This is a genomic window from Paucibacter sp. Y2R2-4 (assembly GCF_025717535.1).
Lineage (GTDB): Bacteria > Pseudomonadota > Gammaproteobacteria > Burkholderiales > Burkholderiaceae_C > Paucibacter_A.
In genome coordinates this window covers 669545-782139 of the sequence record NZ_JAJIRO010000003.1, presented here as the reverse complement: position 1 = coordinate 782139, position 112595 = coordinate 669545, and the positions used below count along the sequence as shown (strand labels likewise).

Sequence of the window (112595 nt, the reverse complement as noted above, 5' to 3'; positions counted from 1 at the left end):
CAAGGCTGACGGCGGCACTTCCTTGACCAGCAACTACAGCTACGTCGGCTGGGGTAATGCGCCGCTGATGCCCAAGTGGCAAGGTACAACTGACGCCACCGGCAAGCAAATCGTCATGACCCCGAGCAAGGACATGAGCGTGCCTCTGTCGAGCCTGCCGAAGGATTCCGGTCCTGAGACTTGGGCGACCGCTCGCGGCCCCAACAAGGACAAAGAGAACTTCCTTCAGTTGGATGCCACGGTTGATCTGGACTGGGGCGTGCTGACCTCATTCAAGACCGGTGCTCGCGCCACAACGCACACCTTCACCAAGACTGAGTACCGTCCGACTTTCGTGACAACCCCTGTGACAGCTCCGACTTCGAGCCTGTTCAATGGTTCGATGGCTGTTGGCACCCCCGGCTGGAGCGTTCCGAAGCCGAATCTGTCCGCCATGTTCAACCTGGCCAAGGCCAATGTGAAGGACTGGGTCGAGTCGCGCGGTGGCTACGGTGAACTGGAAGAGAAGAACACCGCCCTGTACGGCATGTTCGACTTCGAGAAAGACCAGTTGCACGGTAACTTCGGTCTGCGTTACATCCACACTGACGCCAAGGCATCCTCCTACTTCTACGACGGCAAGACCGACCTGACGGCCGTGGTGGAAGCCAACCGTGGCTGGAGCACCACCAAGAAGAACACCGAGGCGTCTTACGGCGACTGGCTGCCAAGCTTGAACCTGGTCTATGACCTGAGCAAGGAAATGAAGCTGCGCGCAGCCGCTTCGAAGGCCATCACCCGTCCGAACTACGACAATATGTTCATCGGTGGTTCCACTGCTGGCTGGAATGACACATTGCCAGGCAATGAGACCGTGACCTTCGGCAATGTTGCACTGAAGCCGATGAAGTCGAACCAGTTCGACTTGGGCCTGGAGTACTACTACGGCCGTGGCAACCTGGTCGCAGTGACTTACTTCTACAAGAAGATCGACAACTTCATCACCACCGACACACTGGTCAACCAGCAAATCGGTTTGGTCAGCCCAGACACCGGCAAGGACAACTGGACGATCAACACCTACAAAAACGCTGGTGGCGGCAAGATCAACGGCATTGAAGCTCAGATCAACCACGGCTTTGGCAATGGCTTCGGTACCTCGGTGAACTACACCTACACCGACGCTTCGGCCCCAGGCAAGAGCTACCAAGACGAGTTGAATCTGTTCACTTTGTCGTCCAAGCACAATGCGAACTTGGTCGGCTACTGGGAAGATTCGACCTACTCGGCTCGCTTGGCCTACAACTGGCGCTCGAAGTACATGGTTCGTGAAACCGGCTACTACAGCAACCGCATGCACGACGCCTTCGGTTCGCTGGATCTGAGCTTGGGCTGGAACGTGAACGACAAGCTGCGTGTCAGCTTCGACGCCACCAACCTGCTGAAGAAGGATGACATCCAGTACGGCGCCGCCGGTGCCAGCACCACCCTGCGTTCTTCTTTGAAGGAAGGCTATCCCGCCTGGTCCTTCATGGGTGAAACGACTTACCGCCTCGGCCTCAGCGCCAAGTTCTGATCAGGTTTAAACCTCTGACAGTAAAAAGCCCGGCAACTGCCGGGCTTTTTTTATGGGTCGTAAAAATCAATAGTCGAAAAAGGTATTGACCGTTAATCGTCCTCGGCGAGGATCATCACAAATACCAATACCAGGATTGATGCATGCGCTGTGCAGCAAACTTCCTGGATAGACCACCAAGCGATTGAAGCGGGCGGGCATCATGCCGAGAAAAGTAAAGTGCTCATCTGAGTCATCGAAGTACCTCGGTTTGGGCGGCTGGCGCCGCAGTTCTTCGTAATACACATCTGAATAACGCGACAAATTCTCTGGCGTAATCTTCTGGATCCCAGTCGCCGCGTGTCTATAAAAACCTGTGCCGCCATGCTCCGGCCCGCACAAGTACAAAAGTACTGCCATATGGTGCGCTGAGCTGGAGTCGAAATGCGGGGTTCTTTGCATTGCACCCAAAACATCCGGCGCCACCGTGGTCAGAGAGAACTCACAAGCGCTCTTGTTTGGCGAGAGATGCTCCGGCACTTGAAAATTCACTTTGATCAAAGGATCCAAGAGCTCGACCAGCGTCGCGGAATACTCAGCTGGCGCCCTTGCCCGAACTCCCGGGTAGCCCTTTTTCTGATCAAAACCTGGGCACGGCAGGAATTGGCTTTGACTCGCAGCCTCAAGCATTAAATCGGGATCGGTCAAGAAATCATCAATGAAAACGACCTGATGTTCACCGACCTGAACCGACTGTATGTCTGGCGGCATACGAAGAGAGATAGCGGAACTCATGAAATTACCTTTTGGAAATCAGTCGATTGCTGCGCAAAGTCAGGCTCGCTGCATACTCTGGTAAGCCGATTTAAAGCCGTCAAGCCATTCGCGATGCCCCATCAATTTCTGAGAGAGAGATTTCTCTAGGTTCTTGACGTTTTGGAGTTCTTGCTTGAAGACCTGCAACTCGGCGCCGGTCATGCCCTTTTCAAGCGTCTTGTACTTCATGCCGTAAAGCACAAACAAAAAATTCTCCACATCAAATAGATCGAAGCGACTGAAAAAATCAGATTTCTTTGGCGCATTGAATTTCCACATGGCAAGACGCTCGGCAAGAACCTCAGACAACTTAGGCTGTAAGGTGCTCAATCGCCAAAACTCAGAATCGCGCCGATCTGAAATGCAGTAATGCAGTTGAACAAAGTCCATCACCCGCTCCCAGGTGTATGCCACGACTTTGTTGCAATAGGCCGAAGCAGCCGACATACCCTCCTTCTCGAGCGAGAAGTTGCGCGCGAATAGTTCGGCGGCGAGATCCGTCACAAATATGGATGTGGCTTCCAAGGGCTCCACAAAACCCTGGGCCAAGCCTAGCGCCACGACGTTTTTGCACCAAAACTTTTCGCGGTAGCCAATTTTCATCGGGATTTTCCGCGGGCTGAGGCTGTCAGCGGGCACACCGACATGCGCCGCCAAACCCTGCAGCGCCTGCGCTTCCGTCATATGGGCGCTGGCATAGACAAAGCCAACTCCGCGCCGATTCGTCAAGGGAATGTCCCAAAGCCATCCTGCCTGGTGCGCCTTGGCCAAGGTGTAAGGTGGTATTTCCGCGCCCGCCTCAGTGGGGATCTGAACCGCCAAAGCAGAATCCGTCAAGATCTGATCCGACTTATCGACAAAAGGCACTTGTAAGCGTTTACCTAACAGCAAGGAATGAAATCCACTGCAATCGACATAGAAGTCGAAATACAGTTTTTCGCCCTCCTGAGTCAGCAAATAGTCGACCTCCCCTTGCTCATTGAGGCAGGCCTCAAGCACCGTGGCCTGTTGATGCTGAACCCTTAATCTCTCTTTGGCATTCTTGGCCAATAGCTGGCCAAACTTCACCGCATTGAAGTGATAGGCGTAATTAACCGGGCCTTCAAACGGGGCGGAAGCAATCTCTTTCGGTGATTTCATCGCGTCCGCCAGTCCCGGCACTTCGGTAACGGCCGCGAACTCCATAGCCTGAGCTTGCTGCAAATAAAGTGACGTGGTGTCGATGCCGGCGGGATAGGGGCTCGCGAATGGATGGTAATAATAATTGGAATGCCCCAGAGCGTTTGGCGCCATCCAATCTACAAACTTGATTCCGACCTTAAAGGTCGTATCGCAGGAGGCTAGAAGGTCCGCCTCTGAGATACCAAACTTCATCAAGGACTTGCGGATATGGGGCACCGTCCCCTCTCCAACCCCGATGATTCCAATCTCAGGGGATTCAATCACTGTGATCGTGACGTCCTGCTCGGCACGGAGTTCCACTGCCAGATGATTCGCCGCCAGCCAACCCGCAGTTCCACCGCCAATGATGGCTATTCTTTTTACTCGCATAAGACAATTTCCATAACAAAGGAATGACGCCGAATCAATGACTTGCCGACTTTCCGATAGAAAGCGAAAGATCGGACGGATTGGAGACTCCGGCGCTGCTCTTTTCTTGCTTGAAAAACATTCTTGAGAACACAGTCACCCCCTGAAGAGGGTAAAAAGTATAAAAATCAAGACTTGAATTTATGATGTGCTAGTTTTGGCTCCCCGCCAGAATGCTTGCATTTTCGATTCAACTCTACTACGTCCGGGGCGAAGAATGAAGTATCTGGCATTGGCGGCCGCACTTGTTTTGGCATTTCTATTGGCCGCTTGTTCAAGCGTCAAAGCTCCGCTGTCAGCAGAATCTGCGGCGCTCGAAAAAGACTTGGACAGTTGCCGGAATTCAAGCCTTGCAGAAGTGCCGCCCAAAATGGTGGTGGTCACGCCGGCATTGACCTTGCCTGACCAACTGAAATGCACTTCAGGTTCCATGGCCGGCTCTACTTACTGCGTCACCATTCCTGGCATTAAATACCCAGCCATTGAAGAAGACCTCAATGTCGAAGCTAGGGCGCAGGTTTTCAGCGCCTGCTTGATGGTCAAGCGCTACGCCGAACCTGATTGGCGCGCCAACGCGAGCCACAAGCTTGGCGATCGCCCCTCGAATGATGTCGAACGAACAAGCGCTCAATTGAACTCCACCAGTTTCGAAATCGAAACTAAAGGCCGCGCTTCAGGCGGCACGGCGACTCTGGGGGGGCCACTTCCTCCAGCTTGGCTGGGCACCAAGGATTGCGATGTTTGCCCTCGTATGGTGACGGTCCCGCCGGGAAGCTTCAAGATGGGCAGCGCCTTGGCAAGCACCGAGCAGCCCATTCACACCGTCAAGGTGCGCGGCTTCTTGCTGGGCAAATATGAGGTTACCCAAGCGGAATGGACAGCCATCATGGGGAGCAACCCCAGCGCCAACAAGACTTGCGGTCGCAACTGCCCTGTGGATCGCGTCAGCTGGAGCAGTGCCCAGGAATTCATCAAGCGGCTCAATAGTCGCACCGGCTTGAACTACCGCTTGCCCAGCGAGGCGGAATGGGAATATGCCGCCCGAGCGGGTCGCAACAGTTTGCCGATGGAGCAAGAAGTCGAAACGCTCAGAAACTTCGCCTGGTACAACAGCAATAGCGGTGGCGAAGTTCATCCCGTTGGCCAGAAAATTCCGAATGCATTTGGTCTGCACGATATGCAGGGCAACGTCTGGGAATGGGTCGAAGACGTCATGCACCAGAACTACCAAGGTGCCAGCCCGATCGGCCAGGCCCGTCAGGTCGGCAGCACTCCGGAACAGCGGGTACTTCGTGGAGGCTCGTATTTCGACAACCCCAAATTCTTGCGCGCCAGCCACCGCAATGCCGACACGCCGGATGCCGCTTATGTATTCTTCGGTTTACGCCTCGCTCGCGATCTGGAACCCAGCACCTTGAAGGCCGAGCAATCTGGCCCGGAAAACGCCAAGCCCCAGTAAGAAGGCGACGCGAAGTGACGGGCAGCGTGCTGACTCAAACTGAGCTGAGCGCCCATCACTTGAGCGCCGCTGAAAAACTCAGTCTGCTCAGGCCTGCCAATAGTTCGAGTCAAACCTTGATGTAGATCTTGCGCCGGTCCATCTGATCAACGATCAAGGCCCAGACCGCCACAAAAGCCAAGGCAAAAGCGAGCGACTGCCCAAAAGGCCCCACCAAGGGCAAGAGCCAGGCGAAGCCATTTGCATAGAGCGGCGCCATCAAGCCGAAGCCTTCCAAGACCACGGTGCACATCCAAGCCCCAGCATAGGCAGCAATCGCATTGACGCCGAAGCTGCGGCCAATCGCCGGCGCGCCCGACTTATCGATCAGATGGTGCGCCAAGGCCAGAGTCAAGGCGCCCAAGCCGCCGGTCCACAAGACAAAGGACGAGGTCCACAACTGCTTGTTCAAAGGCAGGAACTCGGCCCACAACAAACCGCCACCAGCGCTGAGCAGGCCCAACATCAGCAGGTTCTGCAGCTGACCGCGGCGCAAAAAGTGGCCGGCTTGCAACCCCAGCAGGCTGGTGGCCAGGGCGCCCAAGGTGCTGACCAGGCCCTCGGGGTCATGACCAATGCCTGTGTTCGCGGCCCACTCATAGGCAAAGCGGCCGAACAAGGCTGCATCCCACCGCGAAGCGATATTGCCAATCTTGTCCAGGCTTCCGCCCCAAGTCAGCAGCGCCGCATAGCCGGCCAACAAGGCCGCCAGCAGCAGAAGCTGCAATCTTTGCTTCAGATAGATCGCGACCAGCCCGGTGAAGGCAAAGCAAATACCGATGCGCTGCAAGACGCCGGGGATGCGAAATTCCGGCTTGCTCATCAGCCACCAAGACAGGGCATGTAGGGCCAGCCCCAAGGCGATGATGCGCAAAGAGCGCACCAATACTGTCCTGGCCATTGGCGCTTGTGGCGCTTGGGCGTCAATGCGCGCGCCAAAGGCCAAGGCGATGGAGACGCCCACGATGAATAAGAAGAAGGGGAAGATCAAATCCGTCGGCGTGCAACCATGCCAGGCCGCATGCTCCAGCGGCGCATAGACATACCCCCAATCGCCAGGGTTGTTGACCAGCAGCATGGCCGCCACGCTCAGGCCACGCAGCGCATCCACGGAGGCGAATCGTTGGTTGTTGTTTGGGGTGGCACTCATCTAAAAATCCAGGCTCTCAATCAGAAATCACACAGGCTACTCAGCGCCGGCTCGGCCGCAGGCACAGTGTCCATTTGGGCAATGCCCTTCGCACGCAAACGTTGAACTTCCGCCTTCACCTGCTTAGGGCTCAAGACCTGATTGTGGGCATGAAAAACCCAGTCCACGTCTTGCTCGTAACTGCGCGCCTGCTCGGTCTTGGGCAACAAACCGCCGGGCGAGAACCAGAGATTGAAGTTGATCGACATCGGCGTCACCGGGTAGGTGCGACCGCCATGGGTGGCGATTTGCCGGCCATCCAGAAACAGTTTCACGCGCCCTTCGGACACCTGCATCATCAGCTCATGCCAGCCGTTCAGGCTGCCGAACTCTTCGTGTTGCTGGTTGTGCGCCTGCCAAGGCTCGAGTTGCACCGTCTGCCAGGCAATGCCGTAAAGCCGCGTCTTCTCGCTGCCCCAGCCGCCGTTGGGCAGGTACTCCCAGTCCATCTCGCTGAACTCAGGGTCAAAGTCATGCTTGAGCGGCGTGACCGCGTAAAAAGTCTGAATCACCGGGTCGCCATCCACACCTGCCACCGGCGCATCGGTGAAACGGATGCGAGCGGCATAAGTGCCCTCCAGATACTTGCGCGCATGGCAGAGCTGCGCTTGGCGCGTGCCCTCGCTGCTGCCATCGGTGCTGGCGCTCAAACGCAGCACACGGTTGCCCTTCAGGCTCGGGTCTTCATGCAGGCTGAATTGCTCGGCGCTCCACTGCGCACCGGGCACGCCGGGGTGGCCGGCTTTGCTGCGTGGCGTCCAGCCCTTGGCCGTCAGGGCCGGCACATCGGCGTAATTGAAGTCGTCAAAAAAGATCTGCGTCGGCTTGGGCTGCGCGGCGTTCGCCACGGTGTTCAAGCAAAAAAAGGCGGCCATCGCGGCCGCCTTGCTGAAGGTGTTCATCTTGAACATAAGGATGTATGGCCTTGGGGCAATCAGGAGGTCACAGCCGCTGCGGCCGAATCGGCCTTGTTCTCAGGCGCCGACTGCGGCTTGGGGAACTTAACGAAGAACATCAGCACCAGGGCAGGAACACCGCAGGCGATGGTCCACAAGAAGAAATGCTGATAGCCCATGGCCACCTGAATGTCGCCGCTGATGGTCTTGGAGAAAATAAAGCCCAGCTGCATCACCCCAGAACCCAAGGCGTAATGCGCAGTCTGGAACTTGCCCGGTGCCACGGCCTGCATGATGTAGAGAATCATGCCGACGAAACCAAAGCCATAACCAAACATCTCCACTGCGACCGCAGCGCTGATGTGGAACATGTCTTGCGGCAGACTCAAGCTCAGGTAGTAGAAGGTGACATTCGGCACGCCCATCATCAAGATCAGAATGGGCATGGCGCGGCGCAGACTCAGCCAGGACGTGAAGTAGCCCCCCAGAATGCTGCCCACCAAGAAAGCCGCTGTACCGACCGTGCCGTAGACGCCACCCACCTGTTCGGTGGTCAGCCCCAAGCCGCCCTTCTCGCGCGCTTCAATCAGGAACAAGGGGCCGATGGTCTGCACCTGGCCTTCGGCAAAGCGGAACAAGACGATGAACAGAATCGCCAGCCAGATGCCCGGCTTTTGCAAGAAGTCACCAATCACCTCGCGCAGAGTCTTGGCGACCCCGGCCACGCTGATGTCGGCGGTTTCGGTATTCAGCGTTCCCGGCAAGGCCCAAGCGTTGTAGCTGGCCAGCAGAGCCAACAAGACGGCCAAGAGCACAAAGATGATGGACCAAGCATTGAAGACGCCAAACTGCTTCTCCAAGTGGCCGGCCAAAACCAACAAGCCACCCAGAGTCAGGAATTTGGAGGCATTGAAGAAGGCGCCTTGCCAGCCCGCGTAAGCCGCTTGTTGCTTGGCATCCAGCGCCGCCATGTACAGGCCGTCACAAGCGATGTCATGCGTGGCCGAGGCATAGGCCAGCACGAAGAGCACGCCGATGGCCGCAGCAAACCACATCGGCAATTGCAGCGCCAAAGCCAAGAGGCCAAGGCCGGCGGCGCCAGTGAACTGCATGGCCACCACGATCAGCTTCTTGCTGCGTGCCAGCTCTAAGAAGGGGCTCCACAGCGGCTTGATGGCCCAGGCCAGTCCCAGCAGGCCGGTCCAGCGGGCAATCTGGTCGTTCTCGACGCCCATATTCTTGAACATCAGGCCGGCAATCAGCATGACGACAAAAAACTGCATGCCCTGCACAAAGTACAGGCTGGGCACCCAGTGGATCGGGTTGCGCGTGGGCGCGCTTGGGGCTGGTTCCTGGCGGCTCATCACCGGTCTCCTCTTGTTCTTTGAATCTCTGGGCCCGAGAAAGTTCAGTCGCTAAAAACCGAACTCAGGCGCCCAGTTGCACCGGGCTTTGCGCCGTGGCTTGCAAGTCACCTTGCAACCATGCTTGCAAACCGGCCAAGGCGCCATCGGCATAACCCCAGGTGACTACGGTCGGGCCGGGCACATCCAAGGCTTGGAAGGGGTTCCACAAGACCAGATGCAGATCCGGCCGCCACTGCTTGGCGTTTTCGGCATAACGCATGCGGTGCGTAGAGGCGACGATATTCAGTCGCCCATCGGCCGGCACCGAGGCCCAGTCCAAGGCCAAGATGTCGTCAACGTATTCGACCTTTGCATTGGGGAAACCGGCAAACAGGTCGACGATCTGCTGACCCGATGGGCCGGCTTCAGACACGCCGTCGGTCGGCACCTCGGGCTGCACAAAGACCCGCAGCGCCGCGTCCTTGGCGGGAGCCTTAGCACCGCGCAAGGCGGTCAAGCCGCTGGCCCAAGCGGCGCGCATCAGTTGATCATCGGCCTGGCGAGGTGCGCCGGTGTAGTCATCGTGACGCACAGGGTAAGCGGCGGCCAACTTGTCGAGTCGCGCGCAGGCCACACGGCCTTGCTCTGCCGTCAGCTCACCGCGTGCAAACGCATCCTTCAAGGCTTGTATGGACTTGCCCTGCTCTTCCAGGTCACCCTGGGCCAGGATCATGTCTGCACCGGCCTGGATGGCCATCACGGCCGCGCGGGCATAGCCATAGCGCTCGAAGATGGCCTTCATCATCAGCGCATCGGTGATCACCACGCCGTCGTAGCCCCATTCATTGCGCAAGATGTCGCGCAAGATCTTGGTGGACAGCGTCGCGGGGTGCTCGGGGTCGATCTGCGGATAGACGATATGCGCCGTCATCACCGCAGGCGCTTCGTCACGCAAGGCCTTGAAGGGGCGCAACTCCAGCGCGTCCAGCTCGGCGCGGCTCTTGTCCACGGTGGGCAAGGCCAGGTGCGAGTCCACATGGGTGTCGCCATGGCCGGGGAAATGCTTGACGCAACAAGCCACGCCTTCCTTGAGCGAGCCGCGCATCCAAGCACCGGCCAAACGCGTCACATCATCGGCGTCTTCAGAGAAGCTGCGCTCTGCGATGACCGGGTTGGCCGGATTGTTGTTGATGTCGAGGACCGGGGCGAAGTTCCAGTTGATGCCTATGCTGGCCAGGCCGCGAGCGACCGCCGCGCCGACGTTCTCGGCTTGCTGCTCGTCATCCGCCGCGCCCAAGGCCATTGCTGAAGGGGCTTGCGGCAAGAAGGTGGCGCGCACCACCGAGCCGCCCTCTTGGTCGAGGCCGATCAGAGCGGTGGGGCCCATCACCTCGCGCAGATCGCGAGTCAGCTGGCGGACCTCGGCCTCGGTGCCCAGGTTCTTGCGGAACAGGCAAACAGCGCGGACTTGGTTCTCGCGCAGGAAGGCCGCCGTCGCGGCGTCCAGAGACTTGCCCTGGATGTCGACCATGACGAGCTGGCCGGGATGAAAAGCAGTCATGACGGTCGGGCTCAGTTGGTCTTGGTGACTTTGGCCAGGTGCGGTGGCGAATCCGGGTTGCGGCCGCGCGCGCGGGCCAGCGCTTCCACCATCGGGTAGAAGCTCTGCACCACGGCGATCGGGTCCAGATCTTCATTGCCGGTGCAGCTCAAAGGCAGCTCGGCGCCGGGTGTGCCTTCTGGTGCAGCCAACAGCACGCGCGCACCACGGCCGCGCATTTCTTCGGCCAGGGCCAGCAGGCCGGCTTGGGCCGGGCCGCGCGGTGCGAACACCAGCATCGGGTAGCCTTCTTCGACCAAGGCCATCGGGCCATGTTTCACTTCGGCGCCCGAGAAAGCCTCGGCTTGAATGCCGCAGGTTTCCTTGAACTTCAGCGCCGCTTCCATGGCGATGGGCAAGCCGGTGCCGCGGCCGATGACGAAGAGCTTGTCGGCGTTCTTCAGCACATCGACGGCCACATCCCAACGCTGTGCAGCGGCTTGTTCCAGCGCTTGCGGCAGCTGTTGCAGGGCGGCTTGCAGGTCTTCGTCACCACTCCAGGCGGCCACCACGCGGGCGCCGGCCACCAGCTGAGCGATATAGCTCTTGGTGGCAGCCACGCTCAGCTCGGGGCCCGAGCGCAGCGGGAACACGAACTGGGCCGCATCGGCCAAAGGCGAGCTGTCGGCGTTCACAAAAGCCACCGTGCGGGCGCCGCCTTCACGGAAAAACTTGGTCGGCGCCACCAGATCGGGGCTCTGGCCCGACTGCGAGAAGGCCAGCGAGACCAGACCGTCGCAGACGATCTTGCTTTGATACAGCGTCACCAGCGACATCGGCAGAGAGGTCACCAGACGGCCCATGCGCGCCATCATCAGATAGGCCATGTAGTGGGCGGCGTGGTCGGAGCTACCGCGCGCCACGGTCAGCAAGCTGGTCGGCGGGTTGTCGCGCAGGGCCTGGCCGAGTTCGGCATAGGCGTTTTGATCGTGGGCCAGTTGGCGGGCCACGGCGGCCGGCGCCAACAGCGCCTCTTCTTGCATCTTGGATGCGTACTTAGTCTCAAGCGAGGTCAATTTCTTCTCCTTCAACGACCACGCGTTGCAACTGCAGGGCGCGATCCATTACCACCAAATCCGCCCAAGCCCCAACGGCCAGCTGGCCGCGATCACTCAAACCCATGTATTCCGCCGCATAGCTGGACACCCGCTTCGACGCGTCTTCAATTTCCAGACCCATGCCGACCAGATTGCGCAGCGCCTGGTCCATCGTCAGCGTGCTGCCGGCCAAGGTGCCATCGGGCAGGCGCACGCCGCCCATGCACTTGGTGACCGTGTGGCTGCCCAGCTTGTAGTCGCCATCGGGCATGCCGGCGGCGGCGGTGGAATCGGTGACGCAGAACATGCAGGGGATGGAACGCATCGCCACGCGAATCGCGCCCGGGTGCACATGCAGCAGGTCGGGGATGACTTCGGCATAACGGGCATGTGCCAGGGCGGCGCCCACCATGCCGGGCTCGCGGTGATGCAAGCCGGTCATCGCATTGAACAAATGGGTGAAGCCACCCGCGCCCTGCTGCAGCGCGGCCACGCCATCTTCGTAAGTGCCGGCCGTGTGGCCGATCTGCACTTGGAAGCCCTCGGCGCGCAGCTGCGCAATCAACTCCAAGGTGCCGGGCAATTCCGGCGCCAGCGTGATCAAACGGATCGGTGCCAGCGCGTGCAGCGCATGGATCTCTTCCAGACTGGCCGGCTTGGCAAAGTCGGGCTGTGCGCCCAGCTTGGCCGGGCTGATGTAGGGGCCTTCCAGATGCACACCCAGCACGCGAGCGCCGTTCTTGGCCCGCTCGCGGCACACCGGCGCCAGCGCGGCAATGGCCTTGCGGATGTCTTCCAGCGGCGCGGTCATGGTGGTGGCCAAGAGCGAGGTCGTGCCGTGGCGCACATGCAGCTTGGACATCTGCAGCGCGGCCTCGCCGCCCTCCATGGTGTCGTGGCCGCCGCCGCCGTGCACATGCACATCGATGAAACCCGGCAACACGATGGGCAAGGCCACCGCGTCATGCCGAACTTGGCTTTCGCTGACCGGCTCACCCTCGATGCGGGTGATGCGGCCGTTTTCTTGTTCAATGAAACCGCGGACAAAACCCTGCGGCGTCAGAACATAGCCATCGATGTGCTGAAAAGAAACCATGCCCCGTCTAAGCCTCGCCTATGCCTCGCGTCGCATCTCGGCGACAAAATCGTAGTAATCGCTGCGGCAATAGGAATGGGTCAGCTCCACCGCATGACCGGACTCCAAATACCCCACCCGCGTGATGAACAAAACCGCCTGACCGACCGGCACTTCCAAGAGACCGGCCAGCTTGCTGTCTGCATTGATGGCGCGGATGTGCTGCAAAGCGCGCACCGGCGCCACACCCAGCGTGGCCAAGTGTTCGTACAGCGAAGCCTGCACCGCTTGGGGATCGGGCAAGACCGCTTCGGGCATCACCGTCACTTCGTAATTCATCACCACCGAGTCGGCCAGACGCAGGCGCTCCAGCCGCGCCACGCGCTCGCCGGTGCCCAGGCCCAAACTCAGTTGTTCATCGGGTGCAGCGGGCGTGAAGCCGCGCGTCAGCCAGCGTGAGCTGGGCTTGAAGCCGCGCTGATGCAGTTCTTCAGAAAAGCTGGTCAGGCGCGACAGCGGCTGCTCGAGCTTCGGTGCGATGTAGTTGCCCGAGCCGCGCTTGCGGATGATCAGCCCCTGCTCGACCAGGCGATCGATCGCCTTGCGCGCCGTCACGCGCGAGAGCTCCAGGGTTTCGGACAAGACCCGCTCCGAAGGCAAGGCCTCGTCAGCGTGGTATTCGCCCTGGCGAATCGCTTGCGCTAACTTGTGAGCCAGCTGCATATACAGCGGCGAGGCGGCATCAGGATCGGCTTTGAATTGAAAGGCCATGATGGTCAGATTTCCCTACGTTGAAGTGCGATGCGGACGAGGTGCAAAGCACCCTCGGCAGAGTCGCCTTGGGGCGACACGCAACGGGCACGAATAGTGCCTGAGAAATCAGCCGCCATTCGCTGGGCGATGCTGCCGCACAGCGCCAATGGCAATTCAGATGTGGGATCCAGCGCCAGCGCCAGGCTTTCCAGCTCGGTCACGGCCTCGGCGACAAAGCCGGCCGCCACCGGGTCGGTGGGCGCGGCGTCAAAGACCAAGCGCGCCAAGCTCGCATAACCATGTTGGCCTGCGGAGGCGCACCAGGCCAGGATTTGCGTACGATCGCTGCCGGCCACGCCCCAAACGGCGCGTGCCAGCGGGCTCACTTCAGCGCGGCCATCCAGCGCTTTTTGCGCATGTCGCATGGCGCGCAGGCCCAACCAAGCGCCGCTGCCTTCGTCGCCACAAATCCAACCCCAGCCGCTGGAATAAGCACGCGAACCATCACGGCGCAGGCCTTCGCCCACCGAGCCCGTGCCCGCCGCCACCACCAAGCCCGGCTGGCCGCCATGAGCGCCCAGCAAGGTGGTGAAACCATCGTTGTCCAGCGCCAGCAAGGCATAGCCTGGTTGCAAGGCCAAGAAAGCCTCGACCTGCTCGACCACACCCGCGCCCGACAAACCCAACCCGATCGCGCACTGCGCCGGGTTCAAGGTCGGCAGCCCGGCCTGAGCCGCAGCAGCCTGGGCGGCCTCTTGAATATGGCGCCAAGCCTGCTCGGCGCCCTGCCCCAGGGCCGAAGGTCCGGCCTCGCCTTGCCCCAGCAAGACACCCTTCAAATCAGCCAGACGCACCCGCGTGCCGGTGCCGCCACCGTCCACCCCTAAGAGGTATTGAACAGCGCCTTGGGCTTGACCGAGGATGCGGGTGGAGGAGAAGTCGATTTGAGGCCACATATTCATACCAGTCTAATACCAAAAATAAGGCCAGTCAACGCAACTGGCATTGGTGTTTACCTTGGGTTTTCCCTTGGAAGTTGCTCAGTTTTCAGAGGCGGGCGGCAAGTCAACTCAGGGTCTTACATACCAGTTCAGCACCAAGTTGCGGCTATCCTTGCGGCTATCCTTGGCGCTGTGCCGCTGCGGTGGATGTTTGCCGCCCCCATTCCCGAACCCATCGCCTCGCCGTGATCGACGCTTCTATTTCTTCTGGTGCCCATGGCGCCTGTGACGCCTCCAGCACGCTCAAGCGCCTGTCCACCGTCGCCAAGCGCCACCCGGAGAGCGCCTTGCTGCGCCTGGCGGCCTTGGAGCGACAAGCCCGTGCCGCCGGGGAACTGGCGGTGGCGGCCGATGCGCTTTGTGCGCGCTTTTATTTGCTGGAGCACCGCGGTCGCGCCCTCGAGCTGCAAGCCGCCCTGACCCAAGCCGAGCGCGAGTTGACGGCTGAGCAGGCGCCGCTGCAGGTGGCGCGCTTGTGCGAAGCGCTCGGCCGCTTGGCCTATCAGCAAGGTGAATACAACGAGGCCACCGAGCAATGGCGACGCGCCGCTGACTTGGCCGCGCAACTGGGCAACGCTCGGGTGGGCGCCGCCGCGCGCATCGGCCTGGGTCAAATTCACTACGCTTTTGGCGACTGGGAACATGGTCGCGAAGTGCACGGTGAGGCCGCCGCCTTGCTGGGCGCAGCGGATGACAGCTATTTGGCTGCCAAGCTTGCTTTGAATATCGGCGTGGGCCACTTTGAAACCCATGAGTTGGACGACGCCGAGCGCCACTTCAGCCACGGCTTGGCCGCCGCGCGGCGCGGCCAGCATCGCGAGTACGAAGCCGAGGCGCATTGGCAGCTGGCGCGTGCAGCCCTGGCGCGCGGCCGGCTCGACTGGGCCACCACCGACTGCCGCATGGCCCTGAGCATCGCCAGCAAGCTGGGCCACAGCTGGCTGGAGGCCGCCGCCAGCCGCAGCTGGACCGATATCGCCTTGGCGCGCGGCGACCAACTGGGCGCCATCCGCAGCACCGAGCACGCCCTGCTCTTGGCCGAGCGCATCCACTCACGCCCGCAGCAAAGCCAGGCCCATCTGCAACTGGCCAAGCTGAAAGAAGCGCGCGGCCAGAAAGAAGCCGCCCTGCGCCATCTCTGGCAGCACCAGGCCCTGCAAGCCGAGATCGAGCGGCTCAGCAGCGCCGCTCATTTGCCCGGCCAGTCCGCACCTCAAAAGCGTGCGGACGAGATGCTGCTGGCCTTGTCCAACCAGCGTTGGCGCTTGCAAGAGCCGGCTGATTTACAACGCGCCTTGCAACAGCTGTGCGCCGCCAGTGCGCGCATCTTGCCGCTGTCGCAAGTGATGTTCTGGTGGACCGAGCCGCTGACAGATGACACGGGCTCAACGCCCGACGAGACCTTCCCTCGCCTCGACCCAGCGCCCCTGCAACCCTATCTGGACTGGCTGGCGGGCCAAGCCTTGCCCCATGCGCAAACCAAGCGCTCAGGCGCCCACCCACATGAAACCTTGATCGCCCAATCGACGCTGCTCGCCGCCAAGCGAGCGACGCTGTCGCCTGCGGGCGCTGTGCTGCCCCTTCGCCTGGAGTTGCCGCTACTGGTGGGCACCCAGATGGTCGCCTTGCTCTGGTTCCTGCCCAAGCAAGAAGAGCAGGACTGGAGCAGCCGAGAGCTTTTGCAAGCCAGCCACTTGGCGCGTCTGTTTGAAGCGCTGCTGAGCCGGCGCTGAACCCAGTCGCTACAAAGCCCAGCTGATCGCCCGACCCTGCTGAGCCAACCAGTCTGCCGCCAGAGAAAAATGCCCGCAGCCGATGAAAGGCACGGGCGGCCGCAAGGCCGACAGTGGCGAGGGGTGGTTGGCTTGCAAGATCAAATGCTGCGGGCCGGCGGCGGCGATCAAGCCCGCCTTGGCCTGCGCATACGCGCCCCAGAGCATGAAGACCTTGGGCGCTGACTCTTGCGCTACCGCTTGCACCAAGGCATCGGTCAGCGCCTCCCAGCCGCGCTTGGCGTGACTGGCCGGCGCGCCCTCTTCCACCGTCAAGCAGCTGTTGAGCAGCAAGACGCCGCGCTCGGCCCAAGCACTCAGGCTGGGCGACATCGGCGGCTGCTGACCCAGGTCGCGCTGCAGCTCTTTGAAGAGATTGCGCAAACTGGGCGGCGGCGCCACGCCCTCCGGCACCGAGAAGGCCAGGCCCTCGGCCTGGCCCGCGCCGTGATAGGGGTCTTGCCCCAAGATCAGGACCCGAGTCTGAGCCAGTGGCGTGAGACGCAGGGCGCGAAAGGGCTCGGGCGGATAAATGGTGGCGCCCGCCGCAGCGCGCTCGGTCAGAAAAGCCTGCAGCTGCTGGCCGGCCGGGCTAGCGCGCCAGGCGTCGAGGAGCGGCCGCCAGCCGCCATCGACCTGGGCCAGGCTCGCCGCCAGATTCATCTCACGCAAAGAAATCAAGCAAACAGGGCCGCCAAGGCCACACCCGGGTCCGGCGCGCGCATAAAGGCCTCGCCCACCAAGAAGGCATTGACCTGGGCCGCACGCATGGTCTGCACATCGGCCGCATTCAAGATGCCCGATTCGGTCACCAACAAGCGATCCGCCGGCACGTCTTTCAGCAGACCCAGCGTGGTGTCCAGCGTGACTTCAAAGCTGCGCAGATTGCGGTTGTTGATGCCGACCAGCGGCGTCTTCAAACGCAGAGCCCGTTGCAGCTCGGCACCGTCATGCACCTCGACCAGAACGTCCATCTTCAAGCTCAGCGCCACCGCCTCCAGATCAGCCATTTGCGCGTCCTCCAAGCAGGCGGCGATCAGCAAAATGCAGTCGGCCCCCATGGCCCGGGCCTCAAAGACCTGGTACTCATCGACCATGAAGTCCTTGCGCAGCACCGGCAGCTCACACGCGGCGCGCGCTTGCTGCAGATAAGCCACCTGCCCCTGAAAAAACTGCTCATCGGTCAGCACGCTCAGGCAGGCCGCGCCGTGTTTGGCATAGCTTTCGGCAATGGCGGCGGGCTGGAAGTTCTCGCGCAGCACGCCTTTGCTGGGCGAGGCTTTCTTGATCTCAGCGATCACGGCGCTTTTGCCCGCGGCGATCTTGGCACGCAGGGCGGCTTCAAAGCCGCGCTGATCGTGCCGAGCCTCCGCCTCATCACGCAAGCTGGCCAGCGACCTATGCTGACGCGCCCGCGCCAGCTCCTCATGTTTGACCGCAACAATGCGGCGCAAGATGTCAGACATGGCAATCAAGCCCTCAATAGAACAAATACAAAGGCATCAAACGAAAGTCGAGCAGAGCCATCATCCAAGACGGCTGTCCGCCCTCAGTCCGACCACACGTAAACCAAGCCGCTTGGCCAAGCCCTCGGCCAAACGGTTCAACTGATCAGCATCCGCCCGGCTCATCGGTGCGGCCTCAAGAAGCGTCGCCAAAGGGCCTCGCTTTGGGTGCGTCAACTCGATCACGGCCCCATGGCATAGCACGCCCAGTTCTGAAGTTAGCTCGATAGCGACTTGCTCAGCTTGCATTTCGGGCACAAGGCGAAGCCCCGGCAAATCGATACGCCATCCCGCTTGAGGACGCCGCTGCCGAACAGCCCACCAAAGACAAAAGAAAGGCAAGGCCAACACGGCAAAAGGAAACCAAAGAAATGCCAACTCTGTCGGCCACCCCGACATCAGCGGACCCAAGAACAATCCCTTGATCCCCTTTTTGAACTCTGATTTGGCCCACATATCGCGTCGAGACAGAAACAAATCTGAACTTCCAGACTCGAGTTGTGACAGCAAGTGATATTGCTGTGGCGGCCTAAAACTCAGTATCATGATTTCCTATTCCTTGTCGCCGGAAGCATATCCCGCACTGAGCTCAAAGGCTCAGCCCTGAACGCTCCACACCCAAGCGCCGCGCCAACACATCGGCGAGTTGGCTGGTCAGCTGATGTTCGCTGCGACCTGCATTGGCGCGCGTTTGGAACACCCGCAGCGGCCGGCCGCCATCTTCGTGGCGGAACTCCAGCGCCAGCGAGCGACGCTTAGAGCCGGCCACACAAAGCAGCTTCCAACCCGCGCCCTTCAGCACGGCCGGCGCACCAGCCTGACCCACCGGCTCAATCCGCGCATCACTCAAACCGATGCACCAACCCACACCCGAGCGCTGCAGCATGAACACCATCAACATGCCGGCCATGACCATCAGCAGCGACAGCCAGCCCAACTCCCGGGCAAAGGGTACGCCTTCCACGCGGACCGTGACCAAACCCAGGGCGGTGCCGAGCAAGGTCACCGCCAGCCCCAGCGGATGAGGTTCCAGCATGGGCAACATCACTTGGCCCTGCTGTTCCGCCTCTTCAGTCAATCGACGCAGCAAACCCGCTTGGGAGCCGAAGCCTAACTTCATGCGGGAGCGGTCGCCAAGGTTTGGGTGGCGAACACAAACTGGTCCAGCTTGGCTCGCGCCGCGCCGCTGGCAATGGCCGCGCGAGCCAGCGCAATGCCTTCGGCAATAGAGCCAGCGCGATTGGCGGCGTACAGCGTGGCGCCCGCATTCAAAATGACGATGTCGCGCGCCGGCCCTTCTTCATTGGCCAAGGCACCCAGCAGCATGACCCGTGACTCCTCGGGCCCGCTGACGCGCAAGCTGCGGTTGGACACCATGGCCAGGCCAAAGTCTTCCGGGTGAATTTCGTACTCGCGCACCTCGCCGTTCTTCAGTTCACCGACCAAAGTGGCGGCGCCCAGCGAGATCTCGTCCATGCCGTCTTTGCCGTAGACCACCAGCGCATGTTCAGCGCCCAAGCGCTGCATCACGCGCACTTGGATACCGACCAGATCGGGGTGAAACACACCCATCAAGATATTCGGCGCACCGGCCGGATTGGTCAGCGGGCCTAGGATGTTGAAGATGGTGCGGACGCCCATTTCGCGGCGCACCGGGGCGATGTTCTTCATCGCCGGGTGGTGATTCGGCGCGAACATAAAGCCGATGCCGGTTTGCGCAATCGACTCGGCCACTTGGGCCGGAGTCAGCATGATGTTGGCGCCCAGGGCTTCCAACACATCGGCACTGCCGGTCTTGCTGGAGACGCTGCGGTTGCCATGCTTGGCCACTTGTGCGCCAGCCGCGGCCGCCACAAACATTGAGCAGGTCGAGATATTGAAGGTGTGGGCGCCATCGCCGCCGGTGCCCACCACATCGACCAGATTGGGGTTCACGGGCTGCGGCAGCGGCACCTTGTTGGACAGCTCGCGCATGACCTGCGCGGCGGCGGTGATCTCGCCAATGGTTTCCTTCTTGACCCGCAAGCCGGCCAGCAAGGCGGCCGACATGACGGGCGACATCTCGCCGGCCATGATGCGGCGCATCAGCGTCAGCATCTCGTCGTGGAAGATCTCGCGGTGTTCGATGACGCGGGTCAGAGCTTCGGTATCGGTAATCGGCACGGTCAATTTCCTCTCAAGCGAAGTATTCGCGCACGGCAGCCACGGCGCGGTCAATGCCGGCCGCATCCACATCCAAATGGGTGACAAAACGCAGCTGATAAATGCCGGTGGCCAAGACGCCTCGCGACTTCAGATGCGGCAGCAAACCGGCGGCGCGCTCGACCGCCTCGGGCTTGACGCCCACAAACACGATATTGCTTTGCGGCGCTTCCACGGCCAGCGCCTCAATGCCTTGCAGACCACTGGCAAGACGCTGGGCCAGCGCATGGTCTTCGGCCAAACGCGCCACTTGATGGTCGAGCGCATAGTGCGCCGCAGCCGCCAGCAGGCCGGCCTGACGCATGCCGCCGCCCACCATCTTGCGCCAGCGCCGCGCTTGTTGGATCAGCGCCGCTGAGCCACACAAGACCGAGCCCACCGGCGCGCCCAGGCCTTTGGAGAAGCAGACCGAGACGCTGTCGAAATGTTGAGTAATGGCGCGCGCGGCGGCGTATGGATCGCCACCGACTCCAGCACCCACCACTGCCGCATTGAACAAACGCGCGCCGTCCAAGTGCCGCTTCAAACCATGCTTGAGCGCCAAGGCCGAGGCTTGGGCCAGATAGTCCAAAGGCAAGACCTGACCCCGTATGGTGTTCTCCAGCGTCAGCAAGCGGGTGCGGGCAAAGTGGAAGTCATCGGGCTTGATATTGGCCTCGATGTCAGCCAAGCTCAGCGAGCCATCGGGCTGATGGTTCAAGGGCTGAGGCTGAATAGAGCCCAGCACCGCGGCGCCCCCACCTTCCCAGCGGTAAGTGTGGGCGAACTGGCCGACGATGTATTCATCGCCGCGCTGGCAATGGCTCATCAGGGCGCACAGATTGCTCTGCGTGCCGCTAGCGAAGAACAGCGCCGCTTCAAAGCCCAAGCGCTCGGCCAGGGCCTCTTGCAAGGCATTGACACTGGGGTCGTCGCCAAACACATCGTCGCCCAACGGCGCGGCCGCCATCGCGTCCCGCATGCCCGCCGTCGGCTGGGTGACGGTATCGCTGCGTAGATCTATCAAGGCTGCCATGGCGAATTACAAGGCCAGGGTTAGGAAGTTCTTCAGCATCGCGTGACCATGCTCGCTGAGGATGGACTCGGGATGGAACTGCACCCCTTCCATCGGCGTGGCGCTGCCGGCCAAAGCACGGTGACGCACGCCCATGATCTCGCCGTCATCGCTGCGCGAGGTGATTTCAAATTCGGGCGACAGCGTCGCCTCATCAATCACCAGCGAGTGATAGCGGATGACGCTGAACTCACGCGGCAGGCCTTTGTAGACGCCTTTCTGGTCGGTGCTGAGCACGCAGGCCTTGCCATGCATTTGGTGTTTGGCGCGCACGATCTTGGCGCCAAAGGCCGCTCCCATGCTTTGATGCCCCAGGCAGACGCCGAGGATGGGCAGCTTGCCAGCAAAGTGCTGGATGGCCGGCACGCAAATGCCCGCCTCGGCCGGCGAGCAAGGGCCGGGCGAGAAGACCAGGTGGTCAGGCTTGAGTGCAGCGATCTCTTCGATGGAGATCTCATCATTGCGCACGACCTTGACCTCGGCCCCGAGTTCGCCGAAGTACTGCACCAAATTGAAGGTGAAGCTGTCGTAGTTATCAATCATCAACAACATGATCAGAATCCTTCCTCAACCAGTTCAGCGGCGCGAATCAGCGCGCGCGCCTTCGCCTCGGTTTCTTGCCATTCCAGCTCGGGCACCGAGTCGGCCACCACGCCGGCCGCCGCCTGCACATAGAGCGTCTCGTCCATGACGATGCCGGTACGGATGGCGATGGCCAGATCCATATCGCCGGCAAAGCTCAGGCAACCCACCGCGCCGCCATAAATGCCACGCTTGACGGGCTCCAGCTCGTCGATGATTTCCATGGCCCGCACCTTGGGCGCGCCGGTTAACGTGCCGGCCGGGAAGGTGGCTTTGAGCACATCAAGATTGCTGCAGCCGTCAAGAAGCGTGCCCTCGACATTGCTGACGATGTGCATCACATGCGAGTAGCGCTCCACCACAAAGGCATCGGTCACTTTGACCGAGCCGATCTTGGCGATGCGGCCGATGTCATTGCGCGCCAGGTCGATCAGCATCAAGTGCTCGGCCAACTCCTTGGGGTCGGCCTTCAGCTCTTTTTCCAGCGCCAGGTCCTTCTCGACCGTGCCGCCGCGTGGTCGCGTGCCGGCCAGGGGGCGGATGGTGACCTTCTCGCCGTCTGCCGTGGTTTCCTGACGCACCAGGATTTCGGGCGAAGCGCCTACGATCTGGAACTCGCCCATATCGTAGAAATACATGTACGGACTGGGGTTCAGCGAACGCAGCGCGCGGTACAGGCTCAGCGGCGACTCGGTGTAGCGCTTGCGCAGGCGTTGGCCCACTTGCACCTGCATCATGTCGCCGGCGGCGATGTAATCCTTGGCTTTTTGGACCGCGGCCAGATAGTCGGCCTTGGCGAATTCGCGCTCCACCGGATGCGCCAGGCCGCGCTTCACCGTGGGTGCCGAGACGCTGTAATTGAGCTTGTCGCGCAGCTCGGTCAGGCGCTTCTTGGCCTTGTGGAAGGCTTCGGGCTGGGCAGGGTCGGCATAGACGATCAGATAGAGCCGGCCCGACAGGTTGTCGATCACCGCCAGCTCTTCGCACTGCAAGAGCATCACATCGGGCGTGCCCACGCCGCCGGTTTTTTCGGTGTGAGCCAGCTTGGGCTCGATATAGCGCACCGCGTCATAGCCAAAGTAGCCGGCCAGGCCGCCGCAAAAGCGCGGCATGCCGGGGCGCAGCGCCACCTTGAAGCGTTGCTGGTACTGCTCGATGAAGTCCAGCGGATTGCCCTCATGGGTCTCGACCACCTGACCGTCGGTGATGATCTCGGTGCGCTGCCCGCTGCTCTTCAGCACGGTGCGCGCCGGCAGGCCGATGTAGGAATAGCGCCCGAAGCGCTCGCCGCCCACCACCGACTCCAGCAAAAAGCTGTTGCGGCCCGATTTGCCGCCGTAAGCGCCGGCTCCCGCGCACAGCTTCAGATACAGAGAGAGCGGGGTTTCGAGGTCCGCAAAAGCCTCGCTGATCAGCGGGATGCGGTTATAGCCCGAAGCCGCCAGGCTCTTGAATTCAAGTTCGGTCATCATCAGTTCTTTCAAACCCTTGCAGCCCGGCAGACACCTTTTCATGGGGTCGCAAGAGGCCGCGGAAACAATGCATCAGGGCGCTTGGCTGCCAAGCCTGATCTCTGGGCGGCCCCGGTCGGGCTCGGCGCAAGCTTGCGCAAGACAATGCGCCAGGTCAGGCGCAAGGAGAGATCAGTGGAATTTTCGCCGCACACGCAAGGTGCGGCTGGCAAGCAGCAAGCGTCTTCTTCAGACGAAGTCGGGCTGGCGACGCCAGGGCCAGGCTCCCCGGTCGTGAGACCCCTTGATGTGCTTGCGCGTGATGAACATGATGAAATCAGTGTATCAGCCTCCTGTGACATCCAGCGCAGACAAGCTGTGCGGCTTCAAGCCATACTCACAGGCCCCGCTCTGGGGAATGGCTCGCTAGACAACAACGGAAAAAAGGGGACTCCCTCTATGCGCGGATTCATCGTTGCAGCATTGCTCACCCTCGGCTCGCACCAAGCATTGCAGGCGCAAGCGCCATCCAGCGCGGCTGCGGTGGTCGAGGTGGCCGGCGTCAAGTACGACAGCAGCCTCAGCGTCGGCGGGCAAACTCTGCAACTGAACGGCGCCGGCATCCGCTACAAAGCCGTCTTCAAGGTCTACACCGCCGGCCTGTACTTGGGCAGCAAGGCCAATAGCACCGAGGCCGTGCTGGCCGCGCCTGGCCCTAAGCGCCTGCACATCGTGATGCTGCGCGAGGTGGACGGCAATGAGTTGGGCCGCCTCTTCACCAAGGGCATGGAGCAAAACGCACCGCGCGAAGAGTTTGGCAAAGCCATCAACGGCGTGCTGCGCGTGGCCGAAGTCTTCGCCAGCCGCAAGAGCCTGACGACGGGAGAACACTTCTCCATCGATTACATCCCCGGCACCGGCTCGGTGGTGCTCTTGAACGGCAAGCCCCAAGGCGCGCCGATCAAGGAGCCTGAGTTCTTCTCGGCCCTGCTGCGCATCTGGCTGGGCAAGTCACCGGCCGACGATCAACTCAAAGACGCCCTGCTGGGCATCGTGCGCGAGCGCGCCGGTCGCAGCTAAGCCATCAACTCAGCACGATCTGATCCAGCCGGTCCACATACTGCTGGGCCGGCACCTGGCGAATCGGCTCACCATGGTTGTAGCCATAACTGACCAGCACCACGGAGCAGCCCGCCGCATGAGCCGCCTGCGCATCATTGCTGGAGTCGCCAATCATCCAGGTCTTTGCCGGCTCTGAACCCAGGGCCTCGCAAGTCTTCAGCAGCGGCAGCGGGTCGGGCTTTTTACGCTCGAAATCGTCGCCCCCAAAGACCTTGTCAAAGAAGCCGTCTAGCCCCTTGACCCGCAGTAACTCGCGCGCAAAGGCAGCCGGCTTGTTGGTCAAGCAAGCCATCGGCAAACCCAATGCCCGCAAGCGCTGCAAGCCTTCGCGCACTCCGGGGTAGACCTCGGCGTACTGGCCGTTCAAGGCACGGTACTGGGCTTGATACGAGGCCCAGGCCCGCTCATAAAGCTCGGGCGCGCCGCCCACCTGCGCCAAGCAGCTGCGAATCAAATGCTCGCTGCCGCGCCCCACCGTCTTTTCGACAAAAGCCCGGTCCACCACCGGCAAGCCCAGCTCGGTCAGCACCCGCTCCAGCACCGCCACAAAGTCGCCCAAGGTGTCGACCATGGTGCCGTCCAGGTCGAGGATGAAGGCCTGGGGTCGCTCTTGCCCTGATCCCTGTTCACGGCCGTCAACCGCAAGCACCGCCACCATTTCCCCGCTTTCATCGATCTCGGTTTCGCGAAAGCCAAAGCTCGCGTAAAAGCGCTGCGCATCGGCGTTGTCTGGCATGTAGGAGATGAAAATCCGCGTGGCATCGCCGCAGGCGCGTATCTCATCCAGCAGCAGTTGCAAGGCCTGGCGCCCCAGGCCCTTGCCCTGATGTTTGGCGTCAATCATGAAACGCCAGATACCGTATTCCCCGGCAGGTTCCTCATGAGGCTCCGGCGCCAAGTACATCAAAAAGCCGACGGGCTCCTCCCCGAGATAGATCGCCCGGGTGCGCAGAAACGGGTTGAAGCTGGCCTCGGCAATGGAGTAAGAGTTGCTCGCCAAGAAATCTCGCTGATGCTCAAAGACCGACAAGCAGGCAAGCGCATCAAAGTTCTCACGCGTTATCGGTTGAAGGGTGACGGTCATGGTGAACTGGGGGAAGCAATCATTAGCGGCGGATTATTGCGGGGAAGCCCCTGGCCAGACCTTTAACTCGCTCACAAGAACGCGTTGCCGCCAAGCCCAAGGCGCGAGAGCCCTATCCAACACCCCCCAGCGCGGGCAGCGCTACAGTGCAGGGACAAAGGAGTGATCTCTGCATGTTCCTGATCGTCTTGCGCTACAAAAAACCCCTCACCGAAGTGGATCGTTGGGTGCCTGAGCACCGGCTTTTTCTGGAACGGCACTACGCGTCAGGGCAGTTCCTCTTGTCTGGGCGCCAAGAGCCACGCACGGGCGGCATCATCCTGGCGCAGGCGAACAGCCGTGCCGAAGTGCAGGCCATCATCGAGCGAGACCCCTTTCACCGCGAGCAGTTGGCGGACTACGAGCTGATTGAGTTCCTGCCCTCGATGGCAGCGGCGCCGTTCGAGCGATTCTTGGCGGGGTGATACGGGCGGATTCCAACCTTAGCGGCACCGGCTCTACAGACTTTCACGCAGCAGCAAAGCCAGTCTGATCGGGTACGCTCGCGGCCCAACACAAATGCAAACTCGTGCGCGGCGGTCGCAGCCGGCGCCGAACCGCCCGAAGCAGCTCGTTTTCTCCATGACCCTTCTCGCCGCTCCGCAACTCAGCCGCCATCTGGTCGACAACCCCAACCTCGCCGCTTGGCTGGAAGAGTGCGCCGAGGTCTCGCTGGTGTTGGCGATTGCGCCGGCCGGCTTTGGCAAGACCACCGCGCTCTTGAGCTTGCATGAGCGTCTGCGCGAAAAGGGCTTTGCCACCGCCTGGATTCAACTCAGCGCCGACGACAACCACGTCGAGCGACTCTGCGCCTTGCTCGACTCGGCCCTGGCCGCCGGCGCCCAGGCCAGCCCGGCCCAGCCCCTGCCGAACTTGATGGACGCGCGCTACACCGGCTCGCGCCTGGGCCAAGATGTGCTGGACGCCGTGGCCGCCCTGCAGCAACCCACCGCCATCTTTCTGGACGACTTCGACCATCTGCGCGAGGCCCGCGCGGTGGACCTGATGCAGCGCTTGATCGAGCGCCTGCCGCCGCAGTGCAAGCTCTTCATCAGTGCGCGTAGCGCACCGCTCTTGCGTCTGTACAAACTCAAGGCCCAGGGGCGCTTGCTGCAGATTGGCATGGCCGAGCTGAGCTTCGATCTGGAACAAGCCGAGCTGTTTTTGAACCAGCGCCACCAGCTGCAGCTGGACGCCGCCAGTGTGCGCCGCCTCTTGCACGCCACCGAAGGCTGGCCGGCCGGCCTGCAACTGGCCGCCCTGGCGCTGAAGGCGCGCGGCGACAAACGCGGCTTCATCGAAAACTTCTGCGAACAAACGGCCGATATTGGCCGCTACCTCTACGAAGAGGTGTTCTGGGATCAGGCCGAAGAGATCAAGACTTTTTTGCTGCAGACCAGCTTCATCAAGCAGCTGGGGCCGGGCATTTGCAATGCGGTCTGCCAGATCAGCAACGCCGCCACCCTTTTGCGCCAGCTGGAGCAGCAAGGCCTCTTCGTGCTGCGCATGGGCGCGGCCGGCACCGAGTTCCGCTACCACCCGCTGTTTGCCGAGTTCCTGCTGCGCAAGCTGGGCGAAGACCACCCCAATTGGCTGCCCGAGCTGCATCAGCGCGCGGCCGACTGGTTCTTGCAAGCCGGTGACCCCGGTGCCGCCGTGGACCATGCGCTGGCCGCCGGCAACCATGAGCAGGCCTGTGCCATCCTGGTCGGCCATGTCTGGCAGGCGCTGGCGCGCGGCCACATCAGTACCTGCCGCCATTGGTTAGCGCAGATTCCGCCGGCCGTGCAATTGCGCCACCCCGAGCTGCTGGTGGCGCTGAGCTGGGCGCATATCTTCCGTTATGAATATGCCCAGGCCAGCGAATTGGCCGAGCAACTCAAGCATGAGCCCGCCGTGCAGGCCATGCCCGAGTACCGCTTGCTCAGCCCCTTGTCACTGGTCTTGATGGACCGGCTCAGCGAGTGCGAGGCGGCACTGCAAAACCAGGAAGTCACCGCGCTGGGCGGCTTGAGCGAGGCCACTTTCCGCTCCATCAGCGCTTATGTGGACCTGTGCTCGCATCGCTTTGACGCGGCGATTGAAAACGCCGACCGCTCGCTGCAGTTGTTCAAGCGCATGGGCAGCATCTACGGCACCACCTTCAGCCACGGCATCAGCACCTTCACCCTGCTGGCCCAAGGCCGCGCCTTGCAGGTGATTGCCCGGCTGGAGCCCGCCTTGGCGGAGCTGAGCCGCGTCAGCGGCCGCCACAGCGCCAGCAGTGCTTATGTGGGCATCTACCTAGCCGGGGCGCTCTACGAGGTGGGCGAGTTTGAGCGCGCCGCCAGCCTGGCGCGCGAGTATTTGGACTTGTCGGCCGAGCTGGTGTTCTTGGATGCCATCGTCATCGCCCACCGGATTTTGTCGCGCACCCTGTGTCGCGCTGGCCAATATGCCGAAGCAGCGGCTTTGATCCATGCGGGCACCGAGTTGGGCCGCTCGCTGGGCCTGACGCGCATCGTGGCGCCAATGCGTCTGGAGCAGCAATATCAGGTGGTGCACCAGTTTGACCATGGCCACCCGTTGGCACCCGAGCGTCTGAGCCTCTTGCCGGCGGCCTGGGACTTTGCCGCCGACCGCATGACGCCCATCAACGACGTCGAAGACCAGGTACTGGCCGGCCTGCGCTTGGGCCTGCGCGACGGCCGCGCCGAAGAGGTGCTGGAGGCCTGCCAGACCAAGCGAGACAAAGCACAAAAACTGGGCCGCCGGCGCCGCCAGCTGAAGCTGGGCTTGCTGCAAGCCCAGGCCCTGGCCAGCTTGCAGCACGAAGGCGATGCCTTGCAGCTGCTGGCCGATCTGCTGCTGGCCGATGGCGAGTTGGCTTTGCGAGCCACTTATCTGGAAGAAGGGCCGCAGCTGATCGCCCTGCTGGAACGCCTGCGCCAACAGGGGCACAGCAACCCGGCCCACACACCGCGCCTCAAGGCCCTGTTGAATTTGGTGCTGGGCAACGACGCTCAAATCACCGACCAAGGGGCGGCGATGCCCGAGGCCGCGCCGGAAGCTTCAGCGCTCGACAACCCTGCCTCCTCAATGCCGCCAGACACACCTTTGGCTGCGCCAGTGATCGACTGCGGCCTCTCGCCGCGCGAGTTGCAGATCTTGCAATGCTTGTCCGCCGGCATGCCCAACAAGCTGATCGCCAACAGCCTGCACATCTCGGAGCCGACGGTGAAGTTCCATCTGCGCAACATCAATCACAAGCTCGACGCGCGCAACCGCACCCACGCGGTCTTCATTGCCCGCGAACGCGGCTGGGTCAGCTGAAGCGCACCGCAGCACACCAAAGCCCAACCTATCCCATTGAACGGCGACAGGTGCGGCCCCTAGCCCTAGAGTCAGCTCAGTTCTGAACTGAGACCGGGCCGATGCATCCGAAACGACGTACTCTTTTAATGGCTGGCATGCTGCCGCTCTTCATTGGTCTGGAAGGCCTCAAGGGCTGCGCCAGCAGCGACAAGCCCACCGGCCCAGATGCCGAAGCCAAAGCCGCAAGCCCGCAGCGCAAGCCGCGCATCTACACCGAGCAAGTCGCCAGCCTGCTGATCTCGCAAGACCGCAAGCAGCTGGTCGTGCTGGGGGAGCAGTACCACTATGTCTTCGAAGCGCCGGCCGATCTGGTGCGCTTGTTGGAGTCGCCGCTGAAAGCGCGCTTGAGCGCGGCCATAGGGCCTTTTCATATCGCGCTGAACGGCAGCACCCAAGGCGGCTACCAGGTCTTTCTGCCGGCCGATTTGAATGAGGATGAAGCCGAGCTGGCCCAGAGCCTGGGCTTTATGAAGACAACATCAGAGCACTCGGGCTGGGCGCTGGCGCGGCCGCTGCAGGGCAAGCGCTATGTGGTGGGCAATACCTTCCGCGCGGCCCGCAGCCAGCATCAGCTGAACCGGTCTTACACCGTCACGATGGAGGCCGAAGAGGCCCCAGGCCAAAAGACCGTGGAACAGCTGGCCACGCCGGTCGCCATCGCCTCAGACGGGGTGCTGTTGATCTATTACGTGGCCTTGGCGCCGCTGCTGATTCCGCTGATTTTTCTTTCCAAAGAAAAGCGCCCAGGCGCCGCGCAAGCGGCCTCCGCCCCCTCGCCCGCGACGCAGCCTTAGCCTGGCCGGGGAGCGGGCTCCGGGTATCCCCGTAAAACCTATCCCTTCGGCTAGCTAGCACTATCCCTTGGGACAGGCGAGACCTAGACGGACGGACGGCGACAGGCCCCAAACCGGCTTCTAGAGTGCGGGCTCCGTCCCTCAATCTGAGCCCCGTCGGCCTCGTTCGCAGCACCATGTCCAGCGCCAGCCTCATTGCCGCCAGCACGCCCCGCCAAGACGCGACTAAACCCAAATCGCGCGCGGCCACCAGCTTGGTGTCGAGCTGGCACAACGCCATGGCCCAGGCCATGGCGACGCGCGGCCTGTGTTTGCAAAGCCTGCTGGAACAACTGGGCCTGGACGAGACCGAGCCCGATCCACGCGTGCTGTCCGATGCCTACAGCAGCGCCTGGGAGTTGGCCGCAGCGCGCACCGGTGATGCGGCCATTGGCCTGAGCGTGCCGGCGCATCCGCTGGTGGCCTTAGGGCTGCTGGCCCATCTGGTGCTGTCGGCGCGCGACCTGGGCGATGCGCTGCAATACATCTTGCGCTTCTCGGCCCTGCTCTCGCCTGCCGTCTGCATGGACCTGCAACGCGGAGACGAGCAATGCCTGCTGCAGGTGGAGATTCTGAAAGGCCTGCAGCCGCCGCCGATGCAGCGCTATGACTTCATCGCCAATGTGCTGCTGCAATCGCTGAACTGGGCCACCAATGTGCGGGTGCGGCCCTTGCATGTGGACTACCCCTTTGCCGCACCCCAGGACATGGACCCCTGGCTGAAGGCCTTTGGCTGCGAGCTGCGCTTCGGCGCCGAGAGCTTTTGCATCGCCTTTGCCACCGCCGATTTGGCCACCCCCATCCCCACCGCCAACGCCGGCGTAGCCACCTTGTGCGAGCGCAGCGCCCAGCAAGCCATGGTGCAGCGCGGCGGCAGCATCCAGGTGCGGGTGCGGCAGCTGCTGACCCAAGAGCTGCCCAAGGGCGACCCCAAGCGCGAGGCGATTGCAGCCATGTTGAATATGAGCGAGCGCACTTTGCAGCGCCGCTTGCTGGAAGAAAGCACCAGTTTCAACAAGCTGCTGGACGAAACCCGCCGCGAACTGGCCGCTACTTATCTGAAGCGAGGCAGCATCTCGCCCACCGAGATGAGCTTCGCGCTGGGTTTTGCGGACCCGAGCAATTTTTACCGCGCCTGCAAGCGCTGGTTCGGCCATTCGCCGAGCCGCCTGCGCAGTCTGGCCTGATCGCGCGCAAGTTCGGCCGGCCGCCATGCCAGCCGCCAGCCTCTGCGACTAACCCATTAATCACACTGACCCAAAAGTACCCCATGGATTGATCTCGTTTGCATGAAAGAAGCTTCCTCGGGGTTCTCACTCCCCGTCGAACGGAGGGCACGCAAGGCCAAGAGCTTGGCTCCCAAAGTCACTTGTTTTTGCCAACTAATCCGCATCATTCGTTCACGCCGCTGACAACTCGGCGCCGCAAAGGAACCCACAAGTTCCTGCGCTGCAAAGAGCAAAACCCGTGACCAGAGACCACGGCCCAGCGTGCGCAAGTGAGCGCTTCAAACTTCATCTAACGATTCATTAATAAACCTGGAGATACCCAAATGAAAGCATTCAAACTGTCCGCCGTCGCCGCTCTGCTGGCTGCCGCTTCCCTGTCGGCTTCGGCCATGACCGCCATCGACGACAGCGCCCTGTCGCAAGTCAGCGGCCAGGACGGCGTGTCCATCGCTGGTGACCTGAACATCAATATCGGTTCCTTCAAGTACACCGACACGGACGCACAAGGCGGCTCGGTCTCGTTCAACAACATCGGTGTCAAGGGCATGTTCGTGATGACCATCGACATCCTGAAGGGTGTGGCCGCTGCAGACATCGCTGACTCCACCAAGTTGCTGACCGCTGCCAACACCGCCGGCAACATCGTCAACACCATCGGTAAGTCCATGCAAACTCACCTGGGCGAGACCGGCGCCATCGCCCCGACCTCCGCCACCGCTGGCGAGTTGGTCAAGCTGGTCACTGGCGGCATCTACGCTGGCGGCGACGTGGTTCAGTTCGCCTTCCCCAACGCTGGTCTGGACGCCAAGCTGTCGCCTAGCGTCTCTGTCGCCGGCATCACCATGGGCAACAGCAACGGCGCTTCCTTCGGCGCTGTTGAGATCAACAACATCAATCTGCAAGGCTCGAAGTTCTGGGTTTGGGCTCACTAATTTGCCTGGCTCTGAGCTGAACAACGCTGCTTGAAAAACAGCAGCGTCAAAAGCCAAGCAAGCCCTCGGCCCGGCGCCATTTTGCCGGGCCGATTTTTTCTCAAACACCCTCATCCACTTTTTTCAAATCCCCTTGTCATGAACCGGCTGCACTTGTTGCTCATCGCCCTGTTCGTCCTGCTCCCCGCCTTGCTCTTGCAGGCCGGTGCAGCGCGAGCCATGAGCGCGCTGGAGGACAGCGATTTGGCCGAAGTGCATGGACAAGACGGGGTCACGCTGGCGGCGGACCTGGACATCCGGGTCGGCTCCTTCGTCTACAGCACCAAGAGCGCCAGCAACCCCGAAGGCGGCTCGATCGCCTTCAACAACATCAGCCTGCGTGGTCTATTCGTGATGACCGTGGACATCTTGAATTCCTCCGGCTTCAGCACGGCCATGGGCAATGCGATGGCGGCTTACGGCGCCGATGGGGCCGCGGGCATCAGCCGCTTGCTGGCCTCGGGCACTTATGACGGCCGCAGCGATGTGATCCAGTTTGCCGTGCCGAATGCCGGCCTGGACCACCGGCTCAGCCCCAGTCTGGGCATTGGCTCCATCACCCTGGGCAATAGCAGCGCCTCGATGGGCAGCCTGGCCATCACCAATATCGACCTGCAAGGTTCCAAGATCTGGATGTGGGCGCATTGATGGTGATGAAGATGATCAAGTTGCTGATGAACCGCCTGCAAGTGCTGGGTCTGTGTGCCCTGCTGATCGCGCCCGCGGCACACGCGCAGATGAGCGCGCTGCACGATACCGAGCTGGCTGGCGTCTGGGGCCAGGCCATGGTGTCCATCAGCAATAGCAGCTTGAATGGGCTGGACTTTTCGCGCTTCACCTTGAACGCCGATCTGTCTTTGAGCGCCAATTTTTCCAAGCTGCGTCTGGGCGAATATACCCATGCGCCGCGCAATGGCAGCGGCGCCGATATCGACCTGAACCTTTTGCAGTTCGGCCGCAGCGATCTGGGCAGCGCCCAGCGCACCGTGGCCTTGAGCAACCCCTTCTTTGAACTGGTCTACCGCAATGTGGGCGACGCCAACAGCCGCGAAATCATCGGCATGCGCCTGGGCTTTGAAGGCGTCAGCGGCGCCTTTGGACTGAGCGCCAAAGCCATCAGCGGGTCTTTGGCCATCAGCGATGGCGCGGGTCTGACGCTGGACTCCCGCAGCGACCCGCTGGGCGGCAAGCGATGGGACGGCAGCACTTGCGGTGCCAGCGCCTGCCCCTTCACGCTGGCGCAGATCGGCACGCTGCAAGCGGGCGACAGCAGCGGAGCGAGCCGAGATTTGTTCTTGTCGGTCTTGAAGCAGGCGGTGCAATTTCCGGCCGCAGTCGCCGGCATGCCGGCGCCGGACTTGGCTCAAGCCGGGCTCTGGATGAACTGGCGCGACAAGCTCACGGCCACCAATCTGGGCGGCCTCGTGCCGCCCAATCTGCCGCCCACGATGCCCACTGGGCTGGTGAAACCGGGCGGAGGCTGACGATGGTCAGGCAGCAGCCTCAGCGGCGTGATCCGCAGTCAACACACAGCAAGGGCTTCGCAGCCCTTTTGGTGTTTCTGCTTGCGACACTCGCGCTGGGCCCTAGCTGGGCGCTGACCCCCATCTCCGACGAAGAGTTGGCCCATGTGCAAGGGCGCGACGGCTTTGCCTTCAATCTGCGCGGCTTTGCACTGCAGGGCCCATTGACCCTGCGCCTGGGCAGCGCCGAGGGTTCGGGCCTGAGCCTGTCCAACTTCGCGCTGTCGCGCGCCGACGACTTGGCCGCGACTTACGCTGACCCCTATGTGCTGAGTCTGCTCAAAGGCCCAGCTGGCATGCCCGACCGCGTCAGCTTGAGCGAGCCGCTGAATGCGCTGGGCCGCTTGACTTGGCAGTTCGCCGCCGACCTGAGCCTGATCGACAAGCGCAGTGGCGCTTCAAGTGAAACTTTCAACGCCGGCGCCTTGCTGATCCAAGACCTGCGCAGCTATGGCGGCAGCCTCAGCATCGCGCCCAATGCCGACCCGGTCGAGCAAGGCATCGCCTTTGGCCTGGGCCTGCGTCTGGACGCCGGTGCAGTGCTGCTGCGCCCGCGCGGACGCGGCGACACCACCTTGTTCGACAGCCCCGCCGCGCCCGAACAGTTCAGCCTGCGGGGACTGCATCTGGCCGGAGCCAGCGCCGCGGGCGGCCTGAGCGATCAGCCCTGGCGCCTGGCCGATCTGGACCGCCAGCGCCTCTTGCTGAACGCCATCACCACGCCCGAGGGCAACAGCTTCTTGCACCTGAACCTGGCCTGGCCCAGCGCCGGGCCCGCAGCCGCTGGCAGCTTGGTGATCGACAACATCAGCTTCAAGAGTGATCTTGGCCCCAGCCTGGATCTGGGCAGCAGCCGCATCGGCAGCATGCAAATCCAATACCTCGATGTGCGCGTGAAGACAGGGCCCTGACTGCCATGAAACCTTGCTTGCGCTCCTTCTTCTTCAGCATCAGCTTGAGCCTCTTGCTGATGGGCAGCGGCGGCGCGGCGCTGGCCGGCCCCAACTTGAAAGCAGCGCTGTCCGATGAGGAACTGGGCGGCATCAGCGGCCAGGCCGGCATCGTCTTGAACGCCCACCTAGAGCTGAACACCGGGCCGCAATCGGAGAACCGCATCAGCCTGGGCTTCAAGGTTGGCGCCACCACCACTTATCTGTTGCTGAACAACCTGAGCGGCACGCTGGATCTGCTCGGCCTGACGGTGCAAGCCGTGACCGGCCCTGCCGAAGTCGGCGATGTGATCCAGCTGACGCTGCCGAGTTTTCTCGGCTTCAAGGATTTTGGCGTCAAGGCCCTGGGCGTGCAGACCGACCCACTGGCGCCGCTCTCGAACAGCCTCGGTCAGATTCAGCTGAATGGCTCGCTGCAGATGCAGGGTCAGGTCTTGCTTTGGTCCAGGTAGAGGGTTTGAGCCCAAGACAGCAGCAGTCAAAGAAATAGCAGTAGGCAGTATGGAGACCTGGACATGTGGATGATTTTTCTTGGCGCGCTGGCGGCCTGGATTGGCGGCGCCACGGTGGAGACGCAATACCCCATCCAGAACGTGCCCGAGCAGCAGTTTGAACTGCCGATGGCGCAGGTGGGCGGCGGGGTATCGCCGATGTCGGTGCGCATCGAGCCGCTCTCCGAGATCAAGTTCCGCAATATCGTGCACCAGGCCTATGACTACAGCTGCGGCTCGGCCGCGCTGGTGACGGTCATCAACAATTACCTTGGCATCAAGGTCAATGAGCAGCAGGCCATGGAAGGCATGTTGGCCTTTGGCGAACGCGACAAGATCATTGCCCGGCGCGGCTTCTCGCTGCTGGACATGAAGCGCTATGTCCTCAGTCTGGGCGCCGAGGGCGCGGGCTTTCGCGCCAGCATGAAGGACCTGGCCGAGTTGACGCAGCCGGCCATCGTGCCCATCGACTACGCCGGTTTCAAACACTTTGTGGTGTTTCGCGGCATGCGCAACGGTCGCGTGTTTCTGGCCGACCCCGCCATCGGTCACATCGTTTTTTCGGTTCACGAGTTTGAAGAACTCTGGGACCGCAACACCCTGTTCCTGCTGACTCCCGGCAAGGGACAGCCGCAGCCTCTTTCCCTGCTGGCCCTGGGCGACGAAGAACTGGGCGTCATTGATGACGACCTGGTACGCCGCCAAGCCAGTCTCCTCCCCCTGGACACCACCGAAGCCTTGCGCAACGCGGTCCAAGCCAAGTTTGGCATTTTCAATCTCCGCCGCTGAAGACCATGAACTCTCTCGACACCCGTTTTTCCTCGCTCGCCGCCGCCGCGCTGGCACTTTCTCTGAGCCTTGCCGCAGGCCAAGCACAGGCACAAACCAGCACCGACACCAGCAAACAAGCCGCGCGCGAGGCCTTGGCCAAGCAAGAAGGTGACGTCGACCAAACCGCCCTGCTGAAAGCCGCACTGACCGCGCAAGACAAGCAGTACTCGCTGATCCGCAAGGGCAAGACCTCGCTGACCTATGACTTCAGCTACGCCTATATCGGCGCCCAGCAGATCGATGCGAAATTTGACGACAGCCGTCTCACGCTGTTCAGCATCCAAAACACCCGCGCCCACACCGTCACCAACACGGTTTCGGCCGACTACGGGGTGATGGACAACCTGACCGCCAATGTCTCGCTGCCCTTGGTCAGCAAGTTCTCGGAGTCCGACAAGTTCTCCGGCAATGTCAACGGCTTTGGCGATATCGGCATGGGCCTGCGCTGGCAACCCATGGCCATGAGCCGCGATCTGCCTTCGCTGACCACCTCGGCCACGCTGCGCGTGCCCAGCGGCCGCAGCCCCTTCAAGGTGGTGGCTGGCCAAGGCCTGAGCACCGGTTCGGGCTACACCGCCCTCAGCCTGGGCGCCAACACTTCCAAGGTGATGGACCCGGTGGCCTTGTTCGGTTCGGTCTCGCTGACGTTGGGCGTGCCGGTGCGGCATCTGAGCCAGCAGTTGAACGGCGCCACGCTGACCGGCGTGGACCCCGGCGCCAGCTTCGGCTTCGGCATGGGCTTCGCCTACGCCCTGTCTTACAAGGTCTCGACCACGGTGTCTTTCCAGGAAACGATCTCGGCCAAGACCAAGCTGCATCTGGCCGACGGCAGCACCAGCATGACCGCACCGCAGACCTCGGGTCAAATCAGCTTTGGTCTGGGCGTGCGCGCCTCGCCGCAAACCACGGTGAACGTGTCGGTCGGCGTGGGCTTGGGCCCGGATTCGCCGGCCTTCACCCTGGGCTTCAATCTGCCCCTGAACTTCTGAGGCCAGGCTCATGCGCAGTTTTGCAGTGGGCCGCCCCAGGCCCGCAGGCGGCTGGCTGGCTTTGGCCGGCGCGGCCCTGCTCTGGGCCCAGCCAAACGCCCAAGCCGCACTGACCGACAACCTGGGCGCCAGCGTGGTGGCCATGTCCATGGGCAATGCGGTGGTGGCCGACCCGCCGGGCCTGGACTCCATCCACTTCAACCCCGCCGGCTTGGCGCGACTGAAGGCGAATCGGCGCCAGGATGCGGTGTTCGGCGCCTCCATCAAGCCCTATGCGAGCTTCTCGCAGCCGCCCGACTTTGACATCGGCGGCTGGAAAGAAGACCCGCTGAACGGCACGCGCACCGGCGACAAGGTCAACGCTTCGCTGTTTTTGCCGCTCTACGGCCCGATCAAGCGGCCCCTGCCTTCGGCCGTGGGTGCGGGTCTGGGTTTGGCCTTTCATGCGCCCGACTCCAAATGGACCTTTGGCACCGCGTCCTATGTGCCCATGGCCGTGGGCATTGACCGCACCGAAGACCCGAACGACCCGGCCCGCTTTGACGGCAAGAAGATCGTCATTCAGCGCCTGGTCTATCTCTCACCGACCGCCGCCTACCAATACAGCGACACGCTGAGCTTTGGCATTGGCGTGCCCATTGCTCACCAGGGCTTTGCGCTCAACACCGATATGCGCATGCCCAACCAATTGCTGGGCATCATCGGCAAGCTGCAAGATGCTTGGTGCGGTGACCAAGGCAACCCGCTGGACACCCTGGCCTTTGGCCTGTGCGGCGGCGGCAAAGAGGGCCGACTGCGCCCCTTCAACAAGGCCGGCAATATGGACTTTGAGCTGACCGCGCCGGTAGACCCCACGCTGAACCTGGGCGTTTTGTGGGAGCCCAAGGACTGGTTTGCGCTGGGCGCCAGCTATCAGTTCGGCAGCAAGACGGCCATGACGGGCCGTTTCAGCTTCCAAGCCGACCCCATGCTGCGCAAATTTGTAGACGGCATGTATGCCAGCCTGCAAGGGCCCATCCTGGCGGCCACCTTTGGCATGCCGACCTCCATCCCGGCGGTGCAAAGCGGCAACGTCACCCTGGTGTTGCCCTTCCCCGAACATGCGCAGGTGGGCATCAAGGTCAAGCCCCTGTCTTTTCTGCAATTCAATGTGGACGCCAACTGGACCAACTGGAAGCGCTGGGACAAGATGACTTTTCAGTTCGACCAGCAGGTCGCGCTGCTGCAGATGGCGCGCCTGTTCGGCCAGCCCGATGCCAGCAAATTGGTGATTCCGCGCGGCTACCAAAGCCCCTTGCACTTTGGCTATGGCATGGACCTCAGCATCGGCCAGAGCCTTCATCTGCGCGCCGGCTATGAGCCGCGGAAGAGCTCGGTGCCGCGCTCGGCCATGGACTTGATCGCGCCCATGCCAGACCTCACCGTCAAGAGTGTGGGCATTGGCTACACCACCAAGAGCGGCACCCGCTTCGACGCCACCGCCAGCTATGCCCATGGCAAGTTCGATCTGCCCGCCAACACCAGCTGCAATCTGAACTGCAACAACTTCTTCAACGTGATCTACAACCCCTATGCGGGGCTGGACATCAATGGCGGCATCCGCATTCGCTATGCCGGCATCTCGATGTCACATGAATTTTGATTCGCCCCCTGCTTCCCTTTCTCACTTGCTAACGTCCAAAGCCCATGAAGTCTCCCGTTCAATTGATGGCCCTGTGCGGCGCCTTGCTGCTGGCAAGCCCGCTGACCTCGCTGGCCCAAACCCCCTCTTCCACTCCCACTGCCACTCCCACGCCTGTGGCCAAGCCCGCCGCGGCGAACGACAAACGCCAAGCCTTGGTCGACAAGCTCTTGAGCCTGTGGCGCGTTGAAGACGTGGCCGTGGTGATGGTTCAGCGCCCGGCAGCCAGCGCCATGGAGCAGGCCCGCATTGCGCTGCAAGGGCGCGTGAGCGTCGAGAAGCGCGAGCGCACGCTGAAAGACATCAGCAGCGATGTACAAACCTATGTGGACGAGGCCACGCCGATTGCGCGCGACAGCGCCCAGCGCCTGGTGCGGCCAACCCTGAGCCCGCTGCTGCTGGCGCAGTTCAGCGATGAGGAACTGGGGCAAATCATTGCCCTGCTGGAGTCGCCGGTGAAGAAGAAGTTCGAGAAGCTGGTGCCGGAGCTGGAACGCGCGCTGGGCGAGAAAGTCGCCGAGGACAGCGGCGCTGCCATCAACCCCAAGCTGCAGACCATGACCCAGGCCGTGGGCTTGAAGTTGCGCGCAGCTTCGATCGCGCCCTGAGCTGAGCCTGCCGGCAATTCAGGGCATGGGCAGCTGGTACTTTTTCATCAGCTGCGCATAGGCCTTGCTTTGCCGGTAACGCGTCAAAGCATCGGCAAAGCGCTGTGCCAAGGCCGAATGACCCCGTGCGCTTGAAAACGCGACGTAGTTTCGCGAACTGGCAATCGGCGGCTGCAGCGAGCTGATGCTGGCGAACTCCGGCCGGCCTTGGTAGACGGTATTGAAGTCCATCCAATTCACCGCAGCCACGCTGGCGTGCCCCGCGAGCAAGCGACGCACCAAGTCGTCCATGGAGCTGGCTTCGATGCGCTTGGCCCGGTCAATCTCGACCTGACCGAACTGAAAACCACGCACGGCCACCAGACTGTGCTGGGCCAAAAAGGTTGTCACATCGCCGTTGAACAGCATGCGCGCGGCCTCGTCTTTGCGAGCAATGAAACGAACCTCCGCGGTGGACAGCTGATTGCCCTCCACGAACACGGCCCAAGCCTCGCGCTCCGGCGTGCGCGAGATGTAGGTCACCGCATCGGCCTGGCCCGTTTCCACCATCAGCAGCGCGCGCTTCCACGGCAGGCTGCGCCAGTGGACTTTCATCCCGAGGCTTTGCGCCGCGGCCTCGACCATTTCCACATGCAGGCCCGCGGGCTTGCCCTTGAGCACCATTTCATACGGCGGGTAGTCGTCGTCGCCGCGCACCAACTCCAGCGTCTTTTGCTGCGCGCCCACGCTGGCCGCGCTCAGGCCAAGCACCAAAGGCACCGTCGCCAAAAGCAAATTCCGCAGCAGATGGGGCAGCTGAGCCGTCTTCATCGTTTCCTCAAAAGCTTGGACAGAAGTCTAGCCCTTGGTTCCGCCCGCACCATGGGTAGTTTTCAGCAGCGCCACTCACATTTCTTTAAAGCGATGGGTGTAGCTTTCAGCCACCAACAAGGACTCGTTGCGGTCTTTGAGCTTGAGTTGCAGGCGGCCGCGGAAATCGCGTGTCGCGCCAGCAATGGCCGCCACATTGACCAAGGTGCTGCGATGGATCTGCCAGAACTGGTGCGGGTCCAGCTCCTCCACCAGTTCTTTCAGCGGCTTGCGGATCAGGGCCTCGGCATCGCGGGTGACGACGCGGGTGTACTTGGTATCGGACTGAAAGTACAAGATCTCATCCACCGTCAAGAGGCGCAGGGTCTGCCCCACCGAGACATTGATCCAACGCAGGGGGGCGCGCGCTGGCGGACTCGACGCCTCTGCAACGCCGCCGGATCGCTGCGCCAGTTGCGCCAGGACGCCCGACAAGTCAGCCGGCGCCTCGTGCAACCTTTGCTTGAGGCGGCTGACGGTGGTGAACAGTCGCGGCATGGACAAGGGCTTGAGCAAATAGTCCACCGCGCCCGCATCAAAGGCCTCCAGCGCAAATTGGTCATAGGCCGTCACAAACACGATATGGCTGGAGCGCGCCGCCCCGCCCAGCGCGGCTGCAGCTGGCCCGCCCAGGTGACGCGCCACCTCCAGGCCTGTCGCACCCGGCATCTGAATGTCCAGGAAGACCACATCCGGCTGATGTTCGGCAACGGCGCGCAAGGCCGCGATGCCATCACTGGCCTCGGCCACGATGGACAACTCGGGCCAGACCTGAGCCAGGGCCTCGATCAGCTCCTGCCTGAGGGTTTCTTCATCTTCGGCAATCACTGCCGTCACGACTCTGCTCATGGCGTCATCCAGCCTTTTGTTTCTCTCGTCTTTTCATCAAGGCCGGCGGCCCATGGCCGCTCTCAGCTGTGCGATCAAGCCATCCATCTGCGAGGCCGCATCCGGGTCGCCGCGGGCATAAGCCGACTCGATCGCCAGCAAAGCCTCGAACAAAACCTGCGGCTCCATCTGCGCTTTCTTCGCGGCCAGACTGGCGGCCACGGCATCGCGGGCATAGCGGCTTTGTTCTTCTTGCAAGTGTTGCAGAGCCTGGGCGCTGCGGCGGCGGCGCTGGTGCATCTCATAAGCCGCCACGACCAAGCCACCCGCCACCCAGGCATTCAAAGCCACGCCCAGGCCATGCGACCAGCTGGGGCGAATCAAGTCGGGCACGGCACAGACCCGGCAGGCCGCCGCCAGCAGCTGCGGGTCCGTCAACCAAGACAAGAGCGGCGGCATCAGCAAGCCCAGCAGCAGTGCGGAGCCCAGCGCGCCGAGGCCGGTCGCCGCCAACAATCGCAGGCCACGTCGGGCGTGGTTTGACGCGCTGCGGTCCGCCGGCAACCAGCAGAGCAGAATCACCAGCGCCTGGATGCAGAGCTGACCCATGCTCAACGCCAGATAGGTCCAAGACTGGGGCTCGGGCTCAAAGTCCAGCAAGGGCCCGAGGCTCTCGACACTCAGGTAGAGCGCCACCGCCAAGGCGCACAGCAACTCGCCGCCGCGCAGCGACTTCCAGCTGCGCCAGACATGAGTGCAGAGCCACAAGAGGCGGCGGGGCCTGTTCTCAACAAACGTCATTGCGCCAGCTCCCCCGGCAGCACGATGCGCGCCAGCACGCCACGCGGCTGCAGCGTCTCCAACTCCAATCGAGCCTGCGGGCCAAAGTACGCCAGCAAGCGGGCGCGGGTATTGGCCAAACCGACGCCGCTGCCGCTGCTGCCGACAAAGCCGGCGCCATCGTCGCGCACCTCCAGCAGGAGGGTCTCGGCTTGCGGGCCCGTGCTTTCGCGCCTGGCCACAATCTCGATGCGCCCGCCTTCGCTCAGAGGCCCCAAGCCATGCTTGATGGCGTTCTCCACCAAAGTGGCCAAGATCAAAGGGGGCAAGCGCAAGCTCAGCAAGCTCGGGTCGGCCTTGATCTCAAAACGCAGGCGCTCGCCCATGCGCATTTGCAGAATCGCCAGATAGTTGCGCAGCAGGTCCAGCTCCTGCCCGAGGCTGGACCAGGGCTCGCGCAGCGCCGGCAAGGTCGCCCGCAAATAGGCGATCAGATGGCCCAGCATGTCGCGGCCGCGGTCGGGCGTACTGGCATACAGGCGGCGCGTGGTCGCCAAAGTGTTGAACAAAAAGTGCGGCTCGATTTGCGCGTTCAGCGCCGCCAACTGCGCCTCCATCTGGCGGGTGCGCAGCTCCTGGCTTTGCGCCTGGGCCTGGCTGAGTCGCTCCCGCAAGTCACGCTCTGCCGCCAGCCATACGAGCACCGCATAAGCCAAGCTGCCCAGCAAGCTGTACATGGCCCAGCGCGTCACAAAGAAGCCCCAGTACAGGATCGAGTCTGGCTGACGGAACTGTATCCAGGCAAAGCGCAAGAGCAGCGCCAGGGCCACGCCCAAGGCCACCCAGGCAATGCGAAACACCCACTCCGCCCGCGCACTGCTGCGATGGGCCCGGCGCCACCCAGCCAGGCAAGCTTCGGCCGTGGCCGCGCCCAGCAGCATCAAACCGCCCGGCAAGAGCGCCAGACCCGACAGGCCCAGCACCGCCTTGAACCAGGCCTGCATCGCTGAGTCGCCGCGCGGCATCCAGCTCAAGGCGCGGCTCAGCGCCATCAGCAGGCTGATCAGCATCACCGCGGCGAACACCCGCCGGTTGAAGATAGAGAAAAAGGCTTGACGCATCCGCGCGTTGAGCTGCCAGCAGCAGCCAAGAGGAAGAAGAGAAGTCGCGCTGCCACAGCCCTGCGACCCAAATCACCGTGAGACTCCAAAGGCTTGAAGCGCACGGTACCTCATTGTTTCTGAGCCGGCAGGCTTGGGAGTGGGCTTTGTGACGAAGTCGGCTGGGGCGCGACGAAATGTTGGCATGGCGGATGTTTTGCCATGCCATTCGCCAAGAGGAAGCAGTCCAACTCCTTGGCGCCTCATGTTCAACGCCTGATCAGCCCGGTGAACGCTGTTGGCGGCAATGCCAGGCACCTCAAGTCGAAGCGAGGTCAAGCAGTACAAAGTGAGGGCGACTGCATTAAGTCCTGGCTCCAAACTCCAGCATCAACGCTGCGGTTCGGTCAGCAGAGCTGGCAACAAAGCGGTGACTTCCAGATTCAGCTGTTGCCGCAAAAACTCCAACTTCTCGACATTGCTCATTACCTCCCATGGGTCGGCCGCGGCCTCCTTGCGGTGGCTGATCCGAGCTTCGCTCTGTGTGACGATGCTCTCGCGCTCCAGTTTGCCGCTGCTCAAATTGATCAGGCTGACCTTGAAATAGGTGAACGGAGCCAGGAAGCCACGGTAGGTTTCGCTGTTCTGCCCATCCGTCACGGGCGTCTCTCGATCGATGAAAAAGCCCAGGCCTTCCAGCATGCCGCTACCCTGCTTCTCGCGCAGCGTCTTGATGATTAACTCACCGCGATGCCTCCGAACCAGCAGCAAGTGGCTGGCTTGCAATTGCTTGAGTACCGGCTCCAGCACCGCAGGGCTGACAAAACGTCCGCCCTCGAGCAAATTGGCCGGGTCGCCCAAGACATCAGCCGAGGCCAACTTGAGCGCAAAGACAGTCGCTTTAGGTTCGATCTGCTTGATCTGCGCATCGATAGTGACGAGTGCGGTTTGGTCGAAAACACCCCCATTCAATTCAAAAGACTCACGCAAGTTGGAATCCAAATGGGATCCGATTTTTGACTGCCTGGACACCACTTGCAGCTTGTCGCCCAGCAAGGAGATCACCACAAATTTGCGCGCCTGATCGTCGGGCGCCGCCACCGCCGGCCCACTCGCCAGAGCCACACCCGCCGCCCAGGCGAGGCTCAGCCAAACCCGACGCCGGGCTATGGATGTCATCACTACTTTTTTCTTGCTGCTCATTTTTTGGTTTCTCCCTTGATTGAACGCCCGCCGCGTGAAGAGCGGGCGAGTCTACCCAGCCCATCCGTTCGTGTCGAACGTTAGCACCGGCTTTCAGTCACGTACGACAGCCATCAACGCGGCAAGCCGCAGCCGCACACTGTTCACAGCTATATTGCCCACCACAAAAATAAGACACTTGTTTAATTAGAAAGACAAGTGTTTTATGATGTTCACATGGACTCCAAAAAAGATCAGCTGCTCGCTCTGATCGCCCACAACCCCTTCATCAGCCAGCAAGACTTGGCCGAGCGGCTGGGCTTGTCGCGCTCGGCGGTGGCGGGCTATGTGGCGGCGCTCACCAAGGAGCGGCGCATTCTCGGGCGGGCCTATGTGCTGCCGGGCGCGCGCAAGCTGGTGTGCATAGGCGGCAGCAATGTGGACCGCAAGCTGCGCGGCCTTGAAGCCTTGCAGATGGGCAATTCCAACCCGGCGCGCTTGAGCGAAAGCCCCGGCGGGGTGGCGCGCAATGTGGCGGAGAACCTGGCCCGTCTGGGCTTGCAGGTGCAGCTCTTGACGGCGCTGGGCGATGACGCGGCTGGGCGCTATTTGCTGGGCCATGCGGCCAGCGTCGGGGTCGACAGCAGCGCCAGCCTGATCGCCGCCGACGCGCCCACCGGCAGCTACACCGCGGTGCTGAGCCCCGAGGGTGAGTTGGTGCTGGGCCTGGCGCAGATGGACTTGTGCGAGCGGCTCACGCCCGACTATTTGCGTCAATGCACGGCGCAAAGAGCCCAGGCCGGGCTGACCCTGGTGGACCTGAATTTGCCGGCCGAGAGCCTAGCGTTCTTGCTGGCTGAAGCTGCCGAGGAGAAGTCCGCTCCCTTGGTCGCGGTGGCGGTGTCGGCGCCCAAGATGGCGCGGCTGCCGCAGTCGCTGCAGGGCTTGAGCCTCTTGATTTTGAACCGTGACGAGTTAGCGGCCGCGACCGGCCTGGAGTTGGGCCTTGACGACCCCTCTCAGCTGCAGCGCGCCCATGAAGCCTTGGCCGCGCGCGGCCTGCAACGCTTGATCGTGACCCAAGGCGCAGGTCGACTCTTCTTTGGTTCAGCGGGCCAAGCGCTGAAGTCCATAAAGCCGCCGGCTACGTCGGTGGTGGAGGTCAGCGGTGCGGGCGATGCCTTTGCTGCCGGCGTTTGCGCGGCCTTGCTGCAAGAGCCCGAGGATCTGGCCGCCGCCTGCAAGCTGGGCCTGCGCCTGGCCCGACTCACCCTGCGAAGCGAACACAGCGTTTCGCCCGAACTCAGCCCTGAATTGCTCTTGCCATGAACACATCAATGACTGCCGCACAAAAGTTCCTCGCCTTTTCACCCGAGGTGGCTGCCGCCCGCGCCGCCGGCCGCCCCATCGTGGCGCTGGAGAGCACCATCATTTCGCACGGCATGCCTTACCCGCAGAATGTGCAAACCGCTCGCGAGGTGGAGGCGCTGATCCGCGCCCAAGGCGCCGTGCCGGCCACGATTGCGGTGCTGGACGGCAAGATCCGCATCGGCTTGTCTGACGCCGAACTGGAGTTGCTGGGCCAGTCGCCCGAGGCGATGAAGGTCAGCCGCCGCGACCTGCCCTATGTGCTGGCTAGCGGCAAGATTGGCGCCACCACCGTGGCGGCCACCATGATCTGCGCCGAGTTGGCCGGCATCGCGGTGTTTGTGACCGGCGGCATCGGCGGGGTGCACCGGGGCGCCGAGATTTCATTCGACATCTCGGCCGATTTGCAAGAGTTGGCCCAGACCTCGGTGGCGGTGGTCTGCGCTGGCGCCAAGTCCATCCTCGACATCGGCCTGACGCTGGAATACCTAGAGACGCACGGTGTGCCTGTGCTCAGCATCGGCCAAGACAATTTCGCCGCCTTCTACACGCCGGACAGCGGCTTCAAGGCCGACTTCCGCCTCGACACGCCCGCCGAGCAGGCCGACTTCTTGCGCTGCAAATGGGCGCTGGGCCTGGCCGGCGGTGTGGTCATCAGCAACCCGGTACCCGCCGCCGAGGCCATGCCGCGCGAAGAAATCGATGCCATCACCGCCCAGGCGCTGAGTGAGGCCGAGACCCAAGGCATCCAGGGCAAGGCCGTCACGCCCTTTTTGCTGGCCCGCATCAAGGCTCTGACCGAAGGCCGCAGTCTGGCCACCAATATCGCTTTGGTGAAAAACAATGCCGTCGCCGGTGCGCGGCTGGCCTGCGCGCTGCAAGCGGGCTGAGTCCTCGCGACTAAGCACTCCGCAACACGCCACAAATCGCCGTGCCTTGATGGCCCTGTGAAGGTCCCTCAGCGCTGAAGCCTGCCCAGACCGCTGCGCGCTCTGGGCACCCTGGCCGTCCTCGGCCAAGCCGGAACAGCTCGCCCTCCCCAAGTCACATCGCCCTTCGAAACGTGCAGAACTGCACTGTTTCAGGCTGACTCACGCCCACAAATCGGCAAAAATGATATTCAATGCAGTCAAGCGCCAAGAGATTTCTGCAAATTATCATTTTTATCGCTTAACGAACCGGAGTGTGCCGCATGAACAGCCACCTGACTCTGCCGCCGGAACTGACGATTTACACCGTGGGTGAACTGCTGCCGACCATGCTGCAAGCGCTGAGTTCACAGCCCGCTTCGCCAACGGATGCGACAGAACGCGAGGCCATCACCGCATTGAGCCTGGATGCCGCCCCAGTCACGCAAATTGATACCGCCGGCCTGCAGTTGCTGCAAGCCATGGCCCTGCATTGCGCAAAGCTGGCTTTGCCCCTGAGCTTTCTGAACCCCAGCGCCCGCCTCTGCGCCGCAGCAGAAGCCATGGGCATGACGGACTTGCGGGCCTGCTTGCTGGCCCAGGAGTGCACAGCATGAGCCCCAATGAACTCGACGCCAGCTTCATCGCCACGGCCTTGCCGGCCTTTTTCAGCGAGGCGCATGAGCAGTTGGAAGCGCTGGAGCAGTTGCTGCTGGAACTGGAAGACGACAGCGGCAACCGCCAACTGCTGGACGCCCTGTTCCGCTGCGCCCACACCATCAAGGGCTCGGCCGGCCTGTTTGGCCTGGACGCCGTGGTCGCCTTCACCCACCATGTGGAGACCGAGCTGGACCTGCTGCGCGAAGGCCGCTTGAGCCTGAGCCCGGCCATGTCCACCCTGCTGCTGCGCTGCAAGGACGAGATCCTGGACCTCTTGGCCAAGGCACAGAACCAGCAGGTCGACAGCAGCGATGACGCCCAAAGGCGCGGCGCCCTGATCGAAAAGCTGCAGTTGCTGGGTGGCCAAACCACCGTGGCCACATCGGCTCACGACCATGCGAGTGCCCCGAACTCTCAGCCAGAGGCCCAAGCTGGAGGCCGCTGGCATCTGAGCCTGAACTTCCGGCAAGATGCCTTCCGCAGCGGCCTGGACCCGATGGCGCTGCTGAATTACTTGCGCGGCATGGGCGAGATTCAGCAGCTGCACTGCGATATCTCGCGACTGCCCGGCCTGGACGCGCTGGACCCCGAAAGCTGCCACCTAGGCTTTGAGTTCGACTTCGAAACCAGCGCCGATCGCGCAGCCATCGAGTCCGCCTTCAGCTTTGTGCAAGAAGACTGCGACATCAGCCTGCAAGCCTTGACGGCCCCGGCCCAAACCGGAGCAGAGATCGCTGAGACCGGCGCCGATGCCATCAAAGTGAGGCCGTCGGGCCCATCCCAGGCCGAACCCCTTTCGGCTCGGTCCGCTGAGCCTGCCGCTGCCCAGCGCAACGCCGCTGCCGGTGCGCCGGCCGAAGAGCAACGCTTCATCCGGGTGCAAGCCGATCGGCTGGACGCGGTGATCAATCTGCTGGGCGAACTGGTGATCGCCAGCGCCGGTGCCACCCTGCTGGCGCGGCAAACCCGCCAAGGTGCCCTGGTCGAAGCGAATGGCCAGATCAGCCAGTTGGTGGAAGAAATCCGCAACGGCACGCTACAACTGCGCATGGTGCCGATTGGCGAAACCTTTTCGCGCTTTCGCCGCGTGGTGCGCGACACCGCGGCCGAGCTGGGCAAAGAAGTGCAGCTCGACATCGTCGGCGGCGAAACCGAACTGGACAAGTCAGTGGTGGAGCGCATCGCCGACCCCTTGATGCACTTGGTGCGCAATGGCCTGGACCACGGACTGGAAACACCCGCCGAGCGCCGTGCCGCCGGCAAGCCCGAACAGGGGCGCCTGACCTTGTCGGCCTGCCACGAGGCCGGCAGCATCCTGATTCGCATCGACGACGATGGCCGCGGCATCCATCGCCAGAAAGTGCTGCAACGCGCCTGGGACCGCGGCTTGGTCGAGCCCGGCATGGTGCCCAATGACGAAGACATCTTGCAGCTGATCTTCGCCCCCGGTTTCTCAACTGCCGAGAAGATCACCAATCTGTCGGGACGCGGTGTCGGCATGGATGTGGTGCGCAGCAATATCCAAGCGCTGCGTGGCTCGGTGCAGATCACCAGCAGCGAAGGCCAGGGCAGCCGCATCGAGATTCGCCTGCCACTGACGCTGGCCATCATCGACGGCTTCTTGGTCAGCGTGGGTCACTCCAAATTCGTATTCCCACTGGATGCGGTGGTCGAGGTGATCGAAGACCGCCCCTCCCTCAGCAGCCTGGACGAACGCGGCCGTGGCGTGGTGGAGCTGCGGGGTCAGGTCTTGCCTGTGGTGGGCCTGCGCAAGCTGTACGCGCTGGACTCACCGGCGCCAGAGCGTGCCAGTGTGGTGGTGCTGCAGTCGGCCGGCCGGCGCTACGGCGTGCAGGTGGACGCGCTGCTGGGTCAGCACCAAACGGTGATCAAACCTCTGGGGCGTATGTTCCGCAGCCTGCGCGGCATGTCGGGCTCCTCGATTCTCGGTAACGGCGAAGTCGCGCTGATCTTCGATGTTCATTCGCTTTGCCAACTGGCCGCGGCAGCGCCGACGCGCTCTGCCCTTTCCCCTTCGCTGATGTCTCAAGCATCGCTGTAAGACCACGCCAAAGAAGGACTCGCCTCATGAACACGCCCACCTACTCTTGGATGCAGCAACTGATTGCGGGCGAGGCCTTGAGCCATGCCCATGCAGAAACGGAGCGCGCCGAGCAGGCCGCCGGTGCGGCTCAGCAGAGCTTGCAGTCCCTGCGCGAACAAGCCGACGCGATGCGCGCCCAGCTCGACGCCATCAACAAATCGCAAGCCGTGATCGAGTTCAAACCCGATGGCACGGTGCTGCATGCCAACGACAACTTCTTGAACGCCCTGGGCTACAGCATGGACGAGATCCGCGGCAAGCACCACAGCATGTTCGTCGAGCCCTCCTACGTTCAAAGCCTGGAGTACCGGCAGTTCTGGGACAAGCTGGCACGCGGCGAATTCGATGCCGGCCAGTACAAACGGATCGGCAAAGGCGGCCGCGAGGTCTGGATCGAGGCGAGCTACAACCCAGTCTTTGACTCCCAAGGGCGACCCGCCAAGGTGGTCAAACTGGCCACTGACATCACCGCCGCCAAACTGCGCGCCGCTGATTTTGAAGGTCAGCTCAATGCGGTGAGCAAATCGCAAGCGGTGATTGAGTTCAAGCTCGACGGCACGATTCTTCACGCCAACGAGAACTTTTTGCAGACGCTGGGCTACAGCCTGGACGAGATCAAGGGCCGCCATCACAGCCTGTTCGCCGAGCCCGGCTATGCGCAAACAACGGAGTACCGGCATTTTTGGGAAAAGCTCGGCCGCGGCGAGTTTGATGCCGGCCAGTACAAGCGCATCGGCAAGGCCGGGCGAGAGGTCTGGATACAGGCCAGCTACAACCCCATCTTCGACATGAATGGCAAGCCCTTCAAGGTCGTCAAATACGCCACCGACATCACCGCCGAGGTGATGGCCAACCGCATGCTGTGCGAGGCCGTCGAGCAAGCACAAGAGGTGACGGCCGCAGCCCGCCAGGGTGACCTGAGCCCGCGCATTCCGCTGGCCGGCAAGACCGGACAAATCGAGCAGCTCTGCCAAGGGGTGAACGGCCTGATGGAAACCACCGCCATGATCATTGACGATGTGGGTCGGGTCTTCGGCGCTTTGGCTTCGGGCGATCTGAGCCAACGCGTCAGCCGCAACTACGAGGGCACTTTTGACCATGTCAAGCTCGATGCCAACAGCAGCTGCGAGAAGCTAAGCCTCATCATCACCGAGGTTAGAGCCGCGGCCGATGCTTTGGGCGGCGCCTCCAGCCAGGTCAGCGAGACCGCGCAAAGCCTGTCACAAGCGGCCAGCGAACAAGCCGCCTCGGTGGAGGAGACCACCGCCTCGATCGAGCAGATGTCGGCCTCGATTGCACAAAACAGCGACAACGCCAAGGTCACCGACGGCATGGCCATCAAGGCCAGCCAGGAGGCTGGCGAAGGTGGCAGTGCCGTCACCCTGACGGTGGCCGCCATGAAGCAGATCGCCGCCAAGATCGGCATCATTGACGACATCGCCTACCAAACCAATCTGCTGGCCCTGAACGCGGCCATCGAAGCCGCACGCGCCGGCGAGCATGGCAAGGGCTTCGCGGTGGTGGCCGCCGAGGTGCGCAAGCTGGCCGAACGCAGCCAGGAGGCGGCCAAGGAAATTGGCGACCTGGCCGGCAATAGCGTCAGCACCGCCGAGCGCGCCGGCAAGCTGCTGGGCGAGATCGTGCCCAGCATCCAAAAGACCAGCGATCTGGTGCAGGAAATCTCGGCCGCATCGGTCGAGCAGACCCAGTCGGTCAACCAGATCGGCGGCGCCATGACCCATTTGAGCAAGGCCACCCAGCAAAACGCCGCCGCCTCCGAAGAGCTGGCGGCCACCTCGGAAGAGTTGTCCAACCAGGCCGGCCAATTGCAGCAGGCGGTGGCCTTCTTCAAGTTGGACGCCGAAGACAGCTCGGCGCTGCGCCAAAGCGGCTTCGGTGCGGCCACCGAAACCCAGGCCGCCCGCATGCAGGAAAGGCGCGCCCCCAACTCACCGATGCGCGCCAACAAAAGCGGCCAGAGCACAGCCGGCAACAGCGCCAAGTCCTTGGGGCTGAACCGCGCGGCGGCCACCGGCACGCACGGCAACTTCCGCCCCTATTAAGAACCCGACTTAAAGCGCCAGCCGGCCTAGAACCCACAGGCCAGGCTCGGCGACTCTCCACCCAGTTTGATTTCGTTTAGCAAGCAAAGGACCCGTCTTATGAACCAGCCTTCCTACTCCTGGCTCCAACAATGGGTGGCAGGCCAAGCCTTGAGCCAAGCTCATGCGCAAACCCTGTTGGCCGAGCAAGCCGCCAGTGCTGCTCACCAAGAAACAGCGCAGACCGAACAGCGCTTGGCCGCCCTGCAAGAGCAAGCTGAAACTCTGCAAGCGCAGCTGCAGGCGAGCCAAGCCCAACTCGATGCCTTCAACAAGTCGCAGGCGGTGATCGAGTTCAAGCCCGATGGCACGGTGCTGCATGCCAACGACAACTTCTTGAATGCCCTGGGTTACAGCCTGGATGAAATCCGCGGCAAACACCACAGCCTCTTCGTCGAAGCCGCTTTCGTCCAAAGCTTGGAGTACCGCCAGTTTTGGGACAAGCTGGCTCGCGGCGAGTTCGATGCCGGTCAGTACAAACGCATCGCCAAGGGCGGCCGCGAAGTCTGGATTGAAGCCAGTTACAACCCCGTGTTTGACAATCAGGGCCGCGTCGCCAAGGTGGTCAAGCTGGCCACCGACATCACGGCTGCCAAGCTGCGCGCTGCTGACTCTGAAGGCCAGCTCAATGCGGTGAGCAAGTCACAAGCGGTGATTGAGTTCAAGCTCGACGGCAGCATTCTTCACGCCAACGAGAACTTTCTTCACGCGCTGGGCTACAGCCTGGACGAAATCAAAGGCCGCCACCACAGCCTGTTCGCCGAGCCCGGATTTGCGCAGACGCTGGAGTACCGCCACTTCTGGGACAAGCTGGGCCGCGGCGAGTTCGATGCCGGCCAGTACAAGCGCATCGGCAAGGGCGGCCGCGAGGTCTGGATCCAGGCCAGCTACAACCCCATCTTCGACATGAACGGCAAGCCCTTCAAGGTCGTCAAATACGCCACCGACATCACCGCCGAGGTGATGGCCAGCCGCATGCTGCGCGAGGCGGTTGACCAAGCTCAGCTCATCACCGCCGCGGCGCGCCAGGGTGATCTGAGCCAGCGCATTCCGCTGGTCGGCAAGAGCGGCCCGATCGAGCAGTTGTGCGCCGGCGTGAACAGCCTGATGGAAACCACCGCCATGATCATTGATGACGTGGGCCGTGTCTTTGGCGCTCTGGCCGCCGGCGATCTGAGCCAGCGCGTCACCCGTGACTACGAAGGCACCTTCGAGCAGGTCAAGACCGATGCCAATGCCACCAGCGAGAAGCTCGCCGCCATCATCGAAGACGTGGGCCGGGTCTTTTCCAGCATCTCCAATGGCGACCTGACCCAGCGCATTGAGCGCGAGGCCGAGGGCACTTTCGAGCAGGTCAAGCTCGATGCCAACAGCAGCTGCGAAAAGCTGGCCCTCATCATTGCCGAAGTGCGGGCCGCAGCCGATGCGCTGAGCGGCGCCTCCAGCCAGGTCAGCGAGACCGCACAAAGCCTGTCACAAGCGGCCAGCGAGCAAGCCGCCTCGGTGGAGGAGACCACCGCCTCGATCGAGCAGATGTCGGCCTCGATTGCACAAAACAGCGACAACGCCAAGGTCACCGACGGCATGGCCATCAAGGCCAGCCAGGAAGCTGGCGAAGGTGGCAGTGCCGTCACCCTGACGGTGGCCGCCATGAAGCAGATCGCCGCCAAGATCGGCATCATTGACGACATCGCTTACCAGACCAATCTACTGGCCTTGAACGCGGCCATCGAAGCGGCACGCGCTGGCGAGCATGGCAAAGGCTTCGCGGTGGTGGCCGCCGAGGTGCGCAAACTGGCCGAACGCAGCCAGGAGGCGGCCAAGGAAATTGGCGACCTGGCCGGCAATAGCGTCAGCACCGCCGAGCGCGCCGGCAAGCTGCTGGGCGAGATCGTGCCCAGCATCCAAAAAACCAGCGACTTGGTGCAAGAGATCGCCTCTGCGTCCATGGAGCAAAGCCAGTCGGTCAACCAGATCGGCGGCGCCATGACGCAGCTGAGCAAGGCCACGCAGCAAAACGCCGCCGCCTCCGAAGAGCTGGCCGCCACCTCGGAAGAGCTGTCCAACCAGGCCGGCCAATTGCAGCAGTCGGTGGCCTTCTTCAAGGTGGACATGGAAAGCGCGAACGCCGTACGCCACAGCAGCGCAAGCGCCGGGCTTGAGCATCCCATGGCACGACAGGTCGAACGCCGTGCGCCCAACTCGCCGATGCGAGGCAGCAGCAGCTTCAGCAGTGCGGGTGCGCGATCGGCCGGCATGAACCGCGCGGCGGCCACCGGCACTCACGGCAATTTCCGCCCCTACTGAGCGCCGCAGCAATGCCAGCTCACGCCCCCTTTTCTCTTTTGTCACAGGAGCCTCCGCATCATGAATGCCCAAGACAAGGCCGTTAGTGCCAACACCCAGTACCTGACCTTTGGCCTGGGCGAGGAAGTGTTCGCCATGGACATCCGCACGGTGCGCGAGATCATTCAAGTCGGCCCCATGACCACGGTGCCGCTGATGCCCAGCTTTATGCGCGGCGTGATCAATCTGCGCGGGGCGGTAGTGCCGGTGATCGACCTGCAAGCCCGCTTCGGGCGCCCCGCCGCCGGCCTCAGCAAAAAGAGCTGCATCATCATCTTCGATGCGCAGCGTTCAGGCGAGCGGCAGGAGTTGGGCCTGCTGGTCGATGCGGTCAGCGAGGTGATTGATATCGCCAGCCACGACATCGAGGCAGCACCCGACTTCGGCACCGCGGTGCGCCGCGATTTCATCCGCGGCATGGGCCGTACGGCCCAGGGTTTTGTGATCGTCCTGGAGCCCGACCGCGCTTTTGATGTGGAAGACATGGCCCAGCTTTGCGAGCACAGCCAGCTGAGCGGCCATGACGCGTCCGCGGCTCAGGCCTCGGCGAACTCGGCCGCGCACTTGGCGCAGAGCAATCGCGCGCGCGCCGCCATGCCCATGGCGGCCTGAACGCCCCTCTCTTTCGCACTTCTTGAAACGAGCGCACCATGGCCCCCCTCAAGGACAGCACTTTCCAACGCTTCAAGGCCTTGATGCACGAGACCGTCGGCCTGGCCTTTCCCGACAGCAAAAAGCCTTTGATCAACGCCCGCTTGGCGCCGCGCTTGCAGCAACTGGGCCTGCGCAGCTTTGAGTCCTACTACGAGCTGATCACCGGACCGGACGACGGTGGCGAGTTTCAAATGACGGTGGACCTGCTGACCACCAATGAAACCTATTTCTTTCGGGAGCCGGCACACTACGAACTGCTGGCCAAAGAGTTGGGCCGGGAGCGGCCGCGCTCAGTGTCGGTCTGGAGTGCTGCCTCGTCCTTTGGTGACGAGGCCTATAGCACCGCCATGCTGCTGGCCGATTTGAAAGCCCAGGGCCAAATTGGCGAGGACTGGCAGATCCTGGCCACCGACATCAGCGACCGGGTGCTGCGCAGCGCGATGCGTGCCGTCTACCCGGAAGAGCGCCTTCGCCAAGTCAGCCCCGACCGCCGCCGGCGCTACTGCTTGCGCGGCGTAGGCCCCTCAGAAGGTTTGGCACAAATCCACCCCAAGCTGCAGGAACGGGTGCGCTTTGGTTGGCTCAATCTGAGCAAGCCCATCGAAGAACTCGGCCCCTTCGATGTGATCTTTCTGCGCAATGTCTTGATCTACTTTGACGCTGAAACCAAGAGTCAGGTGGTTGACCGGGTGCTCAGCCAGCTGCGCCCCGGCGGCTTGTTCTTCATCGGCACGGCCGAGGGCCGGCCGGTCTGCGAAACGCCGCTGCAGGCGCTGTCGCACGGTGCCTTTCGCAAGCTGGCGTCCTAAAGTCGACCGTCAAAAAAGCATCACACCCGCTCGAGACGGCGATGCAGGCCTTCGGGCAAGAAGACCTCGATGCCGTCGCCCGGCGCAACGACTCCGCCCAGGCGGACGACGGCCATGACGCCGGCCTTGCGGATGAGCCCGCCCTGCGCGTCACGCCCCAGCACCGCGGCCAAAAGGCCGGGCATGAAGTTCTCGATTTGAGCGCAGGGGTTGCGCAAGCCGGTCAGCTCAATTTCGGCGCCCGCACTGAAGCGCAGCCGCGTGCCCACTGGCAGCGCCAGCAGATCAATGCCTCGGGTGGACAGGTTTTCGCCCAGCTGCCCCGCCGCCAGCCTCAAGCCCTGCGTGGCCAGTTCATCCAAAAGCTCGCTTTGAATCAAATGAACTTGGCGCAGATTGGGCTGGGTGGGGTCTTGCGCCACGCGCGAACGATGCTTGACGGTGACGCCGCAATGCGCGTCGCCCTCAACACCCAGGCCGGTCAGGAGCTGGATTGCGGGCGCGGCTGATTTGCTGAAGCGGTGACTGGGGTCTTTGAAAACGGCAAGGACTTGAGGGTTCATGAAGGCGTTCAGTTCCAGATCTATGCAAAAACCGAGAAAGCAAAGAAGAGTTTCGCATCAAGAATGGAGGGCCTTGCGGCCGGTGAAGCACTGCGGCTTCCAGTAAGCTCTCGCCCTGCCGCGCAGCCCCTCCAAAAAGAAAGCGAACCCATGTCCCGCAAGCCCGCCCTGGCCTTGATTGCCGTCCTTGTCATTGGTGCCGCAGGTGCCTGGGTCTGGAATAAAAAGCAGGCACAACCGTCAGAGCCCGGGGGCTCAGCCAGCGCCGGGGCAACGGCAGCATCCGGCCCGGCCTCCGGCGCAGCGTCCAGCAAGGGCGGCCCGCAGACGGTGGCGGTGCTGGCCGCCTTGAAGCAGGATGTGCCGGTGATGCTGGAAGCCACGGGCACGGTGGCCGCTTTGAAACAAGTGGATTTGCGGGCGCAGACCACCAACACCGTCAAGGACGTGCTGGTCAAAGACGGCCAGTCGGTGCGCAAGGGCGACTTGCTGTTCCGCTTCGACGACCGGGCCGACCGCGCCAATGTGGACAAAGCGCGTGCGCAACTCGCCCGCGACCGCGCCACGCTGGCCGACTTGCAGCGCCAGCACCAGCGCGCGGTCGACCTAAAGGCGCAGAACTTTGTGGCACAAAGCGCGGTGGACTCGGCGCTGAGCAATCTGGAGGCGCAGCGCGCGCTGATTCAGTCGGACGAAGCCGCCTTGCAGTCGGCCCAGGTGGCGCTCAGCTATAACGAGATTCGCGCTCCGCTGAGCGGCCGCGCTGGCATGGTCAATGTGGTGGCCGGCAGCTTGGTGCAGGCCAATGCCACCGCCCTGCCCTTGCTCAGCATTGCGCAGCTGGACCCCATCGCCGTGGGCTTTTCACTGCCAGAAACCCAGTTGGCCGCACTCTTGCAGGCCACGCGCCAAGACAAGAAAGCCGGCACGGCCACTGCCGCTGCCGCTGATAAGGCCGAAGGTCTGAGCGCCCAGGTGCTGATGCCGGGCGAACGCTCGGCCAAGGGCGCGCCAAGTGGCGAGAAGCCGCCCACCGGCCGCGTCAGCTTTGTGGACAACCTGGTCGACAGCAGCACCGGCACGATCAAGGTGCGCGCTGAGTTCGACAACGCCCAGCAAAAGCTCTGGCCCGGCCAGTATGTGCGGGTCCGCCTGCAACTGCGCACGCTGAAGGACGCGACCGTGATCCCGCAGGCGGCCATCATCCAGCGCGGCAGCGAGCGCTCGGTCTATATCGTGGATGCCAACAAGACGGCCCAGCAAAAGCCGGTGCAGATTCGCTATGCCTTTGGCGATATGGCGGTGGTGGACGGCATTGCGCCCGGAGACAAAGTGGTGCTGGACGGCAAACAGAACCTGCGCCCAGGCACCCCGGTGAAGGAGCAGGCCGCCGCCCTGAACCCGGCAGCCAAGAAGCCTGAGGCCGCAGCCTCCGCGGCGGCTGCATCTTCTGCTGCCTCCGGAGTTTGAGCATGTCATTGACGGAGTTGTTCATCCGGCGGCCAGTGATGACCGTGCTGCTCAATATCGCTTTGGTGATTGCCGGCCTGGCAGCCTGGGGCAAGATCCCGGTGGCGGCCTTGCCGTCCTACAACACCCCGGTGATCAATGTGCAGGCCTCGCTGCCTGGCGCCTCGCCCGAGACCATGGCTTCCTCGGTGGCGCTGCCGCTGGAAAAGCAGTTCTCCACCATCGCCGGCCTCGCCACCATCTCCTCCACCAGCATTCTGGGCAGCACCTCGCTGACGCTGGAGTTCGAGTCTTCCCGCAATATCGACGCGGCCGCGGTCGATGTGCAGGCGGCGCTGTTCCGTGCGCTGCGCGCGCTGCCGACCGAGATGACCTCGCCACCGAGCTACCGCAAGGTCAACCCCGCCGATGCGCCGGTGCTGCTGGTGGCGCTGACCTCGCCCTCCATCAATCTCTCGGAGTTGAATGACTTTGCCGAGAACCTGCTGACCCCCAGCCTCTCCACCATCGAGGGTGTGGCCCAGGTGTCCATCTTTGGGCAAAAGCGCTATGCAGTGCGCATCAAGGTCAACAACGACCTGCTCAGCCAACGCAATATCACGCTGGAAGAGCTGCAGGCAGCGATTCGCGGCGCCAATGCCAACACGCCGGTCGGCGTGCTCGACGGCAAGCGCCAGACCCTGACCATCCAGGCCAATAAGCAGCTGCGCAATGCCAAAGAGTTCGGCGCCATCGTGGTGGCGGCGCGCAACGGCACACCCATCCTGCTGCGCGATGTGGCCGAGGTGCAAGACAGCTTCGAGACCACCAAGTCCTTCTCCAACTTCAATGGCGAGCGCTCCATCGTGCTGGCGGTGCAGCGCCAGCCGGATGCCAACACCGTCAAGGTGGTGGATGCCGTCAAGGCCATGCTGCCGCGCTTTGAAGGCCAGCTGCCCGCCTCGGTGCAGATGAGTACCTTGAACGACCGCTCTTTGTCGGTGCGCGAATCGCTGCACGATGTGTACTTCACCCTGGCGCTGACGGTGGCCCTGGTGGTGCTGGTGATCTTCTTGTTCCTGCGCCGCGCGGCGGCCACGATGATCCCCACCCTGTCTTTGCCGATCTCGCTGATCGGCGCACTGACGCTGCTCTTCGCCCTGGGCTACAGCCTCGACAACATCTCGCTCTTGGGCATCACCCTGGCCGTGGGCCTGGTGGTGGACGACGCCATCGTGATGCTGGAGAACATCCATCGCCACATCGAAGACGGCATGGACCCCTTCGCTGCCGCCGTGCGCGGCGCTCGGGAAATGGCTTTCACCATCGTGTCGATCTCGATCTCTTTGGTGGCGGTGCTGATCCCCATTTTCTTCATGCCGGGCGTGATCGGCCTGCTCTTCCACGAGTTTGCGGTGATTGTGGGTTTGTCGATCTTGGTGTCGGCCCTGGTGTCGCTGAGTCTGGTGCCCATGCTGTGCAGCCGCTTTCTGAAGGCGCATGACGCGCATGAAGAGAGCGCCCTGGGCCGCGTGTTCGAGAAGTCCTTCAATGCCGTGCTGGGCGCCTACACCCGCAGCCTGGATCTGGCGCTGCGCCATCGCCGCTGGGTGATGGCCGTGGCCGTGGCCAGCTTTGCGGCGACCGCCTGGCTCTACATCGTCATCCCCAAGGGCTTTTTCCCGGAAGAAGACATCGGCCAGATCCAGGCCAGCACCGAGGCGGCGGAAGACATTTCCTTCAATGCCATGACGGTCTTGCAAGAGCGCGTCGCCGAATTGGTCAAGAACGACCCGGCCGTGGCCAGCGTCTCGGCCGCCGTAGGCGGCGGTGGTGGCGGCGGCAACGCCGGCAACACCGGGCGACTCTTCATCAACCTCAAGCCGCGTGGCGAACGCCCGCCGATGAAAGAGGTGCTGGAAGGCCTGCGCAAAAAGCTGCGCGCCGTGCCTGGCATTCAGGTCTACCTGCGCCCGGTGCAGAACCTGCAGCTGGGCGGGCGCCAAAGCAAGAGCCGCTATCAATACACGCTGCAATCGGTGGCGGCCGGCGAGCTGAACCTCTGGGTCGGCAAGCTGCAAGAGAAACTGCGCGCCGACCCGCTGTTCCGCGACGTCACCAGCGACTCGCAGCTGCGCGGCCTGCAAGCCAATTTGATCATCGACCGCGAGCGCGCCAGCACCCTGGGCGTGCAGATGCAGGATCTGCGCAGTGCCCTCTACAACGCCTTCGGCGAACGCCAGGTGTCCAGCATTTATGCGGAAAGCAACACCTACCAAGTCATCATGGAAGCGGGTGACTCGGAACGCGAGAACGAAGATGCGCTCGCCAAGATCCATCTGCGCGGCAAAAACGGTGCCTTGGTGCCGCTGACCGCATTCGCCACCGTGCAGCGCGGCCTGGGCCCTACCGCCGTCAACCACCAAGGGCAGTTGCAGGCCATCACCATCTCCTTCAATCTGGCACCCGATGTGCCGCTGGGTGATGCCACCGCCAAGCTGGACCGTTATGTCAAGGACATCCAATTGCCCTCCAGCATCATCACCAGCTATGGCGGTGATGCAGCGGTCTTCCAAGACTCACAAGGCGGGCAGCTGCTGCTGATTGGCCTGGCCGTGGCGGTGATTTATGTGCTCTTGGGTGTGCTGTACGAGAGCTATATCCACCCCATCACCATCTTGGCCGGCCTGCCTTCGGCGGCGGTGGGGGCGCTGCTGACGCTGCAACTCTTCGGCATGGATCTGACGCTGATCGCCACCATCGGCATCTTGATGCTGATCGGCATCGTCAAGAAGAACGCCATCATGATGATCGACTTCGCGCTCGACGCGCAGCGCAATGGCGGCATGAGCCCCCCTGAGGCCATCCGCCAAGCCTGCATCTTGCGCTTCCGGCCCATCATGATGACGACACTGGCGGCCCTGATGGGCGCCTTGCCGATTGCCTTGGGCCTTGGCGCTGGCGCCGAGCTGCGCCAACCCTTGGGCCTGGCCGTGGTGGGTGGACTGATCCTCTCGCAGGCGGTGACGCTCTACATCACGCCGGTGATCTATCTGGCGCTGGACCGCTTCAGCGGCAGTGGCCCCGATGTTCGCGAAGTGCCTGAGGCGCCCATGACAGCCCCATCGCAAAAACCGGCCTGAACTAGGACCTACTCGCCTCCCAAGCCCTCACCCACTGCGGCATTTCTTCAGCGGGCATGGGCCTGGCGATGCCATAACCTTGCACCTGCTCGCAGCCCAGGGCCAGCAGTTCGGCACCATGCTCCGGTGTCTCTACGCCTTCGGCGATGACCTGCCGATTAAAAGCAGCCGCCAAGCCAATGATGCCTTGCACAATGGCGCGTGCCTCATGGTCGAGCAACATATCGCGGACAAAGCTCTGGTCGATCTTCAAGGTCTCGGCCGGCAGGTTCTTCAAGTAGGTCAGTGAGGAATAGCCCGTGCCGAAATCATCGATCGAGAAAGACACGCCAAGTTGCCGACAAGCTTTGATCTTGCGCGCCACGGTTTGCAAATTCTCGAGCGAACTGGTTTCGAGAATTTCCAATTCCAGGCAATCACGCCTCAGCCGAGGGTGCTGTCGCAAGGCACGCTCTAGCTCGATCACAAAATCCTCTTGAAGAAACTGCCAGGCACTGAGATTGACGCTGACGATCAAGTTCAAGCCCTGCTCTTGCCAAGTCTCGATTTGTAGCAAGGCCGACTCCAGCACCCAGGCGCCGAGGCTCAGGTCCAGTGGATGACGCTCGATCAGGGGTAAAAACTCGGCCGGCGCCAACAAGCCACGTTCGGGATGCTGCCAGCGAATCAAGGCCTCGGCGCCAAGCACCCGACCGGTGCGCAAATTGACCTTGGGCTGAAAATGCAGCCTGAACTCGGCCTCATGCAGCCCCTGCTGAATGCGTTGCAAGGCCTCGCCGCGATGTTTGAATTCGGCGTCCTGCGCCGCGTCAAACAGTTGATAGCGGTTCTTTCCGGCCTGCTTGGCCTCGTACATGGCGCGATCGGCATGACGCATCAACTGATCCGCATCGACATTGTCTTGCGGGAACAAAGTCACGCCAATGCTGGCCGAAACCTGCAGAGCAAGATCGCCGACTTGAATCGGATCGGAGCAGGCTTTCAGGATGCGCGCCAGCAGCGACTTGAACTCCAGCTGACGATGCACGTCCACCAACACCAACACGAACTCATCGCCACCGATGCGGGCCAAGGTGTCGACCTCACGCAGCACCGAACTCATGCGCCGCGAGACCGCAATCAGCAATTGATCACCCACCGCATGTCCATGGCTGTCATTGATGGTTTTGAAGCCGTCCAAGTCAAGGTACAGAACCGCCAGGCTCTGCTCCTGGCGCAAGCTGTTGGCCATGGCCTGACGCAGCCGATCTGAGAGCAAGAGGCGGTTCGGCAAATCGGTCATCGCGTCGTAGTGGGCCACATGCTCCAACTTCTTGGTCTGCATACGCAAGGGCGTGATGTCCGAGAAGAGAATCACATAACTTTGTACCCGACCTGACTGCTCGGTGATGGCGCTGACCGTCAGCAAAGCGACGAAATCACTGCCATCTCGGCGCCGGCTCCAGACTTCGCCCTGGCCATGGCCGGTTTGCAAGAGCTCTCGCCACAACGCTTCAATGCTTTGCATGGCTTCGCTACCACCGAAGAGCACGCGCCAAGACTGGCCCAACACTTGCTGACGCTCATATCCCGTGATGCGAGAGAAGGCCTCATTGACGTCCAAGAGACTGCCTGAGCCATCGGAGATCGCAATGCCTTCGCTGGCATAGGTGAAGACATCGGCGGACTGACGCAAACGCGCCTCGGCCAACTTGCTCTTGGTGATGTCGCGGGCGATCTTGGAGGCGCCCACCACCCGGTTCTGCGCATCGCGAATCGGTGAGATCGAGACCGAGACATGCACCATGCTGCCGTCCTTGCGCAAGCGCACGGTCTCGAAGTGGTCCACTTTCTCGCCGGCCACGAGCAGCTCCAGAATGAAGCGTTCTTCTTCCTTGCGGTCAAAAGGAAACAAGACCAATAAAGGCCGGCCTATCATTTCTTCAGCGCTGTAGCCGAAGATGGCTTGCGCCCCCGCGTTCCAGCTGGTGACCCGGCCATCGAGCGTCTTGCTGATGATGGCGTCGTCTGAGCTTTGCACGATGGCTTTGAAGTGCTCGGCCTCCAGATTCGCATCAAATGTCGGCTCAAGCGGCAGTGCAGTTCGGCCCGACTGCCTTGCCGAGCCCGGCATCACAGCAGAAGCCGGATGGTCGGCGCAAATGATCGCAGCCGGCGAAGGCAAGCAACGATCTTGCTGCAACTGCCGCGCCAGATGCGTCAGGTCGCGCGCCACCGTGACCACCGAGCAGACCCGTCCGCTGGCATCAAACTCTGGCGTCAGGCGGGTCTGCATCAGATGCGGGCCTTGTGGCCCGCCGAAGGAGAACTGAATCACGCCCGGCTCGCCGGACCTGAACACCTGGATCAAGGCCGCATCCCAGAGCTCAACCAGCTCTGGCGGCATGCCGAGTTCACGATTGGAGTGGCCAATGAAGCTCTCAGGCGAGCGCCCGGTTAGGCGTTCAATCGCCTTGTTGACATAGAGATGCCGCAACTCCCCATCAAACTGAGCCACGATGTCTTGAAGCGCATCGACAAAGCTCAAATCCAGGCTCGACCCGGTGCAAGGCAGCATTTCAGGTTCTGGCGGCATATGCATCGCTTTCATGAAGCTCTTCCGCTGCGCACTTTCGAAGCTCTAGTCCTGGCAACAAGGGACTCCCACTTGCGCGTGCAGTACACCATGCTTTGAAGCGGCTTGACAAGAAGTCGCCAATCAAAGCCTTCGGCCTGAAAGCGGCGTTCGGTAAAACTACCTTTTCTGCCTGATCCGTGGATCGGTGGCCTTAGCTCATTTTTCGCAAGTCTGCGTACCCCAGGCCTTTCGCGAACTGCTACTGTGTCGCCATTCTTCGTAGCCCAAAGGCGAAATCCATGCTTTTCACCCCTCTGCAAGTCGGCGCCCTGACCCTTCCCAATCGCGTGCTCTTGGCGCCGCTGACGCGCACCCGCGCCGATGCCGGCCACATGCCCAATGCCTTGATGGCCGAGTACTACGCTCAGCGCGCCAGCGGCGGGCTCTTGATCACCGAGTGCACCATGGTGGCGCCGGGCACCTCGGCCTTTGTGGCCGAGCCCGGCATTTATTCGACCGAGCAGGTGCAAGCCTGGAAGCAGGTCACGGACGCGGTGCACGCCAAGGGCGGCCGCATCTTCATGCAGATCTGGCACTCCGGCCGCGCCGCCCACCCGGCGGCCAATGCCGGCGCCGAGAACGTGTCTTCATGCAATGTCGCCATTGAGGGCGAGGTGCACACGCCGCAAGGCAAGTTGCCGAATGCGCAGCCGCGCGAGTTGCGCGCCGATGAGTTGCCCGCCATCGTCGAAGCCTTTGCGCAAGCCGCACGCAACGCGATTGCCGCCGGCTTCGACGGCGTGGAGGTGCATGGCGCCAACGGCTATTTGATCGACCAGTTCCTGCGCGACGGCGTCAACAAGCGCAGCGATGCCTATGGCGGCTCTCTGGAAAACCGCGCGCGCTTCCTGTTTGAGGTGCTCACGGCCGTCACTGCGGCCATCGGCTCGGAGCGCGTCGGCCTGCGCTTGTCGCCACTGAACAGCTACAACAGCATGGTGGACAGCGACCCGGTCGGCCTGATCGGCTTCTTGGCCGAGCGCCTGAACGATTTCAAGCTGGCCTATCTGCATGTGATGCGTGCCGACTTCTTCCAGGTGCAAAAGGCCGACGTCATGCCGGTCGCGCGCGCCAAGTACAAGGGCGTGTTGATCGGCAATATGGGCTATAGCGGCGAAGAGGCACAGCAAGCCATTGAGGCCGGCCTGCTCGACGCGGTGGCTTTCGGCACCGGCTTCCTCGCCAACCCGGACCTGCCGGCCCGCCTCAAGGCCGGCGCCGCGCTCAATGCACCGGATTCCAGCACCTTCTACACGCCGGGCGCCAAGGGCTATACCGACTACCCAACGCTCTGAGCTGAGTAAAGTTCCACACATTTGCGGGCAGCCTAAGGGCTGCCCTTTGTGTTTTGGCGTGTGCAGCCGCAGGCCTAGGTAGGATGGCAACACACGACGGAGGATGGCTCGGCATGGTCACGACGATCAAACGCGAAGATTTCTGTTTCCTGGTGGTGGACGATTTTTCGACCATGCGCCGCATCATCTCGGGCCTGCTGCGCGAGCTGGGCTTTCGCAAAATCTTGGAGGCCGAGGACGGCCAGGTGGCGCTGCGCACCCTGGAAGTGGCGGCCGAGTCCGGAGAGCCGGTGCACTTTGTGCTCAGCGACATCAATATGCCGGTGATGAACGGCTTTCAGCTGCTGGAAGCGCTGCGCCAAAAGCCCGAGGGCAGCGTGCTGCGTCAGGTGCCGGTGCTGCTGGTCACGGCCGAAGGCCGCAAAGAAGACATCGTGCGCGCCGCCCAGCTGGGCGCCAGCGGCTATGTGGTGAAGCCTTTCAACAAGGACACCATCGGCGACAAGATTCACCTCGTGCTGAAGAACCGCCAAGTGATGGTGGCCTGAAGGCGAAGGCCTGTTCTCGGCTCAGGCCTTGATCAAGTCGCCCTTGCGCCAAGCCTCGCCCAAGCCGGCCACACCGCGCTCGATCAAAGCCAGCACATGGTCAAAGCCGGCAGCCGGGCCGAAGTAAGGGTCGGGCACGTCTTGCCCTTCCAGCCCAGGCACAAAGTCCAAGAGCAAATGCAGCTTGTGCTGCAACTCCGGCGGACAGAGTTTGCGAAGCACCGCCAGGTTGTCGGCCTCCATGGCCATAATCAAGTCATACCGCTCGAAATCTTCGGGCTGCACCCGTTTGGAGCGCCACTTCTTTTCGACCGAAAGCTGAGCACGCTGCAAGGCCGCCAGCGCACGCGCATCGATGGGCTCGCCGCGTGGGCCGGCACGCGCACCGGCCGATTGCACCTGGGCAAAGGCCGCAACGCCGTCCGGCCCCATGGCCTCGCGGCGCGCTTTCAGCACCGCCTCGGCCATCGGTGAGCGGCAGATATTGGCCGTGCAGACGAAGAGGACTGAAGGCACGGCCGATCAGCGGGCCAATTCGGCGCGCATCGCGTCGATGACGGCCTTGTAGTCGGGCTTGCCGAAGATGGCCGAGCCGGCCACAAAGGTGTCAGCGCCGGCATCAGCGATCTGGCGGATGTTGTCCACCTTCACGCCGCCGTCAATTTCCAAGCGGATATTGCGGCCGCTCTTGTCGATAATTTTGCGGGCCGCTTCCAGCTTCTTCAGCGCGCTGGGCAAGAAGCTCTGGCCGCCAAAGCCGGGGTTAACGCTCATGATCAGAATCATGTCGACCTTGTCGATCACCCACTCCAACACATCCAGCGGCTCGGCCGGGTTGAAGACCAAACCGGCTTGCTTGCCCTCGGCCTTGATCAGCTGCAGGGTGCGGTCCACATGCTTGGAGGCATCGGGGTGGAAGGTCACCATGTCGGCACCGGCCTTGGCAAAAGCGACGGCCAGGCTGTCCACTGGCTCCACCATCAGGTGCACATCGATAGGGCAAGCCGTGCCGTCCGGCTTGACCGAGTGCTTGCGCAGCGCTTCGCAGACCATGGGCCCAAAGGTCAGATTGGGCACGTAATGGTTGTCCATCACGTCGAAGTGAATCCAGTCGGCACCGGCCGCCAGAACGTTGCGGACCTCCTCGCCCAAGCGGGCAAAGTCGGCCGAGAGGATGCTGGGGGCGATGCAGAAGTTGGAGCTCATAGCTTGATGGCAGGCCTCAGGAGCCCGCCCAAAAATGTGGGGCAGGCCGCGATTTTAGAGACAAGGCCGACCCAAGGTTCGCCGCCGGGCGCACCTCAAGCGGCTTTTCGGCGCGGCTTGGGCTCGGCGGTCACTGCGGCTGCGGCGGTCACGACGGACAAGGCACTCGCGGGCGCTGCCAGTCCACCAAAACAGCTGAGCAGCAAGATCTCAATGATTTGCTCCTCGCTGTAGTGGCCGCCGGCTCTCAAGACGCCCAGCACCGGGTCGCAGGCGCGGGCAAACAAGGTGTAGAGCACCACCTCGGGCGGCAACTCCGCACGCAATTCACCCGCCTGCTGGGCAGCTTCAATCCACTCACCCAGTTCATCGGACAAGCGCAGCAAGCAGTCCATATAGACCTTGTGCGAGATCAGCGCGGCGCGCAGGCTGGAGTTCTGCGAGGGCAGCGAGGGCATTTGCCCGGCCAGTTGCACCTGCATGGTCCAGCGGGCCAGCGCCTTGAGCTGGTCCAGCGCGGTACCGGCCGGCTCGGCCCGCAAGCGAGCCACTTCAGCCAGGGCCCGCTGCAAGACCCTGACCATGGCCGCAGCCGCCAAGTCTTCCTTGGACGGGAAGTGCTTGTAGAGGCTGGCCTTGGCGATGCCCACATCGGCCACCACCTCGTCCACCGTCATCAGGTCGAAGCCTTTTTCGGCGAGCAGGCGATTCACCGAATCGACGATGGCGTCTTCGCGCACCTGCAGCTGCTGTTCACGGAATGAAAGTTTGGCCATCTCGGGATTCTACGACTCTGCCGCCGAATTCATACCGACGCGTCTAAACGAGACTATGCAATTCAGACAAATACTGCACAGTTGACAATGTGAACTGCTTAGTTCACATTTGCACCAATGATTGCAAAACACCCCAAGCCGCAGCGTCAGGAGCTTGCGAAATGATGATGTCGAACTTGATGAATGAGCTCAGCGCAAGCTCCTTGCCCGCTCTATCAGCCTTCCCGGGTCTGCGCGGCTCAACGACGCTGTTGTCCCGCTTCGCGGCCTCGGCTTGCGTGGCCAGCCGCGCGCGACCGGTGTCACAAGGAAAGCCGTCCACGCCTTCCCAGCCGAGCGCAGCGCTGCCCGCCCCACAGGGCAGATGGGAGCAGGCCTTGATGCTCAGCGGCTTGACCCGCTTAGGCAGACTTGGCCAAAGCTGCCAAGCCGCTCGTCCCGGCGCTGGCGGGAGCCCCAGCCCATTCCACTTGCTGGTGCCCAGCGACACCGCCTTTGAAAGCCTGCTGCGGGACTGGCAGCTGAGCTGGGTCGACTTGTGTGCCGACCTGCCGCGCCTGCGGCATTTGCTGCTGGGTCATGTGGTGATGGATGCGCAAGACACACCCATCTTGGCCGGATCAAGCGAGGCCCGACTCCTGCGCTGCGCCAATGGCTCAGTGCTTAAGCTGCAGGCCGGCGGCATTGTTTGCGATGCCCAAGACGGGCAAGCGCGTTTGCGTCAGCCCTTCCCTGCGCGCTTTGGTGTGCTCCCGCAAGCCATGAGCATCGACCGGGTGCTGCGCCCCGCCGAGCAAGGCCTGATGGAGCTGCTGGCGAGCAAGCCGGAGCTCAGCCACTTTCACGTCGCCTTGCAGACCAGCGGCCTCAGCCATTGGCTGCAAGGCAGCGGTCCTTTCACGCTGCTGGCGCCCAGCAATAGCGCTTGGGCTCAGCTGGCACAGCAACTGGACTTGAGCAGCACCAGCCTGCTGGCCCAGCCCCCCTCATTGCTCCAGAACATCGTCGGCCGCTATGTGTTTGCCGGCCGCTGGATGAGTGATGAATTGCCTTGGGGCCATGGCTTGGTCGCCAGCAATGGCGAGCGCTTGCCGCTGTCCGCCTTGGGCCTGATCGGCCAGGGGCCTGACGCACAAGCCTTGGCCAGCGGCAGCGACCAGCAAGCCCGCAACGGTGTTTTGCACCGCCTGGACCAGCCGCTGCTACTCAGCGCTCGATAGCCATACGCGCGGGACAGCTCTTGTCCCTCCGAGCGCTCACCGTTTCTTCAAAGGCACGCTTGGCGGGCCGTCATCAACTGTAGGAGTACGACGATGTTCAAGTGCTTGAAAACCCTTTTTGTCATGGGCTTGGCCAGTTTCTTGATGGCCTGCAGCAATGACGACAGCCCGCCCAATCTGGTCGAAGTCGCACAAGACGACCCACGCTTCAGTGTCTTGGTCGAAGCCGTGGTGGCGGCTGACCTCACCAGCACGTTGACCGGGCCAGGCCCCTTCACAGTCTTTGCTCCGACCAATGACGCTTTTGCCTTGCTGCTGACCGAGTTGGGCATCAGCAAATCGCAGCTGCTGGCCGACAAGGCGCTGCTGAAGACCGTGCTGACCTACCACGTGCTGCCGGCCAAGGTCATGAAGAGCGAAGTGCCCGCGGGCAAGGCTTTGAGCAGCGTGCAAGGCGGTGTGTTCAAGATCGATGCCGTCGGCAGCGATCTGCTCATCACCGACGGGCGCAATCGCAGCTCAAAAATCATCTTGGCCGATGTCTCCGCCAGCAATGGTGTCATTCACGCCATCGACAAAGTGCTCTTGCCCGCCAACAAGACGGTCGTTGAAACTGCAATCGCCAACCCGGACTTCAGCATCTTGGTCGAAGCCGTCACCGCCGCCGATCTGGGCGCCACCTTGAGCGGCACCGGCCCCTTCACCGTCTTCGCGCCGACCAATGCAGCCTTCGCCAGCTTGCTGACCGAGCTCGGCATCAGCAAAGAAGCCTTGCTGGCCAACAAGGCCTTGTTGACCCAGGTCTTGACCTATCACGTCGTTTCAGGTCGGGTGTTGAAGGCGGAGGTGCCGGTAGGCAGCGCCATCAAGACCGTGCAAGGCGAAACCTTCACCATCGACAGCAGTCTGAACGTCAACGACCAGCGCGCCCGCAAGGCCAAGATCGTCGCCACCGATGTGCTTGCCAGTAACGGTGTGATTCATGTGATCGACAAGGTGATCCTGCCCAAGCCTTGAATCTGAGTCTAAGTCTAAGTCTGAGTCTGAGTCTGATCCTTGGCCTGCCCCCCCCCTCAAACCCCCATTCCCTTTCAACCCACCCGCAACGAAGGACTGATATGAAAAAGTATTTCGCAATTGCCGCCTTGAGCCTGAGCGCTTTGACCGCGCAAGCCAAAGACATCGTCGACACCGCCGTGGCTGCGGGCAACTTCAACACCCTGGCCACCGCGTTACAAGCGGCCGGCCTGATCGAGACGCTGAAGGGCAAGGGCCCGTTCACTGTGTTCGCACCCACCGACGCAGCCTTTGCCAAGATCCCCAAGGCCGACCTGGAGGCCTTGCTGAAGGACAAGGCCAAACTCACCGCCGTGTTGACCTATCACGTCGTGCCGGGCAAGGTGATGGCCAAAGACGTCAAGGCCGGCAAGCTCAAGACCGTGCAAGGCAGTGAACTGACGATTGCCACCCAGAACGGCGTGATGGTCGACCAAGCCAAGGTCACCAGCACCGACATCGTGGCAGATAACGGCGTCATTCACGTCATCGACAGCGTCATCATGCCGAAGTAAATCCGCAAGCCAGCGTGTCTTGCAGCCAGGCCGCCGCGCTCTGCTCGAGCCGGCGGCCTGGCCTTTTCTGCGCATCAGCCCAGCGGGGCTCGGAAGGCTTTGCGCGCGGCACTGACCTGCTCGCGGGTCACGCAGCCCAGGGCATGGTCATTGATCAAGCCCATGGACTGGATGAAGGCGTGCATGGTGGTCGGGCCCACAAATTTCCAACCGCGCTTTTTCAAGTCTTTGGACAAGGCCCGTGAGGCCTCCGACTCGGTAGCGTATTCGGGTGCCTCCAGGGGCTGCGGCTCAAAGCGCCAGATGTAGCGCGCCAAAGAGCCCTGCTCGGCCACCAATTCGATGCAGCGCTGGGCATTGTTGATGACGGCCTCGATCTTGCCGCGATGGCGCACGATGCCGGCGTCTTGCAGCAATCGCTCAATATCGGCCTCACCAAAGCCGGCCATCTGGTGGAAATCAAAGCCAGCAAAAGCCGCCCGAAAGGCTTCGCGCTTGTTCAAAATGGTGCGCCAGGACAGGCCGGACTGGAAGCCCTCCAAACACAGTTTTTCGAACAAACGCCGGTCGTCAGCGACGGGAAAGCCCCACTCGGTGTCGTGGTAATGCAGATAGCCGGCGTCACCGGCGGCTGCGGCGCACCAGCGGCAGCGAGGGCGCCCATCGGGCGGCAGATAGTGCCTGTGTTCGGCGGTCATGGTGAGGAGCAGATGCAAAAGAGCCGGAAAAGGGCAGGAAAAGGGCCAAGCGGGGCCGCCAGCATAGCCGCGACAGCCGTCACAGCTGCCGAAGAATGCGGCAGGCTTGCGGCCAGCCGCCTAGAATCCGGCCATGGCTAATCCGCAACTCAAGTGCAGTGTTCTGGTGCAGGTACTGCCCGAACATACCGACGCGCAACAGGGCGTTCACGCCTTCAGCTACCAAATCACGATTGAAAACATCGGCGACATCACGGCCCAGGTGATTGGCCGCCATTGGCACATCACCGATGCCCAAGGCACCGAGCAAACCGTTGACGGGCTGGCTCTGGTCGGCCACCAGCCGCTGCTGGCACCCGGCGAGAAGTTCCAGTACAGCTCCTGGGCCCAGATTGCGACTCCGCAAGGCAGCATGCATGGCCGGCTGCTCTGCGTCACCGAAGCCGCCGAAGTGTTCTACACCGAAGTGCCTGAGTTCATGCTCGCTGACAGCGGCGCCCTGCATTGATGGCTTGGTTTCAATCGGCGCCCAGCTGGGATCTCACCGCGCTGCTGAACGCAGCCGACCCGCGCGCCCGACTCGCTGACCGCAATTTGTGGCTGGCGCGCCTGCTGGAATGGCTGCGCCACCCGGCCCCGCGCGATGAGCTCGCCGGTGGCATCACGCCCTTGCCGGTGCTTCGCATCAAGCATTTGCTCAATGTGCTCGAACGTAACCCCGAGCATGCGCAGGCTTTTGCCGGGGTGTTGAATTCGATCTGGCGCGATGTGGATGCGATTGGCCTGTTTGCCGATGTGGGCTTCGCGCCGCGCGTCGACCTCTGGGCCGAGTTCATGCACCGCTTGCGCCAGCGCCTGCTGCCGCGCACCGCTGACACCACCGATCTGGCCGAACTCTTCGACCTGCTCTTCCCAGCCGAAGACGATGAACATTGGCTGATGGCCCTGGACGAGGACTTGCTCGCCCGCCTGAGCCGCTTGCTGCGCCAGCCTTCGACGGCGACGGCGACGACGACAGCCAGCGACATCGCCAACAAGGACTGGCAAGCCCCGATGCTGAGCGGCCTGACCACCTTGGTCAGCGCGGTGCGCGCCGACGGGCTGGCCGGCGTGCTGCGTCGGCGCATGAGCGCGGAGCTGCTGGTGGGCCAGCCCTTCGAACAACTGGCCAGTGCCTGTGATGATTTGGTGGACGCCTTGGGCGACAGCTCGCGCGATGCCGACGATGCTGCGACCGCGCAAGCGCTGCAATACCTGCGCGCGCTGCTGGATGCCTGCAGACGCGCGGCCGCCAGCATTCCGGACCATTTAGAAGCTCACGGCGTCTCGATCGAGATCGTGTTTGCGCTGGAGCAGATGCAGGCGCGCATTCTGCGCATCGAGGCCTTGCTGGACTGCTTGGTCGCCTCTCATCCGCAACGCGAGATGGCCCGCTTGTTGGCCAGCCTGGTGCGGGTGGTGCATGAGCGGCGCAGCATCAGCCAGCTTTTTTCCAGCCACTACTCGCTCTTGGCCCGCAAGGTGGCCGAGCGCAGCGCCGAAACCGGAGAGCACTACATCACCCGCGACCGCGCCGACTACCGCGCCATGCTCAAGCATGCGGCCGGGGGTGGCGCCATCATTGCCGGCACCACCTTCGCCAAGTTCAGCGTGGTCGCTTTAGGTCTGAGCGCGTTTTGGTCGGGCTTTTGGGCCGGGGCCAATTACGCGATGAGCTTTTTGATTATCCATTTGCTGCACTGGACGGTGGCCACCAAACAGCCCGCCATGACGGCGCCGGCCATGGCCCACAAGCTGGAGCATATTGACGATGAAGGCGGCCTGAACAGCTTTGTGGACGAGGTGGCCAACCTCTTGCGCTCGCAGTTCGCCGGCATCTTCGGCAACTTGGCGGTGGTAGCGCCCATCGTGCTGGGCGTGCAACTGTGCAGCTGGCTGCTGTTTGGCGCGCCGCTGGTGGGCGAGAAGCCGGCCCATTACGTCTTGCATTCGCTGACCCTGCTTGGACCCTCGGCGCTGTTCGCCGCCTTCACCGGTGTGCTGCTGTTCGCCAGCAGCATGGTGGCCGGCTGGGTGGAAAACTGGTTTGTACTACACCGGCTGGAAAGCGCCATCGCCTGGAACCCGGGAGTGATCGCCCGGCTCGGCAAAGCCCGCGCGCAGCGTTGGGCCCATTGGTGGCGCGACAACATCTCCGGCGTCGCCGCCAATGTCTCGCTGGGCATGATGCTGGGCCTGGTGCCAGTGCTGCTGAACTTCATCGGCCTGCCACTGGACGTGCGCCATGTGACCTTGTCCACCGGCCAACTCTTTGCCGCGATTGGCGCGCTCGGCTTCGACATCTTCCGCATGCACGAGTTCTGGTGGTGTGTGGCGGGTATCGCGCTGACCGGTGTGCTCAACTTGAGCGTCAGCTTTTATCTGGCCCTGAAGGTGGCGATGCGCTCACGCGGGGTGCGCCTGGCCGACCAGACGCGGCTGAGTTCGGCCATCTGGCGGCGTTTGCGCGAACAGCCGCGCAGCTTCTTCCTGCCCCCCAAGCGCGAACTGGCGCCGCAAGCGGAGTTGCCGCCCGATCAACGCTGATGATCGTCGGGCTCGGAGTCGGGGCGTCGCTCGCCCCCTTTGCGCCCCGAGAACATGGTCCACCAGATGATGAACACGAACAGCGCCAAGGCACCCAGCGCCTCCAGCAAAAGCAATCCCATCGCAGCCTCAATTTCCGCCAACAGCCCGATGAACAGGCGGCTGCGACAGGCTGCCGCAGCGCTGGCGATTCTAGGGGGCCTGGCCGGCTGCAGCACGCCCATGCCGCCGATGGACACGGGCAAGACACCCGCAGTGCGCAAGGTCGAAGCTGCCTCCGCACCGAGCATGCCGGTGAACAGCAGCGCCAGCTCACAGCCATCGACCGAAGGCCAGCGCGCGCGCGCCGTGCTGCTGCGCGATCGCTCACGCTGGGTGGAAGCCGATTGGAGCGAGCTGCCGGGCTGGGGCGCCGACCGGGCCGCTGAGCTATGGCCGGCCATGACCCGCAGCTGCGCGCGACCCGCGCCGGGCTGGACCGAGCTCTGCGCCCGCGTCAACCGAGCGCCCGCGCCGCAGGACGACGCCCAGGCCGCGCTGTGGTTGATGCAGCATTTGAAGCCCTACCGGGTGGAGAGCCACCAAGGAGAGGCGCAAGGCTTGGTGACCGGCTATTTCGAACCGATGCTGGATGCAACAAGGCGGCCGCTGGCCGGCTTTCAAGTGCCGGTGCTGGCACCGCCCGCCGACCTGAACCAACGACGCCCCTATTTCACCCGCCAGCAGATCGAGTCTGACCCGCAGCTGCGCAGCCGTTTGCGCGCGCATGAACTGGCGTTTCTGGAGGACCCGCTGGACCTGTTGGTGCTGCAGATCCAAGGCTCTGGGCGCTTACGCATCAACGACAGCGCGGGCCGACCTCAATGGGTGCGTATGGCTTTTGCGGGACATAACGAGCAGCCTTATCAGTCCATCGGCAAGACCTTGATCGAGCGCGGCGAGCTGCGCCCCGGCGAGGCCTCTTGGCCCAGCATCCGCGATTGGCTGAAACGCAATCCGCAGCAGGCGCGCGACTTGCTCTGGACAAATCCGCGCTACGTCTTTTTCCGCGAGGAGCCGCTGCCCGACCCCAATCTCGGCCCACGCGGCGCGCAAGGCGTGCCGCTCACACCCGGCCGCTCGATTGCCGTGGACAAAGCCAGCATTCCCTATGGCACACCGGTCTGGCTTGACGCCAGCGAGCCGCTCAGCGGCACACCGCTGCGCCGCTTGATGATGGCGCAAGACACCGGCAGCGCCATCACCGGCGCTGTACGCGCCGACTTCTTTTGGGGCTGGGGCCCTGAGGCTGAAGCGCAAGCCGGCCGGATGAAGCAGCCCCTGCGACTCTGGGCCCTGTGGCCAGCGGCGGGACTTTGAGGCGCGCGGCGCGCCGCAGCCTCACTCCTGAATCTGAACACCTTTCCAGAAGGCGTAGTGACCCTTGATCTCAGCGGCAGCCTCGGTGGGCTCGGGGTAGAACCAGACCGCGTCCGGGTTCATCTCGCCGTTGACGAACAGGCTCAGGTAGTGCGCCTGACCTTTCCAGGCGCAGCCGCTGCGATGGTTGCTGAAGCTGGTGTATTCACGCTTTAGTGAATCCGGCGGGAAGTAATGATTGCCTTCCACCATCACCGTGTTGGCGCTCTCGGCCACCACGACGCCATTCCAAACTGCCTTTGTCATGCCTGCGCTCCTCTAATCCATTCAAACCCTTGCAGTATCGGACAGGCCGCGAAGCGAAGCACCGACAATGCGGCGGTGAAACGCTATTACTCCCACCTCGACAAAGACATCTTCATCACCTCGGGTTCGGCCAAAGATCTGGCGCCCGGCAGCTTTGGCATCTGCGCCATTGATGGCGGCGCACAGGGCTGGTCCATCGTGCACATCGGTCCGGACGGCGATGCGGCTGACCTCGGTTGCGAGAGCTATTTCGCCACGCCCGAGGAGGCCCTGGACTTCGTCAAAGAGCTGATCGAGTTGATGGGCGCATAGCGCACAAGCCCGGGACATATTAGGCATATACCGGAGCGACTCGTCATCGTCTAGCACCTATGCTGGCGCACCTTTCGCTGCCCGACTGTTCCCGGTGATTCTTTCGCGTTTCTTGCCCTGCTCGCTACGACCCGTTTGCTTGAGCCTTTTGATCACCGCTTTGATCGCCCTGCCCATTCAGGCCCGCAGCAGCAATCTGTCGCCCCAAGTTCAGGTCAAGAACATTGTCTGGTTGACGCCAGACGCCACCCAGATCGGGTCGAATCGGGTCGGTTTCGGTGTGGCGGACAAGATGGTGAAGTTTGTGGCCAGCCAGTTGCCGGAGATCGAGCACAAGCTGGTGCGCGCCAATTCCAAGCGCAGCCTGCAAATGCTGGAGAGCGGCGAGGCGGCTTGCCACCCCTCTTTGATCCGCTCCAGTGAGCGCGAGCGCATTGCCTATTTCAGCAACACCTTGCTGCTGCCGCCGATGCAGCTGATCGTCCGCACCGACAAAGTCGAGGCCTTGCCCCGCGACGGCCAAGGTGCCGTGGATTTGAACCGTTTGTTGGCTGACCCCAATTTGCGCGGCGCCTTGACCGAACGGCGCAGCTACGGCGATTACATCGACGGCATCATCGCCACACGCCCTGAAAACAAGCGGGTGCAAAGCTATTCACCGGCTGACTTTGGCGGCAAGCTGCTGCAAATGTTGCTGGCCGACCGGGCCGACTACCTGATCGACTTCCCGACCAGCATGGATCTCATGCTCAACACACAGGCGTCGCGAAACGAGTCGCTGCAAGCGCTGCCCATCCAAGGAGCCACCGACTTCATGGTCATCGGCGTGGCCTGCCCGCGCAATGCCTGGGGCTTGGAAGCCATTCATGCCATCGACCGGGTCTTGAGCACCCCGGCCGGTGTGACGCTGATGCGCGAGTCTTCGGCGCGGCTCTTGCGGCCGGAAGCCCAGCGGGTCTGCAGCGCCAGACAAGAGGCCTTCTACAAAGACCGCGCCAAACCCAGCAAGTTTTTCTGAGGCGCGACGCTAGGCCGCCCGCCAAGCAAGAACAAGCGCTCATCTACACTTCTTTGGCCCGCCAGCCCTCGGACGACCGGACGCCATGAAAAAGAACTTGCTGCTTGCCTTGCTTCAAGGGCTGAGTCTTGCGCTCGGGTCCGCAGCCGGTTTGAGCCAGGCGCAAGAGGCCGCGGGTGCCAGCCCTGTTCGGCTCGATCACATCATCTGGCTGAAGGCCGACGCCAGCCGCAGCAACCCGACCCTGAACTTCATCGCCAAGAAGCTGCCGCAGATTCGACATGAAACCATGTCGACCAATTCGATACGCAGCTGGCAGATGATTCAGCGCGGCGAGCCCGCTTGCCGCCCCCTCACCGTGCGCACCGCAGCGCGCGAGGAAGAGGCCTATTTCGTCGACACCCAGCTGGCCGCGCCCGCTGAGTTGCTGGTCAGGCGCGACAAGCTCGCCCGGGTGCCGCGCAACAGTGCTGATGAAGTGGACTTGGTCCTGCTGCTCAAGAAAGCGCCGTTGCGAGGCGCGATCGCCCGTGGGCGCAGCTATGGCGAATACATCGACAGCGTATTGGCCCAACAGCCGCGCGGCCCCTATTTGGCCGACTACGCCACTCAGGGCTTTGGTGAGCGCCTGCAAGACATGCTGGCGCGCGGTCGGGCCGACTTCTGGATCGACATCAGTGGCGCATTGCTGCATATGCAAGCGCGTGATCTGCCGGTCGAGGACTTCATCGCCCTGCCCATCCAGGGGGCCACTCAGCCCATGCTGCTGGGCATCGCCTGCCCGCGCACGCCTTGGGGTTTGGCCGCAAGCCGCGCCATCGATCAGGTGCTGGGCACGCCCGAAGGCGCGGCCCATCTTCAGCAAGCCAGCGCCGGCTCGTTTGGTCCGGAGGCCTTGAAACGCCTGGGGCCGCAGATCGAACAGTTTTATCAGCGGCGCAGCAAGCCGCAGTTCTCAGACTGAGGGAGTTGCAAGCCTTAGCGCGACGCCAGCAGGTTGGCGCCCAAGGCCTCCGCCACCTCGATGCCGTCCACCCCAGCGGACATGATGCCGCCGGCATAACCCGCACCTTCACCGGCGGGGTAGAGGCCCTGCACATTGAGGCTTTGATAGTCGCGGCCGCGCGTGATGCGCAGCGGCGACGAAGTGCGCGTCTCCACGCCCGTCAAGACCGCGTCTGCGCGCGAGAAGCCCTTGATCTGTCGCTCGAAGGCCGGCAAGGCCTCGCGGATCGCATCCAGGCAATACTCGGGCAGGCTGCCGCGGCCTTTTTGCTGCAGATCGGTGAGGGTCACGCCGGGCTTGTAGGAGGGTTCCACATTGCCCAGCACCTTGGAGCGCTGGCGCTTGATGAAGTCACCCACCAAGGCGCCCGGCGCCTTGTAGCCGCCCTCGCCCAGCTCATAAGCACGGCTCTCCCAGATGCGCTGGAAGGCCATGCCGTCGAGCGGGCTGACCGGGCCTTCAAGCTTGCCGTCTTGCCGATAGTCTTGCGGGCTGATGCCCACCACGATGCCGGCGTTGGCATTGCGCTCATTGCGCGAATACTGGCTCATGCCATTGGTGACGACGCGCAGCGGCTCGCTGGTGGCAGCCACCACCGTGCCGCCGGGGCACATGCAAAAACTGTAGACCGAACGGCCATTCTTGGCGTGGTGCACCAGCTTGTAATCCGCCGCGCCCAAGATCGGGTGGCCGGCGCTGGCGCCGAAACGCGCCGCGTCAATCACGCTTTGCGGATGCTCGATGCGGTAGCCGATCGAGAAGGGCTTGGCCTCCATATAGACGCCGCGCTCGTACAACATCGTGAAGGTGTCGCGGGCGCTGTGGCCCAGAGCCAGCACCACATGATCAGAGTCGATCTGCTCGCCCGAGGCCAGGGTGACGCCGCGAATGTGCTTGCCCTTGGGGCCGTCTTCGATCAAGACGTCGCTGACCTTTTGCTCGAAGCGAATCTCGCCGCCCAGAGCCTCGATATCGGCGCGCATCTTGATCACCATGGACACCAAGCGGAAGGTGCCGATGTGAGGCTTGCTGACGAAGAGGATTTCTTCCGGTGCGCCGGCCTTGACGAACTCGGTCAAGACCTTGCGGGTCAGATGGCGCGGGTCGGAGATCTGGCTCCAGAGCTTGCCGTCCGAGAAGGTGCCGGCACCGCCCTCGCCGAATTGCACATTCGACTCCGGGTTCAGCTCGCTTTCGCGCCACAGGCCCCAGGTGTCTTTGGTGCGCTGGCGCACGTCTTTACCGCGCTCCAGCACGATGGGCCGCAAGCCCATCTGGGCCAGGATCAAGGCGGCAAAAATGCCGCAAGGGCCGAAGCCAATCACCAGCGGACGGCGCTGCGCCTCAGGCGTGTAGAAGTCCGCCGGCGCATGGCCAACAAACTTGTACTGGGTGTCCGGGCTGGGCTTGATGTGCGGGTCGCCCTCGAAGCGCACCAGTGCCGCCGCCTCGTCGCTCAGTTCGCAGTCGAGCGTGTAAATCAGCTGGATGGCCGACTTCTTGCGCGCGTCATAGCTGCGTTTGAAGACATGAAAGGCCAGCAAGTCGGCGTCAGTGCTCAGACCCAAACGCTGCACGACGGCGGGACGCAACTCGTCCTCGGTGTGATTCAGCGGCAGACGGAGTTCGGTGATACGAATCATGGCTGTCGTTCAGCGATTGAAGAAGGGGAAATGAGTGCGCTGGCGTGCGCGACCCATGCAAAAGCGTAGCGCAGAAATGAGATGAGGCCCTGAACGGGGCCTCATCTCATTTCCCTGCCCGACGTCGACCCGATGCGGGCGCCGACGTCAGTGACAAGCGACGGCAATCAGCCGCCGTTGCTGCAACGCTTGCCAGGGTTCTTCTTGCTGCGAGTGTGCGAACCACGCTCGAGGCTGCACTTCTGGCCACGGGGAGCAGTGAAAGTCACGCCCTTGGGGGCGACAGGGCGGGGGGTAGCGCGACGAGCGGCTTCGGTGATGATTTTGTTGCCCATGAATGGCTCCGGAACAAAGGATTGGTTGCAAAAAGCAAGGTTCACCAACCCCCTTACTAGTAAAACAAGTAAAGACGCGGCACTGATCGAGCAAGAAAATCGCCCAAACTCGACGCGGCAGAGTTGGAAAGAATCGAGCATTTTACTTTGGAATGCCGATTTGCCCAAACAGGCGCCGTATTTTCTTGTGCAACTTGACGCCTCGAGGTGGCAAAAACCGCTGCCCAAGACCTCAAAAAACAGCACTTTGCAGCGAGCGCTTGGCCGCTTCCCTGGTGCCGACCACACTGCGGACATGAAAAAGCACATGGATTGGCGGTCAACCCTGGCCCGATGCCGCGCCACCTTGCCGCTCGTGTTGTGGCTCAGCCTCAGCGCCTGCGCCTCACGCGTACCGGCTGCGGGTGACAGCCCGGAGCAGCAGCGCGAGCATCTGGCCGTTCAGTATGAATTGACGGCCGACGCTTGGGAGCGCCTGGGCTCAACCGAGCAAAGAGACCGCTATCGCCGGCTGGCCGAACAAACCCGCCAAGCGCCGCTGCAAGACCGCCGTTCTTCAGGAGGGCTGATTGAGGCCTTGGCGCATGCGCTGTTCGGGCCCAATGGAGGGAATGGGCGCAATGGTCAGGTCAGAAAGTAGCCCGCCGGCCTGTTCTCAGACCAAGGGGCCGGAGCGCGACTGGGCGTCGCGTTGCTCACGCCATAGCTGCAGGCGCTGCAAATCCATGGGCTTGGCGATGAAGTAGCCCTGCACCAAATCGCAACCGGTGGCACGAATGACGGCAAGCTCGGCTTCGTTCTCGACGCCCTCGGCAGTGACCGTCAAACCCAGGCTGTGCCCCAGCTTGACGATGGAGCCCAGCAACTCCTGACGCTTGGCGTCACCATCGACCCGGTCCACAAAGCTGCGATCCACTTTCAATTCGTGCACCGGCAGGCGCTGCAGATAGGCCAGCGAGGACTGGCCGGTGCCGAAGTCATCAATGGCCAGGCGCACGCCCAGCTTGCGCAGCGAATGCAAGACGCCAATCGGGTCCATGCCGCTGTCGAGCAGCCCCGTCTCGGTCAGTTCCAGTTGCAGCGCATGAGGCGGCACACCCGAGGCCGCCAACAAGGCCTCAACCCGCTCGGGCAAGGCTTCATCTTGCAGGTCCAGGGTCGATACATTGACCGCAATCGACAAAGGCCGCCCCTCGGCCTGCCAGGCCGCCAGCGTGCGCACCGCTTCTTCCAGCATCCACTGGGTCACCTGGCGGATGCGCCCGGTGCTTTCGGCAAAGGGAATGAACTCGCTGGGCGGCAGCCAGCCGCGCTGCGGGTGCTCCCAGCGCACCAAGGCCTCAACACCCAGCAGGCGGCCATCGACCGCAGACACTTTGGGCTGCAGGAACTGGCGCAACTGCCCTTGTTCGATGGCCTCTTGCAAGTCCGACAGCAAGCTCAGATGTGCCAGCCGCGAGGCTTCCAAATTGGGGTTGTAAACCGACACCGGCAAGCGCTGGCGTTTGGACTCGAACATGGCCTGCTCGGCGCGCCGCAGCAGGGCCTCGCAGCCTTCGGCATGGTCTGGGTACAGCGCCATGCCGACCGAGACCGACAAATCCAAGGTCTGGCCCTGCCAGCGGTGCTTGTGCTGCACCGCTGTTTGCACCTGTTCGGCCAATTGAGCCGCATCCTCCGCCTGATCCATCGGCACCAAGGCGACAAAAGTGCCGCCGGCCAATCGACCAAAAATAGCTTTGGCGTCCAGCATGCCGGAGAGTTTGCCGGCGGCGCTGACCAAGAGCGCGTCGCCAGCGTCGAAACCCAGCACGCTGTTGACGGTCTTCAAACGATCGACGTCCATGCACATCAAGACCGCCAAGCCGCGGATCTTGGACAAGCGCTCAAGCAACTCATCGCCATCGGCAATGAAACGCGAGCGCAGCGCCAGCCCGGTCAACATGTCCACATTGGCCATGCGCAGCAAACGCTGTTCACGCTCGCCGACGGCCTCAGCCACGGTATTCATCGCGGTAGACAAGCGCCCGACTTCGTCGCGGCTGCTGACGGGAATGCGGTGCGCGTAATGTCCGGCTGCGATCTCACGGGCACCCGCCTCAGTCAAGGACAGGGGCCGCACAATGCTGCGCGTCACCCACAAGGCCAGCGTGCCACCAACGGCCAAAGCCGCCAAGCACAGCAGCAGCACCGTGTTGCGATCGCGGTCGATTTGCCCACGCAGTTCTTGGGCCTGCTGCAGCGAAGCCACCTGTTCCAGGCTGGACAAGCTGCGAATCCCGTCGATCAAGAGGCTGAGCGCTTCCTCGGTCTTGCCGCCCAACATATCGAGTGCGGCGCCATGTTGATCGGCCTCGATCAGGTCCACCGTCTGACCGTAACGATGCCGGTATTGCTTCAGACGCTGTTGCACATTGAACCAGGCCTGGCGCCGCTCGCCGGCCGGCAAGCGCTGGTCCAGCAGGAGCATGGCGGAGTCGAGCTGCCGATTGGCCGCATCGATTTCGGTATAGGCCAAGACCCGGGTTTCGCGCTCGCTGCTGATCAAGACCAACAGCTTGCGCGCGGCGTCCTCGGCATTGGCGCTGACGTCGTTGATGCTCTCCAGGGTTTCGGCCTGCTCGCCCACCACGCGGGTGAAGGCGCGCGAAAAAGCATCCAGCCGAACCATCGTCAGCGCAGCCAAGGCCAACAAAGAGATCATCAGGACGGCAAAAGCCAGGCCCAGGCGCGTGCCGATGCGCTTGCTAAAGCGAATTCGCGATTCCATCAAGGCCATGTGGGTGGGGAGGTTGGGAGGCAGCGTCGCACACGGCAGCGGCAACATGAGCCCTGCCGCATCTTAGCCAGCTTGCCGCCGCACTGTCACCCAAGAAAGCGGGGCGAAATCAGTGCGTTTCTGCCCAACACTTCAGCATCAATCGGGCGCCAGCCAGGTTGGTGGCGCAGGGTACGTTGTGCACATCACAAGCACGCACCAGGGCGTTGATATCGGGCTCGTGCGGCTGCGGTGTCATCGGGTCGCGCAGAAAAATCACCGCATCGACTTGGCCCACAGCCAGCCGAGAGCCGATCTGCAAGTCGCCGCCCAAGGGGCCGCTGAGCATGCGCTCAATTTCCAGCCCCAATTCTTCATGCAGGCGCCGGCCGGTGGTACCGGTGGCCATCAAGGTGCAGGTTTTCAAAAAGGGCAAAAAGTTGGCGGCCAGGGCGACCATCTCGTTCTTCTTGCCATCGTGGGCGATCAGCGCAATCTTCATGCAGCCATCTTAAAGATTGAGGGTTACAGCAGAGCGTCAAGTCGCATGCGCTGCCCGCACAAAGCCTGCCGAGGCCTGCATCAGCTGCCGGGTGTAGTCGGCGCGAACCCGCTGCCCGGCCAGATCGCTCGCGGCCAGGGTCTCCACCTCGCGGCCCCGGTGCATCACCACCAGGCGCTCGCAAAGATGCGTGACTACGGCCAGATCATGGCTGACCATCAAGAAGCTCAGGCCGCGCTCGCGACGCAAGGTCTCCAGCAGGTTCAGCACCTCGGCTTGCACCGAGGCATCCAGCGCCGAGGTCGGTTCGTCCAGCAAGAGGATCTGCGGCTCTAGGATCAGGGCACGTGCAATCGCCACCCGCTGTCGTTGGCCACCGGAGAGTTGATGCGCATAGCGGAAGCGAAAGCCCTGCCCCAGGCCCACCGCGTCCAGCGCCGCTTCAATGCGGGCTTCGGGCTCGCCCAAGCGATGAATGGCCAAGGGTTCGGCCAACATGCGGTCCACGGTCTGGCGCGGATGCAGCGAGCCGTAAGGGTCCTGGAAGACCATCTGCACGGAGCGGCGGAAGGCCGCGCTGCCCGGAGCGGGCAGAGTGCTGCTGCCCTCGTTCTCAGAAACAAGACGGATCGTGCCGGCCGCACGCGGCACCAAGCCACAGACCGCACGCAAGATGGTCGACTTGCCCGAGCCAGATTCGCCCACCAGTCCCAAGCTCTCGCCCGGCGCCAGCGTCAAACTCAAATCATGGATGGCGGTGAAGTCGCCAAAGCGGACCTGCAAACCTTGGATGGACAGGCCCAAACCTTGCTGGCTTGTGCTCATACGCCGCCCTCCTTCCAAGCCTCTTGCCGCTGCAGCGTCGGCAGCGGGTGACGCGGCTGATGCAAGCGCGGCAAGCAGTTCAGCAGGCCTTGGGTATAGGGGTGCTGGGCCTCATGCAAACGGCTGGCCTCGATTTCTTCGACCACCCGGCCGGCGTACATCACCAAGATGCGGTCGCAAAAACTCGAGACCAGACGCAGATCGTGCGAAATGAAGATCAGCCCCATGCCGCGCAGGCGGACCAGCTTGTCGAGAATGCCCAGCAGCTGCAACTGCACCGTCACATCCAGGGCCGAGGTGGGCTCGTCGGCGATCAAGAGTTGCGGCTCGGCAATCAGCATCATGGCCATCATCACCCGCTGACCCATGCCGCCCGAGACCTCATGCGGGTAAAGCCGGCTGACGCGCGCCGGGTCTTCAATCGCCACATCGCTCAAGGCCTGCAAGACGCGCAACTGCACCTCGGCGCGGCTGAAGCGGTGGTGGGCCAGCAAGGTCTCGGCGATCTGCTCGCCGATGCGCATGACCGGGTTGAGCGAATACTTCGGGTCTTGCAAAACCATGGCGATGCGCTGACCGCGCAGCGAACGCCGCTCGGCAGGGCTGCAGTGCAACAGGTCGACGCCTTGAAAGTCCAAACGCTCGGCGCTGATGCGCGCCTCTGGTGCCGAGAGGCCCATGATGGCCCGGCCGGTCTGCGACTTGCCCGAGCCCGACTCGCCCACAATGCCCAGGCGCTCGCGCCCCAGGGTGAAAGACACGCCGCGCACCACCTCATGGACGCCGCCATCGCGCAGCGGAAAGGCCACGCGCAGGTTTTCGACGCTCAACATCGCTTCTTCACGCATCATTCACCCGCCTTGGGATCGAGCGCATCGCGCAGTCCATCGCCCAGCAAGTTGAAGGCCAGGCTGACGATGAAGATGGCAAGACCTGGCCCCGCGGCCACCCACCATTGGTCGAGCACATATTGGCGGCCGGCGGCGATCATGGCGCCCCATTCCGGCATTGGCGGCTGCGCGCCCAGGCCCAGAAAGCCGAGGCCCGCAGCGGTCAAGATGATGCCGGCCATGTCCAGCGTCACCCGCACGATCACCGAGGGCAGGCACAGCGGCATGATGTGGCGCAAGACCACCCGCGCCTTAGAGGCGCCCATCAGTTGCACCGCGGAGATGTAGTCAGCATTGCGAATGCTCAGGGTCTCGGCCCGCGCAATCCGGGCATAAGGCGGCCAGGAGGTGATGGCAATGGCCAGCACTGCGTTCTCAATGCCTGGGCCCAGTGCGGCCACAAAAGCCAGGGCCAAGATCAAGCGCGGGAAGGCCAAGAAGATATCGGTCACCCGCATCAGCACCGCATCGGCCCAGCCGCCCAAGAAGCCGGCCAAGCTGCCCACCAACAAACCAATCGGCGCGGCCAGCAAGGCCACCAAGGTGACCACAAACAGCGTGATGCGCGAGCCGTGAATCAGGCGCGAGAGGATGTCGCGGCCCTGGTCATCGGTACCCAACCAATGGGCGATTGAGGGCGGCAGCAAACGGCTCGTCATCAAGTCACCCACCTCGGGCCGATAGGGTGCCAGCCAGGGCGCTAGCGCCGCCACCAGACCCAAGACCAGGATGATGAACAAGCCCAGCAGCGCCAGCCGATTGCGCGCAAACGCACACCAGCCGGCATAGGCCCGGCCCAGCGCGGCTTGGCGCCGCGAGGCGGGCCGCTCGCTCATCAGCCAGGCTTTCAGGCCGCTCGCAGGGAGGGATGTTTCAATCGAGCTCATCGGGTGCGCGGGTCCAAAAGCCGGTACATCAGGTCCGAAAACAGATTCAAGGCGATGAAGACCGAACCCACCACCAGCGTGCCGCCCAGCACCGCGTTCATATCGGCGTTCTGCAAAGAGTTGGTGATGTAAAGACCCAGGCCCGGCCAAGCGAACACGGTCTCGGTCAGCACCGAGCCTTCCAACAAGCCGGCATAACTGAGCGCCACCACGGTCACCAAGGGCACGGCCGCATTGCGCAAGGCATGGGCCCAGATGATGCGGGCCTCGCTCAAGCCCTTGGCGCGCGCGGCCACGATGTACTCCTGGCTCAGCTCTTTCAACATAAAGCTGCGCGTCATGCGGCTGATATAGGCCATCGAGAAATAACCAAGCAAGCACGCGGGCAGGGCCAGATGGGCCAGGGCGCTGCGCATGGCCTGCCATTCGCCGGCCAAGGCCGCGTCCACCAGCAAAAGGCCGCTGTGGGTTGGCACGCTGTAGGCAAAGCCGATGCCGATGCGCCCCGGGCCGCCGACCCAATCAAGCTTGGCATAGAAGATCACCAAGCCCATCAAGCCCAGCCAAAAGATCGGCACCGAATAGCCGACCAGACCCATCACCCGCACCAACTGGTCTGCCAAGCGGCCGCGCCGCACCGCGGCCCAGACACCCAAGGGAATGCCGAACAGGGTGCCAATCAAAATGCCCACGGTGGCCAATTCCATCGTGGCCGGAAAGACCCGCTTGATGTCATCAATCACCGGGCGCCCGGTCAGCACTGAGCTGCCGAAGTCGCCGCGCAAGACCTTGCCCACATAGTCGAGGAACTGCTGCCACAAAGGCTGATTCAGGCCCATGGCCTCGCGCATCTCGGCCATTTGCGCTTCCGTGGCGCGGTCGCCCAGCACGGCCAGCACCGGGTCCACCGGCACCACGCGGCCGATAAAGAAGGTCACCGCCAGCAGGCCCAAATAGGTGAGCAACAGCACGGGCACAAAACGCGCCAAGGCCAGACCGGCTTGGCGCCAAGGGGATGCAAGTGCGCTACTCATGCCTTGCTCACCGGCGCCATCAAGGTGGTCTCAGAAGTCGGGCCGATGCGAAAGCCCTGCACCTGGCGGCGCACACCGGCCACCTGGGTTTGCTGAAAAATCATCACAAAAGGGCTGCTGCGGCGGAACTCGGCCTGCAGCGTTTCATACATCTGGATGCGGCGCTGCGGGTCTTGCTCCAAGACGGCGGCATCGCTCTGGCGGGTCAGCTCGGGGATCTCCCAGCTATTGCGCCAGCTCAGCGGCCGGTTCTTGGCATCGTCGCGATTGTCGGGGTTGCGGGTGAAGGTGTCGGCATTGGTGTGAGGGTCCCAATAGTCGCAACCCCAGTCGCCAATGAAAAGCTCATGGCGACGGTTGCGGTACTTGGTCAGCACCTGCTTGCCATCGCCGGGAATGATCTCGATCTGAATGCCGGCGCGCCCCGCCGTTTGTTGGATGGCCTCGGCAATGCCTTGCACCGGCTGCACCGTGCGCACATCCATGCTGATCTTGAAGCCCTGCGACAGACCGGCCTTGGCCAGTAGCGCGCGCGCGCGATCGACGTCCAAGCGGAAGGGCTGCTCGCGGCTGGCGCCCAGCAGGCCCAGCGGCAAGAAGTTCTGATGCGGCACGCCGATGCCCTTGATCAGCGTGGCGCCGATGGCTTCATAGTCCACCAACCATTTGAAAGCCTCGCGCACCTCGGGCTTGGCCAGCAGAGGATGGCGCTGGTTCAGGCCCAGGTAGTAGAGCGAGCCCTTGGGCGTTTGGGTCAGCTGGATTTCTGAACTCTTGGCCAGCGCCAGCAAGTCCTGCGGTGCCAGATTGCGAGCGATATCGACATCGCCTTTTTCCAGCAGCAGACGCTGGGTGGCAGCTTCCTTCACATGGCGGTAAATCACCCGCGCCAGGCTGGGTTTGGGGCCATGGAATTGCTCGTTACGTTCCAGCACCAGGATTTCATTGGCACGCCAGTCGCGCAGAGTCCAGGGGCCGGAGCCGGCATGGTTGAGCTTTAGCCAGGCGGCACCCCAGTCTTCGTTCTGGGCCTTGGCCAAGAGCAGGCGCTTGTCCACCACCGAGGCCACGGTGGCCGTCAGGCAGTTCAGCACAAAGCTGGGCGCGAAGGGCTTGCCAATCTGCAATTGCAAAGTCAGCGGGCCGGTCTGGCGCACCTTCTCTTCGACATTGCTCTTGCTCAGGCCCAGCTGGGTCAAGATGAAGGCCGGGGTCTTGTCCATGCGCACCGCGCGCTGCAAGGAGAACACCACGTCCTCGGCCGTCAGGGCATTGCCGGAGGCGAAACGCAGGCCGGGCTTGAGGGTGAAACTGAAGACCTGGCCGTCGGCGGAAACCTCCCAGCTTTGCGCCAGCACGCCAAAGACCTCGCCCGGCGCGTCCAAGTTCAGCCCGACCAGGCGCTCGTAGGTATTCCCCAAGACCTCGCCGCCGGAGACTTCGAAAGAAGCCGCCGGGTCCAGGGTGATGATGTCGTCAAAGGCGAAAGCCTGAACCAGGGTGTCTTTGGGCGTGCCGACATGGCTGCAACCGGCGACCCAGGTACCCAAACCCAGCATGGCAGTGCTGGCGAGCAGGGTTCGGCGGTCGGGGTTCGATACAGGCATGGACAAGGTCAGCAAGGGCTCAAAAGCAAGGCCCGCATTGTGCGGCAAGCTGTGGGGCGCTTCGCAAAGCGGCGCGGACGAAGCTCAGCGCAACAGCAGGGTCGGCCCCCACTCAATCATGGCCGAGCAGTTCTGAGGCCAGCTCCGCGCCGATCAATGCCGTCAAGGGCGCGGGCCGATGCAACAAATAGCCTTGCGAGAAGTCGACGCCAATCTCGCGCAAGCGCTGCAAGACCGCCGGGTTGTCCACATACTCAGCGACGGTTTGCATGCCCACCACCTGGGCCACATCGACAAAGCAGCGCACGGCCGCCTCATCGAGCGGATCGCTGACCAGGTCGCGCACAAACTGGCCGTCGATCTTCAGATAGTCGACTTGCAAGTTCTTCAAATAGCCAAATGAAGACGCACCGGCGCCAAAGTCATCCAAAGCGCCGCGCACACCGAGCTCACGCGCCTGCTCGATGAACAAAGCCGCATCGGCCAGGCTGGTAATGGCGGCGGTCTCGGTGATCTCCAGGCAGAGGCGCTGGCACAAATCCGGCCCGGCTTCCCGCAAGGCTTCGAGCGCCCAGCGATGAAAAGCACGGTCGCCGATCGACTGGCCGGACAGGTTGACGCTGAGCATCTCCACCTCCGCCAAGCGGGGCTCGGCGCGCATCCAGGCCAACACCCGGCTGAGCACCCAGCGATCGATGCGGGTAGCAAGATTGAATCGCTCGGCGGCCGGCAAAAAGGCGCCCGGCAGGATCAGATGGCCTTCGGCATCCACCATGCGCAGCAAGACTTCGGCATGCAGGCCTGGCGGCTTATCAACCGGATGCTCTTGCAAGTCCATGGTTTCGATGCGCTGGGCGAACAGCACGAACAAGTCTTCGTCGAGCGCATGTTCAATGCGGGTGGTCCACTGCATCTCGCCGTGGCGGGCATGCATGGCCTGATCGGTGTCAAACCAGGTGTGCACCCGATTGCGCCCCGAGTCCTTGGCGGCATAACAAGCAGTATCAGCGGCTTGCAAAATCGCCGCCGTGGTGGACCAACGCTTATTGATGGGCACCAGGCCGATACTGGCGCCGATGCGAAAACGCCGCTGGTCGTGCACAAAGCGGAAGTCTTCCATGCGGTCGCAGACCTGCTGGGCCACCCGCTGGGCCTGCGCCGGCGAGCAATGCTCCAACAGGGCCGCAAACTCATCGCCCCCTAAACGGGCCAAGGTATCGCGGCTGCGCACCGCCTCGCCCAACATGCCCGCGACCTGCTGCAAGAGCTGGTCACCGACCGCGTGGCCGCAGGCGTCGTTGACCAGTTTGAATTGATCCAGATCGATGTAAAGCAACGCATGCTGGCTGCGATCGCCCTGCGCTTGCTCCAAGACGCGGCGCAGGCGCAGCTCAAACTCGCTGCGATTGATCAAGCCGGTCAGCGGGTCATGGGTGGCGCGGTAGTTCATCTCGCCGCTGAGGCGGCGCTGCTCGGTCACATCATGAAAGACCAGCACGACGCCGAAGACCTCGCCCCGCTCATTGCGGATCGGCGCCACCGAGTCCTGCACGCCGAACTCCTCCCCTTGGCGAGAGATCAACAAGCTGTGGCGTGCCTGGGTCAGCGTCTTGCCCTCTTGCAAGCAGAGCTTCACCGGGTTCGGCGTCACCGCGCGGGTGTTCTCGTCGATGATGTGAAACACCTGCTCCAGCGCCCGTCCCTTGGCCTCGTCGGCCCCCCAACCGGTCAGACGTTCGGCGGTCGGATTCATCCAGACGACCTGGCCCTTGGCGTCGGTGGTGATGACGGCGTCGCCAATCGATCGCAAAGTCACCAAGAGCAACTCATGCTGCTCGGCCAGCACCGCGCCCATGCGCGCGGCCATTTCCTCGGCCAGGCGGCGGATCTGGGTCAGATCCCAGTTGGTGCCGACCATGCGCAAGACCTGACCCTGCTCGCCATGCACCAGGCGCGCCGAGCCCCGCAGGTGATGGACGCTGCCATCGGACCACACCACGCGAAACTCAGTATCCAAGGGCTTCAAGCCCTGAATGGCCTCGTGCACCTCGCCTTCGACGCGAACCCGATCTTCCGGATGCAAACAGGCGGCCCAATGGGCGTAACTGATAGGCGCCGCGCTGGGCTCCATGCCGTAGAGGCGGTGCATCCAAGCATCCCAGACCAGGCCGCCGCTGCGCAAGTCCAGTTCCCAGATGCCGATGCGGCCGCTGTCCAAGGCCATGCTCAACCGCGCCTCGCTCTGGCGCAGCTGCTCTTGTGCGCGCAGGCGCTCGCTGATGTCTTGCGCTGCGCCCACATGGCCGATCAGCTCATCGGCCTTGCCCAGCACCGGCCGACTTCGAACATGTACATGGCGCAAGCCACCGGTGGGCGGCGACACCCGAAACTCCATTTCAAACTCGCGCTGCGAGCGGGCACAGGCCAACCATTGCTGCAAGACGCGCGCCTGATCTTGCGGATGCACCGCCTGCAACCAGCCTTGCTGCTGGCTTTGCGCCAGGCTCAAGCCAAAAATCTCTTGCCAGCGCGGGTTGGTGTAGGTGCAAGCGCCACTGGCATTGGCATGGAACACGCCCACGGGCGCGGCCTCATTGAGAGTCCGAAACCAGGCGTCTCGTTCGGCCAGTTCGGCCGCCATGTGCAGCTCTGCCTGCACACGCTGGCGCATCTCCAAAGCGTAGACCACGGCATCGGCCAAATGGATCAAGACAGATGCTTGCTGGGGGCTCAGGCGCCGGGGCTGCATGTCCAACACACACAAGGTGCCCAGGGCTTGGCCGCTGCGCAAACGCAAGACCACCCCTGCGTAAAAACGCAAGCCGACCGGCCCGCGCACCGCAGGCAGATCGCAAAAACGCGGATCCTGGCTGGCGTCTTCCACCTCAAACAAGCCGCCCGCCACCAGCGCATGGGCACAAAAAGCCTCGTCGCGCGGCAATTCGTCCAGGCCTTCAAGACCGACGCCGGCCTTGAACCAAACACGTTTTTCATCTACCAGGCCGATTCGGGCAATCGGGCTGGCGCAAGCCAATGCGGCGGCTTGAACCAAGGCGTCAAATTCGGGCTCGGGCTGGCTGTCCAGCACCCCCAAACTGCGCAAGGCACTCAGTCTTTCTGATTCCAGATAGGGCACAGGTGCTGCCGGCATCTTTAACCCCCAAAGGCTGCATAGCACTTGTTTTCTACGGCATATTGTGCGGTAGCCCCTGGCTGTGTCTACCCGTATTCGCCCCAAGTTGGGGCCTTGCTTCAGGCCAACACCTGCTCCGCCAACTGTCGCCCACTCAAGTAAGCGCCCTCCACCTTGCCGCCGTTCAACCAGTCGCCGCACAGGCCCAGCGCCAGCTCGGGCACCCACAAATACCCGGGCTTTGAGAGCGCCGCAGCCTGCCCCTCGGGCGCCGTGTCCGCATAAAGCCAGCGGTGCGTCACCCAAGTGGCCGGCGCCGGGCCGCCCAAGTCCGCAAAAGCCTGCAGCATCTGCGCCGCCACCGCCTCGGCCGGCAGCGCCAGGCGCTGCTCGCTCCATTCGGCCTCGGCATGCAAAAGCCAGGTTTCAGCGCCGCTGCGGCCCGGCTTGCTGCTGTTGCGCGCCACCCAGCGCAAGGGGCCTGCATTGACAAAGGCGGCGTCATAGCCCAAGTCCAAGGGCTGGGCATAGCTGAGCATCAGGGCCCAACAGCCGCGCATGCGCACCGCAGCGGCTTGGGCGGCCAGGCTTTGCGCCGGCGCACAGTCCGCCAAGAGCGCTGCCGCCTGGGGCGCGGGCACGGCCAAAACCACCCGGTCAAAAGCCTCGCCCCCGGTCACGCTCTCCGTGCCACACAAGCGCCAGCCCTGGCCCTCGCGCAGCAATCCGCTTACTTGGGCCTCTTTGTGAACCTGCAGGCCTTGCGCCAGCCATTGGGCCGGCGCCGTCATCATGGGGGCGCCCACCCAGCGTTGCAGCTCTTGATCTGGCGAGTGCGCAGCGAGGCCGCCGAACACCTGCAGTCTCGGCGTCCACAAGGCCGCCACACCGGCCTCCACCCAGCGCGCCAGCTCGGCTTGAAACTCTGCGCTGCGGGCGGTGAAGTACTGCGCGCCATGGTCGCATTGCCAGGCGTCGTTGCGCCGCGTGCTCATGCGACCGGCCACACCACGGCTTTTGTCGAAAACCGTGACCCTATGCCCGGCCTCCTGCAAGCGAAGCGCACAAGACAAACCGGCCAGCCCGGCGCCGATCACAGCGACATGCGGTCTCGAAGACATGCGTTTATTTCCAAGATCATCGTTAACAGCCAGCATCCTGCACCAGGCGATCGCCGGCTGCAGGGCGGTCAAACAATCTCCCGACGGCTGACTGCGCCATCGCTGGCTCAGCTCCAGCGCAAGGCCGATCTGGGCTAGGCTGCGCCCCATGAACCGCATTCATCCCAAGAAGCTCTTGCACAGCAAATGGACGGCGTGCTTGCCGCAGAACAAGGAGAAGCACTTCATGGTGGTTCGCCTCATTGAGGTGGAAACCTCGGAACCCAGCACACCGCCCAGCGCTGCGCCAAGTACCGCCGCCCTGGCCTGGGTGGATTTGGAGGCGGTTCACTCCGGCCAGTGCCGGCGCATTGCTTGGCGGGAGTTGAAGGACGACAGCCAATGGCGGCAGGGCTGGCTATGAGCACGACGGCTACTGCGGCGAACACCCTGCCGGACGGCTATCGCGCCCTCGTCGTCGGTGCCAGCGGCGCGATCGGCCAGGCCTTCGAGCAACTCTTGCAGCAAGACCCGCGCTGCGCCCAGGTGCTGGGCCTGCACCGCAGGTCTTCGATTGCCATCGACTTTGAAGACGAGGCCTCGATTGCCCGCGCGGCCTTGGCGCTGCAAGACGCAGGGCCTTTCCACCTCATCATCAATGCCACGGGCACGCTGCACCAGAGCCAGCAGATGCCGGAGAAGCAGCTCGCACAGCTCAGCTACGCCCAAATGTTGAGCACCTTCAGCGTCAATACGCTGGGCCCGGCCCTGCTGATGCGCCACTTCACGCCCTTGTTGGACCGCCAGCACGCGGTGATGGCCCTGCTCTCGGCCAAGGTGGGCAGCATTGAGGACAACCGCCTGGGCGGCTGGTACAGCTACCGGGCTTCCAAGGCGGCACTCAATATGTTGGTGAAAACGGCCGCCATTGAGTTGCGCCGAACGCAAGCGCGCAGCGTCTTGGTGGCGCTGCACCCCGGCACAGTCAGCTCGGCGCTCTCGGCGCCGTTTCGAGGCGCGGAGATCGGTCGCCCGGCCAGCCAAGCAGCGGCGGAAATGTTGGCCGTGTTGAGCCGCCTCAGCCCGGCGGACAGCGGTCAGTTTCTGAGCTACTCGGGAGAGTCGCTGCCTTGGTGAGGGACCAGGAAGGGCTCTCGGCCCACGAGACGTCGCAGCGCTGAGTGACTTTCGGCTCTGCGGCTGGCGCCAGCGATCATCGGCAACTCGGCTGCAGCCAGATGAAACACGCCAGCTGAGTCAACCCTGACCCTATACCTGACACCTGATTCCTGACATCCATGACATTTGCTCCCGCCTTGAAGTCCAGCCCCTTGCCCGCCGCCCTCTTCTCCGCCCTGCTGTACTGCGCTACGGCACAAGCCGGCACCGTCGCCTTGCCCGAAGCCATCAAAACCCCGGGCGGACAGGTTCAACACTTGGAGTTGCAAGCTTTTGGCGTGCAGATCTACGAGTGCCAAGCCAGCAAAGAGGATGCCAAGCGCTTTGAATGGAGCTTCAAAGGCCCGGAAGCCGAACTCTTTGACGACAGCGGCCGCAGCGTGGGCAAGCATTACGGCGGCCCGACTTGGGAGTCCCAAGACGGCAGCAAGGTGGTCGGCGAAGTGAAGTCGCGCGACAACGGCCCGGACGCCAACGCCATCCCTTGGCTGCTGCTGGCCGCCAAGTCCCATAGCGGCAGCGGCGTTTTCGCTCAGACCCAGAGCATTCAGCGCATCAGCACCAGCGGCGGCAAAGCGCCGGCCGGCGGCTGCTCGGCCACTCAGGCGGGCCAGATTGCCCGCATCTCCTACAAGGCCGTGTACCTGTTCAACGCCGCCAAACCCTGAGCTTCAGCTGAGTCCAGGCTGAGGCCCAAGGGTTGGCGCCCAAGCTCGATCAGGGCTTCAGCGGCAAGTGCCCCACGCCCAGATTCATCGCGTTGAGCAGATCGCCGTTGTCCTGGCTGAGCTCCCAGGCAAACAGACCGGCCAGGCCGTTCTTACGCACATAGTCGCCCTTCAAGAGCACAGCGCGTGGGTCGTCATAGCCCATCCAGAGCTTGTTCTGGGGATGGAACAAATTCCAGGCCTGGGTCTGCGCATCGAACACCGTTTTGTAGCCATTCAGGCCCTGCCCCTTGGGGCCGAGGTAGCGGCTGGCAATTTCGCGGTAGCCGGCCGAACCATCGGCGCCGGGGTAGCCGCCCGTCTTGGCGGCACCAGTTTGCGGCTTGTCCACCCCCATAAAGCCGCGCCCGTACATGGCCACGCCAGCCACCATCTTGGCGCGCGGCACGCCGGCTTCATCCAGATTCTTGACCGAGCGTTCGATGCTGTCATCGGCCTCGGGCGAGGAGTTGCGCAGCGTGCTGTGATTGCCCGCCACCTTGGACCAGTTGCCGTAGAAGTCATAGGTCATCATGAAGACCAGATCCAAGGCTTCGGCCGCGCGCTTGAAGTTGATGCGCTTGACCACGGCCTGGCTGGTGTTGACCGCCGTGGTCACCAAATAAGGTCGGCCAGTCTCGGCAGTGAGCCGGTCAAAGGCACGGCGCAAGTCATGCATCAGATCGGCATAACCCTGCCCATCGGCGGGGCTGCCGAGTTGTACCCCGTTGGATGCGCCGTTGTCGCCGGGGTGCTCCCAGTCAATGTCGATACCATCAAAACCTGGGTGATCACGCAGGAACTGCAGCGCCGAGGCGACAAACACCGCGCGGCGCGCCGGGTCATTGGCCAGATGGAAGAAACCGTCCGATCCGCCCCAGCCGCCCACCGAGGCCAGCACCTGCACATGCGGCTCGCGGGCCTTGAGTCGCAAGAAAGCGGCATCAAAGCGTTTCTCCACGCCGGCGCTGGTGAGTTGATAGTCCTGCTTGCCCTCGCATTTAGCAGCATCCTTGGGTAACTGGCCCGGGCCGCACAGGCGCAAGAAGGCGTAGAGCAAATGGGTCACGCTGCCCGGCTGAATACGGTCGACGACCGCCGTGCTCTCCCACATCGGCACATACACGCCGACCACCTTGGCGCTGCTGCGCTCAAAGGCCATGGGCTTGGCGCCGAAGAGCGATGCTGAAGGAGAAGTCGGTGCAGCAGGCGCCGGCTCAGCCGCTTGTGCGCAAGTATTGGCAAAGAGCCCCAAGCTGAGGGCAAGAACAAGGGCTGAGGTCTTCAATCGGCGACTCCTGAGTGAGGGCGCTAGCCTATCACCGCATTCAATGCCAATTAAATACCAATCATTAAGATTCGCTGAAGATCCGGGCGCTGCTCGCCCCGGCATGGCGAAGCCTCCCGGCGACCACTTCAAGGCGCCAGATCGACGCGGATCTGCAACTCGCGGCTGCGCTGGGTTTCGGCATCACGGGTGCTGAGCACACCGCGCTCGCGGGCTTGAACGCTGGCGCCGCTGCGCGCCACCGTCACCCATTCGCCCAGGGGCGCGGACACCGTGCTGAGCACCGTGGTCTGCGCAGTGCCAGCGGCACCCTGCCCGCCATGGGCCTGGGTGGAGCCATAGTTAGAGGCTTGGCCAGAGCTTTGAGTGGGGGACTGCACCCGCACTTCCAAGCGCACCGGGGCCTGCCCGCCCGGCCATTGCGGCGTGACGTTGAAGCCCTGGGTTTGCTCGGTGAAACCGCTGCGCGGCACGGCGATGACCTTGCCTGCGGGGGGCCCGGAGATCGGCGCACCCGGCTGCGCCTCGACCTGAATGCCAAAGTCCACCCACTGCATGGGCACGTTCTCGGTGAACTGCACCGAGGCCGCATTGCCGTTCAAAACCAGGAGCCGCTGCACCTGGCCGCCGTGCTCATCGCGCCGCTGAGTGCTGAGGCTGGCGCCACCGCGCGGCGACACCGAACCGGAAGTGCCGATTACCACCGCACCTTCGCGCACACCGGCCACAACGGCGGCACTGACGCTGCTGTCCACCCAGCGTAGCTCGATCCATAAGTTCTTGGCTGGCAAGCCGGCCGACTTATTGCCGCCCGCCTGCGCCCAGACGCCACTGCAGGCGACACCAGCAAGGCTGAACAAGAAGGCCCGGCGAGGCGCGAAGGGGAGGTGTTTTGCGTGCCACATGCTGAGGAGCATACGCGCTTCAGCTGCGCCACGTCCGCTGAAAAATAGCTCAGGACCGCGCCGCCACTGCCGCCGCACGCCAAGGCCGCAAGGGCCACAGCAGATTTAAAGCCAGGCCGCTGAGCACGAGGGCGGCGGCGATCAGCTTCCAGGCCGGCAGGCTCTCGCCCAGGACCAGAGCGGCCGTGCTCATGCCGAACACCGGCACCAGCAAAGCCATAGGCACCACGGTGGCCGGTGCATGCCGAGCCAAGAGCCAACCCCAGGCGGCATAACCGAACAAGGTGTTGCCCAAAGCCTGCCAGAGCACGGCGGCCCAGGTCGTGAGATCGGCCCGATCCAGGCCTGCCGCCATGGCCTGAGGCCCCTCGACGATCAAGGACAAGAGCAGCAAGGGCGGGACCGCAAAGACGCTGGTCCACACCATATAGGCCAACATATTCACCCGCCCCGCTTGCTTGCCGACCATATTGGCGCAGGCCCAACTGAAAGCCGCCGCCAGAATCATCAGCAGACCTAAGGGCGTGGCGCTGCCATCGGTATGACTGGCGATGAAGGCAATGCCCGAGGCCGCCAAGGCCAGGGCCAGCCATTGATAAGCCTGCACCCGGTCTTTGTTGATCCGCATCGACAACATCAGGGTGAAGAACACCTGGGTCTGGATCACCAAGGAGGCCAGGCCCGGCGAAATCGCTGCATTCGGCCCGCGCATGGCCAAAAACAAAAGCCCAAACTGGCCGACGCCGATCAAAAGCCCATAGGCCGCCAGATTGCGCCAAGGCAGATCCGGCTTCTTCAAGAAAAAGATCGCCGGCAAGACCGCAAAAGAAAAGCGCAAGGCCGCAAACAGCAAGGGCGGCAGCGCATTCAAGCCCAGCCGTATGACGACGAAGTTACTGCCCCAAATAGCCACCACGGCCAGGGCCAGCAAGAAATGCTTGAAAGGAAGTCGGGCGCTCGAACTCATGAGTCGGGATTCTGAGGCAAGCGCCGCTCAGCCTCTGAAAGTTTCATCCCTCGTCAGGCTGGCTTCATCCCCGGCCGCGCTTGAGGCAGCGCAAAGGACACAGCCACCCCTGCGTTCGCCTTGGCTTCAGCTGCAAAAAGCTTGAGCCAAGTCAGAGACGGCGCTGGCGTCGAGGCATCCAATCATTCACATCATGAGGGCCCAGCCCTCAGCACCCCAAGGAGCAAAGATGAAACTCTTCATGGATCTTTTCAGCAGCGACGTCGGCCTCTTCAGCATCGCCACCATTGGCATCGTGCTTGGTATGGGCGCCTTTTATGTGCGCTACTTCATCGGCCATATGCATGCCGATGAAGCCCGCGCTGCGGCTCAAAAGTCCTGAGCCCAAGACGCCCACGCCGCTCAAGAGCGGTCGCAAGGAGCCGCCCCTCTCACCCTATGGCTTCACACTCAGCTCATCGTGAATGCTGTGAGCCCCTTCCGCCGCCCGCGCAATACGCAGGGCTTCATCAATCTGAGCCTGGGTGTTCAAGACCCCGATCAAGCGCACATCGCCCTTGTTCGTCACGACCTGGATGTCAAAACCCTTGAGCACCTCGTCGTTCTGCAAGGCAGTCTTCACATGCTCGGTGACAGCAAGGTCTGAAACTTGAACCGGGCCTGCGCCGGTCGCAGCCATATCGGGCGGTGATGCCACGCTGGGCTCCGGTGCTTTGCTGCAAGCAGCGAAAGTCAGCGCAACAGCCACGGCCAATGCGCAAGGGAAGAGTTGCGGGACGGATCGGAAGTGAGTCATGAGGAGCCTCTTTCGGGTGTGAGCGCAAGCCAGAGGAGGCTTGTGCGCTGCTCGCAGCGTCGCTGCTGGCCCTGCAGGCGTCTGTGCGTTCGCGAACAAGCCCGAGCTTGTGTTTTTGCACGTCGGCCTGTTCCAGCTTTTTGACCGTCTATCCCTGCGCAGCGCCGCTTTGGCGCATTCAGCAGGCCAGCGAACGGAGGGCCACCTAGAGTCACACACTCTTGTTGTCCAACCCGCTCCGCTCGACTCGCCTTCCATGAACTCACCATCGATCTGGCCGCAAAGCGCCTTGAACAAAGTGCTGAACCGCAGCATCGCGGCGCTGCTGCTCAGCAGCCTGAGCGTCGCCGCTCTCGCTCAAGCGCCCGCTGCGCCGAACGAAGAGATGGTCGACATTGGCGGCCGCAAACTGCACGCCATTCGCATGGGCCAAGGCGCAGCCACGGTGGTCTTTGAGTCGGGCTTCAGCATGGACCTGAGCGCCTGGCGCCGGGTGGCACCGCAATTGGCTCCGCGCGCCAAAGTCTTGGTCTATTCGCGAGCCGGCTATGGCCAGAGTGACGCCAGCCCGGCCCCGGTCAGCTTGCAGCAAAGTGGCCGCGACCTTTCGGCCTTGTTGCTAGCCGCCCAGTTGCCGCCGCCCTATGTGCTGGTGGGTCATTCCTATGGCGCGTTCTTGATCCGCGACTTTGCCAGCCGCCATCCCGAGCAAATCGCCGGCCTTGTATTTGTCGATCCCGCGCATGAGCGCTACGACCAAGTGCTCAAACCGCTGGATGCGCCGCGCTTGGCGGCCGAGCAGGCGCAACTCGAAAAAGGCGCTCCGGAAAAGTTCCGCGCTGATTTGCGCTACATCCAAAGCATCATGGACGCAGGCAGGCTGCCGGCCATCGACAAGACCACGGCACAGCTGCCCGACGTTCCGGCGGTCGTGCTGACCTCCACCAAGCGCTATGCCAAGCCCGAAGTGCTCCTGCACACGCCCGCCGGTATGGCCGCCTGGCGCCAGTTGCACACCGAGTTCTTCAGCCAATTCAGCAATGGCGCCCATGTGCTGACGCCGGTCAGCGGCCACCACATCCAGTTTGATGAGCCCCAGTTGGTGGTCGCCGCCGTCGACCAGGTGATTCGACTGGCACAAGAGCAAGCCCAGCGCCGCGCCATCGAAGCCGCGCGCGCCAAGCTCAGTCAAGATTTGCAGGCCGCGGCCAGCGCAACCGATCCGCAAGCTGCCGTGGACCTCGCCATTCGCGCGCCGGGCCTCAGTGAAGCTGAGGTCAACAATGCCGGCTATGCCATCCTTGGCAATGGCCAAGTGACGCCGCGCGTGCAACTGGCGGCTTGGGTTTTGAGCGCCAATGCCCGGCTTTACGACAAATCAGACAATGCCGCCGACAGCCACGGCGAAGTGCTGATGAAGCTCGGTCGCCACACCGAGGCACGCGCCGAATTCAGCCGCGCCCTGAGCTTGGGCGAAGCCGCCGGGCGGAGCCCCAGGGTGCTGGACAGCTACCGCAAGCACCTGGCACAGGCGCAGGAAGCGGCGACAAAGCCTTGAGCCTTCAAGGTGCGGACGCCCTTAGGCGAAAAGCCAGAGCATGGCGCTCCGGCCCCATCCCTGCGCCCTTGTTGGCGTATCGATCAGCGACGACGGCGCTTGCTGGCCAACATGGCCAGCCCCGCCAAAGCGGTGAGCAAGAGCCCCGAAGGTTCTGGCACCGCATTGCTTTGCGGCAGCAACGAGCCATTCACAGCAAAGGGAAGCTCCACCGCTCGACTGCTGCCGCTGTCAAGGACCTGAGCAAAAAGGCCGTTGACTGGGCCTTGCTGCGCATTGCCTCCAGGAGTCACCAGGGAAGGGGCGAAAGGCCCTGATGCCGATGTGCCCGTCAGCGACCAGGTCATCCAGTAGTCGCCTGCGAACAAGTCGATATCGGGGATATCCACCTGAATGCGATAGATGTTGCGACTGGTGTTGCTCAAGGTGGTGCTGGTGACGCGGTAGCCCACGCTACCCCCATTGCTCACCTCGTTGCTGCCGGAAGCGATGATCTGACCGCTGTTCACATCACCCGACTTGATTTGCCAGGTAGCGCCGGTGAAGGTGAAGCCATTGCCCCCCGTTTGATAAGCAAAGAAGTCCAGGCTTTGCACATGCCAGCCATTGCCCGTGACTTTGAAATCTTCCGCCACGCGAAAGTTGCTGTTCGCGGCGAAGCCAAGAGTGCCATCTCCCGCCGTGGAATTCAACACCGACAAGCCATTCGACCCGACGAAATCGGCGGCATTCATGAACAAAGGGCTGGCCTGGGCCAGGCCTGAGGCCAGCAGGGCGGCGCTGAGGATGAGGTGTTTCATTGGAGGGTTCACGCTTGAGTTTGAATGTCCGTGGCCCACATCTTCTTGAAACAGCTCCTCAGCGCCTAGCCCGCGTTCAAGGGCGCTTGAATCAGGGGCGCTCAACTCAGGGGGAGCATTTCCCCTAGCCCCAGCAGCTGACGGGGCCAGGCATCGGGCAGGCACGCCCCCCCCAAGTCGCAAGACCTGACCCTCAGACATTGCTTCAAAAAGAATGACGAACAGCGGCATCACACGTAGAGTGCATGCAGGACTGAGCCTGAAAGGTTTGTATGCAGATCAACAGCATCAAAGCGCGGCTGGTGTTGCTTTCCACTTTGCTCATGCTGATGCTGGGCTTGGTCAGCGGCTGGTGTTTGCATGCCATGTCGGAGATGAATGCAGCCATTGACACCGTCTACAAAGACCGCGTGGTGCCGCTCAAACAGCTCAAGCAGGTTTCGGATGCCTATGCCGTCAATGTGGTGGACACAACGCACAAGGTGCGCGCCCGCAGCCTAGACCCGAGCGCCGCCCTGAAACTGGTGGGCGAAGCGGAGCACATCGTGGCTCAGCAATGGGCGGCCTACACCGCCACCAAGATCGAGGGCAATGAAGCCCGCTTGTTGGCCAAGGCCACTGCCCTGATGGCGCCGGCCAAGGCTGGCACGCTCAAGCTCAAAGACCTGCTGCAGTCTCAAAACGCCGAGCAACTCGAGGCTTTCGCGACCCAAGAGCTTTACCCCGCGATTGATCCCTTCACCGGCGCCATCGCTGAATTGGTCGACGAACAGCTGACCGTGGCCGAGTTGGAATACGCCAAAAGCCAACAGGCCTTCAGATCCTCCGTCTGGGTTGTGCTGTTGGTGTTGGGCTTAGCACTGGCCGCCGGAATAGGGCTGGCCTGGCGCATCATCAGCTCCATCACCCGGCCCTTGCGCGAAGCGCTGCGAGTGGCAGCCTTGATCAGTGACAAAGACCTGAGCTCACGCATCGAGATCCAAAGCGAAGATGAAATGGGGCAGCTGCTGCACGCCATGCAGCGCATGCAGGTGCATCTGGCCGCCACCGTCGATCAGATCCGCAGCAGCGCGGTGGAAGTGTCCGGCGCTTCCGGGGACATCTCCACCGGCAGCAACGATCTGAGCATGCGCACCGAGCAGCAAGCCTCAGCTTTGGAGCAGACCGCAGCGTCCATGGACCAAATGTCTGCCGCCGTGAAGAACAACGCCGAAACCGCGAGCAAGGCCAATGAGCTGGCGCACCAAGCCTCACGCACGGCCGAACGCAGCGGCGTAGCGGTGGCGCGTGTGGTCTCCACCATGGAGCAAATCAATGGCAGCTCCAAAAAGATTTCGGACATCATCGGCGTCATCGATGGCATCGCCTTTCAGACCAATATCCTGGCCTTGAACGCCGCGGTGGAGGCCGCTCGCGCAGGGGAACAAGGGCGCGGTTTTGCCGTGGTGGCTGGCGAGGTGCGAATCTTGGCCCAGCGTAGCGCTCAAGCGGCTCGCGAGATCAAGACGCTGATCGGCGACAGTGTCAGCAAGGTCGAAAGCGGTTCAGAAGTGGCCGCCGAGGCCGGTCGCACCATGGCCGAACTGGTAGAACAGGTGCGCCACGTCAACACCATGTTGGGCGAGATCAGCACCGCCACCCGCGAGCAAAGCGCAGGCATCAGCCAGGTCAACACCGCCATTTCGCAGCTGGACCATGCCACCCAACAAAACGCCGCTCTGGTGGAAGAGTCGGCCGCAGCCTCCGAGGGCTTAAGACAGCAAGCCCAAGCCCTGGCGGCCATTGTTAGCTCTTTCAAAGTCAGTGAGACGCCAGCTCATTTCAACTGAGCAACAGCCTTGTGATCCAAATGGGCCAAAGGCGTCAAGGCCCCGGCCTTCACCTCGCCCAGCGAAAAACTGGTGTGCACATCTTTGACGTTAGGCAGATTGAGCAGCACATCGATGGTGAAGCGGCTGAAGGCATCGAGGTCGGTGGCCAAGACTTGCAGCTCAAAGGTGCCGGCGCCCGAAATGTAGTGGCAGCTGATGACCTCGGGCTGGGCTCGGATGGCGTCTTCCAGCGGCTTGGTGGAGGCGCCGTTGTTGCGGTCGGCATCCACTCGCACAAAGGCCAGGACGCCCAGGCCGACCTTGCGGCGGTCGATCTCGGCGCGGTAGCCGGTGATGAAGCCCTGCTCCTCCAGCCAGCGCACCCGGCGCCAAGTCGGCGCGGTGGACAGGCCGATGCGCGCGGACAGCTCGGCATTGGACAGGCGCGCATCGCGCTGCAACTCGCCGAGGATGGCGATGTGATAGCGGTCCAGGCCCATGCCGGAGGCGGCGCCGAGCTCGGCGTCCTCAAGCTCCGGCGCATCCCCGGCTCGCGCGGCGCTTGGGGCTGAGGCTGGGGCCGGGGCTTTGCTGGAACTGCTGGCGCTACTGGATTTAGCCATCAAATGTCTCCTGCTTTGCTGCGAAGCAATGAATGCAGATGCAAATTGCATCGCTATTTCCGCATCAGAGAAACATTATTGCTCCACACACGCAAAAACAACAGCAAAGAGAAAGCACCTGCGGGCAGGCTTTGCCTACACTCCCATGCCCGGTAATACTGCCGATATCTACGGGGGCGGCGCCGCCACAAGCAGCGAACAGCCCACCCGGAACCCCAAAAGAGACAAAAGAGCGACACCACCATGAATGCACCTTTGCCCGACCACATCCTGCGCGCGCTAGAAAAAGTGACGCTGGACGACAAATACGCGCTGGACAGCGGTCGCGCGTTCATGAGCGGGGTGCAGGCCCTTGTGCGCTTGCCGATGTTGCAGCGCACCCGCGATGCCATCGCCGGCCTCAACACCGCCGGCTTTGTGTCGGGCTATCGGGGTTCGCCGCTGGGTGGCTATGACCAGGCGCTGCAAGCCGCCAAGAAGCATCTGGCCAAGCAGAACATCGTTTTCCAACCCGGCGTCAATGAAGAACTGGGCGCCACTGCCGTTTGGGGCACGCAGCAGCTGGCCCTCTTCCCCGAGAAGGCCAAGTACGACGGCGTGTTCGGCATCTGGTACGGCAAAGGCCCGGGCGTGGACCGCAGCATTGACGTGTTCAAACACGCCAATATGGCCGGCACCTCCAAGCATGGTGGCGTGATCGCGGTGGCCGGCGATGACCATATCGCCAAGAGCTCCACCGCCGCGCACCAGAGCGACCACGTCTTCAAGGCCGCCGGCTTCCCGGTGTTCTTCCCCAGCAGCGTGCAAGACATCTTGGACATGGGCTTGCACGCCTTTGCCATGAGCCGCTTCTCGGGCCTGTGGTCGGGCATGAAGACGATTCAAGAAATCGTCGAGTCCTCCGCCTCGGTCAGCGTGGACCCGGACCGCGTCAAGATCATCTTGCCGGAAGACTTCCCGATGCCGGCCGGCGGGCTGCACATCCGCTGGCCCGATCCACCACTGGATCAAGAAGCCCGCATGATGGACCACAAGTGGTACGCCGCCCTGGCCTATGTGCGCGCCAACAAGCTGAACTACAACGTCATCGAGACCAAGCAGGACCGCTTCGGTCTGATTGCCTCCGGCAAGGCCTACAACGACACCCGCCAAGCCTTGCACGACCTGGGCTTGGACGACGACACCTGTCGGCGCCTGGGCATCCGCCTGCACAAGGTCAATGTGGTGTGGCCGCTGGAAGCGACCATCACCCGCGACTTTGCCGACGGCCTGCAAGAGATCTTGGTGGTGGAAGAAAAGCGCCAGGTCATCGAGTACCAAATCAAGGAACAGCTCTACAACTGGCGCCCCGATGTGCGCCCGCATGTGCTGGGCAAGTTCGACGATGACGCCGACTCCGGCGCACTCGGCGGCGAATGGGGCATGGCCAACCCAAGCAAGAACTGGCTGCTGCGCCCGCAGGCCGATCTGACGCCGGCCATCATCGCCCGCGCGATTGCCAAGCGTCTGAAGAAGCTGGGCGTGGACGCCGATGTGGCCGCCCGCCTGGACGCCCGCGTCGCCATCATCGACGCCAAGGAAGCCTCGCTCAAGAACGAAGAAAAGACCGCCGGCGGCGCCGACCGCACGCCTTGGTTCTGCAGCGGTTGCCCGCACAACACCAGCACCCGCGTGCCCGAAGGTTCGCGCGCCGTGGGCGGCATCGGCTGCCACTACATGGTCACCTGGATGCCCGGCCGCAACACCGCCACCTTCACGCAAATGGGTGGCGAGGGCGTGCCATGGGTGGGCCAGGCCGCCTTCACCAACGAGAAGCACATCTTCTCGAACTTGGGTGACGGCACTTACTTCCACAGCGGCATCTTGGCGATTCGCCAGAGCATCGCCGCCGGCGTCAACATCACTTACAAGATTCTCTACAACGACGCGGTCGCCATGACCGGCGGCCAGCAAGTGGGCGAGCGCGCCGAAGGCCACACGGTCTTGCAGATCATGCAAAGCGTGACGTCGGAGGGCGTGGCCAAGCTGGTCATCGTGACCGATGAGCCGGCCAAGTACGAGGGCGTGAACCTGCTGCCCGGCGTGACCGTGCATCACCGCGACGAGCTCGACGCCATTCAGCGCGAGTTCCGCGAGATCCCCGGCACCACCGCCATCATCTACGACCAGACTTGCGCCACCGAGAAGCGCCGCCGCCGCAAGCGGGGCAAGTTGGTGGACCCCGCCAAGCGCGTGGTCATCAATGAGCTGGTCTGCGAAGGTTGCGGTGACTGCTCGATCCAATCGAACTGCCTGTCCATCGAACCGCTGGAGACCCCGTTTGGCCGCAAGCGCCAGATCAACCAGAACACCTGCAACAAGGACTATTCCTGCGTCAAGGGCTTCTGCCCCAGCTTCGTCACCGTGGAAGGTGGCGAGCTGAAGAAGCCCAAGAAAGACAAGCGCCTCAGCCCCTTTGATGCCACCCTAGGCACCCTGCCCCAGCCGCTGATTCCTAACCCCGAAAAAGCCTGGGGCATTGTGGTCGGCGGCGTCGGCGGCACCGGCGTCATCACCATCGGCCAGCTCTTGGGCATGGCCGCCCACCTGGAAGGCAAGGGCGTGATCACCCAAGACGCGGCCGGCTTGGCGCAAAAGGGCGGCAGCACCTGGAGCCACATCCAGATCGCCAACAGCGAAGCCGCCATCCACTGCACCAAGGTCGGTACCGCCGAGGCTGACTTGGTGATCGCTTGCGACTCCATCGTTGCCGCCAACAAAACCACCCTGGCCGTGATGCGAGAAGGCCGCACCTTTGTGGCGCTGAACACCCATGGCTCGCCGACCGCCTCGCTGGTCAACGACGCCAACTGGAGCTTCCCCGGCGCCGCCTGCGAAAGCGCTGTTGCTGCTGCCGTGGGCAAGGACGGTGTGGGCATGTTTGATGCCGAAGAAGTGGCCGTCAAGCTGGTCGGCGACTCGCTCTACACCAACCCACTGATGCTGGGCTATGCCTGGCAGCAAGGCCGAGTGCCGCTCAGCTATGCCGCGCTGATGCGCGCCATCGAGCTGAACAATGTGCAGATCGAGAACAACAAGATCGCCTTCGAATGGGGCCGTCGCTGCGCGCATAGCCTGGCCGCTGTGCAGGCTTTGTTTGCCGCGACTCAGGTGATCCAGATCGTCAAGCGCGAGAGCCTGGACGAGATCATGTCCAAGCGCGTCGAGTTCTTGGTGGATTACCAAGACAGCGCCTATGCCGAGACCTACAAGGCCTTTGTCGAAAAGGTGCGCGCGGCGGAGAGCCCATTGGGCAGCAGCAAGCTGAGCGAGGCTGTGGCCCGATATCTGTTCAAGCTGATGGCCTACAAGGACGAGTACGAAGTCGCCCGTCTGCACACCGACCAGAAGTTCCTCGACAAGGTGGCCGCGCAGTTCGACGGCGACTACAAGCTGGTGCACCACCTGGCCCCACCGCTGCTGGCCAAGAAGAACGCCAAGGGCGAATTGGTCAAGCAGCAAATGGGTGCCTGGGTTCGCCCGGCCTTCCGCCTGCTGGCCGGCCTGAAGGGCTTGCGCGGCGGCAGCTTGGACATCTTCGGCTACACCGCCGAGCGCAAGATGGAACGCGCGCTGATCACCGAGTACCGCGCCAGCATCGAAGCCATCCTGGCCAAGGGCTTGAGCGCCGAGCGTCTGAATCTGGCCGTGGACATCGCCCGCATCCCCGAAGAGATTCGCGGTTACGGCCATGTCAAGGAGCGTCATGTGCACGCCGCTCGAGCCAAATGGGATGGTTTGATGGCCCAGTGGAAGACGCTGGCTTGATTTAGCCCCTCCTCCAACAAGAAGCCCGCAGCGCGCAAGCCCTGCGGGCTTCTTTAACTCAGGAACAAAATGGTGTGCAATAAGTCCGCAACTCCTCAAGTTCAAGGCCTGCGGGTCGACAACGCATTGATGATTGTCAAAGCGCGTCTAGCATTCACGGCGCAGGATGCGAGAACTTGGCGACGGTGTTGATGCGTGCCAGGGTATGTCTTGCACGGGCTTGTTGATATTCAAAAAGGACTTGCATCATGGGTTTTTTGAAGGCCAAAGGCATCGCCCAAAGGCTGTACTTGGTGTCTTTTGTCCTATCGCTAGCCCTGCTAGGCGTCGCTGCAACGGCTTATGTCAAGCTGCACGCGGTGGCGGCCACGGCCGAAGCGACCGAGAAGGGACGAGTGCCACAGCTGACGCGCATTGGAGCGATGGAGCTCAATATCACTCGCATCTCGCTGCAATTGCGCCATGCCATGCTGGCCCGCAACGATGCCGAGCGCGGCGTTGCCTTGGAGGACATCAGCAACAAGCGAAAGCTGGTCGTCGACCTCTCCAAGGCCTATGAGGAATTGCTTTACACGGCCGAAGGCAAGCGCCGTTACGCCGATTTGCCGCCGATGTTGAACCGCTTTTGGCAGGTCGCCGAGAGCAATCTGGCCTTGGTGCAAGAGGGCAAAAAGGACGAAGCCTTTGCCTTCCTGGTCGACAAGACGATTCCGGCTCGCAACGAGGTGCTGAAGCTCTTGGACGAGACCGTCAAATACCAGCAGGATTCTTTGAACCACGATATCGACGGCGTACGTTCGGAGATTGGCACCACGCTGAACTTGCTATTGACCATTGTTGGCGCATGCCTGATCGGCTTGGTGGCGCTGTCGCTGCTGATCGCCAAGGCGCTTCGGCAACGGGTCCAGAGCTCACAGCACGTGGCCGAGCGGGTGCGCGATGGCGACTTGACTGTTGCGATTGAGGACACCACTCAAGACGAGTTTTCACCCTTGCTGCACGCTTTGTCGGGCATGCAAGATTCACTGACCCAGGTGGTGGGCAATGTGCGCAGCAACGCGGAAAGCGTGGCCACCGCCAGTGCTCAGATTGCACAGGGCAACCAAGATCTGTCCGCGCGGACGGAGGAGCAAGCCTCAGCGCTGCAGGAAACCGCCGCCACCATGGACCAGCTCGGCAACACCGTGCGGCATAACGCTGAAAATGCGCATCAAGCCAACCAACTTTCATTGAATGCATCCCTGGTCGCGGAACAAGGGGGCCAGGTGGTCAACCAGGTGGTTGAGACCATGCGGGGCATCAATGAGTCGTCCAAGAAGATCTCCGACATCATCGCGGTGATTGACGGCATCGCCTTCCAAACCAATATCCTCGCCCTCAATGCGGCGGTGGAAGCCGCGCGCGCCGGCGAGCAAGGTCGCGGCTTCGCCGTGGTGGCCGCCGAAGTGCGCAGCTTGGCGCAACGCAGCGCCGAGGCGGCGCGCGAGATCAAGACCTTGATCGTGGACAGCGTGGAGCGGGTCGAGACTGGCAGTCAATTGGTGGGCCAAGCTGGCCAAACCATGGGCGAGATCGTCACGGCCATCAAACGGGTGTCGGACATCGTGGCCGAGATCAGTTCGGCCAGCGCCGAGCAAAGCAGCGGTGTGGCGCAGGTCGGGGAAGCCATCACCAAGATGGACCAGGCGACGCAGCAAAACGCCGCCTTGGTGGAGGAGTCTGCTGCGGCAGCTGAGAGCTTGCGCGGCCAGGCCGATCAGTTGGTGCAGGCCGTTGCGGTCTTCAAGCTGCGCCGCTGATTCGGCGTCTGCAGTTACTTTGAAAACCTGCGGGCCCCAGCCACGCAGGCGATCACCGCCACGGTCACGCCCAACATGCCCGGGCTGACCTGTTCATGCAGCAAGGTCGCCGCCAAGGCCAGGCCAAAGAAGGGCTGCAGCAACTGCAGCTGGCCCACGGCAGCAATGCCGCCTTGCGCCAGGCCGCGGTACCAAAAAACAAAGCCAATCAGCATGCTGAACAGGGACACATAGCCCAGGCTCAACCAGGCGGGTGCCGAGATGCCGCTGAACTGCGCCGGCGCCAAGAGCCAAGCCAAGACCGCCATGAAGGGCCAGGCCAGCAGCAAGGCCCAGCTGATCACCTGCCAGCCACCCAGGCCGCGCGCCAGCTTCGCCCCTTCGGCATAGCCCAGACCGCAGACCAAGATCGCCGCCAGCATCAGCGCATCGCCCAGCGAGGCGCCACCACCGCCTTGGCTCAAGGCAAAGCCCACCACCAGCGCGCTGCCGAGCAGCGAGAAAGCCCAGAACACCGGCTTGGGCCGCTCACCGCCGCGCAGCACCGCAAACAAGGCCGTGGACAGCGGCAAGAGACCGAGAAACACAATCGAGTGCGCCGAGGTGATGGTCTGCAAGGCCAGAGCCGTCAGCAAGGGAAAGCCCAGCACCACGCCCACGGCTACCAGGCCCAGCGAGCCCAGCTGATGACGGCCGGGGCGCGGCGCCCTGAGCAGCAGCAGCAAGACCGCCGCCAAAAGCGCGGCAATGCTGGCCCGCGCTGAACTGAGGAAGAGCGGCGAAAACTCGCGCACCGCGACGCGGGTGGCCGGCAGCGAGGCGCTGAAGATCAGCACGCCGATGAAGCCGTTCAACCAGCCCGCCCAAGCGGAATCTACGCGCTGGGCTTGTGCCTGTTCTTGCAATTTCACCTGCGGTCCCTTCATGGCCTAGACCTCGAAATCGAGGGCTTGATGCCTACGGATGCTAGGCAGGACAATCAATACATTCAAATCATTGTCATGGATACATTGCTCAATGGCCCAAGCTCGCTACAAGCAGGTGGTGGACCGCATGGCGGCCGAAATTCATGCCGGCGCCTTAGCCCCAGGCAGCCGCCTCCCCACCCACCGAGAGCTGGCGCAGCGCGAGGGCATGGCCTTGGTGACGGCCAGCCGTGTCTACGCCGAGTTGGCGACTATGGGCTTGGTCAGCGGCGAAACCGGAAGAGGCAGCTTTGTGCGCGAGACCGCCCTGCCCCGCGGCCACGGGGTCGACCAACAGACCGCCCCTGTGGATGCCATCGACCTCAGCTTCAACTACCCCAGCACGCCGGGCCAGGCCGAGCTCTTGCGCGCGGCACTGCGCCAATTGGCCGCCAGCGGTGACCTGGAAGCGCAGCTGCGCTATCCGCCACACGGCGGGCGACTGCATGAACGCGTGGCCGTGGCCCAGCATTTGCAACTGCGTGGTCTGCGCGTAGACGCGAGCCAGGTCGCTCTGGTGTCCGGCGCGCAGCATGGGCTGGCCACCACGGTGATGGCCTTGCTTCAGCCGGGCGATGTGGTGGCCATTGATGCGCTGAGCTATCCGGGCTTCAAGCTGCTGGCTGAAGCGCACCGACTGGAATTGCTCGCCCTGCCCTCTGCCGGCCAAGGTCCGGATCCCGAGGCGCTGCAGGCCCTGTGCCAGCGCCGCCGCGTGCGGGCGGTCTACACCATGCCCACCTTGCACAACCCCATGGGCTGGGTGATGAGCGCCAGCCATCGGCGCGCCTTGGTGGCCGTGGCGCGCCGCCATGGCTTGCTGATCATTGAAGACGCTGCCTATGCCTATCTGGCCGAGCAGGCGCCGCCGCCCTTGGCTGCGCTTGCGCCGGAGCTGACGGTCTATATCAACGGACTGTCCAAAAGCGTGGCCGCCGGCCTGCGCGTCGGCTTTGTGGTGGCGCCCAGCCCGTTTTTGGCACAAATTGAGCGCGCCATCCGCGCCACCACCTGGAATGCGCCCGGGGTGATGACCGCCCTGGCCTGCGGCTGGCTGAACGATGGCACGGTGGAGCGGCTGGAAACCGAGAAACGCCAAGACGCCCAGGCCCGACAAGGCCTGCTCAGCGAACTGATGCAAGGCATGCGCTGCATTCGCCACCCCAGTTCCTACTTCGCCTGGCTGCCGCTGATGGAGGAGCAACGCGCCGACAAGGTGGCCATGGCCTTGCTGGCCCAAGGGGTCTCGGTGTCGACCGCCCAGCCTTTTGCCAGCGGGGCGGCACCGCAGGCCCTTCGGCTGGCGCTGGGCTCGGTGTCGCAAGAGGCCTTGCGCAGCGCGCTGCTGAAGGTGCGCCGCACCATCGAGAGCCAGGCCTACTGAGGGCCAAGCGGCCTCAAGTGGCTCAAGACTTCAGGCAATAGACTTGGTAGACCCCGTCTTTCTCTATCGTGCCTTCCACCTCTTTGGCAAAGCCCGGGAAGGCTTCGGCCCAGTGCTGCAGCACGCGCAGATAGCTGATCCAGGCGCCGTCGGCAGGGCCGATGTTCTCGCCTGGCATCACGATGGGGATGCCCGGTGGATAGGGAATCACGCCCACGGCCACGGTGCGGCCGGCCAACTGGTCCAGCGGCAGCAACTCGGCTTCGCCGGCCATCAACTGCTGGAAGGCCTGGCGCGGCGTGCACACCGGCTGCGGCAGCTGGGCATAGGCCTGCGCCTCCCAGTGGCCCATGCGGCTGCGGCGCAGCTCGGCCCACATGGCATCACCCAGATCCTTCAGCCCCAGGCCGGCATAACGCGCCGGCGCAGCGGCCAAGACCCGCGGCAACACCTCGGCCAGCGGCTTGTTGGCGTCGTAGTCGCGCTTGAAGTCGAGCAGCGTATTGATCAAGGTCCCCCACTTGCCCTTGGTCACGCCCATGGAGAACAAGAACAGCACCATGTGCGAGGTGGTGCGGGATGGCACGATGCCGTGCTGGCTCAGATAGGCCGTCACCAAGTCGCCGGGAATGCCTTGCTCGGCCAACTGCCCATCGTCTTGCATGCCCGGCGCAACCACAGCGAACTTGATGGGGTCGAGCAGACACCAGCCATCGGGGATGTTGTCAAAGCCGTGCCAGCTTTCACCGGGGTGCAAAACCCAACATGAAGGCTCGCGCGCCAAGAGCTCGGCGGGAGCATCGGCAAAGGCGTAACGCGCACCTGTTGCGGGGTCGCTGACCTCGGGCGCGTTCCAGGGCGTGAAGAACCACTCGCCCTGGGCGGCCAGCTCGCGCTGCACTTGGGCGACGGCCTGGCGGCAGGCAATCGCTTCGTCGATGACATCCTGGGTCAACGCCTCGCCCGAAGGGCCGGCCATCATGGCGGCGGCGACTTCATTGCTGGCGATCAAGGCATAGAGCGGCGAGGTCGAGGCCTGCGCGCCGTAAGCCTCGTTGAAGCGGCCATGCTCAATGGCGCCACGGCCGTCACGCACATGGATGAAGGAGGTTTGCGAGAGTGCCGCCAGCAGCTTGTGCGTGGAATGCGTCGCGTACACCGTCGGTCCGCTCTTGTCATGGCTTAGGGCATCGCCACGCATCGCATAACGATCACGGTACATGGGGTTGAAGCGGGCATAGCCGTACCAGGCTTCATCGAAATGCAGTCGGTCCACGCTTTGGCCCAACAAGGCTTCAGCCGCCTTGGCTTCGTAGCACATGCCGTCGTAAGTGCAGTTGGTGACCACGCTGTAGACCGGCTGGCTGGACTTGGCTGCGGCAGCCAGCGGGTTGGCGGCGATCTTGGCGGCGATGGCGGCCGGCGTCATCTGGTCCGGGTGGATAGGCCCGATCACGCCATAGCGATTGCGCCCGGCCTGCAAGAAGACGGGGATGCCGCCGGTGATGGCCAGGCCTTGCTCGATGGACTTGTGGCAGTTGCGGTCGCACAGCGCGATTTGCTGCTCGCCAATGCAGGCCGACATGATGGTGCGGTTGGAGGCCGAGGTGCCGTTCAGCACCGAGTAGCTGCGATCACTGCCGAAGACGCGCGCAGCGTACTGCTCGCTCTCGCCGATAGGCCCGGTGTGCGAAAGCAGCGACCCCAAGGCGCCGCGCTCGATGCCCATATCGGTGCGAAACAAGGTCTCGCCATAGGCATCGTGAAAGAGCCGGCCGATGGGTGACTTGGTGAAGGCCACGCCGCCTTGGTGGCCGGGCGCCGCCCAGGAGTACTCGGCATCGCGGTTGTAGTTGACCAGGGCACGAGCAAAGGGCGGCAGCAGATTGTCAAAGTAGCGACTCAGCGCCGCCTCGACACGGCGGGCGATGAAGTCGGGGCTGTCCTCCAGCGTCCAGATGAACTCATCGGCCAGGCTGGCCACCTCCACCGTCATCGGCCCGCTGCGGGCCTTGCGGTCGGCCAGCAAGAAGACCGGCAGCGCGGCATTGCGCCGGCGCAAATTGCGCAACAAGGCAGTGGCGGCGGCGTGGCTGGCTTCATCGTTCTCGCCCAGGGACCAGTCCAAGAGCAGGCAATGGATGGAGCTGTCTGAGACCAGATTGGCCTCACCGTCTTCATAAGACAGCGACTCGATCACCTCCACCCCGCGCGCCCGCAAGGCATCGACGATGGCCGCAATGCGCCGGCTGGCGGTGGTGGACTTGACGACCAGATCGTCGTCAATGCAAAGCACACGAGAGGGAATCATCGAGTTCTGAGACATGGCATTCACTCCGTCGTCAATCAAGGCAAGGCGAACTCTTGATAGATCACCCGGCTGGCCGCATCCAGCGGCCCGAAATGGCGCTGGTACAGGGGCTGGAAGTCTTTGGACTTGAGCAGGCGGCTCAAGGCTGTGTCGACCAGCAAGCGGAAGTCATCGTCATTGCGACCCATGGCCAAGGCCAGCGGCTCCGAGGCAAAGCGGCGCGGCAGCACTTCCAAGTCGCCCTGGGCCTTGTTGCGCTCCACATAGTCCTTCAACAGGCCACGTTCGGCAAAGAAGGCGTCGGCCTGCTTGGCCTTCACCAACTCAATGCCCTTGGCATAGTCGTCCACCACGATGGCATTGACCGTGACGCCCAGCGTGCGAACCTGCTCGCGAACCCAGTCTTGCGTGACCGTGCCGGCGCGCACCGCATAGGTGTGATTGCTGCGCCCGCCATTGACGGTGGCGCGCCAGATCGGCCCGGTACGGGCGACCTTGCCGTTCAACACATCGCGCATGGCCTGCGGGGCGTCCTTGCGCAGCAAGACACCAACACCGCCGTTGACGACGGGGATGGAATACGACATCTGCTCGCGGCGCTTCAAAGACTCCACCGTGGCGGTGCAGAGCAAATCAACCTTGCCCTGGGCGACCGCGGCTTCGGCGTCATCAGACTTCAAGGCGCTGTACTGCACATTCAGCTTGGGCGCGGCCAGCTTGGCCTTGACCGCCTCAGCCACGAACTGGCAGACCTCGATGTCGTAGCCCGCCGGCTTGCCATCGGCGCCGGTGTAAGAGTAGGGCGCAGCCCCATCGATAAAGCCGAGCTGCAAGCTGCCGGTTTTCTTGATTCGATCCAGCGCTTGGGCGCTGGCGGCTTGCGGCGCCATGGCCAAGACCATGAGACTGCAGACCAGTCCCTGCAGCATGGAAGTTTGGAAGATCTTTTTCATCGGTTTTCTCCTTCTTCTGGCCTCAGGCGCGCGGCCCCGCTGCTGCAGGCGCCTCAATG

At 62.8% G+C, this 112595-nt stretch carries 101 protein-coding genes and 1 pseudogene (2 of these 102 running past the window's edge); 48 read left to right on the top strand and 54 right to left on the bottom strand.

Annotated elements, in window-relative coordinates:
* On the top strand, positions 1-1555 hold the 3' portion of the coding sequence (locus LNV06_RS14820) for a TonB-dependent receptor (RefSeq protein ID WP_263539057.1). It extends 1097 nt beyond the left edge of the window; 1555 of the gene's 2652 nt are visible here — the last part of the coding sequence; its start codon lies off the left edge, out of view; the stop codon is at positions 1553-1555.
* Positions 1556-1621: 66 nt separating this feature from the next.
* Here LNV06_RS14820 and LNV06_RS14815 read toward each other — a convergent pair whose 3' ends face one another.
* From LNV06_RS14815 to LNV06_RS14805, 3 genes are all read right to left on the bottom strand, one after another.
* Positions 1622-2329, bottom strand: a complete 708-nt coding sequence (locus tag LNV06_RS14815; RefSeq protein ID WP_263539056.1) for a DUF6445 family protein — start codon at positions 2327-2329, stop codon at positions 1622-1624.
* Positions 2330-2368: 39 nt separating this feature from the next.
* Positions 2369-3901: a tryptophan halogenase family protein gene (locus LNV06_RS14810; protein WP_263539055.1), complete on the bottom strand. Its 1533-nt coding sequence runs from the start codon at positions 3899-3901 to the stop codon at positions 2369-2371.
* Between the two features lie 180 nt (positions 3902-4081).
* Positions 4082-4372, bottom strand: coding sequence for a hypothetical protein (locus LNV06_RS14805; protein WP_263539054.1), 291 nt, complete (start codon positions 4370-4372; stop codon positions 4082-4084).
* Between LNV06_RS14805 and LNV06_RS14800 the strand changes: the two genes are divergently transcribed.
* Positions 4371-5399 carry a formylglycine-generating enzyme family protein gene (locus LNV06_RS14800; protein ID WP_263539053.1) on the top strand — a complete coding sequence of 343 codons (1029 nt, stop codon included), beginning with the start codon at positions 4371-4373 and terminating at the stop codon, positions 5397-5399. The genes LNV06_RS14805 and LNV06_RS14800 overlap by 2 nt on opposite strands.
* 109 nt (positions 5400-5508) lie before the next feature.
* Here the strand turns inward: LNV06_RS14800 and LNV06_RS14795 are convergent, their stop codons facing one another.
* From LNV06_RS14795 to LNV06_RS14760, 8 genes are all read right to left on the bottom strand, one after another.
* Positions 5509-6588, bottom strand: coding sequence for an acyltransferase family protein (locus tag LNV06_RS14795; RefSeq protein WP_263539052.1), 1080 nt, complete (start codon positions 6586-6588; stop codon positions 5509-5511).
* 20 nt (positions 6589-6608) lie between these two features.
* On the bottom strand, positions 6609-7538 hold the full coding sequence (locus tag LNV06_RS14790; protein ID WP_263539051.1) for a glycoside hydrolase family 16 protein: 930 nt from the start codon (positions 7536-7538) through the stop codon (positions 6609-6611).
* Between the two features lie 23 nt (positions 7539-7561).
* Positions 7562-8887, bottom strand: a complete 1326-nt coding sequence (locus LNV06_RS14785; protein ID WP_263539050.1) for an MFS transporter — start codon at positions 8885-8887, stop codon at positions 7562-7564.
* A gap of 64 nt (positions 8888-8951) precedes the next feature.
* A complete protein-coding gene (gene nagZ, locus LNV06_RS14780; protein ID WP_263539049.1) occupies positions 8952-10430 on the bottom strand; it encodes a beta-N-acetylhexosaminidase in 1479 nt (492 codons plus the stop codon).
* A gap of 11 nt (positions 10431-10441) precedes the next feature.
* Positions 10442-11452 (bottom strand): SIS domain-containing protein, encoded by a 1011-nt coding sequence (locus tag LNV06_RS14775; RefSeq protein ID WP_263539149.1) that lies wholly within the window; start codon positions 11450-11452, stop codon positions 10442-10444.
* Positions 11453-11471: 19 nt separating this feature from the next.
* Positions 11472-12602 (bottom strand): N-acetylglucosamine-6-phosphate deacetylase, encoded by a 1131-nt coding sequence (nagA, locus tag LNV06_RS14770; protein WP_263539048.1) that lies wholly within the window; start codon positions 12600-12602, stop codon positions 11472-11474.
* Between the two features lie 18 nt (positions 12603-12620).
* Positions 12621-13352 carry a GntR family transcriptional regulator gene (locus tag LNV06_RS14765; RefSeq protein ID WP_263539047.1) on the bottom strand — a complete coding sequence of 244 codons (732 nt, stop codon included), beginning with the start codon at positions 13350-13352 and terminating at the stop codon, positions 12621-12623.
* A 5-nt stretch (positions 13353-13357) separates the two neighbouring features.
* Positions 13358-14296 (bottom strand): glucosamine kinase nucleotide-binding domain-containing protein, encoded by a 939-nt coding sequence (locus LNV06_RS14760; RefSeq protein ID WP_263539046.1) that lies wholly within the window; start codon positions 14294-14296, stop codon positions 13358-13360.
* 224 nt (positions 14297-14520) lie between these two features.
* On the opposite strand from LNV06_RS14760, the gene LNV06_RS14755 reads away from it, so the two are divergent.
* Positions 14521-16068: a tetratricopeptide repeat protein gene (locus LNV06_RS14755; RefSeq protein WP_263539045.1), complete on the top strand. Its 1548-nt coding sequence runs from the start codon at positions 14521-14523 to the stop codon at positions 16066-16068.
* Positions 16069-16077: 9 nt separating this feature from the next.
* On the opposite strand, the gene LNV06_RS14750 is transcribed toward LNV06_RS14755, so the two are convergent.
* The 8 genes from LNV06_RS14750 to trpE are packed head-to-tail and all read right to left on the bottom strand — an operon-like array spanning position 16078 to position 22922.
* Positions 16078-16770 (bottom strand): uracil-DNA glycosylase, encoded by a 693-nt coding sequence (locus LNV06_RS14750; RefSeq protein WP_263539148.1) that lies wholly within the window; start codon positions 16768-16770, stop codon positions 16078-16080.
* A gap of 14 nt (positions 16771-16784) precedes the next feature.
* Positions 16785-17573, bottom strand: coding sequence for an indole-3-glycerol phosphate synthase TrpC (gene trpC / locus LNV06_RS14745; protein ID WP_263539044.1), 789 nt, complete (start codon positions 17571-17573; stop codon positions 16785-16787).
* A 60-nt stretch (positions 17574-17633) separates the two neighbouring features.
* Complete coding sequence (locus LNV06_RS14740; RefSeq protein ID WP_263539043.1) at positions 17634-18158, bottom strand: hypothetical protein; 525 nt, start codon at positions 18156-18158, stop codon at positions 17634-17636.
* A 43-nt stretch (positions 18159-18201) separates the two neighbouring features.
* Entirely contained in the window at positions 18202-18732 is a 531-nt protein-coding gene (locus LNV06_RS14735; RefSeq protein ID WP_263539042.1) for a hypothetical protein, read from the bottom strand.
* The gene (trpD, locus tag LNV06_RS14730) at positions 18729-19775 is read right to left on the bottom strand and encodes an anthranilate phosphoribosyltransferase (protein ID WP_263539041.1); all 1047 of its coding nucleotides are present in this window, start codon (positions 19773-19775) and stop codon (positions 18729-18731) included. Before trpD ends, LNV06_RS14735 begins: the two co-directional genes overlap by 4 nt.
* A 13-nt stretch (positions 19776-19788) precedes the next feature.
* Entirely contained in the window at positions 19789-20829 is a 1041-nt protein-coding gene (gene ltaE, locus LNV06_RS14725) for a low-specificity L-threonine aldolase (RefSeq protein WP_263539040.1), read from the bottom strand.
* A 6-nt stretch (positions 20830-20835) separates the two neighbouring features.
* Entirely contained in the window at positions 20836-21420 is a 585-nt protein-coding gene (locus LNV06_RS14720) for an anthranilate synthase component II (RefSeq protein WP_263539039.1), read from the bottom strand.
* Positions 21421-21422: 2 nt separating this feature from the next.
* Positions 21423-22922 carry an anthranilate synthase component I gene (trpE, locus tag LNV06_RS14715; RefSeq protein WP_263539038.1) on the bottom strand — a complete coding sequence of 500 codons (1500 nt, stop codon included), beginning with the start codon at positions 22920-22922 and terminating at the stop codon, positions 21423-21425.
* A gap of 438 nt (positions 22923-23360) precedes the next feature.
* On the opposite strand from trpE, the gene LNV06_RS14710 reads away from it, so the two are divergent.
* Complete coding sequence (locus tag LNV06_RS14710) at positions 23361-23981, top strand: chalcone isomerase family protein (protein WP_263539037.1); 621 nt, start codon at positions 23361-23363, stop codon at positions 23979-23981.
* Positions 23982-23985: 4 nt separating this feature from the next.
* On the opposite strand, the gene gph is transcribed toward LNV06_RS14710, so the two are convergent.
* The gene (gph, locus tag LNV06_RS14705) at positions 23986-24681 is read right to left on the bottom strand and encodes a phosphoglycolate phosphatase (protein WP_263539147.1); all 696 of its coding nucleotides are present in this window, start codon (positions 24679-24681) and stop codon (positions 23986-23988) included.
* A gap of 30 nt (positions 24682-24711) precedes the next feature.
* Positions 24712-25107 (bottom strand): annotated as a pseudogene (locus LNV06_RS14700) (GNAT family N-acetyltransferase); the annotation flags it as partial.
* Positions 25108-25280: 173 nt separating this feature from the next.
* On the opposite strand from LNV06_RS14700, the gene LNV06_RS14695 reads away from it, so the two are divergent.
* The 13 genes from LNV06_RS14695 to LNV06_RS14635 all read left to right on the top strand — a co-directional run bounded on the left by LNV06_RS14695 (position 25281) and on the right by LNV06_RS14635 (position 38606).
* The gene (locus tag LNV06_RS14695) at positions 25281-25571 is read left to right on the top strand and encodes a YciI family protein (protein WP_263539036.1); all 291 of its coding nucleotides are present in this window, start codon (positions 25281-25283) and stop codon (positions 25569-25571) included.
* A 157-nt stretch (positions 25572-25728) separates the two neighbouring features.
* A complete protein-coding gene (locus LNV06_RS14690) occupies positions 25729-28458 on the top strand; it encodes a winged helix-turn-helix domain-containing protein (RefSeq protein WP_263539035.1) in 2730 nt (909 codons plus the stop codon).
* 137 nt (positions 28459-28595) lie between these two features.
* Entirely contained in the window at positions 28596-29294 is a 699-nt protein-coding gene (locus LNV06_RS14685) for a hypothetical protein (RefSeq protein WP_263539034.1), read from the top strand.
* Between the two features lie 176 nt (positions 29295-29470).
* Positions 29471-30520, top strand: coding sequence for an AraC family transcriptional regulator (locus LNV06_RS14680; protein ID WP_263539033.1), 1050 nt, complete (start codon positions 29471-29473; stop codon positions 30518-30520).
* Between the two features lie 365 nt (positions 30521-30885).
* Complete coding sequence (locus LNV06_RS14675) at positions 30886-31494, top strand: DUF6160 family protein (protein ID WP_263539032.1); 609 nt, start codon at positions 30886-30888, stop codon at positions 31492-31494.
* Between the two features lie 138 nt (positions 31495-31632).
* Positions 31633-32181: a DUF6160 family protein gene (locus LNV06_RS14670; RefSeq protein ID WP_263539031.1), complete on the top strand. Its 549-nt coding sequence runs from the start codon at positions 31633-31635 to the stop codon at positions 32179-32181.
* Between the two features lie 5 nt (positions 32182-32186).
* On the top strand, positions 32187-33017 hold the full coding sequence (locus LNV06_RS14665) for a hypothetical protein (RefSeq protein ID WP_263539030.1): 831 nt from the start codon (positions 32187-32189) through the stop codon (positions 33015-33017).
* A 71-nt stretch (positions 33018-33088) separates the two neighbouring features.
* Positions 33089-33967: a hypothetical protein gene (locus tag LNV06_RS14660; protein WP_263539029.1), complete on the top strand. Its 879-nt coding sequence runs from the start codon at positions 33089-33091 to the stop codon at positions 33965-33967.
* A 5-nt stretch (positions 33968-33972) separates the two neighbouring features.
* Positions 33973-34458 carry a hypothetical protein gene (locus tag LNV06_RS14655; RefSeq protein WP_263539028.1) on the top strand — a complete coding sequence of 162 codons (486 nt, stop codon included), beginning with the start codon at positions 33973-33975 and terminating at the stop codon, positions 34456-34458.
* A 63-nt stretch (positions 34459-34521) separates the two neighbouring features.
* On the top strand, positions 34522-35286 hold the full coding sequence (locus LNV06_RS14650) for a C39 family peptidase (RefSeq protein ID WP_263539027.1): 765 nt from the start codon (positions 34522-34524) through the stop codon (positions 35284-35286).
* Positions 35287-35291: 5 nt separating this feature from the next.
* The gene (locus LNV06_RS14645) at positions 35292-36317 is read left to right on the top strand and encodes a transporter (protein ID WP_263539026.1); all 1026 of its coding nucleotides are present in this window, start codon (positions 35292-35294) and stop codon (positions 36315-36317) included.
* A gap of 10 nt (positions 36318-36327) precedes the next feature.
* Entirely contained in the window at positions 36328-37959 is a 1632-nt protein-coding gene (locus LNV06_RS14640) for an OmpP1/FadL family transporter (protein ID WP_263539025.1), read from the top strand.
* A 44-nt stretch (positions 37960-38003) separates the two neighbouring features.
* Positions 38004-38606 (top strand): DUF2059 domain-containing protein, encoded by a 603-nt coding sequence (locus tag LNV06_RS14635; protein WP_263539024.1) that lies wholly within the window; start codon positions 38004-38006, stop codon positions 38604-38606.
* A gap of 18 nt (positions 38607-38624) precedes the next feature.
* Here the strand turns inward: LNV06_RS14635 and LNV06_RS14630 are convergent, their stop codons facing one another.
* From LNV06_RS14630 to LNV06_RS14610, 5 genes are all read right to left on the bottom strand, one after another.
* A complete protein-coding gene (locus LNV06_RS14630) occupies positions 38625-39416 on the bottom strand; it encodes a substrate-binding periplasmic protein (protein ID WP_263539023.1) in 792 nt (263 codons plus the stop codon).
* Positions 39417-39491: 75 nt separating this feature from the next.
* Positions 39492-40304, bottom strand: coding sequence for a LytR/AlgR family response regulator transcription factor (locus LNV06_RS14625; protein WP_263539022.1), 813 nt, complete (start codon positions 40302-40304; stop codon positions 39492-39494).
* 36 nt (positions 40305-40340) lie between these two features.
* Positions 40341-41051: a hypothetical protein gene (locus tag LNV06_RS14620; RefSeq protein ID WP_263539021.1), complete on the bottom strand. Its 711-nt coding sequence runs from the start codon at positions 41049-41051 to the stop codon at positions 40341-40343.
* A gap of 29 nt (positions 41052-41080) precedes the next feature.
* Positions 41081-42184, bottom strand: coding sequence for a sensor histidine kinase (locus LNV06_RS14615; RefSeq protein WP_263539020.1), 1104 nt, complete (start codon positions 42182-42184; stop codon positions 41081-41083).
* Between the two features lie 369 nt (positions 42185-42553).
* Entirely contained in the window at positions 42554-43366 is an 813-nt protein-coding gene (locus tag LNV06_RS14610; protein ID WP_263539019.1) for a hypothetical protein, read from the bottom strand.
* Between the two features lie 216 nt (positions 43367-43582).
* On the opposite strand from LNV06_RS14610, the gene LNV06_RS14605 reads away from it, so the two are divergent.
* The 8 genes from LNV06_RS14605 to LNV06_RS14570 all read left to right on the top strand — a co-directional run bounded on the left by LNV06_RS14605 (position 43583) and on the right by LNV06_RS14570 (position 54296).
* Positions 43583-44674 carry a carbohydrate kinase gene (locus LNV06_RS14605; RefSeq protein WP_263539018.1) on the top strand — a complete coding sequence of 364 codons (1092 nt, stop codon included), beginning with the start codon at positions 43583-43585 and terminating at the stop codon, positions 44672-44674.
* On the top strand, positions 44671-45603 hold the full coding sequence (locus tag LNV06_RS14600) for a pseudouridine-5'-phosphate glycosidase (RefSeq protein ID WP_263539017.1): 933 nt from the start codon (positions 44671-44673) through the stop codon (positions 45601-45603). The genes LNV06_RS14605 and LNV06_RS14600 overlap by 4 nt, the downstream gene beginning before the upstream one ends.
* 302 nt (positions 45604-45905) lie before the next feature.
* Positions 45906-46238 carry an STAS domain-containing protein gene (locus LNV06_RS14595; protein ID WP_263539016.1) on the top strand — a complete coding sequence of 111 codons (333 nt, stop codon included), beginning with the start codon at positions 45906-45908 and terminating at the stop codon, positions 46236-46238.
* On the top strand, positions 46235-48343 hold the full coding sequence (locus LNV06_RS14590) for a chemotaxis protein CheA (protein WP_263539015.1): 2109 nt from the start codon (positions 46235-46237) through the stop codon (positions 48341-48343). The genes LNV06_RS14595 and LNV06_RS14590 overlap by 4 nt, the downstream gene beginning before the upstream one ends.
* Positions 48344-48513: 170 nt before the next feature.
* Positions 48514-50448, top strand: a complete 1935-nt coding sequence (locus LNV06_RS14585; protein ID WP_505190988.1) for a methyl-accepting chemotaxis protein — start codon at positions 48514-48516, stop codon at positions 50446-50448.
* 99 nt (positions 50449-50547) lie between these two features.
* On the top strand, positions 50548-52794 hold the full coding sequence (locus LNV06_RS14580; RefSeq protein WP_263539013.1) for a methyl-accepting chemotaxis protein: 2247 nt from the start codon (positions 50548-50550) through the stop codon (positions 52792-52794).
* 60 nt (positions 52795-52854) lie between these two features.
* Positions 52855-53445 (top strand): chemotaxis protein CheW, encoded by a 591-nt coding sequence (locus tag LNV06_RS14575; RefSeq protein ID WP_263539012.1) that lies wholly within the window; start codon positions 52855-52857, stop codon positions 53443-53445.
* Positions 53446-53483: 38 nt separating this feature from the next.
* On the top strand, positions 53484-54296 hold the full coding sequence (locus LNV06_RS14570; protein WP_263539011.1) for a CheR family methyltransferase: 813 nt from the start codon (positions 53484-53486) through the stop codon (positions 54294-54296).
* Between the two features lie 20 nt (positions 54297-54316).
* On the opposite strand, the gene LNV06_RS14565 is transcribed toward LNV06_RS14570, so the two are convergent.
* Complete coding sequence (locus LNV06_RS14565; RefSeq protein ID WP_263539010.1) at positions 54317-54859, bottom strand: MOSC domain-containing protein; 543 nt, start codon at positions 54857-54859, stop codon at positions 54317-54319.
* Between the two features lie 150 nt (positions 54860-55009).
* Between LNV06_RS14565 and LNV06_RS14560 the strand changes: the two genes are divergently transcribed.
* Together LNV06_RS14560 and LNV06_RS14555 are read left to right on the top strand one after the other, a co-directional pair.
* On the top strand, positions 55010-56329 hold the full coding sequence (locus tag LNV06_RS14560; RefSeq protein WP_263539009.1) for an efflux RND transporter periplasmic adaptor subunit: 1320 nt from the start codon (positions 55010-55012) through the stop codon (positions 56327-56329).
* Positions 56330-56331: 2 nt separating this feature from the next.
* Complete coding sequence (locus LNV06_RS14555) at positions 56332-59451, top strand: efflux RND transporter permease subunit (RefSeq protein ID WP_263539008.1); 3120 nt, start codon at positions 56332-56334, stop codon at positions 59449-59451.
* A gap of 1 nt (position 59452) precedes the next feature.
* Here the strand turns inward: LNV06_RS14555 and LNV06_RS14550 are convergent, their stop codons facing one another.
* Positions 59453-62041, bottom strand: coding sequence for a sensor domain-containing protein (locus LNV06_RS14550; RefSeq protein WP_263539007.1), 2589 nt, complete (start codon positions 62039-62041; stop codon positions 59453-59455).
* Between the two features lie 266 nt (positions 62042-62307).
* Between LNV06_RS14550 and LNV06_RS14545 the strand changes: the two genes are divergently transcribed.
* Positions 62308-63363, top strand: a complete 1056-nt coding sequence (locus LNV06_RS14545) for an alkene reductase (RefSeq protein WP_263539006.1) — start codon at positions 62308-62310, stop codon at positions 63361-63363.
* 113 nt (positions 63364-63476) lie between these two features.
* A complete protein-coding gene (locus LNV06_RS14540; RefSeq protein WP_263539005.1) occupies positions 63477-63911 on the top strand; it encodes a response regulator in 435 nt (144 codons plus the stop codon).
* 21 nt (positions 63912-63932) lie between these two features.
* On the opposite strand, the gene LNV06_RS14535 is transcribed toward LNV06_RS14540, so the two are convergent.
* From LNV06_RS14535 to LNV06_RS14525, 3 genes are all read right to left on the bottom strand, one after another.
* Entirely contained in the window at positions 63933-64427 is a 495-nt protein-coding gene (locus LNV06_RS14535) for a low molecular weight protein-tyrosine-phosphatase (protein ID WP_263539004.1), read from the bottom strand.
* A gap of 6 nt (positions 64428-64433) precedes the next feature.
* Positions 64434-65117, bottom strand: coding sequence for a ribulose-phosphate 3-epimerase (gene rpe, locus LNV06_RS14530; RefSeq protein ID WP_263539003.1), 684 nt, complete (start codon positions 65115-65117; stop codon positions 64434-64436).
* Between the two features lie 95 nt (positions 65118-65212).
* The gene (locus LNV06_RS14525) at positions 65213-65893 is read right to left on the bottom strand and encodes a TetR/AcrR family transcriptional regulator (RefSeq protein WP_263539002.1); all 681 of its coding nucleotides are present in this window, start codon (positions 65891-65893) and stop codon (positions 65213-65215) included.
* Between the two features lie 161 nt (positions 65894-66054).
* Between LNV06_RS14525 and LNV06_RS14520 the strand changes: the two genes are divergently transcribed.
* From LNV06_RS14520 to LNV06_RS14510, 3 genes are all read left to right on the top strand, one after another.
* Positions 66055-67113, top strand: a complete 1059-nt coding sequence (locus tag LNV06_RS14520) for a fasciclin domain-containing protein (RefSeq protein ID WP_263539001.1) — start codon at positions 66055-66057, stop codon at positions 67111-67113.
* A 93-nt stretch (positions 67114-67206) separates the two neighbouring features.
* Positions 67207-68130, top strand: coding sequence for a fasciclin domain-containing protein (locus LNV06_RS14515; RefSeq protein ID WP_263539000.1), 924 nt, complete (start codon positions 67207-67209; stop codon positions 68128-68130).
* Positions 68131-68231: 101 nt separating this feature from the next.
* A complete protein-coding gene (locus LNV06_RS14510; protein ID WP_263538999.1) occupies positions 68232-68684 on the top strand; it encodes a fasciclin domain-containing protein in 453 nt (150 codons plus the stop codon).
* 74 nt (positions 68685-68758) lie between these two features.
* Here the strand turns inward: LNV06_RS14510 and LNV06_RS14505 are convergent, their stop codons facing one another.
* Positions 68759-69382 carry a DNA-3-methyladenine glycosylase I gene (locus tag LNV06_RS14505; RefSeq protein ID WP_263538998.1) on the bottom strand — a complete coding sequence of 208 codons (624 nt, stop codon included), beginning with the start codon at positions 69380-69382 and terminating at the stop codon, positions 68759-68761.
* A gap of 133 nt (positions 69383-69515) precedes the next feature.
* On the opposite strand from LNV06_RS14505, the gene apaG reads away from it, so the two are divergent.
* Together apaG and tlpB are read left to right on the top strand one after the other, a co-directional pair.
* On the top strand, positions 69516-69890 hold the full coding sequence (gene apaG, locus LNV06_RS14500) for a Co2+/Mg2+ efflux facilitator ApaG/CorD (protein ID WP_263538997.1): 375 nt from the start codon (positions 69516-69518) through the stop codon (positions 69888-69890).
* Positions 69890-71968 (top strand): transporter-like protein TlpB, encoded by a 2079-nt coding sequence (tlpB, locus tag LNV06_RS14495; protein ID WP_263538996.1) that lies wholly within the window; start codon positions 69890-69892, stop codon positions 71966-71968. Before apaG ends, tlpB begins: the two co-directional genes overlap by 1 nt.
* Here the strand turns inward: tlpB and LNV06_RS14490 are convergent.
* Positions 71959-72090, bottom strand: coding sequence for a hypothetical protein (locus LNV06_RS14490; protein WP_263538995.1), 132 nt, complete (start codon positions 72088-72090; stop codon positions 71959-71961). The genes tlpB and LNV06_RS14490 overlap by 10 nt on opposite strands.
* 28 nt (positions 72091-72118) lie before the next feature.
* Between LNV06_RS14490 and mltA the strand changes: the two genes are divergently transcribed.
* Entirely contained in the window at positions 72119-73327 is a 1209-nt protein-coding gene (gene mltA, locus LNV06_RS14485; RefSeq protein ID WP_263538994.1) for a murein transglycosylase A, read from the top strand.
* Positions 73328-73348: 21 nt separating this feature from the next.
* Here the strand turns inward: mltA and LNV06_RS14480 are convergent, their stop codons facing one another.
* Positions 73349-73633 (bottom strand): DUF427 domain-containing protein, encoded by a 285-nt coding sequence (locus LNV06_RS14480; protein ID WP_263538993.1) that lies wholly within the window; start codon positions 73631-73633, stop codon positions 73349-73351.
* Between the two features lie 75 nt (positions 73634-73708).
* On the opposite strand from LNV06_RS14480, the gene LNV06_RS14475 reads away from it, so the two are divergent.
* The 3 genes from LNV06_RS14475 to LNV06_RS14465 all read left to right on the top strand — a co-directional run bounded on the left by LNV06_RS14475 (position 73709) and on the right by LNV06_RS14465 (position 75927).
* A complete protein-coding gene (locus LNV06_RS14475; RefSeq protein ID WP_263538992.1) occupies positions 73709-73945 on the top strand; it encodes a hypothetical protein in 237 nt (78 codons plus the stop codon).
* A 139-nt stretch (positions 73946-74084) separates the two neighbouring features.
* Entirely contained in the window at positions 74085-74963 is an 879-nt protein-coding gene (locus LNV06_RS14470; RefSeq protein WP_263538991.1) for a TIGR02285 family protein, read from the top strand.
* Between the two features lie 85 nt (positions 74964-75048).
* A complete protein-coding gene (locus LNV06_RS14465) occupies positions 75049-75927 on the top strand; it encodes a hypothetical protein (protein WP_263538990.1) in 879 nt (292 codons plus the stop codon).
* Between the two features lie 14 nt (positions 75928-75941).
* On the opposite strand, the gene LNV06_RS14460 is transcribed toward LNV06_RS14465, so the two are convergent.
* Positions 75942-77612 carry an NAD(P)/FAD-dependent oxidoreductase gene (locus LNV06_RS14460; protein ID WP_263538989.1) on the bottom strand — a complete coding sequence of 557 codons (1671 nt, stop codon included), beginning with the start codon at positions 77610-77612 and terminating at the stop codon, positions 75942-75944.
* A gap of 318 nt (positions 77613-77930) precedes the next feature.
* Between LNV06_RS14460 and LNV06_RS14455 the strand changes: the two genes are divergently transcribed.
* The gene (locus LNV06_RS14455) at positions 77931-78587 is read left to right on the top strand and encodes a hypothetical protein (RefSeq protein WP_263539151.1); all 657 of its coding nucleotides are present in this window, start codon (positions 77931-77933) and stop codon (positions 78585-78587) included.
* A gap of 15 nt (positions 78588-78602) precedes the next feature.
* Here the strand turns inward: LNV06_RS14455 and LNV06_RS14450 are convergent, their stop codons facing one another.
* The 9 genes from LNV06_RS14450 to LNV06_RS14410 all read right to left on the bottom strand — a co-directional run bounded on the left by LNV06_RS14450 (position 78603) and on the right by LNV06_RS14410 (position 90704).
* Positions 78603-80717: a putative bifunctional diguanylate cyclase/phosphodiesterase gene (locus tag LNV06_RS14450; protein ID WP_263538988.1), complete on the bottom strand. Its 2115-nt coding sequence runs from the start codon at positions 80715-80717 to the stop codon at positions 78603-78605.
* Positions 80718-80835: 118 nt separating this feature from the next.
* Positions 80836-81207 carry a methylglyoxal synthase gene (locus tag LNV06_RS14445; RefSeq protein ID WP_263538987.1) on the bottom strand — a complete coding sequence of 124 codons (372 nt, stop codon included), beginning with the start codon at positions 81205-81207 and terminating at the stop codon, positions 80836-80838.
* Positions 81208-81243: 36 nt separating this feature from the next.
* A complete protein-coding gene (locus tag LNV06_RS14440) occupies positions 81244-82032 on the bottom strand; it encodes an ABC transporter ATP-binding protein (protein WP_263538986.1) in 789 nt (262 codons plus the stop codon).
* The gene (locus tag LNV06_RS14435; protein WP_263538985.1) at positions 82029-82883 is read right to left on the bottom strand and encodes an ABC transporter ATP-binding protein; all 855 of its coding nucleotides are present in this window, start codon (positions 82881-82883) and stop codon (positions 82029-82031) included. Before LNV06_RS14435 ends, LNV06_RS14440 begins: the two co-directional genes overlap by 4 nt.
* Complete coding sequence (nikC, locus tag LNV06_RS14430) at positions 82880-83809, bottom strand: nickel transporter permease (RefSeq protein WP_263538984.1); 930 nt, start codon at positions 83807-83809, stop codon at positions 82880-82882. The genes LNV06_RS14435 and nikC overlap by 4 nt, the downstream gene beginning before the upstream one ends.
* Complete coding sequence (locus LNV06_RS14425; protein ID WP_263538983.1) at positions 83806-84843, bottom strand: ABC transporter permease; 1038 nt, start codon at positions 84841-84843, stop codon at positions 83806-83808. Before LNV06_RS14425 ends, nikC begins: the two co-directional genes overlap by 4 nt.
* Positions 84840-86450: an ABC transporter substrate-binding protein gene (locus LNV06_RS14420; protein ID WP_263538982.1), complete on the bottom strand. Its 1611-nt coding sequence runs from the start codon at positions 86448-86450 to the stop codon at positions 84840-84842. Before LNV06_RS14420 ends, LNV06_RS14425 begins: the two co-directional genes overlap by 4 nt.
* Positions 86451-86562: 112 nt before the next feature.
* Positions 86563-89601, bottom strand: coding sequence for an EAL domain-containing protein (locus tag LNV06_RS14415; protein ID WP_263538981.1), 3039 nt, complete (start codon positions 89599-89601; stop codon positions 86563-86565).
* A 101-nt stretch (positions 89602-89702) separates the two neighbouring features.
* Positions 89703-90704, bottom strand: coding sequence for an NAD(P)/FAD-dependent oxidoreductase (locus LNV06_RS14410; protein WP_263538980.1), 1002 nt, complete (start codon positions 90702-90704; stop codon positions 89703-89705).
* Between the two features lie 148 nt (positions 90705-90852).
* Between LNV06_RS14410 and LNV06_RS14405 the strand changes: the two genes are divergently transcribed.
* The 3 genes from LNV06_RS14405 (at position 90853) to LNV06_RS14395 (ending at position 92530) form a co-directional block, all read left to right on the top strand.
* Positions 90853-91107: a TIGR02450 family Trp-rich protein gene (locus LNV06_RS14405; RefSeq protein WP_263538979.1), complete on the top strand. Its 255-nt coding sequence runs from the start codon at positions 90853-90855 to the stop codon at positions 91105-91107.
* Complete coding sequence (locus LNV06_RS14400) at positions 91104-91820, top strand: SDR family oxidoreductase (protein WP_263538978.1); 717 nt, start codon at positions 91104-91106, stop codon at positions 91818-91820. The genes LNV06_RS14405 and LNV06_RS14400 overlap by 4 nt, the downstream gene beginning before the upstream one ends.
* 161 nt (positions 91821-91981) lie before the next feature.
* Positions 91982-92530, top strand: a complete 549-nt coding sequence (locus LNV06_RS14395) for a DUF3455 domain-containing protein (RefSeq protein WP_263538977.1) — start codon at positions 91982-91984, stop codon at positions 92528-92530.
* Positions 92531-92579: 49 nt separating this feature from the next.
* Here the strand turns inward: LNV06_RS14395 and LNV06_RS14390 are convergent, their stop codons facing one another.
* The 3 genes from LNV06_RS14390 to LNV06_RS14380 all read right to left on the bottom strand — a co-directional run bounded on the left by LNV06_RS14390 (position 92580) and on the right by LNV06_RS14380 (position 95729).
* On the bottom strand, positions 92580-93857 hold the full coding sequence (locus LNV06_RS14390; protein WP_263538976.1) for a glycoside hydrolase family 18 protein: 1278 nt from the start codon (positions 93855-93857) through the stop codon (positions 92580-92582).
* Between the two features lie 128 nt (positions 93858-93985).
* Positions 93986-94762 carry a hypothetical protein gene (locus tag LNV06_RS14385; protein ID WP_263538975.1) on the bottom strand — a complete coding sequence of 259 codons (777 nt, stop codon included), beginning with the start codon at positions 94760-94762 and terminating at the stop codon, positions 93986-93988.
* A gap of 49 nt (positions 94763-94811) precedes the next feature.
* Positions 94812-95729 (bottom strand): EamA family transporter, encoded by a 918-nt coding sequence (locus LNV06_RS14380; RefSeq protein WP_263538974.1) that lies wholly within the window; start codon positions 95727-95729, stop codon positions 94812-94814.
* A gap of 229 nt (positions 95730-95958) precedes the next feature.
* Here LNV06_RS14380 and LNV06_RS14375 point away from each other — a divergent pair, with 229 nt between their 5' ends.
* Positions 95959-96111: a DUF3149 domain-containing protein gene (locus LNV06_RS14375; protein WP_263538973.1), complete on the top strand. Its 153-nt coding sequence runs from the start codon at positions 95959-95961 to the stop codon at positions 96109-96111.
* Between the two features lie 54 nt (positions 96112-96165).
* On the opposite strand, the gene LNV06_RS14370 is transcribed toward LNV06_RS14375, so the two are convergent.
* The gene (locus tag LNV06_RS14370) at positions 96166-96525 is read right to left on the bottom strand and encodes a BON domain-containing protein (protein ID WP_263538972.1); all 360 of its coding nucleotides are present in this window, start codon (positions 96523-96525) and stop codon (positions 96166-96168) included.
* A gap of 256 nt (positions 96526-96781) precedes the next feature.
* Between LNV06_RS14370 and LNV06_RS14365 the strand changes: the two genes are divergently transcribed.
* Positions 96782-98083 (top strand): alpha/beta fold hydrolase, encoded by a 1302-nt coding sequence (locus LNV06_RS14365; RefSeq protein WP_263538971.1) that lies wholly within the window; start codon positions 96782-96784, stop codon positions 98081-98083.
* Positions 98084-98166: 83 nt separating this feature from the next.
* Here the strand turns inward: LNV06_RS14365 and LNV06_RS14360 are convergent, their stop codons facing one another.
* Positions 98167-98883, bottom strand: a complete 717-nt coding sequence (locus LNV06_RS14360; protein WP_263538970.1) for a PEP-CTERM sorting domain-containing protein — start codon at positions 98881-98883, stop codon at positions 98167-98169.
* A gap of 272 nt (positions 98884-99155) precedes the next feature.
* On the opposite strand from LNV06_RS14360, the gene LNV06_RS14355 reads away from it, so the two are divergent.
* Positions 99156-100712, top strand: coding sequence for a methyl-accepting chemotaxis protein (locus LNV06_RS14355; protein WP_263538969.1), 1557 nt, complete (start codon positions 99156-99158; stop codon positions 100710-100712).
* On the opposite strand, the gene LNV06_RS14350 is transcribed toward LNV06_RS14355, so the two are convergent.
* A complete protein-coding gene (locus tag LNV06_RS14350) occupies positions 100700-101194 on the bottom strand; it encodes an Lrp/AsnC family transcriptional regulator (protein ID WP_263539146.1) in 495 nt (164 codons plus the stop codon). The genes LNV06_RS14355 and LNV06_RS14350 overlap by 13 nt on opposite strands.
* A gap of 366 nt (positions 101195-101560) precedes the next feature.
* Here LNV06_RS14350 and LNV06_RS14345 point away from each other — a divergent pair, with 366 nt between their 5' ends.
* Complete coding sequence (locus LNV06_RS14345) at positions 101561-105124, top strand: indolepyruvate ferredoxin oxidoreductase family protein (RefSeq protein ID WP_263538968.1); 3564 nt, start codon at positions 101561-101563, stop codon at positions 105122-105124.
* A 248-nt stretch (positions 105125-105372) separates the two neighbouring features.
* Positions 105373-106923: a methyl-accepting chemotaxis protein gene (locus LNV06_RS22600; protein WP_318013495.1), complete on the top strand. Its 1551-nt coding sequence runs from the start codon at positions 105373-105375 to the stop codon at positions 106921-106923.
* 14 nt (positions 106924-106937) lie between these two features.
* Here the strand turns inward: LNV06_RS22600 and LNV06_RS14330 are convergent, their stop codons facing one another.
* Positions 106938-107834, bottom strand: coding sequence for a DMT family transporter (locus tag LNV06_RS14330; protein ID WP_263538967.1), 897 nt, complete (start codon positions 107832-107834; stop codon positions 106938-106940).
* Between the two features lie 106 nt (positions 107835-107940).
* Between LNV06_RS14330 and LNV06_RS14325 the strand changes: the two genes are divergently transcribed.
* Complete coding sequence (locus tag LNV06_RS14325; protein WP_263538966.1) at positions 107941-109272, top strand: aminotransferase-like domain-containing protein; 1332 nt, start codon at positions 107941-107943, stop codon at positions 109270-109272.
* Positions 109273-109294: 22 nt separating this feature from the next.
* On the opposite strand, the gene LNV06_RS14320 is transcribed toward LNV06_RS14325, so the two are convergent.
* The 3 genes in view from LNV06_RS14320 to potE are tightly spaced (at most 22 nt apart) and all read right to left on the bottom strand, a layout consistent with a single transcriptional unit that may run on beyond the window.
* On the bottom strand, positions 109295-111598 hold the full coding sequence (locus LNV06_RS14320; protein ID WP_263538965.1) for an Orn/Lys/Arg family decarboxylase: 2304 nt from the start codon (positions 111596-111598) through the stop codon (positions 109295-109297).
* A 20-nt stretch (positions 111599-111618) separates the two neighbouring features.
* Complete coding sequence (locus LNV06_RS14315; protein ID WP_263538964.1) at positions 111619-112536, bottom strand: amino acid ABC transporter substrate-binding protein; 918 nt, start codon at positions 112534-112536, stop codon at positions 111619-111621.
* 22 nt (positions 112537-112558) lie between these two features.
* Positions 112559-112595 carry the 3' portion of a putrescine-ornithine antiporter gene (gene potE / locus LNV06_RS14310; RefSeq protein ID WP_263538963.1) on the bottom strand. 1295 nt of this gene lie beyond the right edge of the window, so only the last 37 of its 1332 coding nucleotides appear in the window; its start codon lies beyond the right edge, outside the window; the stop codon is at positions 112559-112561.

What these genes read in the sequence shown, in the direction of transcription:
- LNV06_RS14815 (WP_263539056.1), bottom strand. Translation starts at nt 2,329, where the DNA reads ATGAGTTCCGCTATCTCTCTTCGTATGCCGCCAGACATACAGTCGGTT.
- LNV06_RS14810 (WP_263539055.1), bottom strand. Translation starts at nt 3,901, where the DNA reads ATGCGAGTAAAAAGAATAGCCATCATTGGCGGTGGAACTGCGGGTTGG.
- LNV06_RS14800 (WP_263539053.1), top strand. Translation starts at nt 4,371, where the DNA reads ATGGCCGGCTCTACTTACTGCGTCACCATTCCTGGCATTAAATACCCA.
- LNV06_RS14805 (WP_263539054.1), bottom strand. Translation starts at nt 4,372, where the DNA reads ATGGAACCTGAAGTGCATTTCAGTTGGTCAGGCAAGGTCAATGCCGGC.
- LNV06_RS14795 (WP_263539052.1), bottom strand. Translation starts at nt 6,588, where the DNA reads ATGAGTGCCACCCCAAACAACAACCAACGATTCGCCTCCGTGGATGCG.
- LNV06_RS14790 (WP_263539051.1), bottom strand. Translation starts at nt 7,538, where the DNA reads ATGTTCAAGATGAACACCTTCAGCAAGGCGGCCGCGATGGCCGCCTTT.
- LNV06_RS14785 (WP_263539050.1), bottom strand. Translation starts at nt 8,887, where the DNA reads ATGAGCCGCCAGGAACCAGCCCCAAGCGCGCCCACGCGCAACCCGATC.
- nagZ (WP_263539049.1), bottom strand. Translation starts at nt 10,430, where the DNA reads ATGACTGCTTTTCATCCCGGCCAGCTCGTCATGGTCGACATCCAGGGC.
- LNV06_RS14775 (WP_263539149.1), bottom strand. Translation starts at nt 11,452, where the DNA reads ATGCAAGAAGAGGCGCTGTTGGCGCCGGCCGCCGTGGCCCGCCAACTG.
- nagA (WP_263539048.1), bottom strand. Translation starts at nt 12,602, where the DNA reads ATGGTTTCTTTTCAGCACATCGATGGCTATGTTCTGACGCCGCAGGGT.
- LNV06_RS14765 (WP_263539047.1), bottom strand. Translation starts at nt 13,352, where the DNA reads ATGGCCTTTCAATTCAAAGCCGATCCTGATGCCGCCTCGCCGCTGTAT.
- LNV06_RS14760 (WP_263539046.1), bottom strand. Translation starts at nt 14,296, where the DNA reads ATGAATATGTGGCCTCAAATCGACTTCTCCTCCACCCGCATCCTCGGT.
- LNV06_RS14750 (WP_263539148.1), bottom strand. Translation starts at nt 16,770, where the DNA reads ATGAATCTGGCGGCGAGCCTGGCCCAGGTCGATGGCGGCTGGCGGCCG.
- trpC (WP_263539044.1), bottom strand. Translation starts at nt 17,573, where the DNA reads ATGTCTGACATCTTGCGCCGCATTGTTGCGGTCAAACATGAGGAGCTG.
- LNV06_RS14740 (WP_263539043.1), bottom strand. Translation starts at nt 18,158, where the DNA reads ATGATACTGAGTTTTAGGCCGCCACAGCAATATCACTTGCTGTCACAA.
- LNV06_RS14735 (WP_263539042.1), bottom strand. Translation starts at nt 18,732, where the DNA reads ATGAAGTTAGGCTTCGGCTCCCAAGCGGGTTTGCTGCGTCGATTGACT.
- ltaE (WP_263539040.1), bottom strand. Translation starts at nt 20,829, where the DNA reads ATGGCAGCCTTGATAGATCTACGCAGCGATACCGTCACCCAGCCGACG.
- LNV06_RS14720 (WP_263539039.1), bottom strand. Translation starts at nt 21,420, where the DNA reads ATGTTGTTGATGATTGATAACTACGACAGCTTCACCTTCAATTTGGTG.
- trpE (WP_263539038.1), bottom strand. Translation starts at nt 22,922, where the DNA reads ATGATGACCGAACTTGAATTCAAGAGCCTGGCGGCTTCGGGCTATAAC.
- LNV06_RS14710 (WP_263539037.1), top strand. Translation starts at nt 23,361, where the DNA reads ATGCGCGGATTCATCGTTGCAGCATTGCTCACCCTCGGCTCGCACCAA.
- gph (WP_263539147.1), bottom strand. Translation starts at nt 24,681, where the DNA reads ATGGTGGCGGTGCTTGCGGTTGACGGCCGTGAACAGGGATCAGGGCAA.
- LNV06_RS14695 (WP_263539036.1), top strand. Translation starts at nt 25,281, where the DNA reads ATGTTCCTGATCGTCTTGCGCTACAAAAAACCCCTCACCGAAGTGGAT.
- LNV06_RS14690 (WP_263539035.1), top strand. Translation starts at nt 25,729, where the DNA reads ATGACCCTTCTCGCCGCTCCGCAACTCAGCCGCCATCTGGTCGACAAC.
- LNV06_RS14685 (WP_263539034.1), top strand. Translation starts at nt 28,596, where the DNA reads ATGCTGCCGCTCTTCATTGGTCTGGAAGGCCTCAAGGGCTGCGCCAGC.
- LNV06_RS14680 (WP_263539033.1), top strand. Translation starts at nt 29,471, where the DNA reads ATGTCCAGCGCCAGCCTCATTGCCGCCAGCACGCCCCGCCAAGACGCG.
- LNV06_RS14675 (WP_263539032.1), top strand. Translation starts at nt 30,886, where the DNA reads ATGAAAGCATTCAAACTGTCCGCCGTCGCCGCTCTGCTGGCTGCCGCT.
- LNV06_RS14670 (WP_263539031.1), top strand. Translation starts at nt 31,633, where the DNA reads ATGAACCGGCTGCACTTGTTGCTCATCGCCCTGTTCGTCCTGCTCCCC.
- LNV06_RS14665 (WP_263539030.1), top strand. Translation starts at nt 32,187, where the DNA reads ATGAAGATGATCAAGTTGCTGATGAACCGCCTGCAAGTGCTGGGTCTG.
- LNV06_RS14655 (WP_263539028.1), top strand. Translation starts at nt 33,973, where the DNA reads ATGAAACCTTGCTTGCGCTCCTTCTTCTTCAGCATCAGCTTGAGCCTC.
- LNV06_RS14650 (WP_263539027.1), top strand. Translation starts at nt 34,522, where the DNA reads ATGTGGATGATTTTTCTTGGCGCGCTGGCGGCCTGGATTGGCGGCGCC.
- LNV06_RS14645 (WP_263539026.1), top strand. Translation starts at nt 35,292, where the DNA reads ATGAACTCTCTCGACACCCGTTTTTCCTCGCTCGCCGCCGCCGCGCTG.
- LNV06_RS14640 (WP_263539025.1), top strand. Translation starts at nt 36,328, where the DNA reads ATGCGCAGTTTTGCAGTGGGCCGCCCCAGGCCCGCAGGCGGCTGGCTG.
- LNV06_RS14635 (WP_263539024.1), top strand. Translation starts at nt 38,004, where the DNA reads ATGAAGTCTCCCGTTCAATTGATGGCCCTGTGCGGCGCCTTGCTGCTG.
- LNV06_RS14630 (WP_263539023.1), bottom strand. Translation starts at nt 39,416, where the DNA reads ATGAAGACGGCTCAGCTGCCCCATCTGCTGCGGAATTTGCTTTTGGCG.
- LNV06_RS14625 (WP_263539022.1), bottom strand. Translation starts at nt 40,304, where the DNA reads ATGAGCAGAGTCGTGACGGCAGTGATTGCCGAAGATGAAGAAACCCTC.
- LNV06_RS14615 (WP_263539020.1), bottom strand. Translation starts at nt 42,184, where the DNA reads ATGCGTCAAGCCTTTTTCTCTATCTTCAACCGGCGGGTGTTCGCCGCG.
- LNV06_RS14610 (WP_263539019.1), bottom strand. Translation starts at nt 43,366, where the DNA reads ATGAGCAGCAAGAAAAAAGTAGTGATGACATCCATAGCCCGGCGTCGG.
- LNV06_RS14605 (WP_263539018.1), top strand. Translation starts at nt 43,583, where the DNA reads ATGGACTCCAAAAAAGATCAGCTGCTCGCTCTGATCGCCCACAACCCC.
- LNV06_RS14600 (WP_263539017.1), top strand. Translation starts at nt 44,671, where the DNA reads ATGAACACATCAATGACTGCCGCACAAAAGTTCCTCGCCTTTTCACCC.
- LNV06_RS14595 (WP_263539016.1), top strand. Translation starts at nt 45,906, where the DNA reads ATGAACAGCCACCTGACTCTGCCGCCGGAACTGACGATTTACACCGTG.
- LNV06_RS14590 (WP_263539015.1), top strand. Translation starts at nt 46,235, where the DNA reads ATGAGCCCCAATGAACTCGACGCCAGCTTCATCGCCACGGCCTTGCCG.
- LNV06_RS14585 (WP_505190988.1), top strand. Translation starts at nt 48,514, where the DNA reads ATGCGCGCCCAGCTCGACGCCATCAACAAATCGCAAGCCGTGATCGAG.
- LNV06_RS14580 (WP_263539013.1), top strand. Translation starts at nt 50,548, where the DNA reads ATGAACCAGCCTTCCTACTCCTGGCTCCAACAATGGGTGGCAGGCCAA.
- LNV06_RS14575 (WP_263539012.1), top strand. Translation starts at nt 52,855, where the DNA reads ATGAATGCCCAAGACAAGGCCGTTAGTGCCAACACCCAGTACCTGACC.
- LNV06_RS14570 (WP_263539011.1), top strand. Translation starts at nt 53,484, where the DNA reads ATGGCCCCCCTCAAGGACAGCACTTTCCAACGCTTCAAGGCCTTGATG.
- LNV06_RS14565 (WP_263539010.1), bottom strand. Translation starts at nt 54,859, where the DNA reads ATGAACCCTCAAGTCCTTGCCGTTTTCAAAGACCCCAGTCACCGCTTC.
- LNV06_RS14560 (WP_263539009.1), top strand. Translation starts at nt 55,010, where the DNA reads ATGTCCCGCAAGCCCGCCCTGGCCTTGATTGCCGTCCTTGTCATTGGT.
- LNV06_RS14555 (WP_263539008.1), top strand. Translation starts at nt 56,332, where the DNA reads ATGTCATTGACGGAGTTGTTCATCCGGCGGCCAGTGATGACCGTGCTG.
- LNV06_RS14550 (WP_263539007.1), bottom strand. Translation starts at nt 62,041, where the DNA reads ATGAAAGCGATGCATATGCCGCCAGAACCTGAAATGCTGCCTTGCACC.
- LNV06_RS14545 (WP_263539006.1), top strand. Translation starts at nt 62,308, where the DNA reads ATGCTTTTCACCCCTCTGCAAGTCGGCGCCCTGACCCTTCCCAATCGC.
- LNV06_RS14540 (WP_263539005.1), top strand. Translation starts at nt 63,477, where the DNA reads ATGGTCACGACGATCAAACGCGAAGATTTCTGTTTCCTGGTGGTGGAC.
- rpe (WP_263539003.1), bottom strand. Translation starts at nt 65,117, where the DNA reads ATGAGCTCCAACTTCTGCATCGCCCCCAGCATCCTCTCGGCCGACTTT.
- LNV06_RS14525 (WP_263539002.1), bottom strand. Translation starts at nt 65,893, where the DNA reads ATGGCCAAACTTTCATTCCGTGAACAGCAGCTGCAGGTGCGCGAAGAC.
- LNV06_RS14520 (WP_263539001.1), top strand. Translation starts at nt 66,055, where the DNA reads ATGATGATGTCGAACTTGATGAATGAGCTCAGCGCAAGCTCCTTGCCC.
- LNV06_RS14515 (WP_263539000.1), top strand. Translation starts at nt 67,207, where the DNA reads ATGTTCAAGTGCTTGAAAACCCTTTTTGTCATGGGCTTGGCCAGTTTC.
- LNV06_RS14510 (WP_263538999.1), top strand. Translation starts at nt 68,232, where the DNA reads ATGAAAAAGTATTTCGCAATTGCCGCCTTGAGCCTGAGCGCTTTGACC.
- LNV06_RS14505 (WP_263538998.1), bottom strand. Translation starts at nt 69,382, where the DNA reads ATGACCGCCGAACACAGGCACTATCTGCCGCCCGATGGGCGCCCTCGC.
- apaG (WP_263538997.1), top strand. Translation starts at nt 69,516, where the DNA reads ATGGCTAATCCGCAACTCAAGTGCAGTGTTCTGGTGCAGGTACTGCCC.
- tlpB (WP_263538996.1), top strand. Translation starts at nt 69,890, where the DNA reads ATGGCTTGGTTTCAATCGGCGCCCAGCTGGGATCTCACCGCGCTGCTG.
- LNV06_RS14490 (WP_263538995.1), bottom strand. Translation starts at nt 72,090, where the DNA reads ATGGGATTGCTTTTGCTGGAGGCGCTGGGTGCCTTGGCGCTGTTCGTG.
- mltA (WP_263538994.1), top strand. Translation starts at nt 72,119, where the DNA reads ATGAACAGGCGGCTGCGACAGGCTGCCGCAGCGCTGGCGATTCTAGGG.
- LNV06_RS14480 (WP_263538993.1), bottom strand. Translation starts at nt 73,633, where the DNA reads ATGACAAAGGCAGTTTGGAATGGCGTCGTGGTGGCCGAGAGCGCCAAC.
- LNV06_RS14465 (WP_263538990.1), top strand. Translation starts at nt 75,049, where the DNA reads ATGAAAAAGAACTTGCTGCTTGCCTTGCTTCAAGGGCTGAGTCTTGCG.
- LNV06_RS14460 (WP_263538989.1), bottom strand. Translation starts at nt 77,612, where the DNA reads ATGATTCGTATCACCGAACTCCGTCTGCCGCTGAATCACACCGAGGAC.
- LNV06_RS14455 (WP_263539151.1), top strand. Translation starts at nt 77,931, where the DNA reads ATGATTTTGTTGCCCATGAATGGCTCCGGAACAAAGGATTGGTTGCAA.
- LNV06_RS14450 (WP_263538988.1), bottom strand. Translation starts at nt 80,717, where the DNA reads ATGGAATCGCGAATTCGCTTTAGCAAGCGCATCGGCACGCGCCTGGGC.
- LNV06_RS14445 (WP_263538987.1), bottom strand. Translation starts at nt 81,207, where the DNA reads ATGAAGATTGCGCTGATCGCCCACGATGGCAAGAAGAACGAGATGGTC.
- LNV06_RS14440 (WP_263538986.1), bottom strand. Translation starts at nt 82,032, where the DNA reads ATGAGCACAAGCCAGCAAGGTTTGGGCCTGTCCATCCAAGGTTTGCAG.
- LNV06_RS14435 (WP_263538985.1), bottom strand. Translation starts at nt 82,883, where the DNA reads ATGATGCGTGAAGAAGCGATGTTGAGCGTCGAAAACCTGCGCGTGGCC.
- nikC (WP_263538984.1), bottom strand. Translation starts at nt 83,809, where the DNA reads ATGAGCTCGATTGAAACATCCCTCCCTGCGAGCGGCCTGAAAGCCTGG.
- LNV06_RS14425 (WP_263538983.1), bottom strand. Translation starts at nt 84,843, where the DNA reads ATGAGTAGCGCACTTGCATCCCCTTGGCGCCAAGCCGGTCTGGCCTTG.
- LNV06_RS14420 (WP_263538982.1), bottom strand. Translation starts at nt 86,450, where the DNA reads ATGCCTGTATCGAACCCCGACCGCCGAACCCTGCTCGCCAGCACTGCC.
- LNV06_RS14415 (WP_263538981.1), bottom strand. Translation starts at nt 89,601, where the DNA reads ATGCCGGCAGCACCTGTGCCCTATCTGGAATCAGAAAGACTGAGTGCC.
- LNV06_RS14410 (WP_263538980.1), bottom strand. Translation starts at nt 90,704, where the DNA reads ATGTCTTCGAGACCGCATGTCGCTGTGATCGGCGCCGGGCTGGCCGGT.
- LNV06_RS14405 (WP_263538979.1), top strand. Translation starts at nt 90,853, where the DNA reads ATGAACCGCATTCATCCCAAGAAGCTCTTGCACAGCAAATGGACGGCG.
- LNV06_RS14400 (WP_263538978.1), top strand. Translation starts at nt 91,104, where the DNA reads ATGAGCACGACGGCTACTGCGGCGAACACCCTGCCGGACGGCTATCGC.
- LNV06_RS14395 (WP_263538977.1), top strand. Translation starts at nt 91,982, where the DNA reads ATGACATTTGCTCCCGCCTTGAAGTCCAGCCCCTTGCCCGCCGCCCTC.
- LNV06_RS14385 (WP_263538975.1), bottom strand. Translation starts at nt 94,762, where the DNA reads ATGTGGCACGCAAAACACCTCCCCTTCGCGCCTCGCCGGGCCTTCTTG.
- LNV06_RS14380 (WP_263538974.1), bottom strand. Translation starts at nt 95,729, where the DNA reads ATGAGTTCGAGCGCCCGACTTCCTTTCAAGCATTTCTTGCTGGCCCTG.
- LNV06_RS14375 (WP_263538973.1), top strand. Translation starts at nt 95,959, where the DNA reads ATGAAACTCTTCATGGATCTTTTCAGCAGCGACGTCGGCCTCTTCAGC.
- LNV06_RS14370 (WP_263538972.1), bottom strand. Translation starts at nt 96,525, where the DNA reads ATGACTCACTTCCGATCCGTCCCGCAACTCTTCCCTTGCGCATTGGCC.
- LNV06_RS14365 (WP_263538971.1), top strand. Translation starts at nt 96,782, where the DNA reads ATGAACTCACCATCGATCTGGCCGCAAAGCGCCTTGAACAAAGTGCTG.
- LNV06_RS14360 (WP_263538970.1), bottom strand. Translation starts at nt 98,883, where the DNA reads ATGAAACACCTCATCCTCAGCGCCGCCCTGCTGGCCTCAGGCCTGGCC.
- LNV06_RS14355 (WP_263538969.1), top strand. Translation starts at nt 99,156, where the DNA reads ATGCAGATCAACAGCATCAAAGCGCGGCTGGTGTTGCTTTCCACTTTG.
- LNV06_RS14350 (WP_263539146.1), bottom strand. Translation starts at nt 101,194, where the DNA reads ATGGGCCTGGACCGCTATCACATCGCCATCCTCGGCGAGTTGCAGCGC.
- LNV06_RS14345 (WP_263538968.1), top strand. Translation starts at nt 101,561, where the DNA reads ATGAATGCACCTTTGCCCGACCACATCCTGCGCGCGCTAGAAAAAGTG.
- LNV06_RS22600 (WP_318013495.1), top strand. Translation starts at nt 105,373, where the DNA reads ATGGGTTTTTTGAAGGCCAAAGGCATCGCCCAAAGGCTGTACTTGGTG.
- LNV06_RS14325 (WP_263538966.1), top strand. Translation starts at nt 107,941, where the DNA reads ATGGCCCAAGCTCGCTACAAGCAGGTGGTGGACCGCATGGCGGCCGAA.
- LNV06_RS14320 (WP_263538965.1), bottom strand. Translation starts at nt 111,598, where the DNA reads ATGTCTCAGAACTCGATGATTCCCTCTCGTGTGCTTTGCATTGACGAC.
- LNV06_RS14315 (WP_263538964.1), bottom strand. Translation starts at nt 112,536, where the DNA reads ATGAAAAAGATCTTCCAAACTTCCATGCTGCAGGGACTGGTCTGCAGT.